This is a genomic window from Dyadobacter sp., from assembly GCF_017744695.1.
In the GTDB taxonomy this organism is placed as follows: Bacteria; Bacteroidota; Bacteroidia; order Cytophagales; family Spirosomataceae; genus Dyadobacter.
On sequence record NZ_JAGIAS010000006.1, the window covers coordinates 57672 to 173014 of the forward strand.

Annotated in this window: 88 protein-coding genes (1 of these 88 only partly in view); 34 read left to right on the forward strand and 54 right to left on the reverse strand. The window is 50.6% G+C overall.

Features of this window, described 5'->3' with window-relative positions; genetic code table 11:
* Positions 1–504, reverse strand: a complete 504-nt coding sequence (locus J7619_RS20950) for a dihydrofolate reductase (RefSeq protein ID WP_291203216.1) — start codon at positions 502–504, stop codon at positions 1–3.
* A gap of 371 nt (positions 505–875) precedes the next feature.
* Here J7619_RS20950 and J7619_RS20955 point away from each other — a divergent pair, with 371 nt between their 5' ends.
* The 3 genes from J7619_RS20955 (at position 876) to J7619_RS20965 (ending at position 4581) form a co-directional block, all read left to right on the forward strand.
* Complete coding sequence (locus tag J7619_RS20955) at positions 876–1250, forward strand: PadR family transcriptional regulator (protein ID WP_291203218.1); 375 nt, start codon at positions 876–878, stop codon at positions 1248–1250.
* Between the two features lie 31 nt (positions 1251–1281).
* Positions 1282–3816: a PspC domain-containing protein gene (locus J7619_RS20960; RefSeq protein WP_291203221.1), complete on the forward strand. Its 2535-nt coding sequence runs from the start codon at positions 1282–1284 to the stop codon at positions 3814–3816.
* A gap of 69 nt (positions 3817–3885) precedes the next feature.
* Entirely contained in the window at positions 3886–4581 is a 696-nt protein-coding gene (locus J7619_RS20965) for a head GIN domain-containing protein (protein ID WP_291203224.1), read from the forward strand.
* Between the two features lie 63 nt (positions 4582–4644).
* Here J7619_RS20965 and J7619_RS20970 read toward each other — a convergent pair whose 3' ends face one another.
* On the reverse strand, positions 4645–5715 hold the full coding sequence (locus tag J7619_RS20970; protein ID WP_291203227.1) for a hypothetical protein: 1071 nt from the start codon (positions 5713–5715) through the stop codon (positions 4645–4647).
* Between the two features lie 144 nt (positions 5716–5859).
* Here J7619_RS20970 and J7619_RS20975 point away from each other — a divergent pair, with 144 nt between their 5' ends.
* From J7619_RS20975 to J7619_RS21000, 6 genes are all read left to right on the forward strand, one after another.
* Positions 5860–6705, forward strand: coding sequence for an outer membrane beta-barrel protein (locus tag J7619_RS20975; RefSeq protein WP_291203230.1), 846 nt, complete (start codon positions 5860–5862; stop codon positions 6703–6705).
* An 18-nt stretch (positions 6706–6723) separates the two neighbouring features.
* Positions 6724–7242, forward strand: a complete 519-nt coding sequence (locus J7619_RS20980; RefSeq protein WP_106594211.1) for an acyl-CoA thioesterase — start codon at positions 6724–6726, stop codon at positions 7240–7242.
* A 54-nt stretch (positions 7243–7296) separates the two neighbouring features.
* Entirely contained in the window at positions 7297–7665 is a 369-nt protein-coding gene (locus J7619_RS20985; RefSeq protein ID WP_291203235.1) for a Rid family detoxifying hydrolase, read from the forward strand.
* Between the two features lie 228 nt (positions 7666–7893).
* Positions 7894–9444: a glutamate--tRNA ligase gene (gene gltX / locus J7619_RS20990; RefSeq protein WP_291203238.1), complete on the forward strand. Its 1551-nt coding sequence runs from the start codon at positions 7894–7896 to the stop codon at positions 9442–9444.
* A gap of 107 nt (positions 9445–9551) precedes the next feature.
* Positions 9552–9809, forward strand: coding sequence for a hypothetical protein (locus tag J7619_RS20995; protein ID WP_291203241.1), 258 nt, complete (start codon positions 9552–9554; stop codon positions 9807–9809).
* Positions 9810–9861: 52 nt separating this feature from the next.
* Positions 9862–10641 (forward strand): TIGR00266 family protein, encoded by a 780-nt coding sequence (locus tag J7619_RS21000; RefSeq protein ID WP_106594214.1) that lies wholly within the window; start codon positions 9862–9864, stop codon positions 10639–10641.
* Positions 10642–10719: 78 nt separating this feature from the next.
* Here the strand turns inward: J7619_RS21000 and J7619_RS21005 are convergent, their stop codons facing one another.
* The 5 genes from J7619_RS21005 to J7619_RS21025 form a co-directional block, all read right to left on the reverse strand.
* Positions 10720–11718: a two-component regulator propeller domain-containing protein gene (locus J7619_RS21005; RefSeq protein ID WP_291203245.1), complete on the reverse strand. Its 999-nt coding sequence runs from the start codon at positions 11716–11718 to the stop codon at positions 10720–10722.
* 105 nt (positions 11719–11823) lie between these two features.
* Positions 11824–13863, reverse strand: a complete 2040-nt coding sequence (locus J7619_RS21010) for a T9SS type A sorting domain-containing protein (protein ID WP_291203247.1) — start codon at positions 13861–13863, stop codon at positions 11824–11826.
* A gap of 133 nt (positions 13864–13996) precedes the next feature.
* Positions 13997–15571 (reverse strand): RagB/SusD family nutrient uptake outer membrane protein, encoded by a 1575-nt coding sequence (locus tag J7619_RS21015; protein ID WP_291203250.1) that lies wholly within the window; start codon positions 15569–15571, stop codon positions 13997–13999.
* A 38-nt stretch (positions 15572–15609) separates the two neighbouring features.
* Positions 15610–18831, reverse strand: a complete 3222-nt coding sequence (locus tag J7619_RS21020; protein WP_291203253.1) for a TonB-dependent receptor — start codon at positions 18829–18831, stop codon at positions 15610–15612.
* Between the two features lie 698 nt (positions 18832–19529).
* Positions 19530–20621 carry a Gfo/Idh/MocA family protein gene (locus J7619_RS21025; RefSeq protein WP_223401834.1) on the reverse strand — a complete coding sequence of 364 codons (1092 nt, stop codon included), beginning with the start codon at positions 20619–20621 and terminating at the stop codon, positions 19530–19532.
* A 215-nt stretch (positions 20622–20836) separates the two neighbouring features.
* Here J7619_RS21025 and J7619_RS21030 point away from each other — a divergent pair, with 215 nt between their 5' ends.
* The 7 genes from J7619_RS21030 to J7619_RS21060 all read left to right on the forward strand — a co-directional run bounded on the left by J7619_RS21030 (position 20837) and on the right by J7619_RS21060 (position 31650).
* Positions 20837–22876 (forward strand): transglutaminase, encoded by a 2040-nt coding sequence (locus J7619_RS21030; RefSeq protein WP_291203259.1) that lies wholly within the window; start codon positions 20837–20839, stop codon positions 22874–22876.
* A gap of 15 nt (positions 22877–22891) precedes the next feature.
* The gene (locus J7619_RS21035; RefSeq protein WP_291203262.1) at positions 22892–24826 is read left to right on the forward strand and encodes a DUF3857 domain-containing transglutaminase family protein; all 1935 of its coding nucleotides are present in this window, start codon (positions 22892–22894) and stop codon (positions 24824–24826) included.
* Between the two features lie 109 nt (positions 24827–24935).
* Positions 24936–25868 carry a dihydrodipicolinate synthase family protein gene (locus J7619_RS21040; protein WP_291203265.1) on the forward strand — a complete coding sequence of 311 codons (933 nt, stop codon included), beginning with the start codon at positions 24936–24938 and terminating at the stop codon, positions 25866–25868.
* Positions 25869–26170: 302 nt separating this feature from the next.
* Positions 26171–27640 (forward strand): aldehyde dehydrogenase (NADP(+)), encoded by a 1470-nt coding sequence (locus J7619_RS21045; protein WP_291203268.1) that lies wholly within the window; start codon positions 26171–26173, stop codon positions 27638–27640.
* A gap of 85 nt (positions 27641–27725) precedes the next feature.
* On the forward strand, positions 27726–28727 hold the full coding sequence (locus J7619_RS21050) for a 4-hydroxyproline epimerase (protein WP_291203271.1): 1002 nt from the start codon (positions 27726–27728) through the stop codon (positions 28725–28727).
* 128 nt (positions 28728–28855) lie between these two features.
* Entirely contained in the window at positions 28856–30115 is a 1260-nt protein-coding gene (locus J7619_RS21055) for an FAD-binding oxidoreductase (protein ID WP_291203275.1), read from the forward strand.
* 122 nt (positions 30116–30237) lie between these two features.
* A complete protein-coding gene (locus J7619_RS21060; protein WP_291203276.1) occupies positions 30238–31650 on the forward strand; it encodes an APC family permease in 1413 nt (470 codons plus the stop codon).
* A 229-nt stretch (positions 31651–31879) separates the two neighbouring features.
* Here J7619_RS21060 and J7619_RS21065 read toward each other — a convergent pair whose 3' ends face one another.
* Both J7619_RS21065 and J7619_RS21070 read right to left on the reverse strand, forming a co-directional pair.
* Positions 31880–32374 (reverse strand): SRPBCC domain-containing protein, encoded by a 495-nt coding sequence (locus tag J7619_RS21065; RefSeq protein WP_291203279.1) that lies wholly within the window; start codon positions 32372–32374, stop codon positions 31880–31882.
* Positions 32364–32690, reverse strand: coding sequence for a helix-turn-helix transcriptional regulator (locus J7619_RS21070; protein WP_291203282.1), 327 nt, complete (start codon positions 32688–32690; stop codon positions 32364–32366). Before J7619_RS21070 ends, J7619_RS21065 begins: the two co-directional genes overlap by 11 nt.
* Before the next feature lie 161 nt (positions 32691–32851).
* On the opposite strand from J7619_RS21070, the gene J7619_RS21075 reads away from it, so the two are divergent.
* On the forward strand, positions 32852–34252 hold the full coding sequence (locus J7619_RS21075) for a S8 family peptidase (protein WP_291203285.1): 1401 nt from the start codon (positions 32852–32854) through the stop codon (positions 34250–34252).
* Positions 34253–34351: 99 nt separating this feature from the next.
* On the opposite strand, the gene J7619_RS21080 is transcribed toward J7619_RS21075, so the two are convergent.
* Both J7619_RS21080 and J7619_RS21085 read right to left on the reverse strand, forming a co-directional pair.
* Positions 34352–34750, reverse strand: a complete 399-nt coding sequence (locus J7619_RS21080) for a type II toxin-antitoxin system VapC family toxin (RefSeq protein ID WP_291203288.1) — start codon at positions 34748–34750, stop codon at positions 34352–34354.
* A complete protein-coding gene (locus J7619_RS21085) occupies positions 34747–34992 on the reverse strand; it encodes a hypothetical protein (protein WP_291203290.1) in 246 nt (81 codons plus the stop codon). Before J7619_RS21085 ends, J7619_RS21080 begins: the two co-directional genes overlap by 4 nt.
* Before the next feature lie 424 nt (positions 34993–35416).
* Between J7619_RS21085 and J7619_RS21090 the strand changes: the two genes are divergently transcribed.
* Positions 35417–35668, forward strand: coding sequence for a hypothetical protein (locus J7619_RS21090; protein ID WP_291203293.1), 252 nt, complete (start codon positions 35417–35419; stop codon positions 35666–35668).
* A 403-nt stretch (positions 35669–36071) separates the two neighbouring features.
* Here J7619_RS21090 and J7619_RS21095 read toward each other — a convergent pair whose 3' ends face one another.
* The 10 genes from J7619_RS21095 to J7619_RS21140 form a co-directional block, all read right to left on the reverse strand.
* Positions 36072–37640, reverse strand: a complete 1569-nt coding sequence (locus tag J7619_RS21095) for a glycoside hydrolase (protein ID WP_291203296.1) — start codon at positions 37638–37640, stop codon at positions 36072–36074.
* A gap of 25 nt (positions 37641–37665) precedes the next feature.
* Entirely contained in the window at positions 37666–38823 is a 1158-nt protein-coding gene (locus J7619_RS21100; RefSeq protein WP_291203299.1) for an NRAMP family divalent metal transporter, read from the reverse strand.
* Between the two features lie 6 nt (positions 38824–38829).
* Positions 38830–42591 carry a hydantoinase B/oxoprolinase family protein gene (locus J7619_RS21105; protein ID WP_291203302.1) on the reverse strand — a complete coding sequence of 1254 codons (3762 nt, stop codon included), beginning with the start codon at positions 42589–42591 and terminating at the stop codon, positions 38830–38832.
* 323 nt (positions 42592–42914) lie between these two features.
* Positions 42915–43787, reverse strand: a complete 873-nt coding sequence (locus J7619_RS21110) for an AraC family transcriptional regulator (protein WP_291203305.1) — start codon at positions 43785–43787, stop codon at positions 42915–42917.
* Positions 43788–43974: 187 nt separating this feature from the next.
* Positions 43975–44664 (reverse strand): DUF3823 domain-containing protein, encoded by a 690-nt coding sequence (locus J7619_RS21115; protein ID WP_291203308.1) that lies wholly within the window; start codon positions 44662–44664, stop codon positions 43975–43977.
* An 11-nt stretch (positions 44665–44675) separates the two neighbouring features.
* Complete coding sequence (locus tag J7619_RS21120) at positions 44676–46523, reverse strand: RagB/SusD family nutrient uptake outer membrane protein (RefSeq protein WP_291203312.1); 1848 nt, start codon at positions 46521–46523, stop codon at positions 44676–44678.
* Between the two features lie 9 nt (positions 46524–46532).
* Entirely contained in the window at positions 46533–49724 is a 3192-nt protein-coding gene (locus J7619_RS21125) for a TonB-dependent receptor (RefSeq protein ID WP_291203315.1), read from the reverse strand.
* Positions 49725–50001: 277 nt separating this feature from the next.
* Positions 50002–53748: a PVC-type heme-binding CxxCH protein gene (locus J7619_RS21130; protein ID WP_291203318.1), complete on the reverse strand. Its 3747-nt coding sequence runs from the start codon at positions 53746–53748 to the stop codon at positions 50002–50004.
* Between the two features lie 43 nt (positions 53749–53791).
* Positions 53792–54268 (reverse strand): IS200/IS605 family transposase, encoded by a 477-nt coding sequence (tnpA, locus tag J7619_RS21135; RefSeq protein ID WP_291203321.1) that lies wholly within the window; start codon positions 54266–54268, stop codon positions 53792–53794.
* Between the two features lie 357 nt (positions 54269–54625).
* Positions 54626–55750 carry a Gfo/Idh/MocA family protein gene (locus J7619_RS21140; RefSeq protein WP_291203324.1) on the reverse strand — a complete coding sequence of 375 codons (1125 nt, stop codon included), beginning with the start codon at positions 55748–55750 and terminating at the stop codon, positions 54626–54628.
* Between the two features lie 303 nt (positions 55751–56053).
* Between J7619_RS21140 and J7619_RS21145 the strand changes: the two genes are divergently transcribed.
* The 4 genes from J7619_RS21145 to bioB all read left to right on the forward strand — a co-directional run bounded on the left by J7619_RS21145 (position 56054) and on the right by bioB (position 60593).
* On the forward strand, positions 56054–56605 hold the full coding sequence (locus tag J7619_RS21145) for a GNAT family N-acetyltransferase (RefSeq protein ID WP_291203327.1): 552 nt from the start codon (positions 56054–56056) through the stop codon (positions 56603–56605).
* A gap of 27 nt (positions 56606–56632) precedes the next feature.
* A complete protein-coding gene (locus tag J7619_RS21150; protein ID WP_291203330.1) occupies positions 56633–57904 on the forward strand; it encodes an acyltransferase family protein in 1272 nt (423 codons plus the stop codon).
* A 134-nt stretch (positions 57905–58038) separates the two neighbouring features.
* Entirely contained in the window at positions 58039–59469 is a 1431-nt protein-coding gene (locus J7619_RS21155; protein ID WP_291203333.1) for a glycoside hydrolase family 125 protein, read from the forward strand.
* 146 nt (positions 59470–59615) lie between these two features.
* Positions 59616–60593, forward strand: a complete 978-nt coding sequence (gene bioB, locus J7619_RS21160; protein ID WP_291203336.1) for a biotin synthase BioB — start codon at positions 59616–59618, stop codon at positions 60591–60593.
* A gap of 24 nt (positions 60594–60617) precedes the next feature.
* On the opposite strand, the gene J7619_RS21165 is transcribed toward bioB, so the two are convergent.
* From J7619_RS21165 to J7619_RS21205, 9 genes are all read right to left on the reverse strand, one after another.
* A complete protein-coding gene (locus J7619_RS21165) occupies positions 60618–61058 on the reverse strand; it encodes an MAG6450 family protein (protein ID WP_291203339.1) in 441 nt (146 codons plus the stop codon).
* Positions 61048–61530 (reverse strand): Panacea domain-containing protein, encoded by a 483-nt coding sequence (locus tag J7619_RS21170; protein WP_291203342.1) that lies wholly within the window; start codon positions 61528–61530, stop codon positions 61048–61050. Before J7619_RS21170 ends, J7619_RS21165 begins: the two co-directional genes overlap by 11 nt.
* 188 nt (positions 61531–61718) lie before the next feature.
* Positions 61719–61985: a hypothetical protein gene (locus tag J7619_RS21175; protein ID WP_291203345.1), complete on the reverse strand. Its 267-nt coding sequence runs from the start codon at positions 61983–61985 to the stop codon at positions 61719–61721.
* A gap of 60 nt (positions 61986–62045) precedes the next feature.
* A complete protein-coding gene (locus J7619_RS32175; RefSeq protein WP_310589814.1) occupies positions 62046–62513 on the reverse strand; it encodes a hypothetical protein in 468 nt (155 codons plus the stop codon).
* Positions 62514–62689: 176 nt separating this feature from the next.
* On the reverse strand, positions 62690–62902 hold the full coding sequence (locus J7619_RS21185) for a hypothetical protein (RefSeq protein ID WP_291203349.1): 213 nt from the start codon (positions 62900–62902) through the stop codon (positions 62690–62692).
* A 119-nt stretch (positions 62903–63021) separates the two neighbouring features.
* On the reverse strand, positions 63022–64194 hold the full coding sequence (locus J7619_RS21190; RefSeq protein ID WP_291203352.1) for a PepSY domain-containing protein: 1173 nt from the start codon (positions 64192–64194) through the stop codon (positions 63022–63024).
* A gap of 22 nt (positions 64195–64216) precedes the next feature.
* The gene (locus tag J7619_RS21195) at positions 64217–66691 is read right to left on the reverse strand and encodes a TonB-dependent siderophore receptor (protein ID WP_291203355.1); all 2475 of its coding nucleotides are present in this window, start codon (positions 66689–66691) and stop codon (positions 64217–64219) included.
* Between the two features lie 222 nt (positions 66692–66913).
* A complete protein-coding gene (locus J7619_RS21200; RefSeq protein WP_291203358.1) occupies positions 66914–67741 on the reverse strand; it encodes a sugar phosphate isomerase/epimerase in 828 nt (275 codons plus the stop codon).
* Between the two features lie 246 nt (positions 67742–67987).
* Complete coding sequence (locus tag J7619_RS21205) at positions 67988–68416, reverse strand: META domain-containing protein (protein WP_291203361.1); 429 nt, start codon at positions 68414–68416, stop codon at positions 67988–67990.
* A 259-nt stretch (positions 68417–68675) separates the two neighbouring features.
* Between J7619_RS21205 and J7619_RS21210 the strand changes: the two genes are divergently transcribed.
* Positions 68676–69536 (forward strand): AraC family transcriptional regulator, encoded by an 861-nt coding sequence (locus tag J7619_RS21210; RefSeq protein WP_291203364.1) that lies wholly within the window; start codon positions 68676–68678, stop codon positions 69534–69536.
* Here J7619_RS21210 and J7619_RS21215 read toward each other — a convergent pair.
* From J7619_RS21215 to uxuA, 6 genes are all read right to left on the reverse strand, one after another.
* Entirely contained in the window at positions 69533–69892 is a 360-nt protein-coding gene (locus J7619_RS21215) for a helix-turn-helix domain-containing protein (protein WP_409012756.1), read from the reverse strand. The two genes, J7619_RS21210 and J7619_RS21215, sit on opposite strands and share 4 nt — an antisense overlap.
* 4 nt (positions 69893–69896) lie before the next feature.
* Positions 69897–70232 (reverse strand): type II toxin-antitoxin system RelE/ParE family toxin, encoded by a 336-nt coding sequence (locus J7619_RS21220; RefSeq protein ID WP_291203367.1) that lies wholly within the window; start codon positions 70230–70232, stop codon positions 69897–69899.
* A gap of 101 nt (positions 70233–70333) precedes the next feature.
* Positions 70334–71767, reverse strand: coding sequence for a Gfo/Idh/MocA family protein (locus J7619_RS21225; protein WP_291203370.1), 1434 nt, complete (start codon positions 71765–71767; stop codon positions 70334–70336).
* A gap of 41 nt (positions 71768–71808) precedes the next feature.
* Complete coding sequence (locus J7619_RS21230; protein WP_291203373.1) at positions 71809–72666, reverse strand: ThuA domain-containing protein; 858 nt, start codon at positions 72664–72666, stop codon at positions 71809–71811.
* Between the two features lie 24 nt (positions 72667–72690).
* A complete protein-coding gene (locus tag J7619_RS21235; protein WP_291203376.1) occupies positions 72691–73482 on the reverse strand; it encodes an SDR family NAD(P)-dependent oxidoreductase in 792 nt (263 codons plus the stop codon).
* A 24-nt stretch (positions 73483–73506) separates the two neighbouring features.
* On the reverse strand, positions 73507–74712 hold the full coding sequence (gene uxuA, locus J7619_RS21240) for a mannonate dehydratase (protein ID WP_291203379.1): 1206 nt from the start codon (positions 74710–74712) through the stop codon (positions 73507–73509).
* 169 nt (positions 74713–74881) lie between these two features.
* On the opposite strand from uxuA, the gene J7619_RS21245 reads away from it, so the two are divergent.
* Entirely contained in the window at positions 74882–75910 is a 1029-nt protein-coding gene (locus J7619_RS21245; protein WP_291203382.1) for a LacI family DNA-binding transcriptional regulator, read from the forward strand.
* Between the two features lie 71 nt (positions 75911–75981).
* Positions 75982–76536 carry a Uma2 family endonuclease gene (locus J7619_RS21250; RefSeq protein WP_291203385.1) on the forward strand — a complete coding sequence of 185 codons (555 nt, stop codon included), beginning with the start codon at positions 75982–75984 and terminating at the stop codon, positions 76534–76536.
* On the opposite strand, the gene J7619_RS21255 is transcribed toward J7619_RS21250, so the two are convergent.
* The 5 genes from J7619_RS21255 to J7619_RS21275 are packed head-to-tail and all read right to left on the reverse strand — an operon-like array spanning position 76533 to position 85377.
* Complete coding sequence (locus tag J7619_RS21255) at positions 76533–77855, reverse strand: DUF3748 domain-containing protein (RefSeq protein ID WP_291203388.1); 1323 nt, start codon at positions 77853–77855, stop codon at positions 76533–76535. The two genes, J7619_RS21250 and J7619_RS21255, sit on opposite strands and share 4 nt — an antisense overlap.
* Before the next feature lie 56 nt (positions 77856–77911).
* On the reverse strand, positions 77912–80131 hold the full coding sequence (locus J7619_RS21260) for a hypothetical protein (protein WP_291203391.1): 2220 nt from the start codon (positions 80129–80131) through the stop codon (positions 77912–77914).
* A 13-nt stretch (positions 80132–80144) separates the two neighbouring features.
* On the reverse strand, positions 80145–81194 hold the full coding sequence (locus J7619_RS21265; RefSeq protein ID WP_291203394.1) for a polysaccharide deacetylase family protein: 1050 nt from the start codon (positions 81192–81194) through the stop codon (positions 80145–80147).
* Positions 81195–81208: 14 nt separating this feature from the next.
* Complete coding sequence (locus tag J7619_RS21270) at positions 81209–83452, reverse strand: two-component regulator propeller domain-containing protein (protein ID WP_291203396.1); 2244 nt, start codon at positions 83450–83452, stop codon at positions 81209–81211.
* Positions 83452–85377: a PfkB family carbohydrate kinase gene (locus J7619_RS21275; protein WP_291203399.1), complete on the reverse strand. Its 1926-nt coding sequence runs from the start codon at positions 85375–85377 to the stop codon at positions 83452–83454. The genes J7619_RS21270 and J7619_RS21275 overlap by 1 nt, the downstream gene beginning before the upstream one ends.
* Positions 85378–85949: 572 nt before the next feature.
* On the opposite strand from J7619_RS21275, the gene J7619_RS21280 reads away from it, so the two are divergent.
* The gene (locus J7619_RS21280) at positions 85950–86489 is read left to right on the forward strand and encodes an RNA polymerase sigma factor (protein WP_291203401.1); all 540 of its coding nucleotides are present in this window, start codon (positions 85950–85952) and stop codon (positions 86487–86489) included.
* 81 nt (positions 86490–86570) lie between these two features.
* On the opposite strand, the gene J7619_RS21285 is transcribed toward J7619_RS21280, so the two are convergent.
* Positions 86571–87185 carry a hypothetical protein gene (locus J7619_RS21285; RefSeq protein WP_291203404.1) on the reverse strand — a complete coding sequence of 205 codons (615 nt, stop codon included), beginning with the start codon at positions 87183–87185 and terminating at the stop codon, positions 86571–86573.
* A gap of 82 nt (positions 87186–87267) precedes the next feature.
* A complete protein-coding gene (gene lgt / locus J7619_RS21290; RefSeq protein ID WP_291203407.1) occupies positions 87268–88098 on the reverse strand; it encodes a prolipoprotein diacylglyceryl transferase in 831 nt (276 codons plus the stop codon).
* A gap of 50 nt (positions 88099–88148) precedes the next feature.
* Between lgt and yidD the strand changes: the two genes are divergently transcribed.
* The gene (yidD, locus tag J7619_RS21295) at positions 88149–88358 is read left to right on the forward strand and encodes a membrane protein insertion efficiency factor YidD (RefSeq protein ID WP_291203410.1); all 210 of its coding nucleotides are present in this window, start codon (positions 88149–88151) and stop codon (positions 88356–88358) included.
* A 1-nt stretch (position 88359) separates the two neighbouring features.
* Here yidD and J7619_RS21300 read toward each other — a convergent pair whose 3' ends face one another.
* On the reverse strand, positions 88360–89313 hold the full coding sequence (locus tag J7619_RS21300) for a MoxR family ATPase (RefSeq protein ID WP_291203413.1): 954 nt from the start codon (positions 89311–89313) through the stop codon (positions 88360–88362).
* Between the two features lie 27 nt (positions 89314–89340).
* Complete coding sequence (gene prmC, locus J7619_RS21305) at positions 89341–90201, reverse strand: peptide chain release factor N(5)-glutamine methyltransferase (protein ID WP_291203416.1); 861 nt, start codon at positions 90199–90201, stop codon at positions 89341–89343.
* 90 nt (positions 90202–90291) lie between these two features.
* Here prmC and ribD point away from each other — a divergent pair, with 90 nt between their 5' ends.
* A complete protein-coding gene (gene ribD / locus J7619_RS21310) occupies positions 90292–91356 on the forward strand; it encodes a bifunctional diaminohydroxyphosphoribosylaminopyrimidine deaminase/5-amino-6-(5-phosphoribosylamino)uracil reductase RibD (RefSeq protein WP_291203419.1) in 1065 nt (354 codons plus the stop codon).
* Here ribD and J7619_RS21315 read toward each other — a convergent pair.
* Positions 91353–92126: a shikimate dehydrogenase gene (locus J7619_RS21315; protein ID WP_291203422.1), complete on the reverse strand. Its 774-nt coding sequence runs from the start codon at positions 92124–92126 to the stop codon at positions 91353–91355. The genes ribD and J7619_RS21315 overlap by 4 nt on opposite strands.
* A 256-nt stretch (positions 92127–92382) precedes the next feature.
* Between J7619_RS21315 and J7619_RS21320 the strand changes: the two genes are divergently transcribed.
* Entirely contained in the window at positions 92383–97773 is a 5391-nt protein-coding gene (locus J7619_RS21320) for a S8 family serine peptidase (protein WP_291203425.1), read from the forward strand.
* A 98-nt stretch (positions 97774–97871) separates the two neighbouring features.
* Positions 97872–98846: a nucleoside hydrolase gene (locus tag J7619_RS21325; protein WP_291203428.1), complete on the forward strand. Its 975-nt coding sequence runs from the start codon at positions 97872–97874 to the stop codon at positions 98844–98846.
* A 3-nt stretch (positions 98847–98849) separates the two neighbouring features.
* Here the strand turns inward: J7619_RS21325 and J7619_RS21330 are convergent, their stop codons facing one another.
* From J7619_RS21330 to J7619_RS21340, 3 genes are read right to left on the reverse strand one after another with little or no spacing between them, the layout of a single operon-like run.
* Complete coding sequence (locus J7619_RS21330; RefSeq protein ID WP_291203431.1) at positions 98850–99662, reverse strand: HpcH/HpaI aldolase/citrate lyase family protein; 813 nt, start codon at positions 99660–99662, stop codon at positions 98850–98852.
* A gap of 14 nt (positions 99663–99676) precedes the next feature.
* Entirely contained in the window at positions 99677–102097 is a 2421-nt protein-coding gene (locus tag J7619_RS21335) for a hypothetical protein (protein ID WP_291203434.1), read from the reverse strand.
* Positions 102098–102100: 3 nt separating this feature from the next.
* Positions 102101–103201: an acyltransferase family protein gene (locus J7619_RS21340; protein WP_291203436.1), complete on the reverse strand. Its 1101-nt coding sequence runs from the start codon at positions 103199–103201 to the stop codon at positions 102101–102103.
* 156 nt (positions 103202–103357) lie between these two features.
* Between J7619_RS21340 and J7619_RS21345 the strand changes: the two genes are divergently transcribed.
* Genes J7619_RS21345 through J7619_RS21360 form a run of 4 tightly spaced genes read left to right on the forward strand, consistent with a single transcriptional unit; the run spans position 103358 to position 109322 of the window.
* A complete protein-coding gene (locus J7619_RS21345) occupies positions 103358–105964 on the forward strand; it encodes a family 20 glycosylhydrolase (protein ID WP_291203439.1) in 2607 nt (868 codons plus the stop codon).
* Between the two features lie 47 nt (positions 105965–106011).
* A complete protein-coding gene (locus J7619_RS21350) occupies positions 106012–106842 on the forward strand; it encodes an ROK family protein (protein WP_291203442.1) in 831 nt (276 codons plus the stop codon).
* Positions 106843–106892: 50 nt separating this feature from the next.
* Complete coding sequence (locus J7619_RS21355) at positions 106893–108149, forward strand: MFS transporter (RefSeq protein ID WP_291203445.1); 1257 nt, start codon at positions 106893–106895, stop codon at positions 108147–108149.
* Positions 108150–108161: 12 nt separating this feature from the next.
* Positions 108162–109322, forward strand: coding sequence for a DNA-binding transcriptional regulator (locus J7619_RS21360; RefSeq protein WP_291203448.1), 1161 nt, complete (start codon positions 108162–108164; stop codon positions 109320–109322).
* Positions 109323–109440: 118 nt separating this feature from the next.
* Here J7619_RS21360 and J7619_RS21365 read toward each other — a convergent pair whose 3' ends face one another.
* The 5 genes from J7619_RS21365 to J7619_RS21385 all read right to left on the reverse strand — a co-directional run.
* Positions 109441–111480: a M13 family metallopeptidase gene (locus J7619_RS21365; RefSeq protein ID WP_291203451.1), complete on the reverse strand. Its 2040-nt coding sequence runs from the start codon at positions 111478–111480 to the stop codon at positions 109441–109443.
* A 38-nt stretch (positions 111481–111518) separates the two neighbouring features.
* On the reverse strand, positions 111519–113012 hold the full coding sequence (locus J7619_RS21370; RefSeq protein ID WP_291203453.1) for a peptide MFS transporter: 1494 nt from the start codon (positions 113010–113012) through the stop codon (positions 111519–111521).
* 158 nt (positions 113013–113170) lie between these two features.
* Positions 113171–114079 (reverse strand): hypothetical protein, encoded by a 909-nt coding sequence (locus J7619_RS21375; protein WP_291203455.1) that lies wholly within the window; start codon positions 114077–114079, stop codon positions 113171–113173.
* 148 nt (positions 114080–114227) lie between these two features.
* The gene (locus J7619_RS21380; protein WP_291203456.1) at positions 114228–115010 is read right to left on the reverse strand and encodes a YgcG family protein; all 783 of its coding nucleotides are present in this window, start codon (positions 115008–115010) and stop codon (positions 114228–114230) included.
* Between the two features lie 3 nt (positions 115011–115013).
* Positions 115014–115343 carry the 3' portion of a TPM domain-containing protein gene (locus tag J7619_RS21385; RefSeq protein ID WP_291203461.1) on the reverse strand. Its footprint extends 114 nt past the window's final position, so only the last 330 of its 444 coding nucleotides appear in the window; its start codon lies off the right edge, out of view; the stop codon is at positions 115014–115016.

Below are 115343 nucleotides of genomic sequence, written 5' to 3' on the forward strand. Positions count from 1 at the left end.
TTATTCCGGCTGCTTTCGGATGTACAGGTTCATGGAAAACGAATACGCATGATCGTCATCGGTACCATGAAATTCTGAACTCGCCAGCTGCCAGTCGTTCGGGTCGAATGCCGGGAAATACGCGTCGCCTTCGACTTGTGCGTGTACAATGGTTAAATACATTCTTTGGGCGAGCGGTAGCATTTGCCTGAAAATACTCGCGCCGCCTAATATAAATACGTCCGTTTCATCGGAAAGTAACGCCAACGCTTCGGAAATATCTTTGGCGTACTCGGTGCGCGGTTCTGCATTACCCGGCGGGTTGGAGGTAATGATCACATTCCGGTATTCCGAATGCAGCGCGTCGGGGGCTTCGAAGCTTTTTCTGCCCATGATGAATGCCTTGCCTGCGGTAGTTTTCCGGAAATGCGCCCATTCGTCGGGCAGATGCCAGGGCAGGCTGTTGTTCAGTCCGATGACATGGTTTTCAGCCATAGCGGCGATGATGTATAATTGTAGTTTCATAGTTAATGATGATTTTTTTCTTTTTCTTCTCTCTTTCTTTCTGCTCTCTCTCTTTCTTCTTTTTTCTCTTTCTCTCTCTCTCTTTCTTCTCTCTTTCTCCGTCGGTTAAAACCGACGGCAAAAGATAGCTATTACTGTTGGTTTTGACCTAGGGGGTATAGTCGGGAGTATTAAATCGGTTGCGGTTTTTAGCGCTAAATTCATTTTAAGCCGATCGCCCTCTTAATTTAACCATTCATCCCAACCGGAGCATCTTTTTAACATGGTACCTTGCATCGCAAAGTACCTGTGTATACCTTTGTATTGTTAGAAGTTTAAATTCTATCTATTAGCCATGAACATATTCATTTAAAATTAACTCATGAAACCACATGAATATTGAAAATGCCCAAGTGCAGATGCGGAAGGGAATTTTGGAATTCTGCATCCTGCACATCATATCCCGGGGCGAAGTTTATGCCTCGGATATGTTGGATGAACTGACGTCCGCTCACATCATGGTGGTGGAAGGAACATTATACCCTCTTCTTACCAGGTTAAAAAACTCGGGCTGGCTGGATTATAAATGGGTGGAGTCGTCTTCGGGCCCTCCAAGGAAATACTATGTTTTGACGGATGAGGGGAAGGTCTTCCTGGACGCGATGCAGGCTACGTGGTTTGAGCTCGCCGACTCGGTGCAAACCGTGATTAAACGCACGGAGGAGTTGAACAAAACGGCTTCAAGCAATCTTCCTGACCCTAACTGATCACACTCAAAGACATTCGATTATTTCAATCATGAAAAAGACAATCAGCATAAATATAGGCGGCATCATCTTCCACATCGAGGAAGATGGCTACGAGAAACTGAAAGGGTATCTCGCCTCTATCCAGAAGTATTTTTCTTCGTTCGCGGATAGCAAAGAGATCCTTTCGGACATTGAGGGCAGGATTGCGGAAAGGTTTCTGAACAAACAAAAAGTGGAAAATAAGCAGGTGATCTCGTTGTCGGATGTCGATGAACTGATTGCCGCAATGGGCACCGTGGCCGATTTCGAGGCGATCGAACAAGCTGAGGATATCCTGGCCGACCCGCTGGAAACGGCTTCGGCACAATCGTCTGCACCTAAACAGGGAGCCTATACTTCGGCGCCTAATCCACCCAAAACAGAACCTGCAAAGCCCGGCGCACCGCGGAAACTTTACCGCGACCTTCGCAGGAAATTACTCGGCGGTGTGGCGGCGGGTCTGGCGCATTACTTTACGATCGACGCGATTTGGGTAAGATTAGCTTTCCTTTTCGCGGTAGTAGGCCTACCGGCAGGCTCGGGTATGCTGGATATGAACGCAGAGGAAATCTTCGGGCCTATTTCAGGATTTAGCGTGCTGGTCTACATAGCGATGTGGGTGGCATTCCCGGGTTCTGTGACGCTCGAAGAGGATGCGCACATTAAGAAGTTTTACCGCGATCCGGACCGTAAGGTCGTAGGTGGTGTAGCGGCCGGTGTGGCTTCCTATTTCGGAGTCGACCTGGGCGTGGTGCGCTTCCTGTGGGTACTGTCGATCCTGCTGTTCGGAACGGGCTTTCTGATCTACATCGTGCTGTGGGTGATTGCGCCAAATGCGAATACGCTGACCGAAAAAATGGAAATGCAGGGGGAGCCTATTACCCTCTCCAATATTGAGTCGAACATCAAGCAGAGCCTCAATTTGGAAGAAAGAGGGGGAGAAGAGCATATCGTTACCAAGATATTGTTATTGCCTTTCCGTGCTATCGGCCTGGTTTTCTCGGCGCTGGGGAAGTTGCTTAGAGGTCTAGGGCCTGTCGTGAGAGTGCTGATCGGCGCATTCCTGATCGGGATGTCGGCGTTAGGATTGCTGGGCATTGTGATAGCGGCGGGCGTAGCGCTGGGCCTTACCAGCGCCGGTGTATTCGACGATTTGCCGGTCCCGATCTTGATATTCCAGGAATTGCCCGAAATACTGATCCTTTCCGGGATTCTGGTAGCCGCTATTCCTTTGGTGACCTTCCTTTTGCTGGGACTTACATTGATTTCCAATAAAAGAATTGTAGGTGGCAGCGTGTGGCTGACCATGCTGGGCCTTTGGATCGTGGGCGTCGTCGGTGCGACAATAGGCGGCGTTAACTATCAGCGCAATTTTGCCAAAAGAGGTGAAGTGACAGAAACCACGTATTATGCGGTGCCGCGCGGAACGCTGACTTTGGATTACAATTATTTATATGATGAAGAGAATATAGATGTAGATGTACGATTGATTGGGTCTAACTCGGGCGACAGTATCAGGCTTGAAAAAACGCTTCGTGCGAGAGGCCGGTCTCGCGAGGATGCTCAGAAAAATGCACTGGAGATCAAATACAGCCCACAGTTCCGCGATTCGGTTTTCGTCCTTACGGAAGGCCCGGCGCTTTCAAGCCGCTCGCGGTTCCGCGATCAAGAGATCGATTTGACGGTGGGTATCCCTTATAATAAGCCTTTCGCCATGAAAAGGGATTTTTATCACCAATTGAACGATTGGGAAAGCAACCAGCAACATCTGAAAAGATACGACCTGCATGATGCCGACGAAGCTACCTGGAATCAGTTGATTTGGGTCATGAAACGCGATTCGGGATTGATTTGTACCAATATCCCGCTGAAATACATCCGTAGCGAGAACAGTGAAGGCGATCACGACGGTTATTCTTTCGAATACAACGATAACAGTGACCTCGAACTGGGAGAGCGTGGCAATTACAGCAAACAATTCCCGGTTTCAGACTTCAGGAAAGTGGATATCGGCGGCGCTTATTCGATCATTATCCGCCAGGGTACGGAGTACGGTGTGACTGCCGACTCGGATAACCAGGAGAATATCGATGATATCCGGGTAGTGGTGGAAGACGGTGTGCTGCGTGTGAAGCGTACCCGGGAGCTTAACCTCTTCGACCACGAAAAATGGGAACGCGTTGGCATCGTGATCACCATGCCGACCATCGAAAATCTGTCGCTTTCAGGTGCAAACAAGACATTGCTGACCGAGTTCAAGGATGTGCCGAAATTGAATGTGGATATTTCGGGAGCTTCCAAAACGGAACTGAACGTATTTACCGATCAGCTGTCGGTGAATGTATCGGGCGCTTCGAAGGCTACGCTGAGAGGTTCGGCCAGGGCGGCCAAGCTGGATGCCCATGGTGCCTGCAAGCTGACGGCCACTGAAATGAATATCCAGAATGCGGATGTAAATGCGTCGGGAGCTTCGAAAGTGGAACTGAGCCATGTGCCTAACCTGAACAAACATGCCAGCGGCGCGAGCAAAATCAATGTGCAGTAATATTTTGAATGCCGGTGCAACGTCGCCGGCATTCTTTTCATCTTTTCGGAAAATCTAACTTATTAAACCATGAAAAGAACGCAACTATTCCTCATTGCAGCCCTTTTGATCACCGCATTGTCGTGCCAGGTGTCCGCGCAGGAGACCCGCAAATTCTCTGTTTCGGGCTTCAACAAGTTATCAATCGGCAGCGCATTCAAAATAGATGTTAAGCAGGGAGGCAGTTTCAGTGTAACGGCAACCGGCCGTTCCGAGGACCTCGAGGATATGGAATCTGCGGTGAAGAGCGGTACGCTGCATTTGGGATATAAAAACAAAGACTGGAACAAGAATCGCAAGACCGTCGAGATCAGCATCACCATGCCGGCCCTGGAAGGCGTTGACTTTTCAGGCGCTTCAAAAGCCAATGTGGCTCGCTTCACGGGGGTGAAAAATATGGAAATTGAAGTTTCCGGCGCATCGCAGGTTACGATGAGCGTCGCCGCTCCCAAAGTGGCCGTTGACCTTTCCGGCGCATCGTCGCTCACGCTCACCGGCGAAGGCGATGTCCTGACCGGCGACGTTTCGGGCGCATCGTCGCTTAAAGGCCGCGATTTTTCTGCCAAGACCGTCAACATCGACGCCTCCGGTGCCAGTAGTGCCGCCGTGTTGGCCAGCAATACCGTCAATGCCGAAGCCAGCGGTGCCAGCAGCATCCGTTACTCGGGCGGAGCGAAGGACATCCATTCCAGCACCTCCGGAGCCAGCTCGGTTAAAAGAGATTAAAGAGAACCATTTAATATTCACCACGAACTACAAAAAAGGCCTGCGATTGCGGGCCTTTTTTGTCTACGGGCATTTGTAGCGGAATGTGGTGATCTCGGTCTGATCCATTCCCTCACCTGTTCGCACACCGGTTGACGACTCCGGCAGGCCGTCAGCATTATAGAGATATGTGGATTTGCTCTCGTAGTTGCTACTGGCTTGGAGGCCATTGTATTTCTCTCGTGTCAGGTTGTTGACGCCAGCTGACGACTGGACGGTTGACATAAGCTCCGGGATACCTTTGAATTTTCTTGGAATGGTACTTTCGGGGTTCAGGCGTTCGTCGAAAGTGAAATCCTGGGTATAAACCGGCTTGTTATTTACGGTATATTCAGTGCGGATCAGGTTCCCTTTGGCATCGCGGGTGTAGTTGAACCGGTAATTGCTCCCGAAAAGAGCTGTTTTATTACCTTTATCATCATATTCTTCTGTGAATTGCCACAGATCGCCGGTACTTGTCAGTGCGGAGACGAGCACTCCGTTTTTATAGTTAGAGACAGTCTTTCCCGAAAAATTGGTTTCTATTGCGGAAACGGCATTGCCCTGGCTGTCATAGGTATAGGTTTTGGTATAATTAATTAGGGTGTCGAGAAGGATTTCGCTATTACCCCGCACACGTCTGGCGATCTGGATGTTCACCAAAGTAACCCGTCCCGATTCGTACTTATAGTCGGATGTTTCGTTCGTTTCATCCACGAAATTTTCAAATTTCCTGCCCTCGTAGGTAGTCGCCCGCACACCTTCCCCCCAGTGGGCAGTGGATTGCTTCCTCACTTTTTGTGTCAGGAACCCGTCGGAATCATATGCGAACGTGAAATTGGTTTGATTGTCGTTCGTCCACAGGACAGTATTTGTAATATTGCTAAATCCTTGGCTCTTGTCAAATCTACTGGCTGTCACCATCTGCTTCTGATCGTTCCAACTTATTTCGTTTCCATGGCTGGCTTTTTGGTCAATGGACGGCATTTCTTGTAAAATGGTTTTACCTAAATAAAGGCATTGGTTAGGATCGATGGTATCCGGATCTTTTTTAGAACAGGAAGCGGCAAGCGCAAGAAACAGGGTGAAAGCGATACGGGTAATGTAAACACGCATAAGAGGATGAATAGGGATTAGGAACTTATTTGCGGCAGCTAACTTAGGTAAAGTTGCAAGTAACCCATATTAACTTTAACAATTTGGGATAAATCAGTTTCTTTTACAACTTGCATCACTCAACACGCATTACTGACATCACACATGAGCCGGAAATATCTACTATTCGTTGCATTGTTCCTGACGATCCTCCACCAGTTTGCTTGGGGACAAGGCCGCTCGAAATTCGGCGGGCGCTATACCGATCCGTTCGGAGTGCTGAGCGTGCAGGCGGGGGTAGGTGTGGCCTATTACATGGGCGATCTCAACGACGGTATCCATATGAAGCACCTCGGACTCGGACCGTCGTTATCGTTGCGTGCATCGTACAGGCTTACCGAGCACGTGAGCGCGCGCGGGGAGTTGCGTTTCTATCAGGTTTCCGGCGATCAGAAGTATTCCAAAAACTATCAGAATAACCTTTCATTCAAGACATTCAACCCGGATATTAACCTGGGTTTGCAGGCAGATTTGTTTGCCTATAACAGGCAGGCGCCGATCAATCCGTACCTATTTGGGGGCGTCGGGGCTACTTACCTGAGTCCGAAGGCAAAGCTCGACGGGACCTGGTACAGTTTGCCGGAGCTCACAACCGAGGGCGTGAAGTACAAGCGAATGCCGCTGGTGTTTACCGCCGGCATTGGAGTTTCCGTTAAAACCACACAAAGGCTGAGCCTCGGGCTGGAACTCTGCAACAACTTCGTGAGGTCTGATTACCTCGACGATGTGAGTACAGTGTACCCCAATCCCGACCAGTTGCCCAGCGACATTGCCCGCGCGCTTTCCGACCGCGCGCCTGAAATCGGGGAGCCGCAGCGCCAGCCGGGATGGAACCGCGGAAGCGCCAAAAGCAAGGACAGCTATTTGTTTTTGCAGGTGAGGGCGACATACCTGATCGGCAATCGCGCCCAGAACCAGGAGCGGAAAAAGACACGCTGCCCCAAATTTTAAATACATCACCATACCAAGATGCTGAAACCCAAAAAGCCCCATCAATCCGAAGTAACCATGACCGAAATGGTGCTTCCCAACGATACGAATACACTCAATAACCTGATGGGAGGAAGGTTGCTGCACTGGATGGACATTTGTGCAGCTATTTCGGCGCAAAAGCATTCCAACCGTATTGTGGTGACAGCTTCTGTGGATAATGTATCCTTTACGGAGCCGATCCGGCTCGGCAACATCGTGACCATGCACGCCAAGGTTACCCGTGCATTCAATTCCTCGATGGAGGTTTTTCTCGAAGTGTGGGCAGAGGATATTCCGGCAGGCCAGCGGGTGAGTACTAACCGTGCATTCTACACTTTTGTGGCGGTGGATCAGAATGGCCGGCCTATCGAAGTGCCGCCGCTTGAACCGGAAACGGCCGAGGAAAACGAACTATATCTGAGTGCTCTCCGCCGTCGCCAGTTACGCCTTGTGCTCGCCGGTCGGCTGAATGCAGCCGAAGCTACCGAGCTGAAAGCGCTTTTTAAGGTGGAATAAGGCGGTATGCACGGCATAATTTGGTAATTTTGCGGCATTAACTCTATGTCACTTATGCCCAAACAAATCATATTTTCGGACAAAGCACCGGCCCCCATTGGTCCTTACAGCCAGGCTGTTAAAGTAAATGGTACTGTTTATGTTTCAGGGCAAATTGCTGCCGAACTGGCGAAGTCCGGGGACATCAAAGCGGAGACCGGGGTGGTTATGCAGAACATCGGGCATATCCTGGGAGCGGCCGGTCTTGGTTTTCAGCATGTGGTGAAAGCCAGCATTTTCCTCCGGGATATGAACGACTTCACGGCTGTCAACGAAATCTACGGCAGTTTTTTTACCAAGGAGCCTCCCGCCCGCGAGACCGTACAGGTAGCACGCCTTCCGAAGGATGTTAACGTCGAAATTTCCGTCATAGCGGTTGAATAACGAATGTCAGGTATGGTCAGGAAATAGTCATTTATAGTGAGGTGTGGTCAGGTATGGTCAAGTGTAGTCAGTAAGTCAAGTGTTGAATGGAGGAGTATCAATGACAATACATGACTACACCTGACAACCAAAGACAACACCTGACCGCGCGGCGGACCGCAATCAATGACCGTTCATGACAACACTTGACGACCAATGACAACACCATTGAACTTAATTTTTGAATAAATGAATAACAAACCTGTCAGGGTGCGTTTTGCGCCTAGTCCAACCGGTCCGTTGCATGCGGGCGGTGTGCGTACTGCCCTGTATAACTACCTGTTTGCGCGCCAGCAAGGCGGCCAGATGCTGCTTCGCATCGAAGATACCGACCAAAACCGTTATGTTCCGGGAGCAGAGGCATATATTCTGGAAGCGTTGGAATGGCTGGGTATTGGTATCGATGAAGGCCCGCAGCAAGGCGGCCCGCACGCGCCTTACCGGCAATCGGAAAGAAAAGAAATGTACCGCGAATATGCGGAAAGGCTTGTTCAGGAAGGGAAGGCTTACTATGCTTTCGATACGCCGGAGCAGCTGGACGATATGCGTAAGCGCCTGGAAGCTGCAAAAGTGGCGGCGGTACAATACAATGCGATTACCCGCACCGAAATGACCAACTCGCTGACGCTTTCAGCCGAAGAAACGAAGGCACGCCTCGAAAGCGGCGATCCTTATGTGATCCGGATGAAAATCAGCCCGAAAGAAGATATCCGTTTCAACGACCTGATCCGTGGCTGGGTGGTAGTGCATTCGTCGCAGATCGATGATAAAGTGCTTTTGAAATCGGACGGAATGCCGACTTACCATTTGGCTAACATCGTCGACGACCATTTGATGGGCATTACCCACGTGATCCGCGGGGAGGAATGGCTGCCTTCGGCTCCTTTGCACGTATTATTGTACCGCTATCTGGGTTGGGAAAGCACGATGCCTCAGTTTGCGCATTTGCCATTGTTGCTCAAACCGGACGGTAACGGCAAGCTCTCGAAGCGCGACGCGGATCTGGGCGGTTTCCCGATTTTCCCGTTGGAATGGACAGATCCTAACACCGGCGAAAAAGCCCGCGGTTTCCGTGAAGAAGGTTATTTGCCCGGTGCGACCGCCAACTTCCTGGCATTGCTGGGCTGGAATGCCGGTACCGAGCAAGAGATTTTCAGTATGGACGAGCTCATCGCTTCATTCAGCTTCGACCGCGTGCATAAGGCGGGTGCGAGGTTCGACATACAAAAAGCAAACTGGTTCAACCAGCAGTATTTGAAACAGCTGGATGATGCGGCTATTATCGAAGAACTGAAACCGTTGTACGCAGCGAAAGGTATTCAGGTAAATCACGACCAGCTCGCACAGATCGTGCATTTGCTGAAAGACCGCGTACATTTTACCAAGGAGATCGTTTCGGAGTCGCTGTTTTTGTTTTCGGCACCGGAAGAGTATGATCAGGATGTGGTGATCAAGAAATGGAACGAAGAAGCTGTGAATGCGATCGGTGTATTTAAGGATGCATTGGCGGGCTTTGATGGCCCGTTCGTAGCGCACGATATTAAAGAGGTCCTCTCGGCGACTATGGAATCGGTCGGAATCAAAATGGGCAAAATCATGCAGGCATTGCGCCTGGCCGTAACCGGCGCGGGTGCCGGCCCGGATCTGATGGTCATCATGGAGATACTCGGAAAAGATGAGGTCGTGAGAAGGCTGGAAACAGCGCTCAGCCGCTTGTCAGCTCAAATCAGGCTGGCATAAGCGTTCTGAAACCGCAGGATCAAATTGGATTGGTACCGCGGAGATCATTGCATATTTTCGTAACAAGTGAATAACGGACCGCACGGCGGCCCATTGGCATCAAACACATGGCTAAGAAAAAACAGTCGGAAACATCCAAGCCTGCACCTGAAAAACCACGCGTGCATAAGGACCTGGAAGGTTTTGATATCCAGATCAATTCGTTCGGTGAGATCACCACGAGCTTTGACATGGACCGTATCAATGAATTTTTGAATAAAAATGTGGATGATAAAAAACTCCGTGACCGGGAGGATATCCCCGGCCGAAAAACCCGGAAATCGAAGAAAAAGAGTTCTGAGGAAGACGAAGAGGAGGAGGAATAGCTGGCCGTCCACGCCATTCATTTTGACCAACCTATAAAACCTTTTACGAAAAATGATCTCACACGAAATCGATTACAAAATTATCGGCGACGACATCCAGGTCGTTGAAATCGAACTGGACCCTAATGAGACCGTGATCGCGGAAGCCGGTGCCATGCTTTTTATGGAAGACGGCATTCAGTTCGAAACCAAAATGGGCGATGGCTCGGAAGCGAACCAGAGCATTATGGGCAAGATTTTCCAGGCAGGAACCCGTTTGCTCACCGGTGAATCGCTGTTTATGACGCATTTTACCAACCGTGGTGTCGGTAAAAAGAAAGTCGCATTTTCTGCACCTTATCCGGGAACAGTTATGCCGATCGACCTGTCGAAAATTTACGGTAATGAGCTGATCGTTCAGAAAGACGGTTTCTTGTGCGCGGCTATGGGCACGAGCATGAAAATCCATTTCAACCAACGTTTCGGCTCCGGTTTGTTCGGGGGAGAAGGTTTTATACTCCAAAAGCTGAAAGGCGACGGGATGGCATTCGTGCACGCCGGCGGTGTGGTAATGGAGAAGCAGCTGAATAACGAAACCTTGCGCATCGATACCGGCTGCGTGGTGGCATTCGAACAGTCGCTGAGCTTCGATATCCAGCGTTCGGGTGGTTTGAAATCGATGGTATTCGGTGGAGAAGGGATGTTCCTGGCTACATTGCGTGGTACGGGCCGTTGCTGGATCCAGTCAATGCCGATTTCCAAGCTGATCCAGCGACTTTCGGTTTATGGTCCTAACAGCCGGAAAGAAAGCGGTTCGGTGATCGGAGGCTTGGGAAGTTTGTTCGAGGATTAAAATGTTCATGTCACGCTGAGCGGAGTCGAAGCGCCATATAGTACCGCGCTTCGACTCCGCTCAGCGTGACATTCGTTTTTATTTCAAAATATAAACTCCGCGGCCGGCTCCCAGCCATATTTCCCCTGTCGGGCTCTGGCCAAATGCAAATATGCCTCCGCTTTCGTCGAGGTCTTTCAGCTCCCATTTGCCGTTCCGGAAAACCCCATATTCCTTATCATCCCAAAATGCGGCCCATATCCGGTTGTCGCGATCGACGAACACTTGTTGGGTCATGTATACTTTTTTGTCGTCTTCCGGAAGCTTGATAATCTGGGTCGACTGCCCGTTGAACCGGAATATCTGCGGGCGGCTCGGCGCAATGCTGCTCGAAAGTCCGTAGTTGATGGACGCCAGCAAATCGTTGTTTTTGTCGGTCACGATGTTGCCGTAGTAATATGGGTTGAAGCCGAGTTCTTTTTCACCGAACATTTCCCATTTGTCATCTTTAATGCGAACGATCGAAGTAGCGGTGACCCCGTCGTTGATTGCAACCCAGACGGTATTCTGCCGATCGATCGCTATACCTGCAATCAGGTTACCCGGAAGTTGGGAGTTCTCGGGTGTGAAGGTTGAAAAGCGGTTTCCGTCATATTTTACCAGGCCTCCCTGGCGGAATGCACCCGCGGAAAACCATATATTATCGAAGCCGTCAATGGCCACCGACTGCACGGCGTTGCGAGGCAGGTTATACTCCCCCGATCCGTACCGGGTGAATTTCGAACCGTCGTATTTGACCAGATCGTCGGTACCCAGCCAAACATTCCCTTTTTTATCGATTTCAATGTCCCAGATGGCCGCTTTGTTCAGCGCGGAGTTCGTGGAATCAAAAACTGCAATGCTTGTGCCGTTGTGCCGGATGAGCCCCTGGCTGAGCGTACCAAGCCAGGCCGTGCCCGATTTGTCGAATGCGATGGAAATAATGTGATAGTCTTGCAGTCGGGCATCCGAAATTTCCAGCGGGACAGGATTTTCGCTTCCTTTTTTACAAGCATTCAGCCAAACCAGAGAGAGTATGATCAGTACTATTTTTTTCATGGGGCAAGGGACTGGCGGTTTTGGGGAACGGTGAATCGACCTTAGGGACACGCCGGGTAAGGTGATAGTTGGAAAGTGCTCATTATTAGTAAGGTAGGTGTTGTTTTAATTAAAAACAACGTTCCGCGAGCTGGTTTGTCCGTCCGAGTTTATTTGAAGGATATACTTGCCCGCAGGTAATGGATAATGCGGGCGAACGGAGAGCAGCCCGATAGCCTCACGCGCAGAGGTTTGGACTGGATGTTCACGGCCGGAGGCGTCGAAAAGACGACAGGTAATGTTGTTTGCGGAGGCCGGCATGATGTAAAACTGCTGTTGCGTTACCGGGTTCGGGAAAACGGTCCAGGGAGCGGGGGCTCCATCGCGGAACAATGTGACAATCGTGGAATAGGTGGTTGTACTATTGGCATACCCCATTTTTATCCTGTAAAAGATCGTCCCGCTACCCGGGTTATTATCGGTAAAACCGAATACCCCTGATGAGCCGGCGGATGGGGCTGGGAAGGTATCAAGATCGCTGTAATGCAGGCCGTCTGTCGTTTTCTGAACCGTCATGGAAGTCAGGCCGGGGACCGGCGCAAGTGCCCACGCGACCTGGATACTGCTCCCGACGTTTCGGACGCCGATGGAATTCACATATTCGATATTCCGCGTTGAACGCTCCACATATACCGGTTGGGAAATGCTGCCGGGCAAGACCGGCGCCAAACCTGTGAGCCGGACGAGGTATGGTCCGTCCGGAACTTCGGCGGGCATCCGGATTTGGAGCGGAGTGGTACTGCCGGTACCTATTCGGGCGATAAACTGCCCTTGCGCATCCAGCAGTTCGGCAGCGATTTGGAGCGTAATCGGGGCATTTCCGGTGAGAGTGAATGGCAGATCAAAAGTTGCGCCCGGGTATACGCGCGCGGGCGTTACGCCTGTATGTAATGCGTACGCAGGCTGCAAAGGCAAGGTCCGGGCAATCGCTGTGTCGGCTAAACTCCGGTTCCATGCCGCAGCTGCGAGCGTGAGCCCCTGTACGCCACCCGGCACATTTTCGAAATGTGCGGAAGCAGGGCGCGGGATCTGGATGGTGTCGAGGTAAGGGCCCTGAAATGCATTGAAAGCAGGCAGCGCTATCAACCGGTTTTGGGCATTCAGAACGGGCAGGTAAGGATCTTTTAACTGATTGCTGGCGGAGTTGCGGGCAATGTACCAGGGAATATTGTAACCCGTATCCTTGCGGCTGTTCTGAACAAGCGTTCGGATGCCATCGAAATATTGTGCCTCGTTGAAACCCAGCTGTGCGTCGTTTTCCCCGTGGGCCCAGAGTACGGCCCTGACGCCGGTTAGGGATGTCATGTAACGCATCGTGTTGACGATATTGCTGTAAGGCTGCCTGTTGGGCCAGTATTTTCCTACATATAAATTATAGGCATCCTTACCGGAAGCCGCGTCGCGGTAATTCTCGGCATTGGCCGCTGCCCAGGCGGTATTGAAAAACAGCACGGGCGTTTTCCATCTTTGAAACAGCAGGTCTCCCAACTCGCCCCAGTACCACGAGGTCTCGCCATTTGGAAAAATATTACTGTTGCTTTTGAGTGGCTCGAAAGCGGGGGCAGGCATGGGGCCATTGGGGGCTATGGTAATGTTTTCGTTGCTGAGGGTTTTGTTAATGGCATTAAAGGAAACCACGTTGGAAGAAGCATCTTTCGCACCCAGGCCGGGCAAGCCCATTGCATTGGAATTGCCGGCGATGAGGAAAACCTCGCCTACGCCTACGCGGGCGACCACCGCGGAATCGGTGATGCCGTTGGGTGCGGTACCGGTCAGTTTGAGGCGATACCAGCCGGTAGGGGCGGAGAATGCAGTGTACAAAAATCCCTGTGCTAACTGGCTTGTTTCCAATTGTAGTTGCTGCGCGGCATTTGCATTGCCTTCGATGGGAACCAACGCGGCACTGATGCGGGTATAGGGGTAATGCGCGTACGCCGTGAGCGATATGGTAGCCATACCCGACGCATTGCGCTGCATTACCTGGTTGGGCACCGGACTGGTGACGACCAGTTGCGCACTCGCCTGCCTGTTGCCTGCGATCAGGCATAGCAGGGCTATTGCGCGGTATACGCGGCGTCCCGCAGCAAGGTAAATCCTCTCCAGCATCTTGGAAATCGTTTTTGGTAGACTCTGGCTGTGAATATAAGGGAAAATGGCTTTCGGGGCGGGCGCTGGTAAAAGAACGAAAAAAGCCGGCCCTCAGATGAAGGCCGGCTCTTATAAAACAGATAAGAAAATATTAGTTGTAACCAGGGTTCTGAGGCGTCAGGCCAGGGTTGTTTTTCATTTCCTGGATACCCAGCGGGAACAGCAAGTGTTTCTCTTGCAGTGCTACGCCAGAGCCTACGTTCAGGTTAAGGTGACCAACGAAATTGTCGAAACCTTTGGTTTTTTCGTTGAATACCTTGCGCAGACGTACCATATCGAACCAGGTGATACCTTCGTAAGCGAATTCATACCAACGCTCTTTCCATACCGCTTCGCGGAACGTAGCCTGCGAGTAGGTAGCCATTGCAGGAGTAGTGAGCTGTGCACGGTCGCGGATGCGTTTGAATGCTTCGTAAGCTTCCGCGGTAGGCCCGCCTACTTCATTTTGCGCTTCTGCATAAATCAACAATACTTCTGCATAACGGATCAGGTTTACGTTCAGGTTGTTGTTGCGGGTAGGGGTAATGCCCGGCGCGCCCAATGCAGTCTGGTTGAAGTGTTTGAACACGTATGGAGCGCCCAAATCGAACTTGGCACCGGTTCCGTTGGTATAGTAGGTTGTGTAGAACCAGCCTTCCTGATCTTTCTTACGCAGGTCTTTGTCATCGAACGAATCGTAGAAGGAACGCGTAGGTACTGTACTTCCTGTACCACCTGGGCCGGAGTATGTTACGGCCTTGAAGTTAGGGAAGTAATCGTTCAGCGGGAATCCGGCAACGGCTACGTTATACTGGATCTGCAACAGGTGCTCCATTTTGTTTTTCAAAGCCTCGGTATGAATCTCCTTGTAGGTTGAGAAGAGGTTAACCGTGTTCGGGTTCGCTTTTGAGTAAGTAATTACTTCAAATGCTTTGTCGGCAGCGAGCTTATAGTGAGATGCACCTTTGCCCAGCGGGAAACCCGCCATTGTCAGGTATACTTTTGACAAAAGGGCTTTCACCGACATTTGTGTAGCACGCCCGCTCGTTTCGAACACAGGCAGGCCGGCAGTTTCCGCCGCTTGAAGGTCCTCCACGATCAGTTTATACACTTCTTCCTGAGGCGCTCTTTTTGCGAAGAAATCTTCCGAAGTAGCCGTTTGAGGCTTGGTTACCAAAGGAACATCGCCCCAAAGACGTACCGCATTGAAGTACGCCCATGCACGGAGAAATCTTGCCTCACCGAGCAATTTCGTTTTCTGGGCTTCCGTTGCAGGAGGCAGGAATTGAATAGCCGGGATTTTCTCGATAGCCAGGTTCGCATTCGCGATCATGCGGTATAAGCCGTTCCACCAGTTATTGATGTGGGCGGTGTTACCATCATAAGTCAGCGAGTAAAGGTTGTTCAAGTCGGAGTTCTGACCCGTTTCAGTCGTTGCAGTACCCGTTACAGCTTCCAGCAATTGCCAGTTTGCCGAGAAAATACCTGCACCGTCGCCGTAAAAACGCATTCCCGCATAGGTTGCCGCTACTGCTGCTTCCGCGTGGTCAGGAATGGTATAATAGCTGTCCGGCGTCAGGTTGGAAGGATCTTTCTCGTCCAGGAAGTCGGAGCAGCTGGTAGGCCCAAGCAAAATAGCTCCGCAAAGGGCCGCCATGCCGATTTTTCTTAAATTATATAACTTCATGATAATCTTCTTGTTTCAGTAGTTTAATAGCCCTGTTCTTAGAATGCAATCTGCAAACCACCCATTAACACGGTTGGTTTCGGATAACCATGCCAAATCATACCTTGTGAGAATACGTTGTCGGCATCGCCACCGCGGATCGGAGTCGCCTCAGGATCGCCCAGTTTGTAAGGAGACAGCAGGAAGAAGTTTTGTGCTGAAACATACAATCTCAGTTTGCTCAGCTTGATTTTGCTGATCAGGTCTGAATCGAAGTTGTAGCCAAGCAACAGGTTTCTTCCGCGCAGGAACGAACCATCGAAGATCCAGTGTGTATCCACATTGGTCACATAACCGGCACGTGTTTCGCGGATTTCAGCGATTGGCGTGTTCTGGTTTTGTGGAGTCCATGCATTCAACACGGTGCGATAGCTGTTCGCGATAGAAACGCGGTCTTCGCTGGCGTGCAGGTTCATATCCATTACGTCGTTACCATACGAGAATTGCAGGTCGAGGGTCAGGTCGAAGTTGCCGTAACGAATCGTGTTGGCCAACGTTCCCCAGCCTTTCGGGCTACCGTTACCGATAATGGTACGGTCGGCATCGGTGATAGCACCGTCACCATTGAAATCCTTGTACTTGATATCACCTGGCAGCATGGTAAGGTTGTTACGGTAGCTGGTGAATTTCGCAGCCTGGTCTCTTTCAGCTTCGCTCCAGGTTCCCAGACGGGTCAATCCCCAGAATGCACCTGCCGGCTCACCGATACGGATTACGCTGGTTTGGTTGGTGATACCAGGACCACCCACACCGAAGATGTCAGACGGCGTAGCGAGAGACAATACTTTGCTTCTGTTAAATGAGATGTTGAAGCTGGTATTCCATGAGAAGTTCTCGCGTTCGATGTTAGTCGTATTCAAGCCCAATTCAACCCCTTTGTTCTCCATAGAACCGATGTTCTTCCGGATAACCGCGTAACCGCTGGTGCGTGGAACGGGAGCATCCAAAAGCATGTCGGTAGTCTTTCTGTAATAGTAGTCGGCTTCGAGTGAAATGCGTCCTTTCAGGACGCTGATTTCGAGGCCAGCGTCATACTGTGCTGTTTTTTCCCATTTCAAATCAGGGTTCGCGAGCCTGTTGATACCCGTTCCGTTAAAGCGTGTATCGTTGTAGATCGTCGCGTAGTTGGCGCTCAACAGAGAGAGTGACGAGTACGGCGGGATTTCAGAGTTACCTGTCAAACCGTAGCTGGTACGCACTTTCAGGTTTGAAATGACGTTCTGCGATTTCATGAACGCCTCATCCGATACTTTCCAGGCCAATGCAGCCGACGGGAAGAATGCGAATTTGTGGTTTTCCCCGAATTTCGAAGAACCATCGGCACGACCTGTGAATGTCAGGAGATACTTGTCCATCAAGGTATAGTTCACACGGCCGAAGTACGAGTTGAACGCGAAGCGGGAAGCTCCGGAACCAACACTTGGAAGCGTAGCACCAGCACCGAGGTTATTGAACGAGAAGTAGTCGGTAGAGAAGTTGCGAACACTTGCACCGGTTGTTGCAATGTTCGTTTCCTGCCACGAAATACCTGCCAATGCAGTCAATGCATGAACACCGAACGACTTGTTGTAAGTCAGGTAGTTTTCGAACGACCAGAAAGTCTCCTTACGGTTGGCTTTCCCGGCAGTACCGAATTCGCTGATCGCCAGTGTACGGGTTTGCGATTCGTTGATCTCTTGGGTCAGTACGTTCACACCCAAAACAGAGCGGAATTCAAGGCCTTTTGCGAGCGTGAGGTTTGCATAAAGGCTACCCAGCGTAGTTTGCGTGTTCTGGTTGTATTTACGTCCCATCAGACGGTGTACCGAGCTGAATGAACCTTCTGCCTGCGGATAATCGCGGTTGTTGGCATAAGTCCCGTCAGGATATTTCACCGGAAGGAATGGGAAGTCTTCCACCATCTGGCGAGGTACCGCGTCGTTGATATCCACCAGGTTCTCAGCCTGGTTGTTATAGCTGAGGGTACCACCGATGCGCATCCATTTTTTCACCTGATCGTCGATCGTCAAACGCGTTGCATAGCGTTTCATGTACGAAGTTTTGATCAAGCCCTGATCGTCACGGTAGTTGAGCGACAGCGAGTAGGTAGTTCTGTTGTTACCACCGCTGAAACCAAGCTGATGGTTTTGGCCCACTTTGTGCTGCGTTGCCTCCTCCCACCAGTCGGTGTCGTAATTAGGGATGAAATTTCCCTGAGCGTCAACGGAAAACACGTCCGGGTGAGCGGCGTTCAATGCGGCACGACGAACTTTCGGATCTTGTGGCGCATATTTGCCTGATGCCCAGCCAGCAGGGTCATATTTCTTGATGTTGGCGTAAGCGAGGTCTTCTACTGCAAGATATTCTTTTGCATTCAACGTTTTAGCGCGTTGCGGACCGGTGAAAGGAACGCTCAGGTCGAGACCATAAGTAATGGTGCTTTCGCCCGCTTTTCCTTTTTTCGTAGTCACGAGGATTACCCCGTTCGCACCGCGCGCACCATAGATCGCCGTTGAAGAAGCGTCCTTCAACACCTCTACCGATACGATATCGTTCGGGTTGATGTAGTCGATCGCCTGGCTTTGCTGGTTTTGGTTACCCTGGGGCAACATCACACCATCCACCACGTACAACGGGTTGTTGGATGAGTTGATCGAGCTGAAACCACGGATACGAACGTTGGCACGACCACCTGGGCGGCCTGAGTTTACGTTCACCTGTACACCCGGCATTTTACCCTGAAGCGCCTGGTTCAGGGAAGGAGAAGGACGCTCTTTCAGCTGATCTTCCTTCACAGAACCTACCGAGCCGGTAAGGTCAGATTTCTTTGCGGTACCGTACCCGATCACGACCACTTCGCTAAGTGCTTTGGTGTCTGATTCAAGTTGAACATCGAGTGTAGTGCGGTTACCTGCGGGAAGTTCCTGGCCCACATAGCCTACAAAGCTGAAAACCAACGTAGCGTTGTCGGGAATTTCGAGTGAAAAGTTTCCGGAGCCGTCGGTCGTAGTACCGGTACTCGTACCTTTCACCACTACGTTCACGCCGGGCAGGCCGTCGCCGGTTTCTTTGTCGGTTACTTTTCCCTTGAGGGTTCTATCAATACGTACGTTAGTGGTAATGCCGGAGTTGGCTAGGGCTGCGTTCACCAGCAATGGGCTTGCGAGCGCGGGCAGGAGCAATAGAGAGTTACGGATGCTCCGCATTTGGAGCAACCATGGTTTGGTATCGGTAATTTTCATGTAGTAAGGCTTGTTAAACGTTTTTCATGCAGTCTTGGAAAACACGTAGAATTTTAGTCTCAGATCTCTGTTCGTTAGGCTTTTGCGTTTTTTGTTTAATCATAGTTTACGGTTTACAGTTAAATTGTTTCGGTGAGTAGTTAAATAATTCTAGTTGATATTTGATAAATCACATTCCAGTACGGCCGTAACTATCCTTGCCAAGGTTTTTGAATCAAATCATGATCACGAGTCCTGACAGCACTATGTCAAAAAGGGCAAAAGATACGTTACGTTTTCTCTGACGGAGGATGGAATGGACGGCGGGTGTTCGGGACTGCAACCGGTCACCTACCTGGTAAATACTTTAAAAAGTCAGTGGCGTCAGTTTGGTATTATTAAAAGTCTTTAAGAAAACGCGTTGCAATATTATCATATTTAACAATAGATTTCGAATATAGTGAGTGGAAAAATGCAGAATTATTTATGCAAACGTTTGCATTGTGATTGTAGAAAATTACCCGATTGTTGCGGTGAATCAGCTAGTTATAGGTCAATTTTGGACAAAGAGCACCCCTTTTTGAACGTTCCCTCTGAGCAGCTATTGGAGCGAAAATCCTATAACTATTAGTCATAATCCAGCCTGTTTTAGGTTAAAATACTATAAAAAAAGCCCTGCTCCGGGTCGTCGAAGCAGGGCTTTGAAAGTGCGTATGGAATCAGGCCAGATCCACAGTGCGACCGGTCTTCACCGATTCATCGCACGCGAAGGCGATTTGCAAGCTGGTTACAGCGTCCTGCAAATGATCGGTCAGATCGAGGTCTTCGCTGATTGCACGCAGGAAATAGCGCTGCTCGCGGTTACAAAGTTCCTGGTGATCCGGCTCGTCTTCGAGGTTGATCCACGTATCCTCTTTCACGAACTCGTCGGAACCGTTCAGGTCGGCATGGTGTACACGTATCGATTCGGTTTTCGTATGTGCTTCTACGGACGACGATTTCCCGGTGCCGCCTGCATCTTTGGCTACAATTGAAGCCGAACCTTTCGGCCCGATCACGTCTTTCACGAAGAATGCCGTTTCGCTGATCATCGGGCCCCAGCCGGCTTCGTACCAGCCTACCGAGCCATCTTCAAACCAGATTTGCAGCTGGCCGTAGTTGTAGTTTCCTGCCGGAATATCTTCGGTAAGGCGGGCTCCGATCGCATTCACGCGGAGCGGCTTCGAGCGGGTCATCTGGCACATCACGTCGATGTAATGCACGCCGCAATCCACGATCGGGCTAAGGCTTTTCATCAGGTTGCGGTGAACGCCCCACATGTAGCCGTGGCTTTGCTGGTTGAGGTTCATACGCATCACCAGCGGTTTGCCGAGGCCCTGTGCTTCGGTCACGAAACGTTCCCACGACGGGTGTACACGAAGGATGTAACCCACCACTACTTTCTTATTCGCTTTTTTAGCAGCTTCTACCACGCGCTTCGCGCCTTCAACGGTGTCGGCAAGCGGTTTTTCGATAAATACGTGGGCACCGGCTTCGAGCGCCTTGATCGCGAAATCTTCATGGGTATCAGGGTAAGTCGAAATACAAACAGCGTCGGGTTTCGTCTCTTTCAATGCTGTTTCGTAGTCATTGAAAAGGGCATAGCCGCCGCCTAGTTTTTCATTGAGGACTTCCTTGCTTTTTCCGGTCGAAACGATCCCGCAGATCTCGAAACCATCCAGAAGCTGGTAGGCAAAGGCATGGGAAGCACCCATGTTCCCGCAACCGACTACCAGTACGCGGATGGGGCTTTCGTTTTGAAAAGATGACATAGATTAAAGATAAATGTTAAGATTATGGGTTAGCAGGAACAAGGGCATGCAACATTGCCGCCTGGTTTGGGTGTCAAAATTAGGCATTAAAATCCGTATTAGGCCAGTTTCGGTCCAAGTGAAAAAAAATCCCGATTCGGTGATAAAAATCTCTTTGAAAATCGAAATAACTGTACGATAATGCATGAATTTTGTTACTCCTCATCTACTTGTTCATGACTCACTTTTTACTTCCTATCAGACTGTCCGGTCTGTGCCGCAGGAATGTTTTGTCCATCCCATTCCTGCTGTTTTCTCTCACCTTTCATGCTTTCGCGCAAGATGATTTCAAGCCCAAACTGGGCCTGATTGACCGCGCTTCGCTTGAAATGACGGCCTATCCGGGCGACAGTACCGCCGACGCCGTTTACCTTTACGACTACGGTAAGGTCACATTCTCCTACGACAACCTCAAAGGCCTGCTAATGACGACCAACATCTGGGTCCGCGTCAAGCTCCTGAAGGAGTCGGCGCTCGACAGGGCTTCGGTGGCCATTCCGCATTATATGGGTTCCAGCTATAAGGAACAGGAATGGATCGAAGACCTGAAGGGCTACACGTACAACCTTGATAATAACCAGATCGTCCGCACCGAGCTGGAAAAGAAGGCCATCCGTCGCGAGAAAACGTCCGACACCCAGACTACTGTTAAGTTTAACCTTCCCAATGCCAAAAAAGGTTCGATTATCGAATACTCGTACTCGCTCGTTTCGCCGATGAACGTAAGGCATGAGCCAGATATGTGGGCTTTCCAGGGATCGGTGCCACGGAAATGGAGTGAATACAACATTACTATACCGGGTTTCCTGGATTACAAAATGACAATGGGTGGTTATCTGACGCTCGATATCCACAAGCAAGAACCGGAAAATGTTTCCGTGGGGCACTCGACCTATGACGGCCCCGGAATAGCTTACCGGTTTGTGATCAAGGACGTTCCTGCATTTGTGAATGAACCTTACATTACGACCGCATCCGACTACGTGTCCAAAATCAATTTCGAGCTGGCGAGCATCACCATACCCGGTGAGATGAAAAAAAACTTTTCGCAAACATGGGACAATGTGGAACGGACGCTCGACGAGGCTACCTGGTTCGGGGGCGAGCTGCGAAAAAGTGGTTTCCTGAAAGACATCCGGGATGAAATCGCTGCGAAGACTACCGATCCGACCGAACGAATGAATCTGGCTTACAAACATATCCAGGATCGCATGAAATGGGACGGCTACTCAGGCTTGTTTTCCGGCAGCGGCATTAAAAAGGCCTATGATAACCGGAAAGGCAATGCATGCGACATCAATCTGATGCTCACTGTACTCCTTCGCGAGCTGGACCTGGAATGTAATCCTTTCCTGCTGAGCACACGTTCGCACGGGTATCTGCACCAGGAAATCCCGATGATCGAAAGCTTCAACTACGTGGTAGCACATGTCAAGGTAGGGGAAAAAACGTATTTTCTGGACGCATCCGAATCCTATGCCAAGCCAGGTATGCTCCCGGAAAGGGCATTGAATGGTTTTGGGCGGCTGATTCCGAAAAAGGGAGCGGGTAAGTTTCTGGAAATTATTCCTGCCGATTCACAAAGCAAACTGGAAATGATCACCGCCACTATTTCTCCCGAAGATGGGACAATGAAGGGGAGTTACAGCATTTCCTACGGTGGTTACGAGGCACTCGACTGGCGCTCCGAATTTGCGGCAGGTGCCGAAAATGCAGTTCAGGACGCATTGAAAAAAGAAGTGCCGGAGTGGAAAATCCAGAATGTAAGCATTAAAAATAAAACGGAGGATCTTAAAGGGACCGTCAATGTCAGCTGCAATTTTGAAGCGGAGGATGAAAACGCGTCACCCGGCGTGTTGTATTTTAATCCTATCATGGCCGGTCGGTGGACAAAGAACCCATTTAAGTCCAAGGAACGTATTTATCCCGTTGATCTGGGAACAGGCATCTCGGCGTCATTTATCGGGAATTTTACGCTGCCTGAGGGTTATGCTTTGGAAGAAATGCCGAAGGCGGAGATCGTGGTCTTGCCCGACAAAGGAGGTAAATTCTCTTACCAGGTCCGGCAGGTAGGCAACGTGATTCAGGTTAATACGATGATCCAGGTCAGTCGCACCCGTTTCCTTCCCGAAGAATATCCGGACCTCAAAGAGTTTTTCGAACGCGTTGTACAGAAGCACGCGCAGCAATTGGTGATCAAGAAAAAGAACATTTAATATCCTCCTGTTTTCATGCAAAAATTAAAAATATCGGTCAGGCACGTGATTGCCGTGTGTCTGCTATTTCCACTAGGTGTTTCGGGGCAGTCGGATTTTAATGTGGATAAAATCAATCCTGTATTAATAAAGGATGCGAATGCTGTGGTGCGGGTGGACGAACTGGTTTGGGAAATCAAATCCCAGAGCGAAGCTATTCAGAAAACCAGGACGGTAGTCACCATTTTGAACGAAAGCGGGGAGGAAAAACACGGAGCGTTGTACGTGCGGTATGACAAATTCACGAAGATTTCCGATATCAGCGGAATCCTGTACGATGCGGCCGGCAAGCAGGTTAAGAAGCTGCGCAACTCCGACATAGAGGATTACGGTTACGGCTCGGGGGGGGACGATATCAGCGACGCGCGTGTGAAGCACGCGAGTTTCGGAAAGAAGAGCTATGCGTATCCCTATACGATCGAGTACGTGTACGAGACGCGTAAGCGTAACATGATGATGTACCCATGGTGGACGCCCGTGTCGGACGAGAAATCGGCGGTGGAGCTCTCGACTTACAAAATCAAGGCGCCCGCGGGATTTAAATTCAGGTTTAAAGAATATAACAACGCTCCCGCGATGGTGAAATCGACGGACGCTGATGGCAGCGATCTGTATCAGTGGACGCTCAAAGACTATGCGGTCAGAAAGTCGGATGATTTTTACCCTCTGCCCCAAGAAGACCGTGTGCCGCACATGATTGTGGCGCCTTCGGAGTTTGAGGTGCAGGATTATAAGGGCAACTTCAATACCTGGGCAGATTTCGGGAAGTTTTACCATACGCTGAATGCCGGAAGAGATGTGCTGCCGGCCAGTATACTTGCGGAAATCAAGAATGTGGTGAAAACGGCTAAATCGGATCGGGAGAAGGCAGAGTTGATATACAAATGGATGCAGTCCCGCTCCCGGTATGTGAGCATCCAGTTGGGGATCGGCGGCTGGCAGACGATCGACGCCACCACGGTGGCCAATACCGGCTACGGAGATTGTAAAGCATTGACCAATTTCACGCTTGCTGCATTGCGGTCGGTTGGTATCCAGGGCTACACGGCATTGATTGCCGCCGGAAAAGATGAGCAGATCAAGCCCGATTTTCCAAGCAACCAGTTCAATCATGCCATTGCCTGTGCATTGGTGGATAAGGATACGTTATGGCTCGAATGCACGAGCCAGACGACAAAGCCCGATTTTATGGGTTCCTTCACGGGCGGGCGCTACGCATTGCTCGTGACGTCCGATGGCGGTAGGCTTGTGCGTACGCAAGACTATAAATCAGGACAGAACGTGCGGAACAGCCATGCGATAGTGAAACTCGGTGAGACGGGTGACGGAGTGGTGGACGTACAAGTGCTATATACCGGCTTGCAGCACGAGAGCCGCGCGAGTGTGATCAACAGCGGGTCCAAGGAGGAGCAGAAGAAATGGCTTTTGAACCATATTAATCTGCCCAGTCTCGATTTGCAGCGATTTGAACTGACCCAGGGCCAAGATCCCTCCGTTACCGAAAAGCTGACGCTGAACGTACGCAACTGCGCTACCAAAACGGGTACCCGATTGTTTGTTAAACCGAGTCTGCTAAGCCGGCCGTTCGAGCTTCCTTCGGTGAGCGAGCGCTCATCGGATTTCTACCTCCCTGTTTCGGATTACAACTTTACCGATCTTGATACGGTTTCGTACGAAGTTCCGGCCAGCTATAAATTGGAAACCACATTGCCTGCATTCCAGATCGCCTCCGCATTTGGCAGTTATGAACTGAAAACGACCTATGAGAACAACAAGCTCATTTGTGCGAGGAAAGTGGTAATGAACGGCGGACGCTACGGATCAAAGGATTTTGCAGCTTGGGTCGATTTCCTGAAAAAGATCAGGAAGGCCGACAGGGCGCAAGTGGTGTTCGTAGAAAACAAGCTTTGAGGCGATTTTCGGGACTATGTTAAAATATGTAAGGAATTGATTAAAACATGTGAATATCCGCATGGAAGCATGGCTTAATTTTGGACTAAAATTTTAACATAAGCAGGATATGAACAAAGAAGCATGGTCTGGCATTTTCCCAGCGTTGGTGACGCCATTCAAATCAGATGATACAGTTGATTTTGAGCTGTTCGGCAAGAACCTCGAAGCGCAGGTTGAAGCAGGTATTACCGGGGTAATCGTAGGCGGTTCGCTCGGGGAAGCCAGTACGCTCACCCGCGCCGAGAAAATGGAGCTGGTGAAATATGCTAAACAGGCGCTTCCTGCCGGTCTGCCGGTCGTACTTGGCATCGCCGAACAATCCACTGCCGAAGCGGTAAGCATCGCGAAAGAAGCGGAAAGTGTTGGGGCCGACGGCTTGATGATCCTGCCTCCCATGCGCTACAAGGCCGATGATGATGAAACTGTGAACTGGTTCAAGACGATCGCCGGAAGTGTATCGCTTTCGATTATGATCTACAATAACCCTTATGACTACAAAATCGAGGTAACGCTGCCGATGTTTGAAGAACTTGCCAAAGTTCCGAACATCCACGCCATCAAGGAATCCACCCGCGATGTGAGCAATGTAACACGCCTGTTCAACAAGTTCGGCGACCGCTTCCGCGTATTCTGCGGTGTGGATACATTGATTATGGAAGAGGTAATGCTGGGTGCCGACGGTGTGATTGGCGGTCTGGTGGATGCATTCCCGAAAGAAACCGTAGCGATCTTTAACCTTGTGAAAGCGGGGCAATACAAAGAGGCATTGGCGATTTACCGCTGGTACCTGCCATTGCTTGAACTGGATATTCATCCCAAACTCGTACAAAATATCAAACTCGCCGCCGCCAAAATGGGCATCGGTTCGGAACATGTGCGCGCGCCGCGCCTGCCGCTACACGGTGCTGAGCGCGAAAAGGTGCTCGCCATTATCGATCAGGCCATCGCTACGCAGCCTGAATTGCCCGATTATTTGAATTTGACGGTCGACGCGGCATAAGAAGGCTCCTACGGAGCCGAGGCGTATATGCTGTCATGGTTTGCGGGGTTCTACAATAAGTATCGCGGCGCTCTGTGCCTTGCCGGTACGCGAAAGGTGCAGTGCACCGTAATACTTGTAGAACGTGGCAATTCGATATCCGACGTAAGGTGCAGTGCACCGTAATAATTGGGTTTCGTGTCGCATGTTTCGAACCCAAATGGCCCCAACGCGACCAGCAATCGTAATATTGACAAAAAAGCGTCCGAAAGTCGTTAGATTTCGAAGGCGGGATTGTTACCATTTTGTCAAAACATCAAATTATGAAATTGTCTGATTTAGATCTTATTCTTGAAAAAGCCCAGGAGGCATTTGTGGCGATGAACGCGTACGCATTGCGCCGCCGGGTTGCATTGATGAACACCATTGCCGACGAGATCGAAGCGCTCGGTCCCGAGCTGATCCAGACGGCCATGGCGGAGTCCAACCTGCCGGAAGCGCGTCTTAATGGCGAGAAAGCACGGACGGTATTCCAATGGAGAAGCTATGCCGATGCGGTTGAAAAGGGATATTCGCTCGACGCGAGCATCGACACCGCCAACCCGCAGCGTGCCGTGCCAAAGCCTGATATCCGCAAGACAAATGTGGGATTAGGCCCTGTGGCGGTTTTTGGGGCGAGTAACTTTCCGTTTGCATTCTCCACAGCCGGTGGGGATACGGCCAGCGCTATCGCGGCGGGTTGTCCGGTGGTGGTGAAAGCACACCCAGGCCATCCGAATACGTCGCAGATCATGGCGGATGCCATTAGCCGCGGAGTGGCTAAAAGCGGATTCCCGGAAGGTACGTTCGCCCATATTTTTACCGAAACCATCGAGGAAGCGCAGGCGTTGGTAGCCCATCCGGTTATCAAGGCGGTCGGTTTTACCGGATCCAACCGTGCCGGTCTGGCATTGGTGGAGGTAGCCAACAAACGTAAGGAGCCTATTCCGGTGTTTGCGGAAATGGGAAGCATTAACCCTGTATTCCTGCTGCCCGGCAAGCTGGGTACTGCGGGCGCCGAGTTGGCGAAGCAATATGCAGGCTCGCTCACATTGGGTGTGGGACAGTTTTGTACTAACCCGGGGCTACTCATCACAGAAGACAGCGCTGCTGCGGATGGCTTCATCGAAGCATTGAACCAGGAGATCGTAAACATTCTTCCTGCACCGATGCTCAATGCAGGTATTGCCATCGCTTATCGCGGAAACCGTGAGAAGGTGATCGGGCAATCGGGTGTGGAGCTGGTGGCGGTAGCCGCTGCGGAGGCGGCGGAAGGACAGGGCGCAGCGACGGTAGCTACCGTTTCCGGCGTCGACTTCCTGATCAATGATGAACTGCAGACCGAAGTTTTCGGTCCGTTTGCATTGATCGTGAAATGCCGGAATGCGGATGAAATGTTGGCGGTAACCGAAAAACTGCATGGTCAGCTAACAGCTACATTGCTGGCAACCAGCGACGACCTGGCTTCCCACCGCGAACTGGTAGCGGCCATTCAGAACAAATGCGGACGCATTATCTTCAATAACTTCCCTACGGGCGTTGAGGTGTGCAAATCGATGCACCATGGAGGGCCATTCCCGTCGTCGAGCAACAGTCAGTTTACGTCGGTAGGCCCGGATGCGATCAAGCGGTTTACCCGGCCATTGAGCTTCCAGAACTGGCCCGACGAATTTTTACCAGACGAATTGAAAAACGCCAACCCGCTCGGAATCTGGCGGACGGTGGATAATGAAATAACGAGGGAAAAGCTATAAGCTTTAGGCTATAAGCCTTCTTGTGGTTTGATAGACATGAATAAATCTGGCCTAAAGCATACAGCTTAAAGCCTAAAGCTCTTTTATGCGCAAAACTTTTTTCTGTATCGACGCCCACACCTGCGGGAATCCTGTACGCGTAGTCGCAGGTGGCGGGCCGCTCCTTGAAGGCAATAGCATGATGGAGCGCAGGCTCCATTTTTTGAGGGAATTCGACTGGATCCGTAAGGGCCTGATGTTCGAGCCGCGTGGTCATGATATGATGAGCGGCAGTATTCTTTACCCGCCCATTGACCCTGCCAACGACATTGGCGTACTCTACATCGAAACCAGTGGCTGCCTTCCGATGTGCGGTCACGGGACGATCGGTACGGTCACGATTGCGATCGAAGAAGGACTGGTAACGCCGAAAGTGCCGGGTAAACTGCGCCTCGAAACACCTGCCGGATTGGTGCTGGTGGAATATGTGCAGGAAGGTCGTAAGGTGAAGTCGGTGAAACTGATTAATATCAAATCGTTTCTTGCAGCTGAAAAGCTGACCGTCGAATGCCCTGACCTGGGTACATTGACTGTCGACGTTTCCTACGGCGGCAACTTTTACGCGATCGTCGATCCGCAGGAGAATTTCAAAGGCATTGAAAACCACACCGCCGACCAGCTCATCAGTTGGAGCCGCGTGTGCCGCCAGCGGATGAACGAGCAGTACACATTCGTCCATCCCGAAAACGAGCATATCAAAGGCCTGAGCCATTTCCTCTGGACCGGCAAGCCATTAGACCCTACTTCCACCGCACGTAATGCGGTTTTCTACGGCGACAAGGCCATCGACCGCTCCCCGTGCGGCACAGGTACGTCCGCACGCATGGCGCAATGGCATGCGAAGGGCAAGCTCAAAAAAGGCGACCGTTTCGTGCACGAAAGCATTATCGGTTCCAAATTCATCGGTACCGTGGAAGAAGAAACGACCATCGGCGACAAACCAGCCATGATCCCCGGCATCGAAGGCTGGGCCGTCATCACCGGCCATAATACCATCTTCATCGACGACGAGGAGGATCCCTATGCGTTTGGTTTTCAGGTGATTTGAGGGCAGTAAGCGGTAGGCTATAAGCTTTAAGCTGGGTATTGATTTAAGCATTAATTTTTAGAATAAACGAAAATAAAATAGCTGCAAACTTCGGCCTAAGGCTTATGGCTTACAGCTTATAGCTTCCTATGAACACCAAAAAAGGCAGCGCCCTCATCATCGGTGGCGGAATTTCGGGTCTGGCTTCGGCCTATTATTTGCTCAAAAGCGGGTGGAAAGTGACGTTGCTCGATAAGGGCGACTTGTTCGACAACTGCTCCATCGGCAATGCGGGTATGATCGTGCCGAGCCATTTCATCCCGCTCGCTGCCCCGGGCATGGTTTCGAAGGGTATCAAATGGATGTTCAACAGCCGCAGCCCTTTTTATGTAAAACCATCCCTCGATTTTTCGCTGATTTCATGGGGTTTGAAATTCATGAAAGCAGCTACCGAAGCCAATGTCGAGCGCGCGGCGCCGCATTTGCGGGATTACCATTTATTAAGTAAAAAACTCTACGAAGACCTCGTCCGTGACGAAAACCTGGATTTTGGATTGGAAGAAAAGGGCATATTAATGCTTTACAAATCCGACAAGACGGGAGAGGAGGAAATCCACGTTGGTAAGCAGGGACAGCAACTCGGTCTGGACATCGATATGCTCAGCCGTGAGCAGGTACAGGCATTGGAACCGGGTATTAAACTCGATGTCGCCGGTGCCGTGCATTACCGCTGCGACGCGCATTTGTATCCGACCGCATTGGTAAATGGTTTGATCAAAAGGATTACCACATTGGGCGCTGAAATCGTCAAAAATACCGAGGTAACGGGTTTTGATATTCAAAGCGGCGAAATCAAAAGGGTTAAAACTGCTGCTAAAACCTACGAAGGCGACCTGGTGGTGATGACTGGTGGCTCCTGGCTGCCGCAGTTGGCAAAGCAAGCCGGCCTTTCTATTCCGGTTATGCCGGGCAAAGGTTACTCTTTCATGGAACCCAACACCGAGCACCCCATTGTCCATCCTGCATTGCTTCTCGAAGCCCGCGTGGCCGTAACACCAATGAATGGGCAGGTTCGTTTCGGCGGCACCATGGAGCTCGCGCCGCTGAACAACCAGATCAATATGAACAGGGTAGAGGGCATTGTGAACTCGATCCCGCAATATTATCCCGAACTGCATGTAGCTGTGCCGCAAAAGGACCGCATTTGGTACGGCTTCCGTCCGTGTTCGCCCGACGGCCTGCCTTATTTAGGTTATTCCAAAAAACTGAGCAATCTGATCGTCGCCGGAGGCCATGGGATGATGGGCATCAGCCTCGGGCCGGGCACCGGCAAAATCGTGGCCGAGCTGGCCGAGCGTGTGAAGCCTTCCGTGGACGTGGCGCTGTACGATCCGGAACGGTATCAGTAATGTAACCGCAGCGGCATTTGGGGTCATTTTAGCGAGTGGCGGGGCTGGGATATTGTGAGTAGTCCAAATACTTCGTAGTTTTCACAGATTAACACCTGACTTCATAAAACCTATTACCCTTTATGCCACAAGAAAACACCTCTTTCAAGCCCTCATTAGGTCTTGTTGACGCCACGATGCTCGTTGCCGGCAGTATGATCGGATCGGGCATTTTTATTGTCAGCGCCGACATCATGCGCAATACCGGCAGTGTGGGCTGGCTGATGTTCGTGTGGCTCATCACCGGTTTTATGACGCTTACGGCCGCATTGAGCTACGGCGAGCTCAGCGCGATGTTTCCCAAGGCCGGTGGCCAGTATATTTATCTGAAAGAAGCATACAATCCGTTGATCGGCTTCCTGTACGGTTGGAGCTTTTTCACGGTTATTCAAACAGCCACTATCGCTGCCGTGGCTGTGGCATTCGCCAAATTTACGGCTTATCTCATTCCGCAATTCAGCGAAGATCTCGTCGCATTAGACCTTGGTTTTCTCAAAATAAGTCCGGCCCAACTACTGTCCATTGTGGTCATCGTATTGCTGACGTTTACGAATACACGTGGCGTCAATAGCGGGAAAATCATTCAGACCACATTTACATTAACCAAACTGCTTAGCCTTCTGGGCCTCATTGTTTTCGGACTGATTTACATGAAACCCGACGTGTGGGCCGCCAATTGGGGCGAAGGTATGTGGGATTTGCATAAACTTGCTCCGGATGGCAGCATTGAATCCTATACTACCATTGCCGCATTCGGTGCCATTGCCGCATCCATGGTAGGTTCCATTTTCAGCAGCGATTCATGGAATAACGTGACGTTTATCGCCGGGGAGATCAAAAATCCGCAGCGTAATATCGGCCTTAGCCTTGCACTGGGTACCATCATTGTAACAGTCATTTATGTGCTCACAAACGTGATGTATACGGGCGTGCTGTCGTTGCAGGAAATTGCTTCGTCCGATAAGGACCGCGTAGCCGTAACCGCCTCGCACGTCATTTTCGGCAATTCGGGCACGATCGTAATCGCGGTGATGATCATGATTTCAACATTCGGCTGCGACAATGGCCTCATTATGTCCGGCGCACGCGTGTATTACTCGATGGCGAAGGATGGTCTGTTTTTCAAGAAGGTGGGGCAGTTGAACAAGAATGCCGTTCCGGAAATCGGACTTTGGCTGCAATGCGTAATCGCTTCATTGTGGGCGCTTAGCGGGAAGTACGGCAATTTGCTGGATATGATTTCCTTCGTGGTGGTAGTGTTTTATATGCTTACTATCATCGGGATATTCATTCTGCGCAAAAAACGTCCCGATGCGCCAAGGCCTTACAAGGCATTCGGCTACCCGTTTTTGCCAATTATTTACATTATCATGGGTATTGCATTCTGCGTGCTCCTCATTATTTACAAGCCTGAATACACCTGGCCGGGGTTGATCATCGTATTGTTGGGGATACCGGTTTATTATATGGTGGCGAGGAAGGATGTAGCGGCTTAAACTCTGCGATCGCATTAACAACATTTCTTTCGGTGCGCTGCACCTGTTGAGTTGTGTTGGTTTTTGCCTTGTTTTTACAAATATTTCGGTGCCCTGCACGCCAATTCCGCCAAGGCGCAGAGCGCCGAAATATTTGTTGAATTGATCGGATATTATCGGTTTAGGTGCAGCGCACCGAAATAATTTTCCGATTGGAGGGTATTTTCAATTTGTTGATGAAATGCACTGATTATTTTTCCAACAGCTCGTCCAGGTTACCCAGCGCCATTGTGAAGCCCTCTTTAAAGCCCATCTGCATGATCTGCTCGATGTCTTCATATTTATCATACTGAATCGATACGGAAACGGTGGTGGTGCCATCGGCTTCGGTGAAAGTATTCGTCCATGTCGACCGTGCGAAATCCGGACTCAGGTTTCCTTCCGAATCGCAGAATGCATCGATTGCCGAGAAGCTTTTTTTCGCATCGATCGTCAGGTAGTCCGCTTTTGACCAATGCTCTTCGCCCTCGGGGCCTACCATGGCGTATAGCCACGTTCCGCCTTCGCGGAAATCCATCGATTTCGTGCGGGCTTTCCACGGGCGTGGAGCCCACCATTGGTCGAGCAGTTCGCGCTGTGTCCAGGCGGCCCAAACTTTCCCCACCGGGGCGGCAAATTCCCGTTCCACATTGATACGGTTATTCTCCTTGTCTACCGAAAAATTCATTACTAAGCTAGTTTTCATCTGAATTGGAATTTAGGTTGATTAAAAGTTGATCTAATTGATTAAAACGGTCTTCCCAGTGTTTTTTGAACTGTGTCAACCAGTGGTCGAACTCTTTCATTTTGACCGGATTGAAATAATAATGGATCTCCCTCCCGACTTTGTCCTGCGTTAACAACTCACAATCGGCGAGTACCTTAATATGCTTCGAAACCGCCTGCCTGGAAGTATCAAAATGTTCTGCCAGGGCATTAGGCGTCATAGACTGTGCCGCAATCAGCACGAGAATGGCCCTTCTCGTCGGATCCGCAATGGCTTGAAAAATATCTCCTTTCATACACGATCGAAATATGCAACTTAATGGTTGCAAATATATATGCAACTTTTGGGTTGCGCAAATTTTTTTGCAATTTATTTTGAATCGTTTGTACAGAAGGCTTTACCGGACGATAATTTTTGTGCACATTGAATGCTCATCGCACCTTAAAAATTTGAACTATGAAAAGAATGTACAACTTGCTGTCAGCCAGATTGTTGGTTGCTGCCTCGGTAGCTGCTTTCACATTGGCTGGCTGTCAGGAAACCACCGTTGAAAATCAGCTGTCTTCGCCTTCCGAAACTTCCGACAACCCGCTGAGAACAAGTGCTGAAAGTGAATTTGTGGAAGGGGAACTGTTGATCCAGTTCAAAGAAGGCGCTTCGGCAGCCGCTAAACAAAAGGCTTTTGATAAAGTTAAGGGCCAACCCATAGAAAAAATCCTGACAAAAGCGATGGAGCGCGCCGGCAGGAAAGAGGGACTGGCCCTGGTGAAGGTTAATAAAAATGTTCTGGAAGCCATTGCGGAGCTGAATGGTGCCGAGGGAGTGGAATTCGCCGAACCTAATTACGTGTATTACCACACGGCAGTTTCGACTGATCCCTATTTCACCAATGGATCACTTTGGGGCATGTACGGGCCGACGACGAGCCCGGCCAGCACATTCGGTAGCAATGCGGCGGCGGCCTGGGCGGCCGGAAATACCGGTCTTGCTTCGGTATATGTCGGTGTAATCGACGAGGGCATTCAACTCACGCACCCGGACCTTGCAGGGCAGGTTTGGGTGAACCCAGCCGATCCCACGGACGGTGTCGATAACGACGGCAACGGCCTTGTAGACGATACCAACGGATGGGATTTTGCCAATAACGATGCCTCCATTTACGACGGTGGAACCAAAGGCACACTCGACGACCACGGTACGCACGTGTCGGGCACCATTGGCGGCAAGGCAAATGGGCAAGGCGTCGTTGGCGTAAATTGGAACGTGAGGCTTATTTCGGCGAAATTTCTAGGTCGTCGCGGCGGCACCACCGCCAATGCAGTGAAGGCCGTGGACTATCTTACCAACCTGAAAAACCGGGGTATCAATATCGTTGCCAGCAACAATTCATGGGGCGGCGGAGGCTATTCACAGGCCTTGTACGACGCCATTGCGCGTGCCAACAACGCGGGAATCATGTTCATTGCCGCGGCCGGCAACTCCGGGACCAACAACGACGTTACCGCGAGCTATCCATCCAACTACAATCTTCCAAACGTGATTGCAGTAGCCGCCATCGATAAAAACGGCGCTTTGGCCAGCTTCTCGCAATACGGAGCCACCACCGTCGACATCGGCGCACCCGGCGTTGCCATTAACTCCACCACCGCCTATAACACCTATTCATCCTATAATGGCACCTCCATGGCCACCCCGCACGTGACGGGCGCCGTGGCCTTGTACGCATCCACGCACCCGGGTGCATCCGTCGCGCAGATCCGCAACGCGATCCTTTCCAGCGCCGTGCCTACGCCTTCGCTGGCGGGTAAGACGGTTACCGGAGGAAGGCTGGATGTGAATGCGGCTTTGAGTAAGTAGGTTTCTAATGTTTTGAAGAAGGAGAATGGCGTTGGGCCGTTCTCCTTCTTTATTATTGGTGGTGCAACTAACAGCTGCTGTGGCCGTGATCGAGAGAAGCTAAGCTGTCCAATTTTCGAGCATAATCTCATTGATTTTTTGAAGATGCCGGGTATTATTGGTGACCATAGTTAGTTGATGTTTAACGGCGGTAACGCCAATAAAAAGATCGAAGTCGTCGAGCGGTGTGCCGATTCTCTGTAACCGGGCCTTCTCTTTGGCAAATAAATCTATGGAATCAAAAATGGGCAATATTTGCACACCTTTCAGAAAATCATTCAAGGCTCTAAGATTCTGTTCCGGGCGTTCGCTCTTCTCGACGCCAAATTTCAGTTCCGCCAGCGTGATCTCGGAAATATAGCATTGCTCGGGAGTAACTTTATCGAAACGTCGTTGGAGATCAAACTTGCCTTTCATGAAATAAATGGCAATGTCGGTGTCGATCAGGTACTCTTTCAAAACGGTTCTATCTGGCGGGTTGAAACTCGGCTGTTACGAATATCCTCTATAATTTCATCGGCGGATTTATCGGATACAAACGCCCCGAAAGCTTTGCGGAAGAACGATCTTCTTTTGTGAGAAGTCACTTCATCTGTCTCGCCCAGCCTGGCTATCAGCGCGAGTCTGTCATCAGCGCTCAGGTTGCTCAGAAGCGAGGCATATGCGTCCACGATGGTTGTGTTTCTTTTTGCTGGTTTCATCTTACTTTAAATTTACAAAAAAATGCCCATATGTACACTAAGAGGGATATCCCTCGACGACCTGAGGTCGACCTTCATGCACCGCAGGCATTTTCAAAGTTTGGAATGCAAAGATAATTCCTCCGAAAGCGTCATATTACCTTGCTTGATAAGCGAAACCAGCCGGTTATTCATTTCTCCATTTCCACGCGTGATTTGGCTTTGTAATTAAGGGCAGGGAGCGTAAGTTTATCCCGTCCAATCCTTAGTAAAGTTTAGTGCTATCGCATCCAGTCGCGGCCATATTTGGCCATGTAGAGATGTGGACAGCAAAGAACGGTGTCGCAACTACCGAACCGGAGTAGGCACCGTTGACTTTACTTGGGTTGGACAACGGCAAGTGCGGCACCGTTTTTTGCTGCATTCCATCATCAACCCGATCGATATGCACACTGATTTTCATCAACAGCGCCGTGACAAAGCGGCATTCAAATTATTGAAAGACTTTTTGAACGACGACGTGGACCTCGTGGAGTTGGAGCATGTTCTCAACGACATGCTTCTTCACTATTTGAGACCCGCCCACGAATGGAACATCTCACGCGAACACGTGGTGTACGCGATTGACAACAGCGAGATTTTGATGCGGTTACTGCGGAAGATGCGGGAGTTTGGGAGGAAGGAGGAGATGATTTGAATATACTACCAACCCTTTGGAACACCTACCGCCTTTAACGTGGCATTAGCTTTCTCAGCCTTTTTTACAAAAAGGGGATCGTTGGCATACCTATCCGCGAGATTTGGGTCGCTTTTAAAGCCTCTGGGAGGTTTTTTGCTTTGTGCTGTGGTTGTCATAACTACTAATTTATCAAATTTTTGTCTTCGCACAAGCTTGACAAGACGGATGCGCAACGAGGAGGCTCCTTTGGAGCCGCGACCTTTCGATAAATATGACACTACAAACAGGTAACCACCCTGTGGTTTTGAGCAAATAGTTTTGCAAGAATATTTTCAAATGCCGCAGAGCGGCAAACTGTTTATAGGACGCAATGGCTCTAACACGTCGCCCAGCTCCGGAGGAGCTTCCTATTTGATACGGGCTATTTCTTTAGCACGACGGTCACCATCCCCCGCGCAGGCACATTCACCCCACCTTTCAAGCTCCCAACCTTCCCCTGCCGCATATCAACCCCCTTCTCCCCGGTAGTCAAATAAACCTCCCCACTCTTCACCTTAAACCCACTAATCTCCGGCTTCAAATCCCGTTCTTCATTCGAATAGTTAATCGCGACCAATACGATTTCTTTCTCGCTTGCATAGGCCGAAACCATCAAATCCTGCGCTATTTGCGTCGGAGTCAGGCCGTCATTGCGCATAATGTTCAGGCGGTGCATGCCGGGGCGGATGAAGCGGCTGTAATGGCCCAACGCCCAGAGGTTTTTCGTGGCGGTGATGGTGCCGTTGGTGTATTCTTTATTGGCGGGGTTGAGGGCGATGAGGTAGTAGCGTGTGTCGAAATCGGGGTTGCCGGGTTCCCAGCTGTTCCAGAGCTGCCAGGCGGCGGCGTGGCCGTAAACGAGGTCGTCGTGGATGACTTTGGAGAGGAACAGGGCGCAGTCGATAGCGGGGATGCGGCCGGCTTTGCCTTCGCGGTAACCGTCGGCGAGCATGGAGTATTCGGTTTGCCAGAAGGTGGTACCGTATTTGGCGGCGGTGTCGGCTACGTGGCGACGGATGGCAATGCGGGCGCTGTCACCCTTGTCGGTGAAGTAGCTGTGCCCGCCGATAAGGGCCGGAAGGTGTTTCAGGTTGGTTAAGGAAAGCTTGCTTTTCGGGTTGAAAAAAGCCTGCGTTTGTTGGTTAGCGTTACCGGTTTTGGTGTACAGGTAATCGAGCTGGGCGGCTTCGGTCAGGAGGATTTTGGAGGTGGAGCCGGTAGCTGTCAATGCGCTGTCGAGGGATTTGGCTACGTGCGCGATCTCGTCGTTGCGCCAGCGGCTGCCTTCCTGTTTGGCGCCCTGGCCGGGAGCATGGTACCAGTCCCATTGTGGTTCGTTCACCGGACTGATGTAATTGAAATGCAAACCCTCCCTATCGAAATGCTTCAAAACGGTTGCCAGAAAGCCCGCATAGTCGCTATAATGTTCTGGTTTGAGGTTAGAGACGTAATCTTTCGTTGTTTTATAGCCCCGGCCGTTCTTCGTGAACTGTACCGGTGGGGTGTTCGAGAATGCGATCAGGTTTTCGACGCCGTACTCCTTAGCTTTTTTGGTAAACCATATATAACCCGCCTGTTTCGACCAGTCATAAGTACCGTCGGGCCGTAGGAAGCATTCCACGCGTTTGCGGGAGTCGGTAATGCCGCTGCTGTCGCCCTGCTCGGCGGTGCCACCGCCAATGTTGAAACGCCAGGCGGAAAGTCCGATGCCTTTCGGGTTACCATTTGCATCAAATTCCTTGCTGAAAAGCCATTCGGCCATTTGCTCCCGGTTTTGAGTGGGCCAGTTTTTAGCGATTCCTTCGGTAAACCAGGCACCCGCAGCACCGAAGTTGTCGATCTTTTGCGCTTTGTTTTGGGTATTGATTTTAATGACCAGCTCCCGCGGTTTCTGGGCGTAAGCGACGAGTACTGTAAGTGATAAGAGTGCCAGGTAAAGTATTTTCTTCATTGTTAAGGGATTAGCATCTTTAAGTTTAGAATATATTAAAACCCATGGCCAGCAGGATCAGCACGACGGCCCATCCGGCGGCTTGGAGCAATACGGAATGTTTGTAACTGCCCATTAACCGCTGTTTCCGGCTCGCAACAAGCAAAATGGCGAGCGCAATCGGCAGTACGAATCCATTTAATGTTCCCACAAAAACCAGCACTTTCACAGGCCGGCCGACCAGCAAGAAAATGACAGTTGAAATGAGGATAAAAACAATGGTTATATAGGATTGGCAGCGCTCGATCAAAGGATGGAATGACCGCAAAAACGAAATGGAAGTATAAGCCGCGCCAACGACCGAAGTAATGGCCGCAGCCCAGATCATGAGCCCGAAAAGCTGCTTGCCGAATGTGCCAGCGGCATTTTCGAACACCGAGGCGGCCGGGTTTTCCGGATTAATGCTTGCTCCGGCAAGGATAATGCCCAACGTGGCCAGAAAGAGAAGATAGCGGATCAATGCCGTGATGAGAATGCCAGTGGAGGCACCCCGGTTCACTTCTTTCAATGCATTTTCTCCCCGCACGCCCGAGTCGAGCAGGCGGTGCGCGCCTGCGAAGGATATGTACCCGCCCACAGTCCCGCCTACGAGCGTGAGGGTAGCGACGGCGTCGAATTTTTCGGGGAAAAAGGTGTGCTGAATAGCGCTGCCTAATGGCGGGTGCGAAGTAAAAGCGACGTAGAGAATGAGGGCTATCATGACAAATCCCAGGAGCTTAGCAAAACTGTCCATGGCTTTACCGGCTTCTTTGAAGAGAAAGATGCCGATGGCGATGGCCGCGCTGAGGATGGCGCCGGTTTGCACGCTGACGCCCGTCATGGCTTCGATGCCGAGCCCCGCGCCAGCTACATTGCCGATGTTGAAGGCCAGTCCGCCGGCTACGATGAGGAATGCGAGCAGGTAGCCAAGGCCGGGGAAAAGGTCGTTGGCGAGATCCTGGGCGCGTTTGCCTGAGACCGTGATGATCTGCCAGATGTTGAACTGGACGGCGAGGTCGATCAATATCGATAGCAGGATGATAAAGCCAAAGCTGGTGGCCAGCTTTTCGGTGAAAACCGTTGTTTGGGTCAGGAAGCCGGGGCCTACCGCGGAGGTAGCCATCAGGAACGCGGCGCCTAGCAGGGCGTTTTTGTTTTTTGACATGTTTATTTAAATCTCATATCCACCACCACCAGGAGTCTCAATAGTCAAAACATCCCCCGCATCCACTTTCAGACTACAAATCCCAGGCAATTCATTCGAAATACCATTTGAAAAAAGCATATGCCGTCCGCAAAGCCCGTCGCTACCGCCAGCCATTCCATACGGCGCATACCGCCGGTGCTGCCCGAGCAAGGTTACCTGCAACGGCGCCAGGAATTCCAGCTTTCGCACGATACCATCCCCGCCGTGCCAGCGCCCGGCGCCACCCGAGCCGCGACGAACGCCAAATTCCAGCAGCCGTACCGGATACTTCCTTTCCAGTTGCTCGGGATCGGTAATGCGCGTGTTGGTCATGTGCTGATGCACCGCCGAGCGGCCATGAAAGCCGTTACCCGCGCCCACGCCGCCGCCGATCGTTTCGTAATAGCCAAATTGTTCATTGCCAAAAAGGAAGTTGTTCATCGTCCCCTGGCTGCAAGCCGCGAGGCCCAATGCTTTCAGCAAAGTATCGACGAGCCGCTGGCTCACCTCCGTATTTCCTCCAACGACCGCGGGGCATTGCCACGGATCGTCCGAGAACCTGGGATGCAGGAAACTGTTTTCAGGCAGTTTGATCTCCACATCCTGCATTAAGCCGTCGTTTAAAGGAATCTCCTTGTCCACCAAAAGCCTCAGTACATACAAAACAGCACTGTACAGAATGGAGATATTGGCATTCAGGTTATTCGGATGTACGTCCGACGTTCCGGTAAAGTCAAATAGCTGCTTATTATCGGATATGCTGATTTTTACAGCTATCCGATAATTGTCGTCCATAGATTCCGAAGCTTCAAAAACCTGCCCTTGTAGCGGTAGCAATGCATTCCGGAGCTGGGATACGGCGGTTTGTTTGAGCATTGTCATATACTTCCGCACCGTCTCCAGTCCGTGGTTTTCCACCAGTTTCAATAGCTGCGCGCTGCCTTTTTTCAATGCGGATAATGCTGCGATAATATCCGCCTCGTTGGAGAGGAATGACCGGGTAGGATAGGGCCCGCTCGTAAACAATTCCCGCAGCGCGTCCCATTGAAATTCCCCCGCCTTTACCAGGTATTGCGGCACGATCACCACGCCTTCTTCGGCCAGGCAGGTAGCATCAGGCGGCATGGAGCCGGGGGTTTTACCGCCGATTTCCGCGTGATGCGCGCGGTTGATCACATAGCCTACACAAGTTTTATCCTCGGTAAACACCGCGGCGATCAACGTAATGTCCGGCAAATGCGAGCCGCCGTATTGCGGATGGTTGGTAATCACCACGTCACCCGGGCCGATCGCGATGGCTTCGCGCACGAGGCGCCCGCATATGCCCATGCTACCCAGGTGAACGGGTATGTGCTGCGCGTTCACGAGGAGTTCGCCGTCGGCGTCGAGCAATGCGCAGGAGAAATCGAGGCGCTCTTTGACATTCACCGAAAATGCTGTGCGCTGTAACTGTACCCCCATTTCATCGGCAATAGCTTTGAAACGGTTGGTGAAAAGCTGCAATGCAACCTCCTCGCTTTGTTGAGCGGCATTGATTTCGGCAGTTCGCGTACGCCACGCCACGGCATCCAATCCGGGCTGGATCACCAGTTTCCAGCCTTTGGGTAAATACATGGTGGAAGTATTGTTGAGGAGAATGGCTGGCCCATCCAGCTGATCGCCGGGTTGGAGATTGTCCCATTCGAAAACAGCCATTCCGGAATGGTTTAAATCTGTTAGAAATGGCTTGCTATATGTTGATGGCAGTGCTTTTCGGCCATTTTCGAAAACAGACAGGGATTCAGCGTTCCGGCTTTGCTCCTGCATTTTGAGCTTAATGCTTTCCAGTTCTACCTTCGTATTGACCGGAAAATAACCGAACTGAGCCCGATAGGCTTCTTCAAATGCATGGAGCGTCTTTTCGCCCTGGTAAGGCATTTCAATTGTATTTTCCTGACCCGCAAATCGCAGGTAAACATTACAGAAAACGGTTTCAAAAGCATTAATGCCCTGTTCACGCAAAATCTCAGCCGCTTGATTAGCCAAAATATCCTGCCATTCAACGAGCTTGTCCGCTGCATCGGCCCAGGACAGTAAAAGCTGTTTGGAGACAATGGTGCTGATGAGCGCCTCGCCAATGCCCGCTGCGCTGAAAAGTCCGCCGTCGTAAGGCAGCAGCACGGTGTCCATATCGAGCAATTCCGCAAGCTGGCAGGCATGCAAGCCGCCCGCGCCACCAAAGGTTACCAGCGCAAATGCATTGGGATTAATGCCTTTTTCGACGGAAATCTTGCGGATCGCGTCGGCCATTTTTTCATTGGCGATGCTTTCGAGGCCGGTGAGGATTTCGTGGTGGCTCAGCAAGTTGCCGGTTTGGGACTGAATGCCGGCGCGGAGTTCTTCGAGCCGGGCGATGGCCGCTCCGGGGTCGATCGGAATGCTGAATTTCGACGTTTCCAACTTGCCAAGCAGCAGATTCACGTCCGTTACCGTCAATGGACCATCCGCTCCGTAGCAGGCCGGGCCAGGTGACGCGCCAGCACTTTCCGGACCGACTTGCAGTGAAAAACCATCAAACCAGCAAACAGAACCCCCGCCCGCAGCCACGGTTTCGATGGCCAGGGTGGGATTATGGAATTCGATGCCGTCGATTTGGGTAATGTATTTCAGTTCCGGTTGCCCATCAATTAATGCGGTATCGGTGCTGGTGCCGCCCATGTCAAAGGTAATGGCCTTTGAAAAGCCCAGCTTTTGGGCAAAATTGGTGGCTGCGACCATCCCTCCCGCCGGGCCGCTGAGCAAGCTGTCTTTCGCACGGAACCCGCTTACCTCGGAAAGGCTGCCGGTGCTGGTCATTACTTGCAGGCTGCCGCCTGTTAATGCCTGGCGGATATTAGTCAGGTATTGGTCGAGAATAGGGTCGAGGTAGGCATTCACTACCGCTGTTTGTGTCCTGCGTAAATAGTGCGAAAATGGAAACAGATCGGATGATGCGGATACGTATTTTGCGCCTTGTTCGCGGAACCACGAAGCCAGCCGTAACTCATGTTCCGGATTTTGGTAAGAATGCAGCAGCGAAAGAGCAACTGACTTATAATCAGTAGGCCGTTCTTTTGATTTAAAATCAGTTAGATCTAATGCCTCAATCACATTCCCGCCAGCGTCCAGCCGTTCATCGATTTCAATAACGGCGCTGTAAAGTGATTTGGGTTCAGGGATATTGAGTTGAAAAAGCGATGGCCGCTGCTGGTTACCAATGTAGAGTAAATCTTTAAAACCTTTTGTCACGACGAGCAGGGTTTTGGCCCCTTTCCGTTCCAGCAATGCATTGGTGCCCCTGGTGGTACCCAGCCGCATGGCAATAGGTGGAAGCGGTTGATCGAGCGGTGTCCGGGTCAGTAGCCGGGCGGCCAGGATGGGCGCTTCTTCGCCGGTGGTTATTTCAAAATCGACGGGCCGTTCAAAAGGAAGATCGTCGGCTAATGTGATGGTGTGCTGCTGCCAATCAATGCTTGTAATGCGGGTGGGTGCATCGTTACCGTGCAGCCTGAATGTATAGTCTTTGAAAAGATCACCGTCGCGAGGCCAGGATGCTTCGAACCGGTAAATATGAGCTGCGATTTTCGTGGTGATGCGGCCGCGGAGGCAGCTGGAACTGAGTACTTTGATGCGTGTTTTGTTCCCGTCCGGATCAATGGCCAGGCAATCGGTAAAAGTCCCGCCGGTATCGATCCAGATCTGCCAGGTTTGGGTGATCGTATTTTCCAAGTTAAGGGATTTGTGGCAAACGTATAATTGATCCCCAATTTACCCAATTCAATGCATTTCGAGAGATTTGAGGTGTGGTTTTTGGATAATGTGATGCTCGAAAGAGGAGGCTCCGATGGAGCCCGTGGAAATATATGGGTCCCATTCTACTATAAAGCAAGCGGCCGTTCCATGGCCGTTCGGTTTGCAGATAGGCGAACAAGTGTATGATGGCTATTGAATTTGCAGAGGCGTGATCGCAGCGCAGCCTTCTGTCTGTTGGAATCAATGGCATTGCACTACGCCCGGCCCCGGCGGGGCCTCCTGACGCATGCGAACGGTATTTAAATATCCCTGAAACCCTTCTGGTACTCGCCGGGCGACATGCCGGTCGTCTTTTTAAATACCCTGTTGAAATTCGTCACATGGTCGAAGCCGGTTTGGTAGCAGATATCGGAAAAGCTGTCGAACTTACCCGAGAGGATAATTTTGCAGGCTTCGTTAATGCGCACCTCGTTGAGAAAGCTGACGAAGGTTTTGTCGGTGTGCTTTTTGAAATACCGGCAGAATGCCTGGGGCGTGAGGTTGGCGATTTCGGAGATTTCGGCGAGGGAAATGTGGCGTTTGTAGTTGGTGACCAGATACTGGAAAATGCGGTCCATGCGGATACCTTCTACTTCGGAAATGACCTGCTCGCTGTTGCTCGTGGCGAGCGGTTTAAGGTCGCGGGTGGTGGAGAATTGATAAAGTAGTTTGATGAATGCTGCAACCCGCTGGCTTTCTTTATGTTGGATGATCTCCGAGATGATCTTCTGTACTGCTTCCCGCGCTTCTTCCGGGATTTGAAACCCGTTATGAACCCCGTGGACGAATTTCCGGATATTGGCCATTTCCGGCAGGCTCAGGATATTTTGAGATAGATAATTGGGGTCAAAAAAGATAGAAACGGAGTGGATCTGCCTGGGTTCGTCAGGGTTGAAGTAGGACTCGTCGTTCTTGAAAATATGCGACTGGTTGGCCCCGATAATGTAGATGTCGCCCGATTCGAACCGTTGCATGTAGTTCCCCGCGACCAGGATTCCCGAACCTTCGACCACCCATTCGATCTGCACCTCGCGGTGGCGGTGCAAATGCGGGTAGTAATGCGGTAACTTTTCCTCCTGAACGACAATTGTACTTTCGCGGGAAACGGGTATGGTGAATTGTACGACTTTCATAATATTAAATATACACAGGAAGGTTGACTAATGCTTCATGTCGGGGATTGATTTCGGCAGCCCTTTGCACTTATCATAGGAAGCAAATGGGTAGAAATAACCAAACTTTTTGAATTCGTTTGCAAAGAATCCTGGGCGCGACCGATTTGCGCGCCCAGGATGAGTAGTAAGAAAATGAATGGCCTCATTACTTCAACATAATCTTCTGCGGCACCCCGAAAATCATCTCACCGACACCGGAAGTTTTCACGCCTACGCGTGCATAAATGTATTCGCGTGACGCGAGATTGGCTGGAATACTGGCAGCCAGTGTAATCGGTTTCGACAAGTCGGTGATGTTTGCTGCCACTTCCTGCGCATTACCGACGTTATTGCCGGGGTCGACGATCGTGGTGGTGCCGATGTACAGGTTTACCCTTTCGAGTGTACGCCCGGTCGCGACCTGCTGCACATTAAAAGTGGCTGAAACCTTGCCTTCGCCTTTGGAATACGCATCATTTTTAATGATAAAGTAAGGGTTAACCGGCACGTCAATCTCTTTCGAACCGCGCAATTCCACATCGATGGAATCGGTATTGTCCGTCCACGGGCCATTGCCGCGCAGTCTTACGAGCTTGTAGTTACCATCGAAAAGCGAGGCTGAAAATGTGCCGTCCTGGGCGATCATCACCGGTATTTTCGTGAAAAGCTGGTATCCGTGCTGCCACAGTTCGAGCTGGACGCCGTTGGAACGCAGGCCTATCGGTTGACCTTCAAAAACTACTTTTCCCTTCAAAACCGATTTCGGCTCGGTACGGTTATCTTTTTCACACCCCGAAAGGCCGGTCATCAATGCCAGCAGCAGCGTGGGAATGCTTTGTATGATTCTTGATTTCATTGCTTTTCGGATTAATGGAATGGATTGCGGACGATTTTCGGGTTGTTGTCGATCGCGTTTTGCGGGATGAATGAATAGTAATTTGCCATCTGGAAGAATCGCGGGGCACGGAACCGCGGGGCCACGAGCTTGTCGAAGACATATTTGCCGTGGGTAGCATGGCCCGGGCGCACAACGCGATAGGGGTAGAGCGCATAAATCATCGCATCGGGGTTGGCGGAGTTGCCGTTCCAAACCTCGTGCGCGGTGCGCCAGCGCATAAGGTCCCACACGCGGTGATCCTCAAACGCCAGTTCCACACGACGTTCGTTTTGCAGTTTTTCCAGGTTGATCGTTTTGAGGCTGTTCGCGGGGAAGCCGGCACGCTCGCGCAGGGTGTTGGTATATTTCAATGCGTCGGCGGTCTGTCCGAGTTCGAGGGCGGCTTCGGCCGCATTCAGGTAAATTTCCCCGAGGCGGAATCGTACCCACCACATATCACTGCGGATACCGCGCGTGCTGGACATTGCGGTTTGATCCACAAACTTGCGCAGGTAAAATCCGGTATTCGAAACTTCCGTTTGCGAGCGTTGGGGCCCGGAAGCGCCGGTCAGCAGGCCTCCATCCTCGTAGGTAGAGCCCAGCACATTGGATTCGATGGTTTTGAATGCGTTCGTCGCATTGTCCCAAACCTTCACACCTGCCTGGATTTGTACCTCGGTCCCGCGGAATGACGTACCGGGGTAAATAATGGTACCATAGAGCCGCGCGTCCTTGTTCGCGAAAATATCCTGCAACTTGTCGTAGTACACATAATCCGTATTGCCGGCGTTTCGGTTTTTCAGCTCGCCGGAAGTGCCGTCGAGGTATTCATAGTCTTCCACAAGGTTCAGCGACGGGGTAATGGATGACGATGAGAGGTTATCTTCGCGTACATTGCGGGCGATGTTGTCATAGGTGAAACCATGCCGTTTGTCTTTGCTTACCAGGAAGTCCTGCGCCCAGATAACCTCCCGGTTAGCGCTTTTCTTGGTGATGGCTTCATAAAAGTTCACGCCTTTGTCCGGGTTGGCTTTGTAAAGCTCAAAACTGCCGCTGTTAATAATCTCTGCCGATGCCGCCAGCGATTTGGCATAGTAATCCCTGGCACGTGCCGCCGGAATACCCACTTCGCCGCCCGGTGTCGAAATCGGTGAGGCCATCTGATTATTATACTTCGCGATGGAGGCGGCATAGAGCATTGCACGGCTTTTTACAGCCAATGCGGTAAACTTTGTCGCGCGGGTGTTGCTGGTGCCATTGCCGAGCAGATCCTTTACGGCGTCTAGTTCCGAGGCGATGAAGTCGTACACTTCTTCTTCCTTGGCACGGGCATTCTGGAGCGGGGACGGATCACCGCTGAAATCGTAAATGAGCTGCTTGGTGATCAGCGGCACACCACCCATTCGTTTCACGTGCTCGAAATACACATAGGCCCGCAGGAAACGGAGCTCGGCATTGAACTGGGCCTTCTGGCCATCGGAAAGTTTCACGGCGTGGGTTTCGATGCTTTCCAATGCGAGGTTGATATCCCGTATCAGCCCATAATCCCAAAGTGTCCAGCGGGTGGTCGGGTAGTTGATGATGTTGTTACGGCCGTCGTCATTGTTGGACCACATGGCTTCATCATAGGCTGAAAACTCGGCCCAGCCGGTGGTAAGCGACGTATGCGCAGGCAGGCGGTCGTAATAGTTGGCCAGAAGCCCGGTGATCATCTTCGGATCGTTCCAGACCTGTTCTTCGAGAATGATGTTCTGCGGTTTACGTTCGAGCCAGTCGTTGCAGCCGGCGAAAACGAGCATGGAGGCAGAGACAAATATTTTAAGTGATAGTTTTTTCATAACCAGTTTTTAGAAAGTGAGGTTGAAACCTGCATTGAACAAGCGCTGCTGCGGATATACCAATGCATTACCCGATGAGATTTCCGGATCGATCTCGTACTTCTTCACATTGTCGATCGAGAACAGGTTGGAGGCATTTACATAAATGCGCAGTGCGGAAAGGCCCAGTTTTTTCGAGATTTTCTGGTCGAAAGAATAGCCTAGCTCGATGTTGCGCAGGCGGATGTAGCGCACATTGGTGATCCAGAAATCGCTTCCCCTGAAATTCACATGGCTGGTATTGTCCTTACGAATAGCAGGATAGGTGCCCGGGATCCATTTGCTGTTGGGATCGAACGGGTCTTCGCGGTGCCAGCGGTCTTCGAGCATGAAGTGCGGAGAGGTACCGTTGTTCTGGTAAGGGATTTTCAACTCCCAGTTGCGCTGGAAGCTTTGCAGCGAGGCACCTGCGAAGTCGAAAAGCAAGGAGAAGCCTTTGTAGGCCACGCTTCCATTAAAGGCAAAGCTTAGGTACGGGTTGGCTCCTTCCGCATAACCGATTGGACGTTGGTCGAGACCATTGATGATACCGTCCCCATTCACGTCCTTATAAATGAAGTCGCCGGGGAGGTGCGAGCGGTTGCCCTGGCCGTCGTTGTCGATTTTGTAGTTTTCAATCTCTTCCATCGACTGGAACTGGCCGATTACCTGGTAGCCCCAGTTGATATTACCCCAGCGGTCCACGTACGAATCGCGGTATTCATTGTAAGAGTTACCGAAGCGTGGTTTGTAGAAATCCAGGTCGCGGCGGCGTGACAGCGTCGCATTGGCACTCAAAGTATAATCCACTTGTCCCACCGAACTTTTGTAGGTCAAAACCCCTTCCAGGCCGCGATGCGTATCGGAATTCAGGTTTTCGTTGGGCAGGGAATAACCCACTTCCGAAGGCAGCAGTACGTCGTAACGGGCGGCGGGCAGGCCTTTGCGCTTTCTTTCGAAAATATCGAACTGACCCGTCAGTTTCCCGCCCACTAATCCGAAATCGAGACCGATGTTGGTGGAAATGTTGGTGATCCAGGAAAGCGTGGTGATCGGCAAACCTCTCGGGCGAACGCCAATGGTGTAGTTGCCGTCGAAAACAGCGCTGCCTTGTAAAAAGTCGTAACCAGGCAAGTAGCTGAAAGGTGCCACGAGGAACGCGTCGTTGCTGAGGCGGTCGGCGCCGGTGCGGCCATAGGAAGCGCGGAGTTTGAGGCTGCTGAATACATTTTCAAGTTTGCCTTTGAAGAAATTCTCCTCCGAAATACGCCATCCCGCCGAAACCCCGGGGAAGAAACCGTATCGTTTTCCAGGCGCATACAGGAACGACCCGTCATAGCGGCCCACGAGTTCGAGCAGGTATTTTTGTTTGAAATCATAGTTGATGCGGCCCACGTAACCAGCACGCGCTTCGGTGCTCCATTCGTCGATGAGCAAGTCCTGGTTGGCGAATGACATCAGCGGAATGTAGTTATTGGGCGGAACGGTGTGGACAACGAGATAAGTATTCACATTGTCGGAGCGCTCATAGGCGGCTACGGCCGAAATATCGTGGTTGCCGAATGCCTTGGCGTAGCTCAGCTGAAACTGGGCAAACCGGTCGACGATATTGCGTTTCCGGCGTTCGCGCCAGGGGTTCTGGTTACCTCCGCCGGGCACTACATTATAGGTGTCGTTTTTGGCGTCGTAAGTGTAGGCATCATAAGTATATTCGAAGCCGTCAAAGTCGAAGTTGGTGAATGCATAGGAATAGGTCCCTTTCGCTTTCAGGCCGAATTTGAAATCGTACTCCGCGTAAAAGTTACCCTTCACATTCCGCCAGGTTTCGTCAATGTACCCGGTAATGTCCTTTTTATAGGTAGCCGGGTTAACGTTCACATTGTGGGTCTGGTTAATGTATTTCGGATTATCGTTCGCATAAGGACGTTCCGTAGGCCACATCGTGAAAATACTGAGGAACGGGTTGAAGTAGTCATCCAGACCCGGTACGCCCACCTGGAACCGGTTTTCGATCCGGCCGCTGATCTGCGTTCCTACTTTCAGGCCTTTGGTAAGGCTGGCTTCCACGTTGGCCTGAATATTGGTCCGGTTGAAGTTATAGTCGCGGATCAATGCATCCTGGTTGAGGTGGCTGATCGACAGAAAGTAGTTCATCTTCTCGCTGCCGCCCTGCACGCTCGCATTACCGAAGTACTGCGGCACATTCGGACGCATGACCATGTCGTAGTAATCGAAGCTCTGATAGCCTTTTTCGGTACCGACGCGCCATTTTTCCAGCTCTGCCGGGGTAATGGAAGGCGTGCGGCCCTGGTTCACATCCGATTCCACGAGCCCGCGCATATGCTGGTATGCGTTGGCCGGGCGCGGGTAGCGCGTGAAGTTTTGCAAACCATAGTAACCCGACAGGCTGATCTTCGTTCCGTCACCTGCCTTACCTCTTTTGGTAGTTACCAGCACCACCCCGTTCGCGGCACGCAAACCGTACACTGCCGCAGAAGCGTCTTTCAGGATCGATATGCTTTCAATATCGTTCTGGCCGAGGTTGTTGAAACTGCCCGCATCCGACGGCACGCCATCGATGACGAAAAGCGGGGTGCCCATGTTCCGGATTTGAATGGTAGTGGCGGCACCTGGACGGGCATCCGCTTTACGGGCAGTGATACCCTGCACCCGGCCGACCAACGCATCGGAAGTTCCGATCGACGGGGTGCGGATCAGGTCCTTGGCCTGGATGTTGCTCACCGCACCGGTTACCGCTGCCGAAGATTGTGTGCCGTAACCCACCACGACTACTTCCGTGAGTTCTTCACTGTTGGGCAGCAATGTTACCTGGATGTTCGACTGGTTGCCAATTGCGACTTCCTGTGACGAGTAGCCGATGAATGAGAATGAGAGCGTAGTGGCCGTTTCCGCCACATTTAGTGAGAAGGTACCGTCTGCGCCAGTAATGCTGCCGGTGGTGGTGCCTTTCACGACGACGCTTACACCCGGAAGCGGGCTGTTCTTTTCGTCGACGACCTTTCCGGTGATCGTTTTGTCGATCGGTTTCCGGTAGATCACGGCTGGTTCAAAGCGTAATTTCTCTGCCCAAACCTCCTGGGGCGACAGACATCCTGCTGCCAAAAGGGCAAAAAGAGGCCTGCGAAGCCCCAGGAAGGGGTTCCGTCTGTTTTGATTGTTCATTGTTAACCTGGATTAGATGTGAGTAGTTACGATAGCAGTGTGTTTTCTTTGGTATTTATTGTTGTTTATTAATAAAAAATATTAAATAAATACTATTTAAAAAATGATAAAAAAATAACCCTCCGGCGGGTTTCGACAACCCGTCGCACATTTTGTGTTTTAAAATCAACCTTCCAGATTCGCAAAGGCATTTTAAATGCCCCGCGAATCTGAACGTTGATAACTATACGCTAAACTTGGATTGTTTTTGAAACCATAGGCCAAGCGCAGTTTGGAATTATAACCCTTTGTCCTTTACAACTTTCATGACCCCGGTCATCAGGCGCCAGTGGCCAGGGAACGTACATACATACGGATAGTCTCCAACCTGATCCGGTACTACAAATTTCAAGCGGTAAGTCTGGCCGGGGTTTACGAGCGGTGTCGCGGCCAAAACCTGAGGGATATTAGGTACATAATTCTTCTCTGCGCCGTCTTTGGCGGTGATCATCTTGTCGGCAGCAGCGCCGATGATCTCGGTAGACTTGGGACGTCCTACCACGATGTTATGCTGCATCGCATCCGGGTTTTCGAACACGATTTCAACAGTTTTACCAGCCACCGCAGTGAATTCGGTGACAGTGAACTTCATTTCTTCACGAATCGCTTTGATTGTCACAACCTGTACATTCGGATCCGCAGCAACTTCTTCCGAAATGCCGTAAGATTCGAGCAGGGTCGTGTAGCGGCTGCTCAGATCGTCTGGAATGGTGCTTTTTACGCTTGTCAGCAGTTTGCGGCCCTCGTCGTTAGCCGTTTCCTTGCGTTTCGGGTTCCACGCGCCAAGGATACCTTTAATGATGGCATTACGGCCTTGGGGATCGAGTGATTGCGAGGTCTGGATGAGTTTCAGTACATCGTCACCGCTGGCGTATGATGAATACCCACGCACGGTACGTTCCAGCGCGAAGTCGGAGAGGCGGTCGAGACGACGCACTTCGAATGACTTGCTCATGATGTTGTTCTTATTCTCATCTTTTTCAGGAACCACATTATCCACGTCCACAGTAGCCGTTACATTCACTTTGCCAGCTTCATCGGAAGAGAAACCGAAAGCGGTTTTCCATGGGCCGTTGTTACCTTCCACGAGCTTCACCGTTTCACCCGGAGCAATGCCGTTGGTTAGCTGGCGGCTGATATAGTTGGTATTCAAAGAACGGCTGCGGATACCCACGTTCACGGTCGGCACCTGCTCTTTGGTCACAGGCACTGAACCAATGTTGGTAATTTCGATCACTACGCGGGCATACTCACGTACGTAAGGCGTTTTCGGCTCGATGGTAATGTTGGTTACCGCAAGGTCGGCCGAGCCCTGAACAGTCACTTTGCTCGCGCCGTGACCTTCGTGGTTCATAGCTGAGTGGTCTGCGTGGCTGGCAGCGGCAGTTTGCTGGGGAACCCCCGCTGAGCCAGCTTTCGCAACACGTTGAGCAATGTATTTCTGGCGCAATGCCCCGTCATGGGAGTTCAGGATGGCGGCAAATGCGTCCGGCATCCAGCGGTCTTCCGCATTGGAATAGGTATCCAGCAATGCGAGTACGGCCGTTTCGATCTGCGGGGTCAACGGGATTTCGGAGAATGCCAGGAGGGTGTTCAACACCACCAATGGCTCTTTGTCGTGCAATGCATCGGCGCTCAGCAATACTTCGCCCGTTGCGGCAGTGCGCGGAAGCACTTTTACAGCTGTTTTACGTACGTCGTTGGATGGGTGCTTCAATGCTTCCACCACTACCGGCAGTACTTGCGGATCGGAGATGGCATTCAGTCCTTCCAGCGTCCACAATGCATGGATCGCAGCGGTGTTCAAGCCGATTTCATCCACCGATTTGTCCTTAACGAGATCCACAAGCTTAGCAACCACGTCTTTGTTTCCACGTTCTACCAAAAGGCGCTGCGCGTGCTGACGCCAGAACATGTTGTTGTTTTTCAAAGTCGCTACGAGCTCTTCCGGACGCGATTTACTCAATGCGATCGGCGTGTACTTCGGTGCATTTTTCCAGCCGATACGGTAGAGGCGGCCGTGGGTGAAATCGCGCAATGGCGTTTCGTAAGCATTCCCTTTTCCGTTTTCGGAGCCCTTTGGTGTAGGGTTGTGCTGGATGATGTAGCTGTACCAGTCGGCTACCCAAACAGCGCCATCCGGGCCAACTTCGGCGAACACCGGAGCAACCCATTCGTCGGCACCTGCGAGCAGGTTAAAGCCCAGCTGATCCTCATAGTCCGTGCCTTTTTTCACCATCACGTTCTGGTGCAGAATGTGGCCGGTAGGCTCGGAAACGAAAGCGACTTTGTTCCAATACTGTTTCGGATAAGCGCGGGCGGTGTAGAAATTATGACCTGCCGCGGCAGTAAACCCACCGAAAACGTCAACCTGACGCACTTTCGGGGTGATCGGCTGCATATCCTTGTGGGTATCGGTGCTGCGGCTGCCGTTATCGACTTTGCTCTGACCAAAATAACGGTTAGGAATGGCGCTGTACCAGCCGTGCGAGTTGTTGGCCGTTGAGCCGAACAGATCGCCCGCCTCGTTGAAGCCCAATCCCCAGGTATTGTTGGAGGTTTTAGCCACGATTTCCATATCCGAGCCGTCCGGTTTGAAGCGGAACAATGCCTGGCCGAAATCGAGCTGGTCGCTCTTGCCTACCTTGCCTTTGAAGCCGGAGTAACCGACAGAGCCATAAACCCAGTTATCAAATCCGTAATGCAGGTTGGAAGGACCCGCGTGGGTGTCTCCTGTACCAAAGCCTGAGAAGAGAATTTTCTTCACATCAGCTTTATCATCACCATTGGTATCTTGCAAAAACAGCATATGCGGAGCCTGTGAAACCACCAGACCGCCGTTTGCGAATGCCATACCGGTCGGGATGCTCAGGTCGTCGGCAAACTTGGTGAATTTGTCCGCTTTGCCGTCGTTGTTAGTGTCCTCGCAGATGAGGATGTAGTCGCTACCGCCTGTGTCTTTGCGTTCGTTGGGATAATCTTTGGTGATCAGCACGTACAATCTGCCGCGTTCATCCCAGGTCATCGCGATCGGGTGCATCACATCCGGCTCGTGCGCGAAAACGCTTAATGTAAAGTCTACCGGGATTTGAATGTGTTTTACAGACTCTTCCGGTGAAAGCGGCAACTGCTGCAATTGCGGGCCGGGGCGCTGCTCATAGTTAGGAAGCTTCGCCTCGCGGTATTCAAATGGCTTCGGAGCCAATGCGGCCAATGCTTTGCGCGCGTCGTCGTTTACAGCCCACAGGATACCTTTTTCGAGCAGGTCCGCAAAGCCTTGCGTGCCCCAGGTCCGCTCGTCGTGGCCGTACGCGGTGTAGAAAATGCGGCCTTTGCCGTGGGTTCTTACCCAGGTATAAGGCTCTTTCTGCTGTCCGGGACGGTCTTTTTCCTGGTCTTTCTGGATCACGCGCTCGGTGAGCACGATGTTGTCCGGTTGCAGCAACGTGTGCAGGTAGGTTTCATCTACGGTTTTGAATGGCTTCACACCTGCGATGGCTGGATGGTCGGGCTTCGTCCATACCGGCTGAATGGTATCCCAGGTATGGCGCCAGAACTGCCCGCCGATCAGTTTTACCACTTCTGCATTGTTGCGGAAGCAGTAAGACGCACAGTGAACAGGGATAAAACCTTTTCCGCTGGCCACGTAGTCGAGCAACGATTTTGCCTGTTGCGGCGCGATCGAATCCCAGTTGGCATACAGCATCAATGCGTCGTATTTGGCGAGCGTTTCGGGGTTCAGGTCATTGAGGTTATCCGTGTAGGTAAAGTTAAAGCCTTTGGGACCCAATGCAGCCATGATCTGCGGAACGCGTTCGGCGGGCTTGTGATGGCCCTTGTCGCCCAGAAACAGGATTTCCAACCGGCGCGCTTTCGCTTCGCCCTTGGAGGAAGCAGTTTTAACCGACGCGTTCTGGGAGGTTTGCTGAGAGGCACATCCCAGCAGGACAATACCTAGGATAAAGGATAACGCTTTGGTTTTCATTGAGATTAATTGTTTCTTGTTGTATTTGGGACTAGGTAAAAATCTATGAGTTCCACGCGAAAATTTCCTGGAAATCAAACAGATATTCGTTCTTATATTCAACTTCAAAGTCTTGCAACATTTGAAGGTATTCTTCGCGGAACGTCTTTTTTCTGTGATGCTCTTCCTGGTTGGCAATGTACCGGATCACGTTGTCGATACTGCTCCGGCTGTATGAAAATGCGCCGTAGCCTTTTTGCCAATTGAAATTCACCACATTAAAATGCTCCTTGATCCATTTGTTGGAAGAAATCTTAATTTCCTCAACCAGTACCGGCAGCGGCGTTGATGGATTGTAGCCGATCAAAATATGAATATGATCGGGCATTCCATTAATCGCCAAAGGCTTACAGCGATGGTTGAGGATTATTCCTCCGATGTATGCATACAAATCGCTTTTCCATGCTTTGCTGATCAGACTTTCACGCCCTTTTACAGAAAAAACAATATGTATGTATAGCTGTGTATAGGTATTTGCCATTTTTCATAATGTGTGTTGTTGTAAAAAATGCGGTGCTCGACGAATTTTTGCGTTCACCAATTAAAATCTACAAATATTTCGGTGCTCTGCACCTATAAATCTTGCGGTGCGTTGCACCTTGGCATTTGTGATGATTTGCGCGTTGCTCCGCAAATCATTTTGTTCTACAAGTCTTGCGGTGCGCTGCACCTTGGCGTCCGTAATGATTCGCAACATGTTGTTACAAATCTGGCATTACCTTGCACCCTCGTTATCTTCTTATCGCTCTGCGTATGGTGCAGAGCACCACAAGATTTATAGGTGCAGCGCACCGTGATATTTGTTTGTGGGACATTAATTCCACCAAAACCTTCTTACCTACACATTCTTAAAATCCGGCAGCTTGATGATCGCGCCGCCCTGCATTGCCGACTCGTGCGCGAGGATACCTACGCTGGTCCAGTTGGCCGACTGCCATGCATTCGGGAACGGTTCGCGGTCTTCGATCAATGCGCTGATGAACTCGTGCGCCAGGTGCGGGTGCGAGCCGCCGTGGCCGCCACCTTGTACGAACGACAAATGGGCATTATCGTCGAGGTTATAAACGCCGTGACCGGTGAAATGACGGATCTCCTCCGGCAGGTAGTGCGCGTAATCAGGCGTGGTCACTTTTTCAGGGATTTCATGCTCAGGCTTTTTCGCAGTGTGGATCACCGGATCTTCGCCTTCGATCAGCGGCCATTCGAACGATTTTTTGCTGCCGTAAACCTCGAAACTCTCGCGGTACTGACGCGCCACATCGAACAACGAACGGTACACATAGGCCGACAGGTCACTGTCTTTGAACTTGATATGTGCCGATTCCACCGCGAATGGCGAGTTGTGGATCTTGATCAGATCTTCGGCGATCGTTCCTGAACCGAAGCATGATACATATTCCGCTTCGAGTTTCAGCAAACCGGCTACCGGGCCTACGCAGTGCGTTGCGTAGTGCATTGGAGGCAATCCGGGCCAGTAGTCGGGCCAGCCTTCCATATCCTGCTGGTGACTCGCTTTGAGGAATTGAACTTTACCCAGCTCGCCTTTTTCGTATAATTCTTTCACAAACAGGAATTCCCGTGCATATACCACGGTTTCCATCATCATATATTTCTTGCCCGTTTCGCGGGTCGCTTTCACGATCTCGATGCAGTCCTCCACGCTCGTCGCCATCGGTACCGTACATGCTACGTGCTTGCCTGCGCGAAGCGCTTTCAATGTTTGCTCTGCGTGGTTGGGAATAGGAGAGTTGATATGGACTGCGTCGATGTTGGGGTCTTTCAGCAATTCGTCATAGTCGGTATAGCGTACTTCAATGCCGTACTGGTCGCCCACTGCATTCAGTTTCGATTCGGTACGCTGGCAAATTGCGTACATATTGGCATTGGGATGTTGCTGGTAAATAGGGATAAACTCGGCGCCGAAGCCTAATCCGATAATGGCAACATTAATTTTCTTGGACATATTGATTAACAGGTTAATGATTCAGTAGATCAGCGGCTTAGCGGGAAAAATGATTGATTTCAGCGCCCGCCGCCCGCCTGACGGGCCGGTGTTTAAAGATGTGTTGGTGTGGATAGTAATCGACAATACAATTTTAAAGCAAAATAGTGCTAAAAACTTTTCAGGTTTTGATTAGTACTGTGCGTATTTTGATCTATTTTTAAGCTAATATCTGTTTTAGTGCAAAAAATAGCTAGAAAAAGCGCTTTAAAACGTCGATTTTGCGATAATTGGGGCGATTTTCTTTACCAAAATTCCCACTTCATGATCCGACCCGCCCGCCCCGAAGATGCCGATGCCGTAGCACCGCTGCTGATCCTCGGCATGGGACATATTGCAGGTATTTTCGCTCGCTCGGATAACCACGCCGATGCGATCCCATTTTTCCGAGCGTTTTTCCTGCACCCGGCCAATCAGTACAGCTATGTGAATACCCTGGTTTTCGAGACCAGCGCAGGCATCGTCGGTTCCATCAACGGCTACGATGGCGCATTGTTGCATGCGTTACGACAGCCTGTTCTGGATAAGTTGAGAGAAGCAGACCCGACTTTCGACCCGAACGATGAAACCGGTCCGGGTGAATTTTACCTCGATTGTATCAATGTACATCAGGAACACCAGGGAAAGGGTATCGGTAGCCAGTTGATCCGTGCCATATGCGCTCACGCGGGCACCCTTGGGCACGAGCGTGCGGGACTGATTGTGGATATGGTGAACCCGGCAGCCCGGAGACTTTACGAGCGACTGGATTTTGAAGTCATCGGTGAGAAGGATTTTATGGGGCACCGGTACTTTCATATGGTGCGCAACCTTTAAAAAGCATTTATCCTAAACCTTATATCAATGAAAGAACGGCTGATCTCCCTGGATGTCCTGCGCGGGCTGACCATGATCCTGATGACCATCGTGAATAATCCGGGCGACTGGGGACATGTATACCCACCGTTGCTTCACGCCGAATGGCACGGTTGCACGCCTACCGACCTTGTATTCCCCACGTTTCTATTGATTGTCGGCGTATCGATTGTACTGGCCACGCCGGTAAAAGCCTTGAATGGGCCGGTCTTGCAGCGAATCGTCACCCGGACGCTGCGCATATTTTGCCTCGGAATGTTTTCCGGCTTCTTCGTGCGGATTCATTTGTTCGGGCTGGAAGGAAATGCACTGCTCGCGGCCAGGCTGGCTGTGACGGCGGCGGTGGTGATCGCCTTGTTTTCGGACTATGACCGGAAATGGCAATTCGTGACTGCTGCGGGTATTTTTGCATTGATGATCGGGTTGGCGTTCAGCGGCATCGAGCCTTTCAATACCGTACGTATTCCGGGCGTGCTGCAACGCATTGCGGTCGTGTACCTGATCGCTTCCTTGTTGTATGTGAAAACAGGATGGCGTACGCAGGCTACGGTGGGAGCAGTATTATTGCTGGCTTATTGGGGGATTATGACGCTCATTCCTGTGCCCGGCCTAGGGGAAGCCAACCTGGAAAAAGGAACAAACCTGGCCGCCTGGCTCGACAACCTTTTATTGCCTGGACATCTGTGGGCGTCGTCGAAGACCTGGGACCCGGAGGGCATTCTGAGCACATTGCCTGCGATCGGTACCGGTATTGCCGGTTTGCTGATCGGGACTTTGTTGACATCGCGGGGATTGACCAAAGCAGAAAAGGTGAAATACATGCTGATCGGCGGCCTGGCAGGGGTAGTTACCGGGTGGTTGTGGAGCCTTACGTTTCCTCTGAATAAGGCATTGTGGACGAGTTCATTTGTATTGTATGCCGGCGGCTGGGCGTTGCTTTCTCTGGCGGTGCTGTATTATGTCATTGATTTGAAAGGGCATTCGAAATGGATGACGTTCTTCGTGATTTTCGGAGTGAACCCGATGGTTGTCTTCTTTTTTACAGGAATGATTTTCAGGGTTCTGAATGCGGTGAAAGTAGCGAGGCCGGGCGGAGGATTTGAAAAAATGGATTTTGTGCCCTATTTCTATCAGTATCAATTGGTGCCGTTCTTCCATGATCCGAGAAATGCTTCGCTGGCGCAGGCATTACTTCTGGTAGCGCTTTGGTATCTGATCCTGCTGTTCCTGTACCGTAAAAAGCTCATATTTAAGGTTTGAGTAAACGGCTCTTGTTAGTTATCAAACGGTTAGGCTAAGGTTTCAAAATTTGTGGACGGGCATCTGCGATTTTTGTCTAAATTGCTTTTTTATATTGAAGAAGCACCCGTATAACCCATTAATAAACCTACCTCATGTTCTTAAGAAGAGACTTCATCAAAGCGGGCGCATTGGCGGTCGCTGGTATGGCTGTACCCCAATGGTCGTTCGCAAAAAGTGCTGATTTTCCCGTAGTTCGTATCCCTGCCGATAAACGCAATTTTACAAGTCCGGCCGTAGAAGCGACCATTGCCCGAATGAAAAAGGTGATCAAAGATCCCGAGCTGGCGTGGCTTTTTGAAAACTGCTTCCCGAATACGATCGATACCACCGTACATTATAATCCGTCAGAGGGCAAGCCCGATACCTTCGTCATCACCGGCGACATTGATGCCATGTGGCTCCGCGACAGTACGGCACAGGTTTGGCCTTACCTGCCATTGTTGAAAGAGGATCCGAAATTGAAAGATATGGTTGCGGGGCTTGTCAACCGGCAGACCAAATGCATTCTGATCGATCCTTATGCAAATGCATTTTACGATCGCCCGAAAGAGAGCGAATGGACCAAGGACCAGACCGAGATGAAGCCTATGCTCCACGAGCGCAAATGGGAGCTCGATTCGCTTTGTTACACCATTCGTTTGGCTTATAACTATTGGAAAACTACCGGTGATGCCAAGCCATTCGACGCCGACTGGCTGAAAGCGATGGAACTGGTGCTCAAAACCTGCAAGGAACAGCAGCGCAAGGATGGGCCGGGGCCTTACAAGTTCGGCCGCGTCACCTCCTGGTCTACGGACACCGTGCCGGGCAATGGCTACGGCAACCCGATCAAGCCGGTTGGCCTGATAGCGAGTACGTTCCGGCCATCGGATGATGCGACTATCTTCTCGTTCTTCATCCCCTCGAATTTCTTCGCCGTCGTGTCGTTCCGCGAAGTGGCCGAATTGCTGGAAAAGGCATCCGCTACGAAAAACGCGAAACTGGCGGCCGATTTCCGGGCGTTGGCCAATGAAGTCGAAGCAGCGCTCAAAAAGCACGCCGTGATTAACCATACCCAATTCGGAAAGATTTACGCGTTCGAGGCCGATGGTTTTGGAAACCATGTGATGATGGATGATGCAGGTATTCCAGGGCTTATCAGCCTGCCTTACCTGAATGCCGTTTCGGTGAAAGACCCGATTTATATCAACACGCGCAAATATGTGTTAAGCAATTCCAATCCGTATTTCTTTAAAGGAAAGGCGGGAGAGGGGCTGGGTAGCCCGCATACGTTGGTTAACCAGGTATGGCCGATGGGAATCATCGCGCGCGCCATTACTTCTACCGATGACAAGGAGATCGAGGCGCAGCTCAAACTGCTCAAAACAACCCATAACCACACCGGTTTCATGCACGAATCGTTCGATAAGGACGACGATTCGAAATTCACGCGCAAATGGTTTGCGTGGGTGAATACATTGTTCGGGGAGTTAATCCTGAAACTCGAAAAAGAACGTCCACACCTGCTGGCGAAAGTATATTAAGCTGCGGCAGGAATGCCACACTCAAATGCCTCCCGGACTACAAACCGGGAGGCATTTTTGTTGCGCCGGACTACGATGTTTATTGTAAACCGGACGCAATACTGCGCCGGTCAGCCGGCTACATTTGGCTCGAAAACAATGCCACCATGCAAACTGCAACCATCCGTAACGACTGGACGCTCGATGAAATCGAAGCCATTTACAATCGCCCTTTACTGCAACTGATCTACGATGCCGCTACCGTCCACCGGCAATGGCATGACCCGGAGCGCATTCAGGTGTGTACGTTGTTGTCCATCAAAACGGGCGGCTGTCCCGAAGACTGTGCTTACTGCGGTCAGGCGGCCCGGTACCAGACGGGCATTAATGTGAAAGCATTGATGAAAAAGGATGACGTGGTGGCCATCGCCCGCCGCGCCCGCGAAAGTGGTTCGAGCCGGTTTTGCATGGCGGCTGCCTGGCGTGAGGTCAAAGACAACCGCGATTTCGACCGCGTACTCGACATGGTGACCGAAGTAGCGGCATTGGGCCTTGAAGTGTGCTGTACCCTTGGCATGCTCACAGATACTCAGGCGGAAAAGCTCAAAGCTGCCGGCCTTTACGCTTACAACCATAACCTGGATTCCTCCGCCGAGTATTACGACCAAATCATCACGACGCGTACCTACGACGACCGCCTGAATACCGTCGATCATGTGCGTAAAGCGGGCATATCCGTATGTTGCGGTGGCATTATCGGCCTCGGCGAAACCCGCCAAAACCGCATTCAAATGCTCCACACACTCGCCACCATGCCCGAGCACCCTGAATCCGTACCCGTAAACGCCCTCGCCCGCGTGCAAGGGACACCGTTAGGGGAAATGCAGAAAACCGATACCTGGGAAATGGTACGTATGATTGCCACTGCGCGCATTCTGATGCCGCAAGCGATGGTTCGCCTCAGCGCCGGACGGATGGAAATGAGTGAATACGAGCAGGCATTCTGTTTTATGGCAGGAGCGAATTCGATTTTTACCAATGAAAACGGGGAACTCCTTGTGACGCCCAACCCGGGAATGAGCCAGGACCGGGAGATGATGGAGGTTTTGGGGTTGAAGGCTTTGGTTAAAGCGGAGGTGGGTTGATTTGATAAACGGGTAAAGAATATTTTACATAGGGTATATTTGATGATTTCGGTCGAGCCAGCAGAGGAAAAAAGCGTTGGCCGACCGGAAGCCATGAACTCGTGCTTTAATACTCACCCTTAGCTCAAAAAATGTAATATCCGGACTAACATTTTCTACCTTCTTACTTTTGGGTAGAGCGTTTTTGTCTTTGTGCTTGGTGCAGGATTTTTGAATATCAAACCAGTTGCTGTTGGAGACTTTTTGAATAAAATCAGACAACAATTTCAGTTCATCTTTTTCCCAGGCCGAGAGGCATTCATAGTTGCTATCGAAATATTTGAGGTTTACGTAGGGATGGTCGTGCATATTCGTTTGAATGCCGAATATTTTACATTCATCAATGGTCATCAAAATACCTCCCTTTTCATCCTTCTTACTGATTGCTGAGTTTGGTATGTGACGCCCAGGCTTCCTATCCTTCATTCTCTTGCAACATTTCAGAATAAAAGCGGAGCATATTTTCCTTGGATATGATATTGGAGCATCTTACTTCGAGTGGCAGACCGTTTCTTGCTTCTATCCAGGGTGCTTCATGATGGGTTAGTTCTTCCAGATATTTGGCACTCTTTTCACCATACACTCTCTGAACTTCGCCCAAGATATCGTCAATCTCTTGGGCGATATTATTTACGCAATCACAGCTAGGCAATGCTTCAAATCCGAAACGTTTGTATTCATTATAAATGCCTGGCAAGACTGGTCCGTGCGACCATGCTTCGAAATCATCCTCGAAAAGAGATTTGCCTGAAAGTACCATACACCATGCTTGCGCATAATACAGCAGTTTTTGCAGCTTCAAATGCGTGACGGAATCACCGGCGTCCCTGTCTATGTGGCAAAGAAACCAGTTGGCGATATCGCTTGCTTTGTATTTGTGGCTGTCGATGTTTTCCATTGGCGTAGCGCTGTTGATAAAATAGAAGGGTGACTTTAACTGGCACAAATAAAACTAATTACGCCAAATTTTCCATTGTGTAATTCTCCCTCCCGGACGACCCGGCAGTAGAAATGATCAGGCGGTTGATTCAGCTATGCAAACAATGAATTTGGATTTTCAGAGCTAAACTGATTGTGGAGCAGCTTTCACGCTCCTGTAATTACACAATTGCATGCATTGAGCTTCGCAATCAAAGTCGCAACCCGTAGTTGATTGACTATATGCTCCCGCATTTCAGGTGTGACGGATGCGAGGTTATCCGTAAAAAGGTATGCTTCGATTAATGTGTTAAGGGATTCAATCATTTCGGAGCTGCTGTCTTTTTGGAAGAAGGCTTTGATTATTTCTCGTTGGTAACTTGCCTTGTCGTTGAGTGTGTTGGCACTAGCGGTTGAAGTTTCAAGTGTGTCCACAGTTTTGAAAGTTTAGGTGGTGGCTTTGTGCAGTTTTCCAACAAGCGCATTCCAAAAAAATTACTTAGGAGAATACTTGATCAAAGTTTGCACTTCTATTTCTCCGTACTCGGAAAGGATTTCTTTCATTCTCGCTTGTGAAATGCCTCTTTTATAAGTGAAGTCTCTCCAAGCGTAGGTCAATTTTCCTTTCTTTACTTCGGCTGGAAGTGATGGGTAGATATTCGTCAGCCACCACTGAAAAGCCTCCTCCATGGAAGCGAATGTCGTCATTGAGACAAAGATAGAAATTTGTGCAGGTTTCCAACAAATAACTTGCTCCAAATTAAAAGTGACGGTGACCTTCTCAGAAATATTCCCAAAGTCAGAAAGTACCGCTCTCATACGCTTCTGCGAAATACCTTTCTTGAAGGTATAGTCGCGCCAGGCATTGCGGTATTTACCTTTTTTCAAACTTGGTGGTATTGTTGGGTATATGGTTTTTAGCCACCATTCAAATGCCTGTTCCAGCGAAGTAAAAGTTTTCACAACCGTTGGGTATAATTCAAGATGATTTCCGAAGAAATTTTGAGTTTCTCTTGAATAACACTAAGCAATAAAATGTCTGGCTTCTGATCTTCCCAGAGGATATTTTCAAGCTCTTCCTGCGAAATTCCAAGCGTTTGAGCAAGGTCTATTCCTTCATGCCTCATCTCATACATTCTTCACTCCAAAATACCTTCGAGTGTAGAAGGTTCAGGGATTTCATAAATGCTTTGCTCGTAAGCCATCAGAGCTTCGCCCATGGCCCGGATATGCTGTCGTTCTTCCCGTGTGGTATCTGCTGAATTTATTCTCATCAATGCATCCACCTTTTCAAGTAGAGCGGCATGCTCCTCGTCGTTTGTGACCTTGTAGGTTATTTTAGCTCTTTTCATAATTAAGTGCCTAATTGATGATTGTTAACAAAAATCCCTGATAAAATTAAGACAGCCTTAATCTCACCAGGGATTCCTGTTACCAAGTAACCGCTTTGACTTATTCGCCGGAAGATCAGTTAGCTAACGGTAGCCTTAGCGTGTCTCCGAACTGCATGCGATGCAGCATTTTTATTTACCACTTTCTCCTTCTTAAACTTCCTCCCCACCCAAATAATCACCCCAGTAACCGGCAATGTCGCGGTAATGAGCGCCACAATCAGCGCCAGCACCTTCGTAGGCCAGCCCCAAAGGCTTCCGGTATGGATCGGAAAAACAAGTCTTCGTACTTTCATTCCGGTCGTTTCATCGTCGTAAAGCCGCTTGCTGATCAAATGGCCATTGTTCTGGTCGAAGTAAAGGAAATCGACGACGTTGGCGATGGAGGCCTCGTCGTTGGATTTGGAAACAGTGATGGAAAGGCTGTCGGATTCAGGTAATGTGAATTGAATGCGACCTGGGTGCGGAAGCAGGCGGTCTGTTTCAGTAGTGATTCTAGCTAATATGCCGGTGGAGGGGGTATTTGCCATGCTGATGTTCGCAGGCGCTTCACGCTTTTGCTGAGGTTTGCCGTCGAAGGTCAGATAGATCATATTATTGACCCATTTGTAACTCCACACGAGGCCGGTCAATGCGATCAGGAAAGTAAAAGGAAGCACATAGAAGCCAAAAACGGCGTGTAAGTCCCAGTTAAGGCGTTTGAATTTCGCATTCCACTTGACGGTGAAGCGTTGTTTGATTTGCTTGCGGTTAGGCCACCACAGGACGAGGCCGGTGATCATGATCACGATGAATAGCACGCACGAGACGCCGGTAATGGCTTTGCCGGTGTCTTTCATGCATAAATAGCGGTGCAATTGAAGCACAACATGGAAGAAAGATTGGTTTTCACGCCGGGTATCGGTGATCTCTGCGGTGTAGGGATTCACAGCCACCGAAAAGACATCCTTTTCCTTCTTGCCTTTCACCAAACTGAATATCACCGTCCGTCCGGCGTGGGGCTCAATTTCGATGCGGGCAATGCGGTGTTTGGGGTAAGTGCTGGCGACAGTGGCCCGAAGATTATCCAGCGGAAGTCGTGACTGACCTTGCGGAACTTCTACGAGGTGGAATTTGGGGTAAATGACTGGTTCCAGCTCTTCTTCGAAAACCAGAACGCTGCCCGTGAGCGCTACTATAAAAACCACAAGGCCGGAGGAAACCCCCAGCCATAAATGTAGTTGCGATGCAATTTTCTTGAATGTCTTTTTCACAGCATTATGGAATAGCACGCATTTAGAAAGTGTAGGAAATCGTAGCCATAAAGTTGCGCGGCGCACCCGGGAACAAGCGGAGGTAGTCATATCCGCCTACCCAATAAGTTTTGTTTCCGAGGTTGTTCAGGTTCACCTGGAACTGGAACTTGTCGATTTTGTAATAAACAGCCCCATTCAGCAATGCGTAGCCCGGCAATGTCTGGTTGTTGTTCAGCGACAGGTTGCGCTCGGTCACGAAGTTGCCACCAAGCCCCACGCCGAAGCCGTTCAGGAAGTTATCCACGAAGGTATATTTCGTCCATACACTCCCCTGGTTTTTCGGTGCATTGGGTTTTTGCATATTCACGAGCACCTGGTCGGTAGCTTTTGAGCCGGCGTCGGTGATCTTGGCGTCGTTGTAGCTGTAAGTCATGATCACGTTCCAGTTCGGCAGGATGTTTCCAGTCACATCGAATTCGACGCCTTTTGCGGTTTCTTTCCCTACCTGGATCATCAGGTCGGGACGATCGGCTGCATTGGCAGAATACAATGTGTTGGTCTGTGTGATTTTGTAAACCGAAACATTTGCTGTCAGGCGACCGTCCAGCCATTCTGTTTTCAAACCGGCTTCCGACAAGCTGCTGCGGATCGGGTCAAACGGCCCGCCGGACAAGGGGTTACTTTGAACAACGGGATCCTGCGGGTTGTAGCCCTGTGTATAGGTACCGTACACATTAATATGGCTGGTCAAAGAATACACGGCACCGATGCGCGGCAGCAATGCGTGTTGGGTTACATTCTGCTCGTTGTTGGTCGTATAGCCTTTCTTGTCGATGTAAGTGTCATAGCGCAGGCCAAGCAGGATCTGCAACTTTCTGATCTTTAATTGTTCCTGCAAATACAAACCGTGCAGTTTGTAAAGTACCGGTGTGGTGGCTGCGTTGGCCGTCACGTTGTAAATGTACTTGGAAGGGTCTTCCATATTGTTGTTCTGCAACGTCAGGTCGTAGTGCGAGATATTCGGCTTGGGAATGCTGTAAGTAACGCCGTTCTCGGTATAGTTGTAGAACACATATTTTTCAGGCGTTTTGGGGTTGTAGGCCGCCGCGCCGCCCGCTTTGAGCAGGTAACCGTTCGCGGTCTGCTGGCCGGAACCTTTCGGGGTCGACGACTGGATGAAATCATAGCCTGCTACCAGTTTGTGCTCTGCGATGCCTGTATTAAAGTTATGGTTGAAGAATAGCGACACATTATCCATGAACGACTTCGTTTTGCGGATAAACACTTGCCGGGCCACCAGGTTTTCGATCGCTTTACCGGCCGAATCCACGGCATTTACATTGCTGCTGCGATGTTCGAGCAGGTCTTCGGAATAGCCGGTACGCAGGTAAGCTACGTTGAACGACGTATTTTGGGTAAACTGGTGGTTCAATGAAGTCGTAATCAGGTAAGTTTCTTCATTGAGATAGTCATTCACCGCATTCAGCGACGTACGTATCGAGCTCGAATACAAGTCGTTCCCTTTTACGGACTGACCGCGGTCGAGGCGGCTGTTGGAGCGGTTGAAAACAAGGTCAAAGTTGATACGCGTTTTCTCTGTAGGGAGGAACGATACGGATGGCGCTACAATGATATTTTTATCAAACTGCATATTCCGGAAGCCCTGTGCATTCACATAACCCAGGTTGAGTCGGTAAAGCAGCGTCTTGCTTTCGTTCATCGGGCCGGTAAAGTCGGCCAGCGTGCGGAGGGTATTGAAACTCCCGGTGGTAAAGCTGAGGGATTTTTGGGGTGTGGCAAGCGGCTTTTTAGTCACGCGGTTGATTGTTCCGCCTGGCGAAGTATTGCCGTACAATGCCGAAGCGGCACCCTTGATTACTTCCACGCGTTCGAGATAGTTTACCGGCGGCTGTTTCCAGAACCCGGAGAACGTGCGAAGGCCGTTCACGAGCTGCGTTGTGCTGCCGCCGTTCATGCGAAAGCCGCGGATCGTCAAATCATCGTAGAATGTAAACTGGTTCACCCCGCTCATGTTTTTGACAGCATCGCCCATGAGGAATGTCCCCTGGTCGCGCATTACTTCTTTGGTAATGTAAGCGATCGCCTGCGGCACCTCTTTAATGGGGGTGGCGGTTTTGCTGGAGATGAAGGAAAGGTCGTTCTTATAAGTGGTTTCGCGGCGACCGGTGATTTCCACCGTCTGGAGTTCCTGGGTGTTTTCTTCGGTGGTAATTTCCAGCGAATACATTTCGTCCGCTTTGACGTGCACATTCCGGTTGATACGCTTGATACCCACGCCCGTACCCACCAACACGTAGTGGCCGGGAGCCAATGCTTTGAACTCAAAATCGCCATCGGCGTCCGTAAGCGTTCCCTGGCCTGTTCCTTTCAGGATCAGGTTGATGGATTCGGCCGGTTGACCCGCGGCGTTTCTAATATTGCCTTTGATCTGGCCTGTTTGTGCAAAGGTGTTGAAGCAACAAAGGGAAAGGATGAGTAAACAAAATATCCTCATGATATTGGGTTAAATAAACTAGCTGTTGGCAAAACGCTGTCAAAAGTAGACTTATTTAGACCAATCCCAAATAATGATTTCTGTTATTCTGCACTCATTTTTTAATTCGTTCTAATTGTTCAATTTTTTCTGCCAATACTTTTATTGCCAATCAAATGTGGCTAAAAGTTACATTTGATTGGCAATAAAGTGCGTGAGGGTATTCGATGGACGGCTTATTGACTATCCGAGGTTGGACTTAATGAAGGCAAGCCCGTCGCGCATCAGCTGTTCTTCCGAATCGAACATTTTGCGCCAGATGTTGGCCACCGGCAGTTTCGGACTGAATGCCTCGATGCTGATCCAGCCATCGTAGTTAATATCGCGGATCGATTGGAACACGCCCTCCCAATCCACGTTGCCCTTACCGGGCGTCGAGCGATCATTTTCGGAAAGCTGGATGAATGAAATGCGGTCGCCGGCCTTGCGGATGGTGTCGCCGATATTTTTCTCTTCGATATTTGCGTGGAACGTATCGAACATGATCTTGCAGTTCGGGTGGTTCACCTCGTCCACGAAGCGGATGATCTCGTCGCCGCAGCTGGTCAGGTACAACTCGAAGCGGTTCAGGTATTCCAACCCAAGGGTAATGTCCAGCGATTCGGCATAGTCTGCCACTTCGCGGATTCCCTCGATTCCCCATTGCCATTCTTCCTCAGTGGCCGGTTTGCCTGTAAAAACGCCCAGAGCGGAGTGATATGGGCCCATCAGACGGCTGGCACCCAGTACGAGTGAGCAATCCAGCGCACTTTTCAAATGATCGATCGTGTGGCGGCGCATGGCCGGGTCGGTGCTGATGAGGTGTTCCGATGGTCCGCAGATCGTGTCGGTCTCACACACGAGGCCCAGGCTGTCGAGCTTTTGGCGGAATTTGAACCAATGCTCCGGATTTGTATTGAAAATAGGTACCTCGACACCGTCAAAACCGATCTCTTTAATGAGTTCGAGGGTAGGAAATAGTTTTTCGTCAATCTGGTTTCCCCACAAAAGGAGGTTCATACTGTACTTCATCAAAATCGAATTTATCTCGCTGGCGAATGGATTAGGCGGGATGCAAATGCCCGTGTCTTTTCAGTATACAATCTTAAAGTAAAAAAGTACTGTTCAATATACACGATTTGACGAGTAGTTAGCTGATATTGATAAGTTGACGTCTATTTACGTGAATATCTGGGTAAAATCGACTCATTGGACCAAAACAAAAGTGGCGGCCTTTTGAAAAAGACCGCCACTTTATGAGCTTATGTTCAATGCATGTTACTGCACCCGGCTGAAAATGAGCTGGTTGTTATTTTCGTAATACAGGATTAACCGATTGGTCTTCAAATCATACAGGTTTACACTCGGTAGCGCATTGACGAACAGGTTGCCCCAGCTCGTTTCCGCTCTTTCGGTACCACCCCCGCCGATCTGGATCGTATTTTGCTGGGCGGTTTCGTAAAAGCCTGTAAGAATATTGGTGGAAGTAGTGCCTTCCAGCTCGCCTTTGTCTTTAAAATTGAGACCTATATCCATCACTCCCTTTGTAGTAGCGGGTTTGCTGATGGTATCATCCTCCTGCACGATGCTCTCCAATTGCCATTTGCCGGTCAACTCCAGATTGCTGCTGATTGTGGTAGTTTTTCCACAACCCGTTAGCAGCGAAAAAAACAGCACGGATGCTGTCGGAATTATAAGGGCTTTCATATGCGTAAATAAATTTCAGAACTACCTATGATTGACATCGTACTCGCAAAAAAGGTTGCAAAAAAGTTGAGCGGCTCTATAAATCTACAAAAAATATGCCAGTCATCCGAGCATGGACGGCATAATTTATAACGGTTCCAAGGCTGCTTTCTTTTACCGAAGGCTCAATCTATTTTTTGTGAATAAATGCGTCAAATGATCATATTTTGATAGTAATAATGTAATATTGCTGATCTTTTGGGTAAAATACTGACAGAATATGAAAGCGCCGATCCATAAAAATATCGAGAGCCAGGTCCGTACAGTGACGGTTCACGAGCTCAAAGAGCCTCATTTCGATCCCAACTGGCATTTTCATCCACACTACCAATTATTTACCGTTCTGGAGGGAACTGGCAAACGGTTGATAGGGGATTCCATTCAAACTTTCGGTCCGGGCGATACGGTGTTTCTCGGTCCGGACGTACCACACCTTTGGCGCAGCGACCCGGCCTATTTCGAAACCGGTTCGCCGTTGATGACCCACGGTATTGTGCTTTATTTTCAGGAGGATTTTTTAGGGAAGGACTTTCTCGACAAGCCCGAAATGCTGGGGCTGCGCCAGTTACTGGCCGACTCCAAGCGAGGAATTGCCTACAAAGGCGCGCTCTCGGAACATATTCGCGAGGAGCTGGTGTCGCTCACGACCGTGGAAGGGTTTAAAGGCATCCTGCAACTGCTGACACTGCTCGACAAACTTGCGCATGACAACTCCGGGGAGTTCATTTCGAGCTATGGTTATGTGAACAACTTCAAAGTATCGGAAACCGAGCGAATGCAAAAAGTGCATAACTATGTGTTGCAGCATTTTTTCCAGGAAATCCGTCTCAGCGACGTCGCTTCCCTGGCCGGTATGACAGAAGCCGCATTTTGTCGCTATTTCAAAGCACGTTCGAATAAGACCTTCATCGATTTCGTAAACGAAATCCGCATCGGCCACGCCTGCAAACTACTCCTCGAAGACAAGTGGACCATCGCACAGATCGCCTACGACAGCGGTTTCGATTCGCTATCGAATTTCAACAGGAATTTCAAGAAGTATATCGGGCACACGCCCCGGGAGTATAAGGGGAATTATTAAGAGAGATTCGACTCTTCGCTGGTCTCTCTTGTTGGAATACTGAATGTTTGCTGGTCGAAGGTAATATTGAATTGAATCTCAGCTCTTAATGCGCTGAACACTTTCAGGATAGTATCAATGGTTGCACTGTTTGCACCGTTTTCCAATTTAGAGATTTGCGCTTTTTGCACGCCGACCATTTCCCCAAGTTGTTCTTGGGTTAGATTGCGCTCTTTTCTCACCGCGCGTATCGTTCGTCCTAGTAAATCCATGCTCAAACGATGCTCAAAGGCATCTCGTCGCGGGGTACCTCTTACTCCTACATGCTTATCGATCATCTCGTCCAAAGTGTAGGTCTTCATCGCTGCCTTTTTCATATGTCTAATGGCTTTTATCAAAGTATGAATTTCTGATTCTTAAAGCACGCTGAATTTCGATAGGCGGAATCTTCCAGGATTTTTTAATAAAGCCGTGAGTTGCTACCACCAGCGTATTTTCAGCTTGCGTTTTATCCCAAAATGCCAAAAGCCGGATTTCCTTACCACCGCATTTGGTACGAAACTCCCAAACATATTGATGCACTTTTTTGAGGAGCCTGGGATCATTGGTTTGTGCGGCCAGCTTAATATTATAGAGCACTTTTTCCATCGTATGTGTATCAAGTGTTAATAGAAACCGATTGGCCTCTTCCAATATCAGTGTGTTGAAATAGCGCATTGCTTCTTAAGATAAAGATAATGTGTGTTTCTAAATTTGGAAACTTTTAAATTATAAAAAAATCCTGACCAGCCAATGCTGCACCAGGATTTTTTAAAGGATTAACCTTTCACATTATTAGTCCCATACTTCCCACGCTGCGGCCGTGAGAGCATTGCGGTAGCTTCCTTGTCATTAATGAATTGCTCCTTCTTTGGATCCCATTTCACTTTACGACCGAGTTTCATAGCCGTGTGCGCGAGGAGGCACGCGGTACATGAGCGGTGCGCGATTTCGGCGTGGCTGATCGTCTGCTTGCCGCTTTGAATGCTTTCGATCCAGTTTTGGTGCTGCTCGGGGCTTTCGTACAAATGGATTTCATTGTCTCCGATTACCGAGCCAAGAATTTTGGGATCGCTGGCATAGAATGCTTTGTTTTCTTTTGCATTCTGAGCAGCCACGGGGTCGGAGGCAGTGACGCCCACATTGCCACGCGAGACAAATATCCAGCCATCTGTTCCTTCGAATTTTACGCCATTAGGATTGGTACCGCCGATTTCCATCACTACACCGTTTTCATATAATGCATTCACCAGAAAGTCGCCATGTACATCCCAGAGTCCAGAGCCTTTTGCAGGGAATGTCGCTTTGCCTTCTATCTCGATCGGGCCGGTGAGCTCGGTATCCATTCCCCAATGCGCGATATCAATGTGGTGCGAACCCCAGCCGGTGATCATACCCGCTCCGAATTGTTCGAGACGCAGCCAGCCCGGTCGATCGTTAATATCCGTTTGCGAATGCACGCGGTCCAATGTGTAATAAACCTCCGGTGTTGAGCCGAGCCACATGTCGTAGTTCAGGTTAGACGGAACAGGCATTTGCGCCGTATTCCCGCCCGCAGGATCACCCGGAAGACCCACGTATACTTTTTTGAGCTTTCCAATGCGGCCGTTGCGTACCAGCTCGCAGGTTCGCTTGAATTGCGGCCACGGGTTCATCGATCGCTGCTGGCTGCCCAATTGGAAAATAACCCCCTTCTTCTTGATCATATCGGCCATCTGGCGGCCTTCGCGGATCGTGAGTGAGGTAGGTTTTTGCATATAAATATGCTTGCCTGCAACAGCTGCCTCCATGGCTGGCTGCGCATGCCAGTGGTCGGGCGTACTGATGATAACAGCGTCGATATCTTTACGACCCAGAATTTCGTGGTAATCGTCGTATGTTTTTACTTCAAGGTATTTCTCTTTTCCTGTGCGCTCGACATATTTCCGCTCAATCCATTCCTTACCTTTCGCGAGGCGGTTTTTATCCAGATCAGCTACGGCGATCACGTGTGCTGCTTCATTTTTAATTACTTCCGGCAAGTCGTGCGTGGAACCGATGCGGCCAAAGCCGATCTGCCCGATATTGATTTTGTTGCTCGGCGCATTCTTACCGAAAACAGTCGATGGTACGATGGTAGGGAACATCGATGCTGCGATAATGCCGGCTGTACCTTTTGCGGTGGCTTTCAGGAATGACCTTCTGTCCTGATTTTGCTCCTTCTGATCTTTCATGTTGTATGCAGATTTAGGATTGATGACTGATATGTTCGTGGTTATTTGGAGAGGGCGGGAATGGCGTTTCGCACCGGATCCTGCGGGCTGGTCGCGTAGGCCTTGCTGTAATTTCTGGGCTTCTGTGGCCCGATCGCCCACTCAATGGCGCCGAGAATGTGCTTGCGCAAGTCTTCTTTCTCATAATCTTCCTTCTGATGCCCGAGTGAGGTGTAGAAGGAGCGGCCGCCATCGTATTCATGCCACCAGACTGACGGAAATACATTTCCAAAGGTATCCAGCGCTTTTCCGGCAGGTTTTTGAATGGTTGAATGATCATTTACAGCCAGTACAGTCAGATTTACGCCGAGTTCTTTGATAAAATAAAATTCGTCGATTTGCCGGGGCCATTCCTTGCCAAGATGGGCGAGCGATGGGTTCTTAGGATCCAGGATCTTAACTGAAAAACTCTGGCCCGGCTCATGCCAGAAGAACGTTCCACCCAGGAGGTCCTTGAACCACCGCCATTTACGCTCCGTACCGGACGCCGAATGCAGTCCTACGAAGTTGCCGCCTGCCTGAATATAACGCATGAGCGCAACCCGCTGCGCATCGGTGTCGAAAACGTCGTTGTTGGTATTCGAGAAAACCAGGCAATCGTACTGTTTAAGATTTTCATCGGTAAACTTCGACGGATCGGAAGTGGTGTCTACGGCAAATCCATTCTGTTTTCCCAGAGCGAGTATCGCTACTTTGGAATTGGCGATGTTGTCATGCACATAGCCCTTTCCGTTTTTGGTGTAAACCAGGATCTTGACCTTGTTCCATTTGATTTTCTGCGCGTGTGTGCTTATGGGCCCGCCCAGCCCGAAGAATAGCAGCCAGAGCAGGCATGTTGTCAGGATGTTTTGTTTTTTCATTGATTACGATAAGAAAAGGTTTGACTAAAATCCGATAGAATTACCACCGTCCACAGGCAATGAAACGCCGGTAATGAATTTTGCGGCTTCCGAGCTAAGGAATACGGCTGTCCAGCCGATGTCGTCGGGTTTGCCCCAGGTGCCCATCGGCGTGCGGTCCATGGCTTTGTCACGCCGTGAAGGGTCGCCGTTCATGGCGGTAAGCATCATAGGCGTTTCAATGAAACCAGGTGCGATCGCGTTGACACGGACATTATAGGGCGAAAATTCGGTGGTTAACGCCTTCACCATCCCGCCAACGGCCGATTTTGACGCTGTATAAGCGACCACGCGGTCGATACCATACAATGCGGCCATGGAGGTGATCATCAGGATAGACCCGCGCTTGCGCTCCACCATTCGCTTTCCGCATTCGCGCGTAATCGAGAAAACAGCGTGAAGGTTGGTCTGGATCACGCGGTCGAAATCCTCGTCGGAGACTTCTACCGCATGTTTTTTCATGTTAATACCGGCATTGTTGACCAGGATATCGATTTCGCCTACCTGGGTTTCTATGGCTTCGATTAGTCCCGGCAGCGATTTAAGGTCCGTAATATCGTTGACAAAATAGCGGGCATCCGTGCCGAGCTTAGGTAATGCTTCTTTTAAAACATCCTCGCGCCTGCCCGTTATCACCAGCTGTGCGCCCGCCTGTGCGAGGCATTGGGCAATGTAAAATCCAATGCCGCTTCCACCGCCTGTTACGAGGGCAATTTTGCCTCTCAGCGAGAAGACATTCAGTGATGGTATTGTTTCGATTTGACTATGAGTAGACATTATTTTTAAATCTATAAACCTTGATTAATATTCCCGGACTGACTGTGCGATGCTCATTTCCAGTCCTCTCAGCTCGGCCAGTGCTTTGAGCCGGCCGATCATGGAATAGCCGGGATAAGTCTTTTTGTGCAAATCGTCCAGCATTTGGAATCCGTGATCGGGACGCATCGGCAGCAGATTGTCGGCATAATGTGCTGCACCGCGGCGCAGCTCTTCCTGGTGTAGTGCTTTAACAACCTCGTACATATCCACATCGCCATCCAGATGCGGTGCCTCGTGGAAATTGCGGTTGTCGTCTGCTTCTCGTTTGGTTGTTCTGAGATGGACGAAATGGATGCGGTCGCCTAGTCGCTGGATGATGCCCGACAGATCATTATCTGCCCGAACGCCCAGTGAGCCGGTGCAGAAGGTGATGCCATTGGCGCGTACATTACACGCATTCATGAGTTGCGTGAGATCGGCCTCTGTGCTCACCACCCGCGGCAAGCCTAGTAGCGGTCGCGGCGGATCGTCGGGGTGAATGCAGAGGTTGATGCCCAGCTCCTGTGCCAAAGGTGCTACCTGGCGGATAAAGTAGTAGAGGTTTTCGCGTAGCTCCTGGTCCCCGATTGCTGCATATGCATTGAGCAACTCCTGGAAATTCGCGAGTTCAAACGCCTCTTCCGAACCCGGCAGGCCCAATAAAACTGTGTTTGTCAATCCCTGGATATCTGCGGGCGACATGCTTTGCAATTTCAGCCTGGCCGATTCGCGTACCTGCTCGTCGTAATCCGCTTCTGCACCCGGACGTTGGAGAATGTAGAGGTCGAACAATGCAAAATCCTCCCAGACAAACCGCAGCGTCTTATGCCCCTCGGCGAATGTGTAGGAGAGGTCGGTACGTGACCAGTCGAGTACCGGCATGAAATTGTAGCACACCGTCCGGATTCCCTCCTCAGCCAGATTGCGCAACGACTGCTTATAGTTTTCGATGTATTGCTCGCGAGAAGGCAGGCCCTTCTTGATATGCTCGTGTACCGGGAGGCTCTCCACGACCAACCATTTCAGGGAAGTATACCGTTCATTACCTGCTTCAACCTGCGAGATCCTTTCCCGGATCGCATCTTTCGTCCAGACATCGCCAACCGGTACCTGGTGCAGCGCGGTAACGACGCCACAGCATCCCGCCTGACGGATGTCCATCAGCGAAACCGGGTCATTCGGGCCGAACCAGCGCATTGTTTGAATCATAACCGAATAGAATTTTTATAAAAATATAAATATTATCTTGCATTGTAACCGATTGCATTAACTTGCCGTAAATTTTGGCGACAGGGATTTCTGTTCAAAAAAGCCGCCAAGTTTAAAGCATACACAACAGACGGCGAATGCCCCTGTGATCCCTTACAAGAAAAGAATAATGGAAAAGGAAATTACCATTTACGATCTCGCAAAAATACTCGCATTGTCGCCTGCAACCGTGAGTAGGGCGCTAAACGACCATCCCGCAATTAACGCGAAAACCAAGGTACTCATTGCGGAGAAGGCGGCCGAACTGGGGTACCGTTCCAATACCTTTGCGAGTCATTTGAGAACCCGTAAGACTAACACGCTGGGGGTCATTGTACCCAGGCTGAACAGTAATTTTATGTCGACGGTATTGGCCGGAATGGAGGAAGTAGCTAACAATTTCGGGTATAACTTGTTGATCAGCCAATCGCTGGAATCTGAATTGAAGGAGCAAGCCAACGCCAAAACGATGTTTAACAGCCGTGTGGACGGTCTGCTGGTTTCGGTTGCCTACGACACCGATTCTTTTGAACATTTCTCCACTTTCATTAACCGCAATGTTCCGGTCTTGTTCTTTGACCGCGTCATGGATCATCCGCAATGCGGCGCGGTGATCATCGATAACGAGCAGGCAGGCTACGACGCAACACGCCACTTGCTGGACCAAGGCTGCCGCAGGATCATGCACGTGACCGGAGACCTGCGAAGAAATGTGTATGCCGACCGTATGGAAGGTTTCAAGCGTGCAGTTGCCGGGCAGAATCTGCCGCTGGATAATCGTCTTGTGATATCGACCGATCTGAGTCAGGAAGCGGGCAGGGCCATAGCAGAGCAAATTGATCAAACGGAAGAAAAGCCGGATGGCCTTTTTATCACCAACGACCTTTGTGCGGCGATCTGCATGCAGGTTTTGAAGGAAAAAGGATATGCAATCCCGGAGGACATCGCCATCGTAGGTTTCAACAACGATCCCGTTTCGCAGGTAGTATCCCCGCAACTTACCACTGTTTTTTATCCCGGCTATCAGATGGGCAAGACGGCTATGACTACCATCATCGGCCAATTAAATGGTACCAAGCCGATGGATCATTCGGAACCACTTATCCTGCGCTCGGAACTGATTATCAGAAGGTCATCGATTCGGTTGGAGAAGTCGTAAATTGCGTTACGTTCAACGTTTGCCAATCGCATTCTCCTGTAATTCATTATTTTTGAAAACAAAGCAGAAACATGGAAGCTGTGGCTGAAAGACTCTATTCACTGGAAGAATACTTCGCCTTTTGTGAAACTCATGAAGGTAGGTTTGAATTCGTCAACGGAGAAATCATAGAGATGGCAGGAGAAACAACTACTTCCAATCGCATTGCTGGCAATATACATTTCCAACTGCGAAGCATTTTGCAGAATGGGGCGTATGAATTCTATCAAAATGATGTAAAATTAAAGCTAGAAGACGGAAAGGTTGTGCGTCTTCCCGATTTCATGATTTGCGAAGAAAAGGGTGATGCCGTTCGTTACACCACTTTTCCACTTCTGATCGTCGAAGTGCTGTCCGAAAGTACAGCCAAGACCGATCGCGTTGAAAAGCTCCGTGAGTACTCTTCTGATCCGTCGCTGCAATATTATCTCATAATCGAGCAGACGAAATGCCAAATCGAGATGTATGTCCGTGATGGCGAACGTTGGAATATTGAGTTTTACGACAAAATGGAAGATGTGGTTAAGCTACCGTATTTCAATGCAGAACTTTCACTAAGTGTAGTTTACCGAAAGGTCAAATTCTAGTTTAGGTTTAGCACAAACACCTGCTGCACGCCCTTCCCTGAATCGTTCTTAACCAACCGGTTAAACGCCAAAACCTTTCCATCCGCCGACCAGACCAGATTACTTGGAGCAGCCTCCGATGGCTCGGTTAGTATCTGAATCCTTTCTTTAAACGGAGAGTCGCCAACTTCACAAAGCACAATACTCCCCTCATAAACGTAAGTCACGTGCTTCCCATCGGGATGCCAGCGGAGGTTGCCCGTAATGTCGGAAGTGTATTCTGTGACCTGGCGCGGTTTGCCGCCGTTTGGCGAAATGGTGAAAATCTGATTGATACCCTTCGCATCTTTCGCCAGAAATGCCAGCTGGCTGCCGTCAGGTGACGAGCGAACAATGCCTGTGCAGCCCGGATGTGGAGTGTTTGCAGTAAATGTAAGGCGACGCTGAACTGCACCTTTCGGCGGCATCGGGAAGTCGGTGTTTGTCCCTTCCAGCGGCCCAAGGGGGCCGGGCTGGGTAATGTCTTCGGGAATATCGACGACGAAGACTTCCGGCGTATCATGGCCATTTTTGTCCTTTACAATGCCGAGAAAAGCCCTGGCTATCTGGCGGGTGCCATTTTGTGTAATATAGCCATTCGTTCCTACCCAGCTGTCGCTTGCAGCATGACTGATTTCATCGCTTCCCGGAGCAGGGTTAGGTACGACGCGTACGACCAATGCGCTGAACCATTCTCCCGATACATTTTCGGTATTTTCATCCACTTTAACGGCCCTGATTTTTTTAGAAACACCGATCGTCCGCAGGTTACGTTTCTGGCCGGTCGAGTCTTCCAGCGCTTTCAGGATAGCGTCATTGTAAGTGTATCCGATCCATTGTCCGTCGCCACTCCACTCGTGCCGGTGGGTACCCCCGCGTAACGCACCGGGCGTGAATGGGGGCGTCACATCACGCGCATCCATGTACACGGGTACATTCGGACGGGCGTCGTGGATAATCACACCCGTCCGGCGCCATTGCTGGTAGGGGTTCTCCTTGGTGCTGGTAGAAAGGCCGTGAATGAAAACAACGGCGCTTTCCTTAGGGCCGTAACTCACTGCCCCGGCACCCGGGCCCCAAACGGCATTGTCTTTAATATCAAAAAGAACTTGTTTCTCTCCCGTTTCAATGTTCACACGCTCGATCCGCGCTGATTCTGCGATGCCGCCATCGTCGGTCCTGGTGTCGTACACGAGCCATTGCCCGTTGGGCGAAAAATTGTCGTTATTGTCCAGGTCGTGGTGGTAGGTCAGGTCGTGCGTGATCTGTTTTTCTGCTGTGTCTGTCTGGCAGGATTGCATGCTCAAAAATGTTAGGAACGTTAAAACCGGGATAGAAACAAGTCTCATGGGGAAATCTACTTTTGAGGGCCGGTAATAATGCCGAGATAGCGGCCCATCCAGTAGGGGAGAAGCCAGATATCGCCGGCACTATGCTCACCGGAGCCATTGCCGCCGCTCCGGTCGAGGCTGAACATATTACCATTATGTCGTTGAATAGGACGTTCATCCGGCGGTAGCACCTCTTTGGTGGTTTGCTTGCGGAAATTAGGTTCAAGCTTTTCAATGTCCTTGCGGTGACTATTTTTGATTACCCAGTCGATCAGGTCCATCGGATGCTCCTGCAAATACCACACCGATTCGTTCAAGTCAAAATCTTTGGTGCCGGTTAAGGCCGTGAAGATATTCCAGGCACCTTCCTTTTCGGGACGTTCCGCTTGCCAGTGGTCGATAATCTGCTTTTTGTAGCTGGTTTTAAGCGTATCGTTGAAAGCATAGCGGTAAAGTCCCCAGTAGCCGAGGAAGTACATTTCGTCGTCGGAGTGGTTCCAGCCGTCGGACATATGTTTCGCATGTTCGTCGGCATCCTCCGGTGCGCGGCCGATAATGCTCATAGGTCGCATCATGTTCTCGAAATAACCGTGTTTGGTCATCAGCTCGAATGCTTTCGCCTTGTACTTCTCCTTTTTGGTAAAATGGTAAGCGGTTTGCAGCATAGCCACGATGTTGGACGAATTCAGCTTGCGGTCGCCGACATTGGTAGGGAATGCATTCACATAGTCGGGATGCCATTTACCCCACATGGTAGGTTTGCCATCGTAGTCGATCAGGTACATGTCGTTTTTCACAATGTGCGACATGAGGGTATCAATGAGCATAACGGCCTGCTTCTTGATTTTCGGGTCGTCGATCAGTTCCGCAGCTGCACCGAATGCGAAAATATGACCGATCACTTCATCGCTGCTGGTGGTTGACTTCCAGTCCCATTCCTTTTCGGGCGAATGTTGCCAGCGCTCGACATCGTGGAGTTCATTGATATGCCCCGCACGCTCATAGGAACGGGCCGGAAATCCTGCCACAGGGTTCACCGTGTACAAGCGCTCCATAGCGTCCATCGACTCGCGGCAATTTTGCAGCGCATCGGGATCTTTGGTGACCGCATACCGGAAAATCTGGCCACCGAGGTACATGGATGTCCAAAGGCCGTCGTTGTCCGAGTCTTCAGTGTAGCCCGTCGACAAATCACCGTGATTCAGCCCGGTAAGTTGCGAGTTGAACCCGTTCCGGATGTGGCGCAACCTTACCTGCTGGTCAAATAGCTTAGCCTTCTCTTCCAAAGTCATCGATTTGAACTGGATTTGTCCCAAACCTTTGGTGGTTAAAACCAATACCGAGTTCTTCGGCCCTTTTTCTATATCCAAAACTGCATTGCCGGGCAGCCAGCGCTCACCGAAATAATAGTCGAATTTGCCGTCGGCGCGCAATGCGAATGCACCCATATCGGAGCCAAACCATACTTTACCGTTCACCTCTTTCACAGCCGTAATCCTTGTTGCAGGCAATTTTCGGTTGATGTTGCCGGTTTGCTTTCCGGTTGGAATATCCAAAGAAAGGTAACCATCCAATGTTCCAATGATGATTTTGGTCTCTTTCGAGGCAATGTCAAATGCTGTGAAATCGGTGCCTGTGAGCACTTTGGTCAGCTTTTTGTCCTGAGCGCCCAGTTTATAAAGCGATTTGCTCCCCAAAACCCAGAACTGGTTTGCATTACCCTGAAATGCCAATCCGATCACAGAATCGTCCGGTAATTTGCCATTCCAGAGGCTTTTCGAGTCTTTAATCAATTCGAGCGAAGCGCCATCGGAAACGAGGAACGTAAAATCCTTGCCGCCTGCGAGCAAGCTGGCTTTGGGAAGGTTATGTTTTGAAAACAGCGTTCCGGCCCACGCATTGCTGAATACAACCTGGTCGGTGAGGTAAACAAGTTGATTTTCGTAAGAAACAAGGTTGCTGATGTTCTTGTCCTTCATGTAGCGGTAGTTCTGGTCGGGAACGACCTTGCCCGGGTACAGAAATTGCCCGGCGGAAGTGTGCCTGAGCCCTTCTTTCGCAAGCATTTGAATAATGCCATTGCGATCGGCGGCAACCTGTTGGAGTGAGCTCTGGGTGGTATCAGCATAATATTTGATGCTGAAATCCTGCAAATAGGGCTTGTCTTTATGCACAGGCTGTACCTGCGCACGTGTGAACGTCGTGCCCATCAGTAAGAGGAGGGATAACGAAATGTGCTTTTGCATTGTATTGAGTTGGTTATTTAACTTTTTTCCTTCTTTCCATCACCTCTTTCCAGGTAGTCAGGATAATGCCTTCCGATCGGATGAATGCTTTCAAATCGGGATCTAGCATCGAAAGCATATCGGCATAGCGCGAGCCGCCGGAAGCGCTGATGTATTTGAAATCGTCCGTTATGTCGCTGCTGTGGACGATCATCATCGCCACGCCGGGTTGCATTTTGCGGATCGTTTCGATGAATTTCTGGGCTTTGTATTTGCCCCATTGCTCGGGCGTGACGTCGCCGCCCTCCGGCTTCCAGTCGCCGCTGATCGTGTGGAGGTCGTCGAGTACGGGCAGGCCGGCTGCCCATATTTTTTGCCCGAATTCCGCCGAGCGTTTGGTGATTTCAGGTTCGGGGAGCTCCATTCCGTCCTTCCATTTCCCTTCGGCTTTCAGCTTTTTGATCAATGGATTGTTCAGGCATTCTTTCAAAAGCCGATTATTACCGCCCGGGAACATCACCGGAATGCCAAATTCAGCCCCCACTTTGATATATCTTTCCAGATAAGGAATATGCGCGAATAGTGTGCCCATGTGGGAATCCATATGGGTAGGTTTCAAACCGAGCTTCAATGCCCGGCTTAGTTGAGCGCGTATTTCCTGTTCCACCACATCCGGGCTGGCATGCTTGATCACCTCTTCTACTTCGTGCCACATACAGCCCTCGTCGTCTACCAACCCTTCTGAATGCGCAATGCCGTTCAGCGGTGGCCAGCGGTAATCTTGCCATTCCGAAGTGAGTGTCAAATGCAGGCCGGCATCCATCCCCGGGTTTGCTATGGCAAATTTGGCAAAGCTGGCTGCCCAGGGGCATGGCATCATTATGCTGCACGAGGTGGCAACGCCGTTCTGGATCGATTTTTTGGCCCCTTCATTCGAGTAACGGGACATTCCGGCGTCGTCTACGTGGAAAATAATGACCTTCGTGCCCTTTGGCCAGCCGAGTTTTTCGGCATAGGTCTGTTGTGCTGATGTTTCTTGCATAACCAGTAAAAGCAGGTTGATGAACAGAAGATAGGTCTTCATATCGAATGTAGTTTCTATTTTGAAATCATTCCCAAATACCGGCCCATCCAATAAGGCAGGAGCCAGAAAACCGGCTCACGTTCTACCTGCGGATTACCCCCCGATACTGTCCAGGGGTTCTTGTCCCAACGGACGGTGAGCCTTATGCTGGCGGGCTGCAGTTCATTTATTTGTTCGTCTTCGAGAACCGGTGTACGCACTATCTGAATATCCTCCCTCTTCCGGTGATCGATCGGCCAGTCCACCAGATCCAGCGGCGTATCGATCAGAAAATCCACGGAGTTTTTTAGCTCAACTTTCTTATCCAGGCATTCGCTATAAATAAAGTTAATCAGCGGGTTATGGTCACCCTTGCGTTTCGCGAACCATTCTTCCAGGTGGTTTTTGTAAAATTTCAACCGCTCGGGATCCTGCTCGCAACGGATCAGGATCGGGTAGAGATATGCTTGCAGTACCACATCGAAATAGATGAACCAGGCGGGATTTTGTTTCGTCACCTCTTTCATATTGTCGAGATAATGCTCGTTTTCGATCAACCGCAGGTATTCGTTTTGATACCTGGCATTGCCCGTCATGAAATGCGCCAGTTTCAGGAATGCGAGCATTTCCATCGAATTCTGGTTGCGGTCGGGCAGCCATTCCGGATCGCGGTTCAGTTGGTCCGGCGACCACACCGACCAACGCGTGGGCTTGCCGTCCACATCCGCGAAATTCAGGTTATGCTGCATCAGGTAATCGACAATCCTGCCTACGTGCGCGGCGATGACTTTCTTTTCTGCGGCGTCTGCCACGAGCGTATAGTAATGGTAATAGCCAAACATATGCCCGCACATTTCATCGCTGCTTGTATCGCCTTTCCACAGCCACTTTTTGTCGGCCGACAAATGCCAACGCGTTTCTAGGGGTTTGAACCGCGGTTCTTTCACGAGCTCGTCCGCTCGCTCGCGTTCCGTGTACGTGCGGTTGCCGTCGTGCATGTGCGTCCAGGTAGCGGGTATGATCGTACGTGCGAAGAAGCCGTTGGTGCCCGTCACTTCCTGCAACGATTTCAGAAAGCCGAATGCTTTTTTAGCATTCTCCTTTGCAATAGGGTCCTTTGTAGCGGCATAGCGGAAGCTTTCCATCGCCAGGTAGTTGCCGGTAAATTCGCCGTCGTTGTCGTCATCTTCCGGTTCCCAGGTTGTCGTATCGCCGGGAACGCGCAAATGTGCCTGCCCCGCGATCCACGGCGCTCGTATATGTCGCTTCATTAGCACATCATAAAAGAATGTGTTCTTGGACGCCAGCGTCATATCCCGCTTTTTAATGGCACTCACACCCCGCGGCGTAGCTATCCATGCATTGCCTTCTTTGTCAAATGCAATATCATTGACCTGATCATCCAGCAGCCATCTTCTCGAAAACAGCAACGAACGCCCACCATCTTTCCGGAAACGTACCACGCCTGTTTGCGTGCCGACCCACATCGAACTGTCGGGCGCAAGACGCACCGCCGTGATGTACGTGGAAGGAATGCCGTCGGTTGTCCGCAGCTCCGATTCCTTTTTGCCATTGTCCTGAACGGTAATCCCACCGAGGCCTCCGATCCAAAGCTTTCCGTCGTAATGGTATGCCAAACCTTTGGTATAGGCAGCTATCAGCCCGTCGGTTTTGTAGGTATGTGTTAATTCCGAGGGTGTCCAGTGATAAAGTCCTACGTCGGAGGCTATCCATAATCCGTCGTTCCGGTCGCTGATCACATCGCGGACAGATTTTGCTATGGCTGCTTTTTGTAAAGTAAAACCACTCGCATTACCCGTCCAAAAACCATTGGGGCCGATAGCGTGGATCTTGCCCGCTGCCGTGCAAATCGCAGAAATAGGACCAATCGGCCCATTCGCCTTTGTAATTGTGCCGTCCTGGCATTGGTATAGACCGTTCCAGGTGCCCAGCCATATAATGCCGGCAGAATCCTGCGCGAGGGCGTACGACGGCCCACTTTCGTGCCCGTCGAGCATGGGTACCCAATTACGGTCATTCTTCATTTTTCGAAAAACGCCTTTTGCCGTGGCCGCCCAAATATCGCCGTTGCGATCGGGTAAAACGGCCCGCACATCGTTGCCTTCCATGGGAAAAGCCTCATGATATTCCTGAATGAACGTCTCGTCCTGGTAAAAGGACGGATCGTTATCAACCGTTCTATCGTTCCGGCAAGACCAGAGCAAGGGCATGAGGCCGCAAAGCAGCCGGGCAATCAGTCGTTTTTCCGGATGTCGCATCAGGCTTCAGCGTAATTTTCGCTTTCCTGAAACAGCAGGCTGATCAGTTTTTTATGTTGCGAGAAATCGGGGATCAGGAACTGGGCACCTGCGCGTACGAGTCGCGGGCGCTTGGCCGGGTTATGTCCGAAGCGCTGCACTTCGTTGCTGGTAATACCCACTGAAATACCTCCGGCACGACGCCCCTCGCGGATTTCGTCAGGACCGTCACCGAATACCGCCAGTTCCTTCCCTTGCAGATTGTTGTCGCGGATGATCTTCTCGATCACCATTTTCTTCGAAAACTTGGTGTAATCGCGCAATGCACCATAAATACCCCCATCGAATAAGTCGGCATAACCGAGCATCCGGGCTTCGTTTTTTACATCTTCGGCATCGGTACCACTCGCGAGGTACATCGTTACGCCGCGCTCTTTGAGCTGTTTCAGGAATTCAACGGCGCCTTTCAGGGTGTAATCTTCCTGGCCGAGCTCCCCGTTGGCGAGTTTTTCCATGCGTTTGTTCACCATTTCCATCAGGCCATCGTTGTAAATTTCCTTGTACTGGAATTTGTCCAGGATCTGCTCTTCGGGAACAAAGCCGAATTCGCGCACAAGATTCACCAAGCCTTCCATTTGGTAAATGGTCTGGATACCCGTCGTTTTGTGTATGAATGCTTTACATTCTTCCTGCACTTTATGGAATGTACCCGCGTCGATGGTATCATATTGCTTGCCGAGAATGGATTTCATCATCACCGGCTCCATAATTTCTTCCCATCCCTGCCGGAGCGAGCTAATCGTACCGTCGTGATCGAAAACGGCATAGCGTATATGTCCGAGTTTGTCGAGGATCTCGGGTACACATATTTCGAACTCCGTTTCGGGATAGTAAACCGCGGCACGCTCGTTTTCGGCCAGGTCAGCATTGTAAATGTAGTCGGGGTCTTTGGCTACCACGGCGATCTCTTCGCCGGTCGCCGTACCGGTTGTAAACAGCTTTTGTACCGTTACTGCCGCGGCAAAATTGCCGAAGAGCGCCGCTTCCGCCGGAGATAACCCTGCTGCCAGACAAAGCGTAATGGCGCTGATCGCCGTATCTCCCGCACCCACGGTATCGAGCTTGCCTTTCAGCTGAATGCCGGGTACCTCGTGGTAGCCGGCTTCGTCGAATGCGATAATGCCGCGTTCTCCGCAAGTCACGAATACCGGCTTTCGGTACCGGGCAAATATTTCCGCACCGTAACCTTTTACATCGCTCACCGGTACGTTTTCACCCGGCGCCACGTCCAACCCGTTCAAAGAAGCAATTTCGCGGTCGTTGCATTTCAGGCAGGTGTTTTTGAAGCTGTCGTTGAAATGCCGCGAATCCAGCATCACGATTTTGTCGGGATATTGATTGAAAAGGGCATTCACATCGTCGATGAACGAAGTGTTGGTAATGCTTCCGGTTACCTGTTGATTAAAAATCAATGCATCACATTCCTGCAATGCTTTTTCAAGCGCAGCCACGAGTTGCCGGTCGGTCTCGATACTCCTTATATTATATACACCGAAATCGATGCGCGGCTCTTCCTGGCCCTCTACCAGCCGTTTGAGGTAACTATATGTATTGAAATTTTCTTTCTGGACAATGAATGCGCTCGTGTCTGCACCAAGCTGTTGGAGCTGTGCCATGAGTTCCCGCCCCTGCATATCGTCGCCTACGGCACCAATGACCCTGATCCCCGCAGGCTTCAGGGCGGCAAGGTTGGCCACGACATTCCCGGCGCCTCCCGGCGTATAGTAATGGCGGGCAACGGCCTGGGCCTGCAAACCGGTTTCAATGGAAACTTCAGAAGTGCGGTCGTCCATGACCCAGTAGGAGTCGAGACAGAAGTCGCCATATACAGCGACCTGGGCGGCGGAGATTTTCTCCAGTATCTGGTTGATGCGGCTTTGATCCATGAGCAAAGGTTGGTCTGGATTTAGGATAAAATGGATATGGATATTGAGCTGTTTTTGGGTAATACGGCCGATGCAGGAAGGAGGGCTATCGCGTCGCCGGCGATTTGCGGCAAATGTTACAAAATTGTTAAATACGGCAGTGGGAAAACGATGCCCGAACTACCCGTTGTTTCTAAGTATTTTTCACTAAGAACTAACTGTAAATGAGGAAATATGTAATAAATGATAAGTTACTATTATGTTATGATTAAATCGTACAATGGTGCGCAAAATGACGATATTTTTACGCAGTTTGCGATTCAAATTTTAGATTCAGCGGTGTAGATTTATCAAACAATTACAAATACGCCGCGCAATACAAAACATCACCGAATGTTTCGAAGGCAGAATTTTCCGCTGCCGGGGTGATGTTGGAAACAACTTTATTTTAATACCTGACTGATTACCTATTAATGTTAAAAAGAATTTGATGCCGAATAATAAATAGGATCAAACCAAGAATAAAAGTTTTTTAATTGATAAAATAATCTCTTTACCTAGTCCCCTTTTCTATAAAGCTAAACTGTACGACTGTGGCCTATCCCGACGAAAATACCCTGATCAGAGTGACGCAAGGCGACGAAGCAGCCTTTGCAGAGTTGTATAATCACTACAAAACACCTGCACTGCGGTTTACGGTTTCACTGCTCAAAGACGAGGAAGAAGCTGAGAACATGGTTCAGGACGTGTTTATCAAGATTTGGGTGAGGCGCACCCAGATCAAGCCGGACTATAATTTCAACTCATACCTGTTCACCTGCCTGCGCAATATGGCGTTCGACCATTTTAAAAAGCTTGAAAAGAGCGAGCAGTTGCGTAAGCATTATATGGAAGCGATCCGCGCTGCCGGGGAGGACGAGAGGGAAGAAGCCGAAAGAAGGCTGTCTGTCGTGCAGGCGGCTGTCGAATCGTTGTCGATCAAGCGCCGGCAGATTTTAAAACTGAATATTGAAGAAGGGAAATCCTATCAGGAAATAGCGGAGTTTTTGAGAATATCCAAAAATACAGTGAAGAACCAATTGGTGAAAGCAAAACAGATCCTGCGCGAAAAAGTAGATCTGGCAACGATATAGCACCCGGGTTAGTCCAGCATTACATATTCCTAAAACCTTGAAAAGCAGAAGCACCCACGCTTCTGCTTTCCTTTTTTGGGCCTATTTCATACCATTCAACTTGCCGAGGTCGATGGCCTTTAAAGCCCCTTTCAGCTGATCGACGCTCAGGTTGTTTCCTTCCACATTCACAACGTAGCGGTCGGCAACCAGCACATTGATTTCGCCGGATTTGCTTTCGTTGTTATATTTCTCAAAAGCCTTGTAGCCTTCGATTGTCGTAGTTTTTTCGTAGCCGGTGGTGGTTTCTTTATCAATTTCGGCGATAGACCAGGCCGCGAGCGCCATCGTGGATACGCCGGCGATGCCTCCTGTGTCCACGATTTCTACGTCGAGCGATTCATCGGAGCTTCCTTTATATTTGGCCTGGGCGGTTGAAACCGTGAAACCCATTGCGCCGGTTTTCTCGCCGGTCGATTCGGTGCGGCTCATACCGGCCAGGGTTTCGGGCAAAAGGTCTTTCAGCTTGCGGAAATCCACCGGGTCCACGGCCTTGCGGTCGCCCATTTCCTTGGCTTTATCGGCAATAGCCTGAAGAGCATCGGCCGGGCTGTCGGCGGCGGCTTTTTCTTCGGCTTCTTTTTCTTCCTGTTTGCTTCCGCAACTGGTCAAGAGAAGGGCGCATGAAAGAAATGCGGCTATAAAGGATGTTTTCATCTGACAATTGTTAGAGTTGTTTCAAACTAATTACAATGTAATGAAAACACCGCACTGATGCACGCCTACTTGCGTGCGAGGATCAGCTGGCGACTTCCGTAGGGTTCTGCCGGGAACGGATAATGAAGAACAAGCCGAGGAGTACAGCCGGAATGCTCAATAGCTGCCCCATATTCAGTGAATAATTGGCTTCGAAGGCTTCCTGGTTTTCTTTCAGGAATTCGTACAGGAAGCGTAATGTAAACACCCATACGAGGAACACTCCGACCATTAGCCCGCGCGGCGTGGCTGCCTTGTATTTGTTCCAGATCGCGATCAGGATGAACGTGAGGATGAAGCAGCTAATGGATTCGTAGAGCTGCGCCGGATGACGCGGGATTTGCAGAAACTCGGTATTTTGCTTGAAAATAAATGCCCAGGGCACATCAGAAGGTTTTCCGACGATCTCGGAGTTCATCAGGTTACCGAAGCGAATGAACGAGCCGCCTAATGCAAAGGTGATGGTCAGGCGGTCGGTTACCCAGAAGAACGTTTGACCGGTACCTGCCCGCGAGCGTGAGTAAAGCAAGAGCCCGATCACCGTTCCGATCACCGCCCCATGGCTCGCAAGCCCGGCGTAGGGAGGTAATATCACTTCCAGGGGATTTTTAAACAGCACTTCCGGTTCATAGAAAAGGAAATGGCCTACACGGGCGCCGATGACGATCGAAAGCACCATATAAAGCGTGAGCGAGTCGATATCTTCCAGCGTCTTTCCTTCTTTCTTGAAAATATAGATCATAATTTGCTGGCCGATCAGAAAGCCGGCAGCGAAGAGGAGACCATACCAACGGACAGGGAAGGGACCAAAGCCGGCGATTTCCGGAATGGTGAAGATTTCGGGACTGACGTCCCACATGATATATGAAAGCATGCGTTTGTGGTGTTAATGGTCAAATATACTAATATGAGACAAGACGCGAAATGAAATTTTTACTCATAGCCCTGGTACGGTTTTATCAGGCGGTACTTTCGCCATATTTACCGAATTCGTGCCGCTATACACCCACCTGTTCACAATACATGATCGAGGCCGTGCAGAAACATGGCCCGTTCAAAGGCGGCTGGATGGGACTGAAACGCATTGCACGATGCCATCCCTGGGGTGGTCACGGCCACGACCCGGTACCCTAAATTACCCGATGGCAACCTTTCGGAGAATGGAATCGATGATGGTCATGGTGCGTACGCCATCGGCTTCGGCTTCATAGTTGAGCAGAATACGATGGTTCATAATGTCGGGGGCGAGTTCTTTGATGTCCTCGGGCAGCACATAATCGCGGCCTTCGAGGTAAGCCAGTGCTTTTGCCGCGCGATTGAGGTAAATCGTAGCCCGCGGCGACGCTCCGAACTGGATGTAGCGCGCCTCGTCACGAAGTCCGTAGTCGAGCGGGCGGCGGGTGGCAAATACCAGTTCGATAATGTAGCGTTCGAGGGTATCGGAGATATTGACCTTGTTGACTTCGTCGCGAATTGCGAAAATTTCTTCTTTATTTAAAATCGGCCGGATTTTGTATTCATAATTAATATCCGACATCCGGCGCATGACTTCCAGCTCCTTCATCTTGTCGAGGTAATCGACGTAGACTTTCATCATGAACCGGTCGATCTGGGCTTCCGGTAGCGGATAAGTACCTTCTTGTTCCACCGGGTTTTGGGTGGCGAGTACTACAAAGGGGCGGTCGAGGAGAAACGTTTCGTCGCCGATCGTGACTTGCCTTTCCTGCATCGCTTCGAGCAATGCGGATTGCACCTTGGCCGGGGAGCGGTTCACCTCGTCGGCCAGGATGAGGTTGGAGAAAATAGGCCCTTTTTTGACCTCGTAATCGCCTATTTTGGGTTTATAGATCATCGTCCCGATCAAATCCGCGGGAAGCAGGTCGGGTGTGAACTGAATGCGCTTGAATTCCAGGTGGAGCACTTTGGCCATGACGTTGATGGTCAAAGTTTTGGCCAGTCCCGGGACGCCTTCGAGGAGGATGTGACCACCGGTAAAAAGGCCTATCAGCAGTCGGTTCAGGAGCTTGTCCTGGCCCACAACTACCTTGCCCATTTCATCCAGCACCTCCCTGATTTTTTCTATGTACATGAAAATTGGGTCAAAATTTTAAATGGATCAGGCCCAGATAGCTCTTACAAAGCGGTCCTTACCATTGATATCACGAAGGATTTCCACGTTTTTGTAATTCCTTTCTTCAAAAACTTTTTTGGTTTCCGCACCGAAATGCTCATTGATCTCGACATAGCATTTGCCGTGCTGTTTCAAATGGTGTACGCCAAAATCCGCGATGGCTTTGTAGAAAAGCAGCGGGTCGCTGTCCTCCACAAACAGCGCCTCGTGCGGCTCGAAACGGAGCACATTCGGACGCATGCTTTCAGCCTCGGAATAGGTCACATAGGGCGGGTTGCTGACCAGGCAGTCGAACTGTACGATGTTGCCGGGTAGCGGGAATGTCACGTTGAGCATATCCTGCTTCGCGAATGTCACATCGGCGATGAGCTGGCGGGCGTTTTCCTTCGCTACTTCCAGCGCTTCGTCCGACACGTCCCACGCATGTACGCTCACGTGCGGGAGAAAGCGCGCGAGTACGATGGCAATACAGCCGCTGCCGGTTCCGATGTCGAGAATAGAGATGTTCTTGTCGGGCTCCGCATAGTCGCGTGTCACCATTTGCACCAGCTCTTCGGTTTCGGGGCGCGGGATGAGCACTGCCGAAGAAACGCGGAATTCGAGGCCGCAAAATTCGGTGGAGCCGATGATATGCTGAACGGGCTCGTTGTTGTTCAGTCGTTTGATAATGTTATCCCAGTCGGGCTGAGCCGTGGTGTCGGCGATCGGGCGGTCCACCAGCACGTCGATATTGCGGAGGCGCATATAATGCTCCAACAGCATAAACGAGATTGCCTGAGCCTCTTTTTCCGGATAAACTGTGATGTTTTTTACTATATATAAATAAAGCTGGCGTGCGGAAGTCATTTTCACTGATTTTGATCCAATGTCGGAAAGTTAGCAAATTATGGGAACTCCCGAAAGTTGAGTTTAAAAGGGCATTTGTATTTTTGCCACATGGAGACGCACAATCAATGGATGGAACGAGCCCTGCTGCTCGCTGAATATGGCCGTGGCGCAGTGAGCCCGAACCCGATGGTGGGCTGTGTGATCGTTCATGAAGGCCGGATTATAGGTGAAGGCTGGCATCGTGCGTACGGCGGTCCACACGCGGAAGTACGGGCGATCGAGGATGCGGACGCTAAGGGTAATTCGCATTTGCTGCCACAAGCAACGGCGTATGTTACACTGGAACCTTGCTCGCATACCGGCAAAACCCCTCCGTGTGCTGATCTGCTTGTGAGCCGCCAACTGAAAAAAGTGGTCATTTGCAATGATGATCCTAACCCATTAGTTTCCGGCAGGGGCATTCACAGAATGCGCGAAGCCGGCATTGAAGTGGAACGCCATGTGCTGGAATCGCGCGGGTTGGAGCTGAACAAGCGTTTTTTTACAGCGATGACCCTCAAAAGACCTTACATTATCCTTAAATGGGCCGAAACGGCAGATGGATTTCTGGGCTATGAGGCGGGCGATCCTGTGCAGATCAGCGGGGCGTTGTCAGGTATGCGCGTTCACCAATGGCGTACCGAAGAGGATGCCATTATGGTAGGTTATAAAACCGCATTGATGGATAATCCACGGCTTAATGTGCGGCATTGGGCAGGAACGAACCCGGTTAGGATCGTTACCGACCGGCGGCTGCAACTGCCTCCGCAACTTCATTTGCTCGATAATTCGCAAAGTACAATCGTCGTCAACTACGATCGCGAAACCGAAATCCCGGCAGAGCCCGAACGCTTTGCATTACCTTCGACGGCTTATTTGAAAGTTAGTCGGGAAAGTGACGAAATAGCGCAACTGTTGGAAGGCCTGCACCGGCGTAAGATACAATCGGTATTGGTTGAAGGAGGTGCCGCGGTGATCAACGCATTCCTGGAAAGCGGTTTGTGGGATGAAATCAGGCGCTGCCAGGGTACACTGGCCATCGGCAACGGCGTCGCAGCTCCTGCTCCCCGGGGCTTGTTCAAAGGTTCGGAGCAAATCGGCGATGATTTGTGGACTTACTACAACCGGACTTAAATACTCCAGAGATTTTCCTCGGTCGTCCAGATCTCCCAGGCTTTTTCAGCCTGCAATTCCAGCATTTTCAGCCCGTTCATCGTAGCGGCACCCTGTTCGCTGCCTTTTTTCAGAAACAGTGTTTCGGCAGGGTTGTACACGAGGTCGTACAGGTAGTGGCTTCTTGTAACCCACTGATAAGGGATCAGGGGGCATTCTTCCGTTTTGGGGAAAGTTCCCAATGGGGTCGTATTGATAATCAGCCGGTGGTTTTCGATGATTTCCTGGGTAAGTCCTTCATACGCTACGCAGTCGTCGCTTTTTTGGCGGGAAACCAGCGTATACTCCATTTCCAGGTCTTTTAACGCAACCTGCACCGCCTTGGCTGCACCGCCGTTACCGAGCACCAACGCCTTGATGTTTTTGCAGGATTCGCCCCGCTTATCAAACCATTCCACAAGCGATTGCTGAAAACCGTAGTAATCCGTATTGAAACCTTTCGTGCTGCCGTCGGCGTAAATTTTGATCGTATTCACAGCTCCTATGCGCTCGGCTGAGGCGTCGTCGAGGTCGTCGAGATAAGCGATCACATCCTTTTTATAAGGGATTGTCACGTTCAATCCGCGTAGGTCGTGCTTCTTTTTCAGCAATTCGGGCAATTCTTCCAGGGATTTCATCTCAAAAAGTTCATAGCTGCTCTCTTTGATTTTCTCTCTGACGAATTTGTCCGTGAAATATCGCTTTGAAAAAGAGTGCGTAAGCGGGTATCCGATCAGGCCGTATAAGTTCATAAGGATGCGTGCAACAACGGTAAAAATTAGGGCTGCTAAGTTATACCAGCCACCTGCTAATTACAAACGCGTACCGAATTAGGACGGGGTAAATTCGCGTATACGATCTAGGGTTTGCATGCTGGTACTGCCTCATCGGGCTGTGTCTCAGCTGGTTTTATGGGCAGGTTAATTTATATTAAACAATGGCCGAATTAATTTGCATAATTAGGTGGAATGAAGTAGAATTACCTATCCTTTATCTGTACCAAAAATTATGAAGTGGAAAAATCTTTACTACACACTATTGCTAGCGAGCTTGTTGACTGGCCATGTTAAAGGTCAAAAGCGTCAGGACTACCAAATTCTCCTCAAAAGTGGTTCAATTCTACCCGAGCGAAATATTTCATCGGCATCCGGTCGCTCCAATGCGGCATTCAGGCTTTCGACCGCCGGGCAGAAGTCCTTCGTAGTAATCCAATTCGACGACATTCCCAGCGAAGAAGAGCGACAGGAATTGAGGCGTGAGGGTATCGAACTTCTTGAATATCTGCCAAATTATGCCTACACGGCGACGATAGCGGCAGGTAGTAATCCCGGGGCGTTGGCAAGAACCAAAGGAAGGGCCATCGTGGAGCTAAGCGCTGAGCAAAAAATGCAGCCCGGGCTTGCCAGCGGTAATATTCCGTCCCATGCATTTTCGGGGCCTGCAACCATCGACTTGTGGATCAGCTATCCTAAATCTTTCAGTTATGAGGAGGTACAGGCTGCATTGCGAAGCCGGCAATACGAACTGGTTTCGGACCAGTACAAAAACTACCAGATCCTAACCGTCAGAGTGCCGGTGAAGGAGTTGAAAACACTTGCCGGGCAACCATTTGTGCAATACGTACAGGCAGTGCCGCAGCCAGATCGTCAGTTGAATAATAAAAGTACTATCAATGGCCGGGCGAATGTTTTGAAATCGGCCCTTCCCGGGAACAGGAATCTGTCAGGAGCGGGGGTAGTTGTCGGGATCGGTGACGAATCCAATCCCTTACGGCATGTGGATTTCAATAGCCGGATCATCAACAGGGCACCTATTGACGCCGGTTCGCACGGTCTTCACGTAATGGGTACCATGGCGGGGGCAGGCATTATGGATGAGCGTTACGCGGGCTACGCGCCCAAAGCGACGGTTGTAGCTCAAAGCTATTCGTCGATTCTGGCGTATGCGCCCCAGTATGTGCAGGATTTTGGCATGGTTATCACCAATAATTCGTACGGATCGGACGTGATTACTTGCGAAACAAACGGGGCCTATGACCTCTACTCGTACATTCTGGACCAGCAGGCTTTCGAAATGCCTTACCTGCAACATGTTTTTGCCGCTGGAAACAGCGGTTCCACCACCTGCGCACCGTTTGCTGTGGGTTTTGGAACTGTTTTGGGAGGGTACCAGACGGCGAAAAATGTCATCACCGTCGGCGCTACCGGCGAAACTGGCGGACTTGTGGCGAACTCAAGTCGTGGGCCGGTAAAAGATGGCAGATTGAAGCCGGAAATTACCGCCCAGGGAAGTGGTATTATGTCCACGATTCCTGTTAACCTGTATGGCAGCGGAAGCGGGACAAGTATGGCTACCCCGGCTGTGTCGGGAGGGTTAGCAATGCTGTATGAGCGGTACCGGCAGCTGAACGGAAACCAGAATCCCAAGAATGGTTTGATGAAAGCGCTGCTGGTGAACGGCGCCGTCGACAAAGGGAACGAAGGGCCCGACTATCGATTCGGGTACGGGTGGCTGAACTTGCTCCGTTCAGTCAAGATGCTCGAGTCGCAGAGTTATACGACAGGCCAGGTTGCGCATCAGGCAACCAATACTTTTTCCATCAACGTCCCGGCCAATACGGCTCGGGTTAAAGTAATGCTGTATTGGAACGATCCGGCAGGTAGTACGCTGGCTTCTCAAAACCTGGTTCACAATCTTGATCTTCAGGTAACAACCCCTTCCTCTAATACAATCCTTCCCCAACTACTCAATCCGGCTGCCGGCAGTGTCGATAATGCGGCGACTACCGGTGTTGATAACCGCAATAATATGGAACAGGTGGTGATCAACAGTCCGGCAGCGGGCAACTACGCTGTCTCCGTTAAGGGAACCACCGTAGGGCAATCGCCGTCTCAGGAGTATTTTGTGGTTTATGATATCATCCCCAATTCACTGGCCATTACCAATCCGATGGGTGGAGAGCGGCTGAAAGACGGCGACCCGATGTACATTTCATGGGATGCTTTCGGGAACAGTGCCAGTACCTTCACCGTGCAATACAGCGGCAATAATGGCATAGTATGGACAAATATTTCGACCACGGTGGCGGCGGGTACCAGCCAGCTTGCATGGTCCGTACCGGTGGGTATGCGCTCGGATAAGGTGCGTGTGCGGGTGATCCAGAACAGCACGGGCGCGCAGAGTATTTCCGAACCTTTCACGGTGATCGGAGTACCGAGTGTCACGCTATCGGCGCTGCAATGCGAAGGCTACATTTCGTTGGACTGGACAGCCGTAACAGGTGCGACGGACTACGAGGTAATGATGCTGAAAGGAAAAGAAATGGTGCCCGTGGCCATTACCTCCGGAATTACGTATGCTTTGGGCGGATTAGTGAAAGATTCAACTTACTACGTTTCCGTAAGGGCACGCGTGAATGGGCAACCCGGGCGCCGGGCACTGGCCATTTCGCGGAAGCCGGATACCGGTACATGCGCCGGCAGCATTTCAGACAATGACCTCAAAATAGAATCCATCGTGACGCCGGCGTCGTCGGGCCGGAAAAATACCTCGACAGAACTGAGCGGAACTGTTTTTGCCAAAATCAGAATCAAGAACCTCGATGATGTGGATTTCAATGGCTCGCTGGACGTAGGGTACGAACTCAATGGTGTGGGCGTACCGGTCGAAACGATCACGCCTTTTATTGAAAAAGGAAAGACTTACGATCACACCTTCGCAGTGGGCGCCAATTTGTCCAATCCCGGGGACTATAATTTCAAAGTATTTATCCATAGCAATTCGGATAATGTTTCCGCGAACGATACGCTGGTGAAGCTTTTCAGGCAGCTACCCAACGACCAGCTGGCATTGCCATTTAATGATGACATGGAGAACCTGCCTGTACAGAATGTCACCGTTGCACAAATGGGGCTTACAGGGGATGGGCGATACGATTTCAACGCCGACACCGACGCCGGAAGGATCAGGACGTTTATCAACACCGGTTTGGCGGCGTCCGGTCAGAAAGCGTTGACGCTCGATGCGAACCGGGCGTATTCGGCGGGTAACACGAGTTATCTGACAGGCACTTTCAACCTGGCGGGATACAATATCAATACCGATGATTTGCGGCTGGTATTTTCGTATAAAAACCACGGGCAGAAAACGAACAGTAACAATAAAGTATGGATAAGGGGCAAGGACACCGACGCCTGGATCGAGGCTTATGATCTTTTTGCAAACCAGAACCTCACGACCCAGGGATATAAGACCACCCCTCCGCTCGAAGTAAGTGCGCTGCTTTCGGCAAATGCGAAAAATTTCTCGTCGAGCTTCCAGGTCCGTTGGGGGCAATGGGGGAAAATGATCACTTCCGATTACAGCAACGGGGCCGGCTATTCCTTTGACGACATCCGCATTGTTTCGGTGATCGACGATATTCAGATGCTGGCATTGCTTGCACCGCCTACGGAAAGTTGTGGGTTGAGTAATGCGGAAACGATCGCTATCCGCATCCGGAACAGCTCCGCGCGGGATATTTCCAACTTGCCAATCGCATTGTCGCTGCCAAATGGCACGATACTCCGTGACACGATCGCATCAATTGCCAAGCGTACGACCATCGATTTTACTTTCGGTCCCAAGGCCGATCTTTCGGCGGTGGGTGCATTAAACCTCAAAGCCTGGTCGGAATTGACGACAGACAGCTTCCGGGATAATGACACGCTGGCCGTTAAAGTCTTCAATGCGCCGGTGCTGAGCTCATTCCCTTATCTTGAAAATTTTGAAAATGGTGACGGCTTCTGGAGTGCCAAGGGTACGAATAGCTCGTGGAAATGGGGTACCCCGACTTCGAGTGCATTGAACCAGGCGGCGAGCGGAACGAAAGTCTGGAAGACTAACCTTGCGGGGGGATATAATGATAAGGAGGAATCGTATCTGTACTCGCCCTGCTTCAATGTAAGTAGTCTGGCTTCGCCCATGTTGAGTTTCAGCGCAGCCATTGACCTGGAAGTGTGCGAGCCTACGCCTTGCGATTACGTGTACATCGAATATTCCGGAAATGGTGGTCCGTGGACGCGCCTGGGTGCGGTGGGGCAGGGGACCAACTGGTATAACAAAACCTATTCAGGGAACGGGGCCTGGGCTATGCAGGACTACCTTCGCTGGCACGTGGCGAGTATGGCGCTGCCTACCGGGTTTGTTAACCTCAAACTGCGTTTTGTGCTGATTTCCGACGGTTTTACCCACCGCGAAGGAATCGCCCTGGACGACATTCACATTTTTGACGGGATTGCACCGATCCTCGACAATGCCGGCGGAGTGGCTACTCAGCAGGTTTCCGGTTCGGGTTGGGTGAACTTTACGAGCAGCGGGAAACTGATAGCGTCCATTAACCCGAATGGGCAGAATATGGGTAATACCGAAATACAGTCGTATCTGAACACGGTAGGGGTCAGAAATGGCAATGGACAGTATTATCTCGACAGAAATTTCACGGTAAAACCGGCTAACAGCGAGCTCGCGAACCTGGCGACCGTCCGGTTCTACTTCCTCGAAACCGAAAGTGAGGCGTTGATCAATGCTGTGGGCTGCGGGACTTGCGGCAAACCTGTGAATCCGTTTGAGCTTGGTATTTCCAAATACCGGAATGCTCCCAACCCGTCGAAAGAGGATGGCTCACTAGCCAATAGTACCGAAGGCGGGTGGTCGTTTCACCCGGCGGGGGAAGTGACGATCGTTCCGTACGACAAAGGATATTATGCCGAAATGAAGTTGAAATCTTTTTCGGAATTCTGGCTTTCGAAAGGATTTGTGGGAAACCCGGGTGCTTTGCCTGTTGAACTGGTGAGTTTCAATGCCCGGAAAAAGCAGAACGACGGACAATCGAAAGACGTGCTGCTGGAATGGGAAACTGCTTCCGAAGAAAATTTCGATCATTTCGATATTGAAGTGGCTACCGGTGACGAGGCTTACCGGCAAGGAAAATTCGTCCGGCTGGCGCAGGTTTCCGGGGAGGGTAATTTGAAAAGCGGCCGGAAATACGAATACACAGACCAGTTGCCAGGCAAATGGGGAACTTTGTATTACAGGCTAAAAATGATGGATATCGACAGTACTTACCAATATTCCCGCGTACGATCGGTCACTTTCGAAGCGCAATCCGAATGGTCGGTTTATCCTAACCCGTCCAAAGGCGTTTTCTACCTGGGCGACGAGGTTCCTGCAAGCCGCTCGGTGTCCGTGAATGTGTATGACCTGCAAGGAAGAATTTTAAAGCAACTCGGCGGTGAGACATTGAATGCAGCTCCGAAACGCCACGTTGATCTGTCAGGCCGCGAGTTTGAAGAGGGAATATATGTGCTGGAAGTAGTGAATGGAGAAACAAAACAGGCATTCCAGGTGTTGAAAAACTGATGTAACCCTTGCTATCCTCCAAAAAATCCTGCTGATGCAGCATATTGGCAGGCAAAAGCGAATAGCTTTACAACAGACCGCTTTTTCTAATGAATGTCATGAACAAAGTTTTACTGATCCTTTGCCTCTTTACACTCGCCGATTCTTATGCTCAAACCGGAAGACCGGTCAATTCGCTGATCCTCGATACCGATATTGGTCCGGATTACGATGACGTAGGGGCGATGGCCGTTATGCACGCATTAGCCGACAAAGGGGAGGTAAAACCGCTGGCGGTGATTTCTTCCAATAAAAATGAATTGGTAGTACCTACTATTGAAATCCTCAATACCTACTTCGGCCGCCCCGAATTGCCTACCGGTGCCCCCAAGGGAAAAGGAGCCAGTTTCGGCGCCACTCAAAAATGGCCGGAAATGCTGGTGGAAAAGTACCCGCACAAAATTGCCAAAACATCGGATGCGCCGGATGCTGTGGAAACTTATCGGAAGATCCTCGCCAGGCAGCCTGATCAGAGTGTCACCATTGTTACCGTTGGCTTCCTGACCAATCTAGCAGATTTGCTGGACTCCGCGCCGGATGCCAATTCACAGCTGTCGGGGGTTAACCTTGTCCGCAAGAAGGTAAAGCAACTCGTGTCGATGGCGGGCAGCTTTCCGAAAGGACGTGAATATAATGTGCTGGTCGACTCAGTCGCGTCGGGCAAAGTCTTTGCCGAATGGCCTACTGAAATCCTTTTCAGCGGTCTTGAAATTGGGAGAGAAATAAAAACGGGCAAGCGCGTCATCGCTAATGAAAGCCTGAAAAGTCCGGTGAAAGATGTTTTCGCGATGGCCATGCCATTGTCCAAAGGCGATGCAGATGGCCGGATGAGCTGGGACCAAACGGCGGTGTTGGTGGCTGTCCGGGGAATTCAGCCTTATTTTGGTGTAAAGCGCGGGAGAATCATCGTTGACGGAGGTAATAACAGCTGGCAGGACGACCCCATGGGCCCGCACGCGTACCTGACGCCCAACATGCCCTTCGAACAGCTGACTGCGCTGATCGAAGGACTGATGATGTGGCAGGGGAAATAGGTTTTAAACCACCATGGAACTATCGCTTTTGGCGGCTGGTGTATCTCCCGCCGCCATTTTTATTTTATCAAAATCCGCATTCAGTTTCTGGACAAAAAGCGCTACATCGAAGCTGTGTACGACGATGTTCGCCCCTTCTTTCATCCATTGGATCTGCCTTTCGGGTTCGAGCGAGAAGTGGATGCCGATGGCTAACCCTTTGGCACGTGTGGTGCGGATAATGTAGGAAACGGCTTTCTCAAACTCCGGATGGTCGTATTGCTCGGGTAATCCAAGGCTTACCGACAAATCGTGCGGGCCGATGAAAACAGCATCCAGCCCCGGTACCGACAGTAATGCATCCAGGTTATCCATCGCCGGAACGCTTTCGATATTAGCAATGCAGATATTTCCCGCATTGTATTTTGCCACGTAGTCCCGCATATTTTCGGGCACTGGCACGGCCCCGCTCAGGTAATCCTGTAAAACCTCGCCTTTCAGTGGCCGGTATTTGGTAGCACCGACCAGTTCCGTTACCTGCGCCGTTGATTCGAGATAGGGAGCTACGATGCCTTTTGCACCCGCATCGATGGCCTGGCAGGCAAGATATGGATCGGGGCACGGAATGCGGACGATGGGTGTAATGCCCAAATGCCGGAATTGCTGGCATAATGTGGCCATTTCCGTTCTGCCCAGGGGGATGTGCTCGGTATCGATGAATACAAAGTCGACGCCGGTTTTCTTCACAGCTGCGGGCCACATCGGGCCGGTGGAGGTAATGCAGGTGCCGTACACATTGCCCCCGCTTTTCAGTTTTTCAAGTAATGTGGATTCCATCGTGAGATCTTCAATTATTGTTTCATCAACCATATTTCCGTCACCTGCGAGCCGCGCTCGCCCTCGCCGCAGGTCCATTCAAAAACGACTTTGCCGTCGGCAGTGGCTGCTTTGGGTACATTGAATTCGAATGTGGGCTGTTCGCCGGTTTGGATAAAATCGTGGATTGTCTGGCCGTCGTCGGTGGTCATGCGCATACGCGAGCGGAAGCGGCCTGTGTAGGAAATGCGGATTCGGTAAGTAGCATCGGGGTCGAGGTTGTCGTAACGGATTTGCAATGGCTGGTCGTAGAGGGTTTTGGCCTGCTTCATCCAGGCGCGCGGGGTTATCTGTCCTTTGAAACCGGTGGCCTGAATTTCATCCACCCATTCTTCTCCCACCAAGCCGACGCCGAAACCGATCCGGGGCGATTGCAAACTACCCGGATCTTGCTCCCAGGACAGGGCCGGAACCACCCGATACCAGCTTTCCGGATCGCCGAAATGGTCGTAAAACCCACCCGGGCCCGGGTCTGTGCGATGCAACAGCTGATCGATTTCCCGCAGCATTTCGGCCTCGCTGGTCAGCTTTTCAATCCTTTTGAATTGATCCAGCAAGTAGGGTGCATCGTTCAGCGGCATGTTGATCAGATCCACAAAATTACCGCGGCCGGACATGGCGCCGTGTTTTTTCATAGTCAGCTGTGCACCGATGCTTTTGAATAGTGAATCGGCCAGGTCGTAGCATTTTTGCTGATGATCCGGAAGGATACGTTCTTTCCAGGCCTTTTCCAACAGACCCTCTGCATTGCGTATCGCTTTCACGGCCCCGGACGTGCCGGCAGATGCCAGTGCGCGTCGGGCTTGTTGTTCCAGTTCAAGTTCGTAAATCAGCCGCTGGCGGGTGTAATCGTCAAAATAAGCCCGGATCAGCCCCATCTGGAACCTTGGATTTTGCATTAATTTCAAAGGCGCATTCTTTTCTATTGACTGCCATTGGCGGAGCGTAATGCCGATCCCGTCATTGTCGACTACCTCGCCGCGCCAGTTCTTTTCAAGGTCGACGATCGCCTGTGCGCCTGTTTCCTTATATCCAGGGCCGAAAAAGAGCCTGGAATAGTCGCGCAAGGTCTCGATGACCGGCATTTCCGGGTCCCAATCCTGATCGCTCCACACAAACTTATTGACATCGTCGTTGGTACCTTCAGAGTAGCTTACACTGCCGATCCCGTATTGATCCAGTGCATTGTGGATGGCTTTTTCATCAAATGGACGCGGGTTGATGCTCTCGCGCCCGAGCGTCATCGCCCACGCGAGGTCCCAATGCGGTACCGGATATTGCGCCGAGTAGTTATGCGTGATGTCGGGATAATGCCGGATCGGGATCGAAGGTTTAAGCATCTCCCTGATCTTCTGTACCGGAATTTTTACCCATGGCCCGAATACTACGCCACCAAACCAGGGATATTCCTTATTCGCATGACTGAAAAACGCGTCGAACCATTTTTGGGTTGGACGAAATACCTGGGGCGAAACCCAGATTTTGGCTTTTGGATGGTATTTCTGTAATAAGGCCGCTTCTTTTTCCAGCCATGCGAAAAGTACGTCGGGTTCCAATTCGCCCGGATCACCCGCGGGTACGAACAGACCGTCGAGTTTGGGCAAACTTGCAAATACCTGGTCGCGCTCGGCGAGTTCCTTTGCGATGGAATCCGGGTGGGTGTAGTTTTTACCCATATTCGGGTACCACATCGATACCTCGAGACCATATGATTTGCAAATGCGCGATTGCTCGACGATCATTTGTGCGGCAGATATTTTCATATGCGGGCTGGTAGCGTCGTCGTCCGTGCGAGGCGGAAGGATTTCAATCGTGTTAGCACCAAACAGCGCCAGTTCGCGGATGTACTGGTCGAAACCGGCAACGGTGAATGCATCATAGGCATTGGTTTTGGGGCGGTAACCGAGCTGGTGGCCGCGCATCGGGTACCGTGGACTGGTGCTGATCGCCAGCCGGCCATCAATCTGCAATTTGCCGCTGGTCATTTCCGCTTTCCTTAGGAACCGACCGACGCCGTATAATATCCCCCGGGCATCTTTTCCGGCAATAATTATGGTGTTCGAGGGACCCACGACCAGTTTGAAACCCTCACTTTTTGATTCGGGTAATGTGGAAACGGCATTTCTGTATGGCTCCGGCAATTTGCCTAGCTCGCTCTCGGATACGACCAGGATCACATTTCCGTTTTTCAGCAGTTTTTTGGCTACGGGTAGTTTGATACCCGTCCGCTTTTCGACCTCATTTTGCAAAACTTCGATGCTTCGGAACAATGTAGTTTTGTCGTTCGGACTGAAAATCTGGCTTTTGGATAAATCAATGGATTGCGAAAAGGCGAAGCCGGTCCGCAGGGTTACAATCAGAAGGATCAGGAATCGAAAAGATGTTCTGTAAGGCATGGGTTAGAGCTTAATGAAAATCCGTTTTTTATAGAGCAGATAAGCCGGAATGAAATTGATACACACAAAAAAGAGCGCGTAAAGCATGCTGGCCAAGCGCGGGTCCATTCCCGTTTGCGACAATGCGGCAACAGCATGATGGTTCAAAGTATCGCCGCCGGCAGGCATAATGTAAAATAACAATGCAAGAATATCGGCCAGAACGTACGCGGCAATCGCATTGGCCCCGAAAATGACACCTGGCATAGTGCCGCGCTTGCGCCCTCGAATGTCGATCAGGAAATACAATGCACCAAGCAGCATGGAAGCGAAACCGGAAGTTACCAGTACAAAAGAGCTGGTCCAGAGGTTTTCATTGGTAGGGAAAATCAGGTTCCAGAAATAGCCCAAAGCGGCGCTGGCAAAGCCTGCGGTTAGCAGGTAGTTGCTCTTTTCGTTGGGAGATAGCGGCAGGAGCATCAATTGGCCTGCGAGTATGCCGGTAATGGTGGTTGCGATGGACGGAAATGTGCTCAAAATCCCTTCGGGGTCCCAGTTACCCTGCCACATTTTGCCTGGCAAGTATTGCTGGTCGATCCACGCAGCGAGGTTCACACCCGGTTCGAGCATGACCTTACCAATGCCGGGCGTCGGGATGGTGGTCAAGCCGAGCCAGTAGAGCAGGAGAATGGTAATGGCCAGGCCGAGTTGTTGCTTCCAGTTGGTATTTAAGAAAAGGATCGCGCACACGAGAAACACGATCGCGATGCGGTGGAGTGTGCCGGTGTAGCGCAGATTGGCGAAGTTGAAATCGGGCAGCATATTGAGTAACATGCCAACTGCAAATATTTTCAGCGAGCGGATGATGATCTTGCGGTACAATTCACCCTTCGGCGCACGCCGTTTCTTGGAATAGGCCAATGCAATGGAAACGCCGACGATAAAAAGGAAAGTAGGCGCGATGAGGTCCGTAAATGTCAGTCCGTTCCACCGGGTATGGCGGAGCGTGGGAAACACAAAATCCTCGTGTCCCGGGAAATTAACCATGATCATTGCCGCAATGGTAAACCCACGCATTGCGTCCAGCGAGAGTAATCGAGACGAAGGGACAGAGGGGTTTTCCATATCAGCTGTTTATAGGGTTATGTACGGCGAGGGGGTGCAAAAGGGCTACTCCCGACGCTTTTTGCACCCTTCACTAGTATATTTTACGCAATTGTCAGTAATTAGGAAGTTGTATTCCTAACACCGGAAAAATCATCCCCCAGCCTTTTTGACCTTATGAAGAAACTACTCCCGCTTTCGCTTCTCCTGTGTGGTATGCTGCTGATCGCAGGCTGCAAAAGATCAGGCGATGTAACCAAGGAACAAGCCGAGAAAATCGCGGTTTCCTGGAAGCTTGTCAGCAATTTTACGGAACCTGATGGTACGTTTAAAGCACAGTTTACGATCCGCAACGGGAGTGATTTTACGCTGGACGGTTCAAACTGGAAACTGTTTTGGAATATGTCGCCGCGGCCGATCCAGTCCAACAAAACGCCGGAGCCGGCGGTAGTGAAGCATATCAACGGCGACTGGTACCAGATGGTACCGGCAAAGGATTTTATCATGCGCCCGAAGGATTCGATGACCATTACCTACACGGGCACGGAAGGGGTGATCAAGGAAACGGATGCGCCGCTGGGCTTGTATTTTGTGTTTTATGATGATGAGGGCAAGGAAAAGAGCATCGTTGAGGTAGCAGACTATGCCATCGAGCCATTCACTACCAAGGAGCAGATCCTTCGCGGCAAAATGGATTTGAAAGAGGTGCCGACGGCCGAAACGCGTTATAAGGCAAACACCGCCTTTACAAAACTGGGCGAAGAGCAGCTTTTGAAAATCATCCCAAGCCCGGTAAAACTCGTTCCTGCTGCTGGTACATTCACATTAACCGGTAAAACGAATGTATTCTACCAGGAAGGGCTCGAAAGCGAGGCCAGATACCTGATCAGCAAATTGAAAACGCTCACCGGTACCGACCTGCCGATCCGGGCCGGCTTGCCTAATAAAGGTTCTTCGGAAGAGGCGGCCATTGTTTTGAAAACAGGTAAAGTAGCGGTGAATGGCATTTCCAGCGAAGCATACAATCTCAATATTGGTCAAACAGGCATTACGATCGAGGGGAGCGATGCCGCAGGCGTATTTTACGGCGTTCAAAGTCTTTTGCAACTCGCTCCGACAGACGCTTATCAGAAGCCTGTCGCTTCGGTGGGCTTTGCATACGTGCAGGTGCAGGACGCGCCACGATTTCAGTTCAGGAGTTTGCACCTGGATGTAGCACGTAACTTCCAGACGAAGGAATCGGTGAAACGCATAATCGACCTGCTTTCATCTTATAAGGTCAACCATTTATTGCTTTATACTACCGAGGACGAAGGTTGGCGGATCGAGATCGACGGCCTGCCGGAACTTACACAGGTAGGCGCGCAACGCCAGCACACGTCGGGTATGAATGCGAACGCATTGCACCCGGGCTATGGGTCGGGACCGGTCGCCAACGAGAAAGGCAAGCATGGAAGCGGCTATTACACCAAGGCTGATTTCATTGAAATACTTAAATATGCCCATGAGCGGCACATCAAAATCATCCCTGAACTGAACTTCCCGGGCCACGCATTGGCGGCTATCAAATCGATGGAGGCGAGGTATGAGCGGTTGATGAAGGAAGGCAAAGAAAAGGAGGCGAATGAGTACCGTCTGATCGATCCGGATGATAAGTCGGTTTACATTTCGGCACAAGGGTACAAGAACAATGTCGTGAGCGTCGCGCGTGAATCGACCTACAATTTCTTTGTGAAAGTGGTGGATGAAATCGCGAAACTGTACGAGCAGGCGGGTTTGAAAATGGATACTTTCCACACCGGCGGCGACGAGGTGGCGGATGGTGTGTGGACGAAATCGCCGATGGCAGCCAAGCTGTTGCAGGAACATCCCGAGGTGAAAGGGCCGCGCTATTTGCAATCTTACTTTTTCAGGAAACTTCTGCCTATGCTCGAAAAACGTAACCTGAAAGTGCATGGCTGGGAAGAGGTGGCATTGAATAAAACGGAAACGGGCGCTTATCTCGCCAATCCGGAGTTCGTCGGGCACGAGGTGTATCCGTACGTTTGGAACAATGTGTATGATGTGGATCTGGGTAATCGACTGGCGAACGCCGGCTATCCGGTGGTGCTATGTAATGTGACCAACTTCTATTTCGACATGTCGTACAACAACGATCCCAAGGAACCGGGCCTGTATTGGGGCGGGTTTGTAGATACCCGCGACAACTGGGCATTTGCGCCATTCAATATGTTCCGTACCACCGAGGAAACCGCTATGGGCAAGCCGATGAAGGAGGAGTTTGTGGGGAAACAGCAGATGAAACCCGAGGCGCGTAAGAACGTTTATGGTATCGAGGCACAGCTCTGGAGCGAGACAATCAAGGGACGTGATATGATGGAGTATTCGATCCTGCCTAAGCTTTTGGGCTTTTCCGAGAGCGCCTGGGCAGCCGAAAGGAAGTGGGAAAACGTAGCCGACGATGCGGCCAGAAAGGCAATGATGGCCGAAGGGTGGAATATTTTTGCAAACTCGATAGCCCAAAAGCATCTCCCGAGACTAAAGTATATCAACGGGGGCTATCATTACCGCTTGCCTCAACCGGGCGCGATCATAGAAAACGGAATGTTGAAAGCGAATGTGGAACTGCCAGGCCTGGCAATCCGCTACACGACCGACGGCTCCGAGCCTACCGAGACTTCGCAACTTTACGAAAGCCCTGTGAAAGTCTCGGGTACTGTTACGCTGAAAAGCTTCGATCTGGCCGGACGATCGAGCCGCAGCAGTGTAGTGACAGCCCGTTGACCGAACTGATCGTTTAACGCAGCTTACAGCTCAACTCCTCACCGTCGATGAACATTGGTGTAGATCTCGGCGGCACGAACATTCGTGCCGGCATCGAGTCGGGTGGCCATATTACCCGGCAAAATCAGACATTACTGGCCAATAAACATTCACTGTCGGCAACACTTGACCAACTGATGGATGTGATCCGTCCGCTGACGGCCTACCCCGTAAAGGGCATAGGCATTGGGGTGCCTTCGGTCGTGGATGTGAGCAAGGGCATTGTTTATAATGTCATGAATATCCCCTCCTGGGAAGAGGTCGCATTGCGTGATATTGTGGAAAAGGAATTCAATCTGCCGGTTTCTGTAAATAATGACGTGAATTGCTTCATACTCGGCGAGCACCGGTTCGGACTGGCGAGGAAATTCCGGTCGGTGATCGGGATGGCGATTGGCACAGGGCTGGGCTCGGGCATTATCATCGATAACCATTTGTATGCGGGAAAGAATTGCGGGGCAGGGGAGATCGGGATGCTGCCTTACAAGGATTCAATACTGGAAAACTATGTATGCAGCCGGTTTTTCGAAGATTCCCTGGGTATCGATGCATTTGCAGCGCACGAGGCGGCATTGAAAGGTAGCAGGGAGGCCATTGAAGTCTGGGAAGAATTCGGGGTACACCTGGGTGCGGTGATCAAGGCGATCATGTACACCTACGACCCCGAGGCGATCGTCATGGGCGGTTCCATTGCGAAGGCCAACCGGTTTTTTCAGGATAGCATGCTGGACAGCATTCAGGATTTCGCATATCCCGAATCTTTGAAAAGGCTGACACTACTGCTATCCGAAAACGAGAATATTGCATTGCTGGGTGCTGCGGCACTGCTCGACGATTGATGTAATGCAGTTTTAAATTAAATTAGGCTACCAAACCACGCGCAGCCCTCATGCAAAGGAATATTTTCATCGTAGTACTGATCTTCCTGATCTTTTTCGTCATTTCGTTTCTGACCAACATTCTCGGTCCGATTATCCCCGACATTGTCAAAAGCTTCGATCTGAGCATCGGATTGGCGGGTTTCCTGCCTTTTGCATTCTTCGTCGCTTATGGAGTGATGTCGATTCCGGCGGGGTTGATGGTGGAGAAATTCGGCGAAAAGGTAATGTTAATTGGCGCGTTCCTGCTGGCATTCGGGGGCGCATTACTCTTTGCATTGATACCAGGTTTTGCTATCGCACTATTTTCCTTGTTCCTGATCGGCATTGGAATGGCCATTTTGCAGGTAGTCATTAATCCGCTTTTGCGAGTTTCGGGCGGGGAGGAGAAGTTTGCATTCTATTCAGTACTGGCGCAGCTGTTTTTTGGCGCGGCATCGTTCCTGAGCCCGTTGCTTTACAGTTATCTTGTGCTAAATGTGCATTCAGACAACTCCGGTTTTTTGATTGATATATTAAATGGATTGGTCCCCGAAAACCTGAAATGGGTTTCGCTGTACTGGGTTTTCGCGGCGATTGCCCTGGCGATGGTGGTGGTGATAGCAGTTGTAAAATTCCCGAAAGTAGAACTGCTGGAAGATGAGCGGATTGACGTGGGCAAGTCGTTTGGCGAACTGGCGGCGAACAAGCTGGTATGGTTGTTCTTCCTCGGCATATTTGCGTATGTGGGTACGGAGCAGGGCATTGCCAACTGGATTTCCCAATTCTTACAAACTTACCACGAGGTGGATCCGGCCACGACCGGCGCTTCGGTTATTTCTTATTTCTGGGGCCTGCTTACCATCGGTTGTTTCCTTGGATTGATATTATTGAAAATCTTCGATAGCCGGAAAGTGCTTATTTTCTTCACTTGCGGCGGCATTGCATCGCTTCTGATGGCCCTTTTTGGTTCGAAAGGAATGGCGCTGATAGGCTTTCCAATGGCTGGTTTTTTTGCCTCAGTCATGTATTCGGTGATATTCTCACTGGCATTGAACTCGGTACCAAGGCATCACGGGACGTTTTCCGGTATTCTTTGTGCGGGTATCGCAGGTGGCGCGGTAGTTCCGCTGATCGTCGGCGGCCTGGGAGAATTGGTAGGGCTGCGTTTCGCCATGCTTTTCCTGTTAATTCCACTGGGCTATATTTTGAGTATCGGCATGTGGGCCAAACCGCTGGTCAATAATGAAACGGTATCGAGCGTGAAGGAGCTGTTCAAGCTTGGTTGAAAGGGTATTTATATGTACAAAATCATTCTCCTGCTCGACTTTGCCGAAGAATACAGTAAGAGCCTGATGAAGGGGATCAATGCGTATTCCAGGGAGTTTGGGCCGTGGATCTTCTGCCGGATGCCACTTTTCCACCGTGAGACGATCGGGATCGACGGTATCCTGAAATGGGCGCTGGAATGGGGGGCGGACGGTATCGTCGGGCAACTATATAATAAGGAGATCGACAAGATCGTACGAGCCGGGATCCCGGTCATTGCGCAGGATTTCAAGGAACGTTTTACCGAAATTCCCAACATTACGGGTGCCTACCATGAAGCCGGGCAAATGGGCGCCGATTACTTTCTCAAAAAAGGTTTTACGAATTTCGCCTTTTACGGTTTCAACGACATCGTATGGTCACGCGAGCGTGCGGAAGGGTTTGAAGAGCATTTGCGCAGGAAAGGGCACAAAGTGCATTACTTCGAGCACAAAAAGTCGCGGTCGACGGAGCTTTGGTATTATAAACCCAGCTCGCTGAGCCGCTGGCTGAAATCACTGCCCAAGCCGATCGGCCTGATGACTTGCGACGATAACCAGGGCCAGCATATCACCGAGGCTTGCAGGCACGTGGGCATACGCATACCCGAGGAGGTAGCCGTGCTCGGGGTGGATAACGATGAGATGATCTGCGATCTCTCCGATCCGCCGCTTTCGAGCATCGCGCTGGATGTGGAAAAGGGGGGCTATGACGCAGCAAAACTGCTCGATTACATGATCAAGCATGGCATGAAAGACTATTACGATGTGATAGTACGCCCCACCCAGGTCATAACCCGCCATTCAACGGACATTTATGCGACTGCCGATGACCACATCGCTTCATCATTGAAATACATCCACCAGAACATCGACAAAAACCTGCATGTGGATGAGGTTGTGAAGCAGGTACCGCTGTCGCGCCGGGCACTGGAAAAGCGTTTTCTGGAAATTACGGGTTACCCGATTTATAAATATATTTTCAATCTGCGTATCGAGAAATTCACGCAAAAATTGCTCGATACCGACATGTCGGTGTTTGAAATTGCGCTGGATATGGGGCTGGGGGATAGCAAAAATATAGCCCGCCAATTCAGGCAGGCTAAGGGGTGTAGTCCGAGTGCTTATCGGAACAAGTATCTTGCGGGGAAATGAGGTTTGTGAAGTTTCGAGTTTATGAGTTTAGAGTTTATGAGTTTAGAGTTTAGAGTTTAGAGTTTTGAACTTTCAACTCTGAACTCATAAACTCTCAACTCTTAACTCAAAAGCTCCACTACCAGATCACAATCCGCGACGAATCCGGCAGTACCATCTTGCTCCCGGCGCCGCAGCTCCATGCCGCCTGAAACTCCTTCAAATGCGGCAACGGACCATTGATGCGGTCGCGGGCAGGAGAATGCGGGTCGGTTTGTACCTGGTTGCGCAATGCCTCGTCGGTGGTGTTCATATGCCAAACCTGCGCCCAGCCGAGGAAGAAACGTTGTTTCCAGGTAAACCCGTCGATCGGAGCCGGCTCCTTGCCGTTGAATGATTTCTCCAAAGCATAATAGGCCAATGTCAAACCACCAAGGTCGGCTACGTTCTCGCCGATGGTCAATGCACCGTTGATTTTAAAGCCTGGTAGCGCTTCAATGCCGCTGAAATAGTCGATGTAACGTTTGGTCAGCTTGTCGAAATTAGCCCGGTCGGCGGCGGTCCACCAGTTTTTCAGGTTACCCTCATCGTCGAATTGCGAGCCCTGGTCGTCGAAACCGTGGGTGAACTCATGCCCGATTACGGCAATGATACCGCCATAGTTGATCGCATCATCGGCATTACGGTTATAGAACGGCGGTTGCAGAATACCGGCCGGGAACACCACCTCGTTGTTCAGCGGGTTGTAATAGGCATTCACGGTTTGCGGTGTCATAAGCCATTCCTTCTTGTCGACTTCCTTGCCGATTTTCTCGATATTTTCTTTATGCTGGAACAGCGATGCCTCGATTACGTTCTCAAAAAGCTTATCCGGTGCGATTTTGATCGATGAATAATCCTTCCATTTGTCGGGATAGCCAATTTTGTAGGTAAATGCTTTGAGCTTCTTGTGCGCTTTGGCCTTGGTGGAGTCGCTCATCCAGGTCAGCTTGTCGATGCGCTCGCCGTACACAGTGCGCACGTTTTCGATCATTTCGGAAACCTTCTTCTTGTCCTCTTCAGGGAAGTATTTCTTGACAAACAACTTACCTAGCGGCATACCGAGCAGGCCATCGGTAGAACGTATCGCGCGCTCCACGCGGCCTTTTTGCTGCTTGGTACCACGCATTACGGTCGCAAAGAAGCGGAAATCCTCCTGATCGAACTTCCTGGGCAGGTAACCTGCGAAGTTTGAGAGCAACTGCCATTTGGTATACAGTTTCAAAGTCGCGATCGGCGTTGCTTTCAGAAGTTTGTTCAGATTCTGGAGGTAAGGCTTATTCTGGACTACAAGTGTGTCGGTCTTGATATCCTGTTTATCCGCAAATGTCTTCTGGTCGAAATCCGGGATCAGCTTCTCAAAATCGGCGAAAGCCATTTTGTTGTAAGTCTTCACCGGGTCGCGCAGCTCCACATTAGTCAGTTGCAGTTTCGCGACTTTAGTTTCGAAATCAAGGATCGTCTGGCCCGGGTTAGCGTCGGGGAAGCCGGCCATTGAGAACATTTTATCGATATGCTTCACAAACTCACCGCGCACTTTCACCGTGCTGGAATCGGTGCGATCGTAATAGCTGCGCTCACCGAGGCTAAGGCCGTCCTGTCCCTGGTAGAGGATATTGACTTTACTGTTTCTCAAATCTCCTTCCACACCGAAACCGGTCACCGTTTCCACACCCACCTTCTGCATTTCGCCGGCTACGGCTGCGAGGTCTTTCAGCGAAGCCACCGCATTGATTTTGTCGAGATAGGGTTTCAAAGGATCCAGCGCACGTTTCTCGACCGTTGCGGTATCGAGGAACGACTGATAATAGTCGGCGATCTGCTGCTCTTCGGTGCCATTCTTGCGGTCCTGAACTTTGGTAATCTCTTCGATGATGCCTTTCAGGCGAACTTCCTTATTCTCTTTGTCCAGTATCCCGAAAGCGCCCCAACGGCTTTCGGTGCCGGGGATCGGGTTTTTCTTTTTCCAGCCGCCGTTGGCGTAGGCATCGAAGTCGTCGCAGGCTTTGGCTGTCGAGTCGAGCGAGCTCACATCGAAGCCGGGTACTTTGGTGGTGTCGGTTTCCTCCTTTTCTTTTTTACATCCTGCCAGGCTCACTACAAGGGCCAAAGCGGCAGCACGGAATGCGGCTGATTTCATTTTTGTGATGTATTTGTTTTTGAAGTATATAAAAAGACTTAGTGAATACCGCCCATCCAGCCTTTGATCGGTTTCCAGAACACGAGCAGGATCAGACCGAAAATGGTCGTAATAATAGCCACCTGGTTAAACAATGCCGGCATTTGCAGGATATTCGATTCGTCGAAGCCACCTGCGAAGAGGCCGGCGATGAGGTTCCCAAGAGCCGCTCCAACAAACCAGATACCCATTAATTGGCTGAGGTAACGCTTAGGGGCTAATTTAGTATAGGAGCTCAACCCAACGGGGCTTACACAGAGTTCACCGATGGTATGCAGGAAATATGTGAATGTCAGAAAGAACGGAGACGCCAGTTCGCCTTTAACTGCAATATTGGAAGCAGCGACCATGACAAAAAAGCTAAGGCCTAGTAAAATCAGACCCGTGGCAAACTTTACAGGAGTTGAAGGATTCTTGCCTTGCGAAGATAGTCTAATCCACAAGCTTGCTAACATTGGCGCAAAAATCAATACAAATGCTGGTTGGAAATTTTGGAACCAGCTCGACGGAACTTCCCAGCCGCCGATCATGCGTTGGGTGTGTCGTTCTGCGAAGATTTGCAATGAAGTTCCCGCTTGCTCATAGCCTGCCCAGAATAATGCAATTGCCAGAAACAGGATAATCAGAACGACGATGCGAAATTGCTCAACACGGGTAAGTCCGCCAGCGACGAGAATGTAGAGAAAGTATGCCGTGGCAATAGAAACGATGATAACACCTGCACCCTGAGCAAGACCTTGCGCTGTTGTCATATCTATTACATTAAAGTATTGAAGCGCAACAAGGAAAATGACCAGCAATGCGATCAGTCCATAGCCCAGCATACTATTTGTGCCTGACTGTGTGTTTTCCAAAGCCGATGTGTCTGTTTTGGCAGAAGGAACTTCGCCCAGTCCTCTCAAATACTTTGCTCCACCGATTTTGAAAACAATCAAACCGAATAACATTCCAACGGCGGCAGCTCCGAAGCCAGCATGCCAGTCGACTCTCTCTCCCAGATAGCCAACCAGAAGAATCCCGAAAAATGATCCGAGATTGATTCCAATGTAAAAAATGGAAAATGCGGCATCACGACGTGCACCACCTTCGGGATAGAGTTCACTCACAATGGAGCTGATATTCGGTTTAAGAAGCCCGGTTCCAATAGCGACAGTGGCCAGTCCAAGGAAAAATATCGCGCTTCCTGCGGGAACAGCCAGAATAATGTGGCCCAACATGATGATAATGCCGCCATACCATATAGCCTTTTTTTGTCCCAAAACATTATCGGCGAGCCAGCCACCAGGCAATGTGAGCAAATAAACTGAGCTTGTATAAAGCCCGTAGACGGCTGTGCCTTCCGCTGCGCTCATTCCCATTCCGCCGTTGATATTATCGAGGAGGAAAAGTAGTAGAATCGCTCGCATGCCATAGTAGCTGAAGCGTTCCCACATTTCGGCAAATGATAAGACAAACAGTCCCGTAGGGTGTTTTTGGGAAATCTGTGAAGACATAGAAAGAGAAGTGTTTTATTTGGTTTTTGGGGTTGTAAACAGTTGTTTTTATCGTGCAAGATAGGAATTATGGGTAAATATCAATCAATCATCAAAATAAAAGCGGTAGCAGTTTGTAATGACTGCTACCGCTATGAACAAACGGTTTAACGACTGGATTATTTAACGGAGAATGACCCTTCACCGATTGAAAATCCTTCGGAATAAAGCTCGATGGTGTACCTGCCCGACGTGAACGGCGCGTCGCGGTCGTACATAATACTTACGTCCTGATTGTTGTTGGAATACAACACATCCTTGCTGATGGTATAGCCCTGTTCCTGCCCGTTGTACTGGAAAACGCCGGACCCGGTTTTGGTATCCGAAATAGTAGCCCCGCTTGGATCGATGATGCGGAGATAGATGGTTTTATTGTCTGTCGCGGTGAGCGGGTTCTTTTCGAGAATGAAGTCCACACGCACCTTATCCACTCTTTTCGATTTCACATTTTCGCCCTCGCGCACCTTGCCCTTCGACGATACCGCGTACACCTTCACGTTACGTGCGCGCAGGGCTGCGGCCATGGTTACCTTCGATTCGAGTTCGGTATTTTGGGCTTGTACCCCGCTTAGCGAATCGCGTACTGCCTGGCGGCTGGTCTGTAACTCGTTTCGTTCTTGCGTAAGGCCTTCGTTTTGACTGATCAGCTGCTGGTTTTCTTCCCGGAGCTGCGCGATCTCAGTGTCCTTTTTGGTGAGAAATTCCTCATATTCCTTGATTTTTCGACCCATGTTCGTATTGCCTTTGCGTAATGCGGCGCGGTCGCTTTCGAGGGAAGCCTTTACTTTTTGTAGTTCGGCGATATCGCCACCGAGGTTCTGTACTTCGAGAATGCGAGCGTCGAGCTGTTTGGAGATCGAATCCAGCTTGATTTCGGAGGCCGCCAGTTCCTGAACCCGGGCTGTCAGGTCAGTTTCCTGCTTTTGGGTAATGTTGTGTTCTTTATAATAAAGGTATCCGAACACTGCTGCCAGGATGGTCATCAGGATCAATCCGACTACCAGACCGGTATTGCTTTTCCTTTCCATAAAACTTCGTTTAGGTTTTGGTGATATAGTTTATGGAATATGTACAAAAAAGCATGCCACTAGTATACGTCGCCCCGGGGTCACAAAAGAAAAGCGGATAGAAGACCAAATGCTTCTGCCCGCTTTCATATATGGATCGTTTGGAATGCTAATAATCACCGCCAGCGCCGCCACCTCCAAAGCTACCGCCTCCGAATCCACCAAAGCCTCCACCGTCACCACCTCCGAAACCACCACCCCAATTGCCCGAGCTGCTGCCGCGGCCCGAATGCGTGGTGTACGGAAAGAATATCGGTGGAATGCCGATATCGCGATAGCCACGGTTACCGCCTCCGCCGCCCCGGTTGCGAAAAATGATGATCATGATAATAATGAATATGATCACCACAATCAACAATGGCGAGAAATCACCGCCGTCACCGCTGTCCTGCCTCGGATCGGCTTTGTATTCGCCCGAAGCGTATTTGAATATCATATCGACGCCGTCACTCAGGCCCTGGTAAAACTGCCCGGCCTTGAACTGCGGCGTGATCACCTGCGATACAATGCGTTTGGCAATGGCGTCGGGGATTGCGCCTTCGAGGCCGTAGCCGGTAGCGATAAACACTTTCCGCTCCTTCGGTGCCCAGAGCAGTACGATACCATTGTTTTTACCTTTCTGGCCGACGCCCCATTCGGTACCGAGTTTGAATGCGTAATCGGCAATAGGGTAGTCGCCCAATGTCGGTACGGTCACGATCACGATCTGGGAGGAAGTGGAGTCGTTGTAAGCCACGAGTTTCTGTTCCAGCATTTGCCGCTCATTGGGGCTAAGCTGATTGGCAAGGTCATTGACGAGCCTTGGCGGATCGGGCTTGGGTGGAATATCCTGCGCCTGCACGCCGGCAAACGCCGCGATCACAAGCAATAGGTAAATGATGAATTGCTTCATAGTTTATTGGCCGAACGAAATATCATCCGGAAGTTCGTTGATGTCGCCGGACTGGTAGGGGAAGTGTTTTTTTAGTTGCAATCCCGCTTCCAGGATGCCGTGGCGAAGCCCTTCCTTGAATTCACCTGCCTTGAAGTGGTTCCGAAGAAGCTCTTTGGTGCTGTCCCAAAACGTGGCCGAGACTTTTTCGTCGATCCCCTTATCCCCCAATACCGCGAATTTGCGGTCTTCGTATGCGAGGTAAAACAATACCCCGTTACGTTCGGCGGTTTCGTGCAATTGGAGGAACAGGAACACTTCCTTGGCCCGTTCCATGACGTCAGGAAGAGGGCA

What these genes read in the sequence shown, in the direction of transcription:
- J7619_RS20950 (WP_291203216.1), bottom strand. Translation starts at nt 504, where the DNA reads ATGAAACTACAATTATACATCATCGCCGCTATGGCTGAAAACCATGTC.
- J7619_RS20955 (WP_291203218.1), top strand. Translation starts at nt 876, where the DNA reads ATGAATATTGAAAATGCCCAAGTGCAGATGCGGAAGGGAATTTTGGAA.
- J7619_RS20960 (WP_291203221.1), top strand. Translation starts at nt 1,282, where the DNA reads ATGAAAAAGACAATCAGCATAAATATAGGCGGCATCATCTTCCACATC.
- J7619_RS20965 (WP_291203224.1), top strand. Translation starts at nt 3,886, where the DNA reads ATGAAAAGAACGCAACTATTCCTCATTGCAGCCCTTTTGATCACCGCA.
- J7619_RS20970 (WP_291203227.1), bottom strand. Translation starts at nt 5,715, where the DNA reads ATGCGTGTTTACATTACCCGTATCGCTTTCACCCTGTTTCTTGCGCTT.
- J7619_RS20975 (WP_291203230.1), top strand. Translation starts at nt 5,860, where the DNA reads ATGAGCCGGAAATATCTACTATTCGTTGCATTGTTCCTGACGATCCTC.
- J7619_RS20980 (WP_106594211.1), top strand. Translation starts at nt 6,724, where the DNA reads ATGCTGAAACCCAAAAAGCCCCATCAATCCGAAGTAACCATGACCGAA.
- J7619_RS20985 (WP_291203235.1), top strand. Translation starts at nt 7,297, where the DNA reads ATGCCCAAACAAATCATATTTTCGGACAAAGCACCGGCCCCCATTGGT.
- gltX (WP_291203238.1), top strand. Translation starts at nt 7,894, where the DNA reads ATGAATAACAAACCTGTCAGGGTGCGTTTTGCGCCTAGTCCAACCGGT.
- J7619_RS20995 (WP_291203241.1), top strand. Translation starts at nt 9,552, where the DNA reads ATGGCTAAGAAAAAACAGTCGGAAACATCCAAGCCTGCACCTGAAAAA.
- J7619_RS21000 (WP_106594214.1), top strand. Translation starts at nt 9,862, where the DNA reads ATGATCTCACACGAAATCGATTACAAAATTATCGGCGACGACATCCAG.
- J7619_RS21005 (WP_291203245.1), bottom strand. Translation starts at nt 11,718, where the DNA reads ATGAAAAAAATAGTACTGATCATACTCTCTCTGGTTTGGCTGAATGCT.
- J7619_RS21010 (WP_291203247.1), bottom strand. Translation starts at nt 13,863, where the DNA reads ATGCTGGAGAGGATTTACCTTGCTGCGGGACGCCGCGTATACCGCGCA.
- J7619_RS21015 (WP_291203250.1), bottom strand. Translation starts at nt 15,571, where the DNA reads ATGAAGTTATATAATTTAAGAAAAATCGGCATGGCGGCCCTTTGCGGA.
- J7619_RS21020 (WP_291203253.1), bottom strand. Translation starts at nt 18,831, where the DNA reads ATGAAAATTACCGATACCAAACCATGGTTGCTCCAAATGCGGAGCATC.
- J7619_RS21025 (WP_223401834.1), bottom strand. Translation starts at nt 20,621, where the DNA reads ATGTCATCTTTTCAAAACGAAAGCCCCATCCGCGTACTGGTAGTCGGT.
- J7619_RS21030 (WP_291203259.1), top strand. Translation starts at nt 20,837, where the DNA reads ATGACTCACTTTTTACTTCCTATCAGACTGTCCGGTCTGTGCCGCAGG.
- J7619_RS21035 (WP_291203262.1), top strand. Translation starts at nt 22,892, where the DNA reads ATGCAAAAATTAAAAATATCGGTCAGGCACGTGATTGCCGTGTGTCTG.
- J7619_RS21040 (WP_291203265.1), top strand. Translation starts at nt 24,936, where the DNA reads ATGAACAAAGAAGCATGGTCTGGCATTTTCCCAGCGTTGGTGACGCCA.
- J7619_RS21045 (WP_291203268.1), top strand. Translation starts at nt 26,171, where the DNA reads ATGAAATTGTCTGATTTAGATCTTATTCTTGAAAAAGCCCAGGAGGCA.
- J7619_RS21050 (WP_291203271.1), top strand. Translation starts at nt 27,726, where the DNA reads ATGCGCAAAACTTTTTTCTGTATCGACGCCCACACCTGCGGGAATCCT.
- J7619_RS21055 (WP_291203275.1), top strand. Translation starts at nt 28,856, where the DNA reads ATGAACACCAAAAAAGGCAGCGCCCTCATCATCGGTGGCGGAATTTCG.
- J7619_RS21060 (WP_291203276.1), top strand. Translation starts at nt 30,238, where the DNA reads ATGCCACAAGAAAACACCTCTTTCAAGCCCTCATTAGGTCTTGTTGAC.
- J7619_RS21065 (WP_291203279.1), bottom strand. Translation starts at nt 32,374, where the DNA reads ATGAAAACTAGCTTAGTAATGAATTTTTCGGTAGACAAGGAGAATAAC.
- J7619_RS21070 (WP_291203282.1), bottom strand. Translation starts at nt 32,690, where the DNA reads ATGAAAGGAGATATTTTTCAAGCCATTGCGGATCCGACGAGAAGGGCC.
- J7619_RS21075 (WP_291203285.1), top strand. Translation starts at nt 32,852, where the DNA reads ATGAAAAGAATGTACAACTTGCTGTCAGCCAGATTGTTGGTTGCTGCC.
- J7619_RS21085 (WP_291203290.1), bottom strand. Translation starts at nt 34,992, where the DNA reads ATGAAACCAGCAAAAAGAAACACAACCATCGTGGACGCATATGCCTCG.
- J7619_RS21090 (WP_291203293.1), top strand. Translation starts at nt 35,417, where the DNA reads ATGCACACTGATTTTCATCAACAGCGCCGTGACAAAGCGGCATTCAAA.
- J7619_RS21095 (WP_291203296.1), bottom strand. Translation starts at nt 37,640, where the DNA reads ATGAAGAAAATACTTTACCTGGCACTCTTATCACTTACAGTACTCGTC.
- J7619_RS21100 (WP_291203299.1), bottom strand. Translation starts at nt 38,823, where the DNA reads ATGTCAAAAAACAAAAACGCCCTGCTAGGCGCCGCGTTCCTGATGGCT.
- J7619_RS21110 (WP_291203305.1), bottom strand. Translation starts at nt 43,787, where the DNA reads ATGAAAGTCGTACAATTCACCATACCCGTTTCCCGCGAAAGTACAATT.
- J7619_RS21115 (WP_291203308.1), bottom strand. Translation starts at nt 44,664, where the DNA reads ATGAAATCAAGAATCATACAAAGCATTCCCACGCTGCTGCTGGCATTG.
- J7619_RS21120 (WP_291203312.1), bottom strand. Translation starts at nt 46,523, where the DNA reads ATGAAAAAACTATCACTTAAAATATTTGTCTCTGCCTCCATGCTCGTT.
- J7619_RS21125 (WP_291203315.1), bottom strand. Translation starts at nt 49,724, where the DNA reads ATGAACAATCAAAACAGACGGAACCCCTTCCTGGGGCTTCGCAGGCCT.
- J7619_RS21130 (WP_291203318.1), bottom strand. Translation starts at nt 53,748, where the DNA reads ATGAAAACCAAAGCGTTATCCTTTATCCTAGGTATTGTCCTGCTGGGA.
- tnpA (WP_291203321.1), bottom strand. Translation starts at nt 54,268, where the DNA reads ATGGCAAATACCTATACACAGCTATACATACATATTGTTTTTTCTGTA.
- J7619_RS21140 (WP_291203324.1), bottom strand. Translation starts at nt 55,750, where the DNA reads ATGTCCAAGAAAATTAATGTTGCCATTATCGGATTAGGCTTCGGCGCC.
- J7619_RS21145 (WP_291203327.1), top strand. Translation starts at nt 56,054, where the DNA reads ATGATCCGACCCGCCCGCCCCGAAGATGCCGATGCCGTAGCACCGCTG.
- J7619_RS21150 (WP_291203330.1), top strand. Translation starts at nt 56,633, where the DNA reads ATGAAAGAACGGCTGATCTCCCTGGATGTCCTGCGCGGGCTGACCATG.
- J7619_RS21155 (WP_291203333.1), top strand. Translation starts at nt 58,039, where the DNA reads ATGTTCTTAAGAAGAGACTTCATCAAAGCGGGCGCATTGGCGGTCGCT.
- bioB (WP_291203336.1), top strand. Translation starts at nt 59,616, where the DNA reads ATGCAAACTGCAACCATCCGTAACGACTGGACGCTCGATGAAATCGAA.
- J7619_RS21165 (WP_291203339.1), bottom strand. Translation starts at nt 61,058, where the DNA reads ATGAAGGATAGGAAGCCTGGGCGTCACATACCAAACTCAGCAATCAGT.
- J7619_RS21170 (WP_291203342.1), bottom strand. Translation starts at nt 61,530, where the DNA reads ATGGAAAACATCGACAGCCACAAATACAAAGCAAGCGATATCGCCAAC.
- J7619_RS21185 (WP_291203349.1), bottom strand. Translation starts at nt 62,902, where the DNA reads ATGAAAAGAGCTAAAATAACCTACAAGGTCACAAACGACGAGGAGCAT.
- J7619_RS21195 (WP_291203355.1), bottom strand. Translation starts at nt 66,691, where the DNA reads ATGAGGATATTTTGTTTACTCATCCTTTCCCTTTGTTGCTTCAACACC.
- J7619_RS21200 (WP_291203358.1), bottom strand. Translation starts at nt 67,741, where the DNA reads ATGAAGTACAGTATGAACCTCCTTTTGTGGGGAAACCAGATTGACGAA.
- J7619_RS21205 (WP_291203361.1), bottom strand. Translation starts at nt 68,416, where the DNA reads ATGAAAGCCCTTATAATTCCGACAGCATCCGTGCTGTTTTTTTCGCTG.
- J7619_RS21210 (WP_291203364.1), top strand. Translation starts at nt 68,676, where the DNA reads ATGAAAGCGCCGATCCATAAAAATATCGAGAGCCAGGTCCGTACAGTG.
- J7619_RS21215 (WP_409012756.1), bottom strand. Translation starts at nt 69,892, where the DNA reads ATGAAAAAGGCAGCGATGAAGACCTACACTTTGGACGAGATGATCGAT.
- J7619_RS21220 (WP_291203367.1), bottom strand. Translation starts at nt 70,232, where the DNA reads ATGCGCTATTTCAACACACTGATATTGGAAGAGGCCAATCGGTTTCTA.
- J7619_RS21225 (WP_291203370.1), bottom strand. Translation starts at nt 71,767, where the DNA reads ATGAAAGATCAGAAGGAGCAAAATCAGGACAGAAGGTCATTCCTGAAA.
- J7619_RS21230 (WP_291203373.1), bottom strand. Translation starts at nt 72,666, where the DNA reads ATGAAAAAACAAAACATCCTGACAACATGCCTGCTCTGGCTGCTATTC.
- J7619_RS21235 (WP_291203376.1), bottom strand. Translation starts at nt 73,482, where the DNA reads ATGTCTACTCATAGTCAAATCGAAACAATACCATCACTGAATGTCTTC.
- uxuA (WP_291203379.1), bottom strand. Translation starts at nt 74,712, where the DNA reads ATGATTCAAACAATGCGCTGGTTCGGCCCGAATGACCCGGTTTCGCTG.
- J7619_RS21245 (WP_291203382.1), top strand. Translation starts at nt 74,882, where the DNA reads ATGGAAAAGGAAATTACCATTTACGATCTCGCAAAAATACTCGCATTG.
- J7619_RS21250 (WP_291203385.1), top strand. Translation starts at nt 75,982, where the DNA reads ATGGAAGCTGTGGCTGAAAGACTCTATTCACTGGAAGAATACTTCGCC.
- J7619_RS21255 (WP_291203388.1), bottom strand. Translation starts at nt 77,855, where the DNA reads ATGCAATCCTGCCAGACAGACACAGCAGAAAAACAGATCACGCACGAC.
- J7619_RS21260 (WP_291203391.1), bottom strand. Translation starts at nt 80,131, where the DNA reads ATGCAAAAGCACATTTCGTTATCCCTCCTCTTACTGATGGGCACGACG.
- J7619_RS21265 (WP_291203394.1), bottom strand. Translation starts at nt 81,194, where the DNA reads ATGAAGACCTATCTTCTGTTCATCAACCTGCTTTTACTGGTTATGCAA.
- J7619_RS21270 (WP_291203396.1), bottom strand. Translation starts at nt 83,452, where the DNA reads ATGCGACATCCGGAAAAACGACTGATTGCCCGGCTGCTTTGCGGCCTC.
- J7619_RS21275 (WP_291203399.1), bottom strand. Translation starts at nt 85,377, where the DNA reads ATGGATCAAAGCCGCATCAACCAGATACTGGAGAAAATCTCCGCCGCC.
- J7619_RS21285 (WP_291203404.1), bottom strand. Translation starts at nt 87,185, where the DNA reads ATGAAAACATCCTTTATAGCCGCATTTCTTTCATGCGCCCTTCTCTTG.
- lgt (WP_291203407.1), bottom strand. Translation starts at nt 88,098, where the DNA reads ATGCTTTCATATATCATGTGGGACGTCAGTCCCGAAATCTTCACCATT.
- yidD (WP_291203410.1), top strand. Translation starts at nt 88,149, where the DNA reads ATGAAATTTTTACTCATAGCCCTGGTACGGTTTTATCAGGCGGTACTT.
- J7619_RS21300 (WP_291203413.1), bottom strand. Translation starts at nt 89,313, where the DNA reads ATGTACATAGAAAAAATCAGGGAGGTGCTGGATGAAATGGGCAAGGTA.
- prmC (WP_291203416.1), bottom strand. Translation starts at nt 90,201, where the DNA reads ATGACTTCCGCACGCCAGCTTTATTTATATATAGTAAAAAACATCACA.
- ribD (WP_291203419.1), top strand. Translation starts at nt 90,292, where the DNA reads ATGGAGACGCACAATCAATGGATGGAACGAGCCCTGCTGCTCGCTGAA.
- J7619_RS21315 (WP_291203422.1), bottom strand. Translation starts at nt 92,126, where the DNA reads ATGAACTTATACGGCCTGATCGGATACCCGCTTACGCACTCTTTTTCA.
- J7619_RS21320 (WP_291203425.1), top strand. Translation starts at nt 92,383, where the DNA reads ATGAAGTGGAAAAATCTTTACTACACACTATTGCTAGCGAGCTTGTTG.
- J7619_RS21325 (WP_291203428.1), top strand. Translation starts at nt 97,872, where the DNA reads ATGAACAAAGTTTTACTGATCCTTTGCCTCTTTACACTCGCCGATTCT.
- J7619_RS21330 (WP_291203431.1), bottom strand. Translation starts at nt 99,662, where the DNA reads ATGGAATCCACATTACTTGAAAAACTGAAAAGCGGGGGCAATGTGTAC.
- J7619_RS21335 (WP_291203434.1), bottom strand. Translation starts at nt 102,097, where the DNA reads ATGCCTTACAGAACATCTTTTCGATTCCTGATCCTTCTGATTGTAACC.
- J7619_RS21340 (WP_291203436.1), bottom strand. Translation starts at nt 103,201, where the DNA reads ATGGAAAACCCCTCTGTCCCTTCGTCTCGATTACTCTCGCTGGACGCA.
- J7619_RS21345 (WP_291203439.1), top strand. Translation starts at nt 103,358, where the DNA reads ATGAAGAAACTACTCCCGCTTTCGCTTCTCCTGTGTGGTATGCTGCTG.
- J7619_RS21350 (WP_291203442.1), top strand. Translation starts at nt 106,012, where the DNA reads ATGAACATTGGTGTAGATCTCGGCGGCACGAACATTCGTGCCGGCATC.
- J7619_RS21355 (WP_291203445.1), top strand. Translation starts at nt 106,893, where the DNA reads ATGCAAAGGAATATTTTCATCGTAGTACTGATCTTCCTGATCTTTTTC.
- J7619_RS21360 (WP_291203448.1), top strand. Translation starts at nt 108,162, where the DNA reads ATGTACAAAATCATTCTCCTGCTCGACTTTGCCGAAGAATACAGTAAG.
- J7619_RS21365 (WP_291203451.1), bottom strand. Translation starts at nt 111,480, where the DNA reads ATGAAATCAGCCGCATTCCGTGCTGCCGCTTTGGCCCTTGTAGTGAGC.
- J7619_RS21370 (WP_291203453.1), bottom strand. Translation starts at nt 113,012, where the DNA reads ATGTCTTCACAGATTTCCCAAAAACACCCTACGGGACTGTTTGTCTTA.
- J7619_RS21375 (WP_291203455.1), bottom strand. Translation starts at nt 114,079, where the DNA reads ATGGAAAGGAAAAGCAATACCGGTCTGGTAGTCGGATTGATCCTGATG.
- J7619_RS21380 (WP_291203456.1), bottom strand. Translation starts at nt 115,010, where the DNA reads ATGAAGCAATTCATCATTTACCTATTGCTTGTGATCGCGGCGTTTGCC.